The organism is Nocardia sp. NPDC005746, assembly GCF_040630785.1.
Taxonomy (GTDB): Bacteria; Actinomycetota; Actinomycetes; order Mycobacteriales; family Mycobacteriaceae; genus Nocardia.
The window spans coordinates 56978-170310 of sequence record NZ_JBEXYE010000006.1; the positions used below are offsets into that span (position 1 = coordinate 56978).

Genomic DNA, 113333 nt, shown 5'->3' on the forward strand with positions numbered 1-113333 from the left:
CTTCCGGCCCACCCGGATCCCGCGGTGAAACGCGGCTCGGCGACGCGCAGGCAGCCCAGCCGCATCCGTCGAGAACCCGGCGGCACGTGCCGCCGGCTCCGCGGCAGGGCCGGGAGGATCGGCCGAGTGCTCGAATCCAACTGTCGTACTGCGGGATCGGGGGAGCCTCGTACTCCAGGGTGATTCCGGGCGAGGCCGGGGGTCGGACAGTGGGTGCATGGAGGAGATCGGCGCGTTCGAGCGGAAGTCGGCGGCGGGGTGGGAGCGGCCCGCGCGGGCGGTGCTCGCGTATCGGGCGGTGGTGGTGGCCTTGGTCGCCGGAGTGGCGGAGACGCTGTTGCGGGCCGCGCGGGTGCTCGAGGATCCCGGGGTCGGGCTGCCGGGTGTCGCGGCCGGGCTGGGGATTCGGGCGGCGATCTATCTGACGGTGTTCTGGCTCGCGGCCCGCATGCTGTTCGGAAGCCGTTGGGCACGAGCGATTCTCGTGGTGGGGCTGGGCACCGTCGGGTTGGCTTCGCTGGTGGCGGAGCCGCTGAGCGCGCTGCTCGAGGCTGATTCCACGGGCGCGCTGTTCACCGGCTGGACCCCGGCATCAGTGCTGATCGGGCTTTTTCGCGCCGCGCATATCCTCGCGGTCCTGATCGCCGTTCCAGCCGCCGTGCTGGCGGGAAACCGGGTCCAGGCCATGCGATCTCGCGTGGCCTGACACTCCGGACCCGCGCCCGCCTTCCGACTCGGAATGCGCGGGCGCGGGAGGATCGCCGGCGGACCGTCAGGCCGATTGCGGCGGAAGCAGACCGGCGCGGACGTCTTCGACCGTGGTGACCGGGAGGTCGCAGACCGAACCGCGGCAGATGTAGGCGGCGGAGGTGTCACGCACCGGCGGGCGGTCGGCCAGCAAGGGCTGGGAGTCGGCGTCGCCGGAGACGATGACCGAGCCGCCCGGAGCGGCGGCGCGGGCAGCGGCGGCCAGCGTTGCGGCCCCGCCGGATTCGCCGTCCGGGCCCGCGGAGATCGCCACCTGAATGGGCCCGCGCAGGGCGGCCTCGGCCACAGCCAGCCAGTGTCCCGCCGAGCGGGGCGCGCGGGCCAGCAGAACCGCTCCCCGCGCGAGGGTTTCGTCGGCGAGCTGCCGGTATCGGGCGGCCTGATCCGGGTCGGCGAGCGCGGAAGCCGTGAGCAGGGCCTCGGCGAGAACCGAAGTGCCCGACGGGGTTGCGCCGTCCAGGGGGTCGCGGGGCCGGGTCAGCAGGGTTTCGGCGTCGTCGGCGGTGTCGAACCAGCTGCCCGGGGTGTCCACGTCGGCGAAGTGCCTGATGGCCGCGTCGAGTACGCGTCGGGCCTCGGCGAGCCAGTCCCCTGCGGCGGTCTGGTGCAGCGCGAGCAGTCCCAGCGCGAGCCAGGCGTAGTCCTCGAGCACGCCCGCCGCCGTGCCGGGCACGCCGCCCAGCGAGGCGCGGCAGACCCTGCCGTCGGTCACGTGGGTGTCCAGCAGGAACCGCGCACACCGGACAGCCGCCGCGATCCACTCCGGATGCCCGTGTGCGGCACCGGCTTCCGCGAGCGCGACGATGGCCATCCCGTTCCAGGCGGTGACCACCTTGTCGTCCCGCTCGGGTTGCGGCCGCAGTTCCCGCGCCGCGGACATGGCCGCCCGGATGGCCTCGAACCGCTCGTGGTCCACCGGCTTCGGGTCGGTGTAGCGCGTCAGCACCGAGGTGCCGTGCTCGAACGTCCCGGCCGTCGTGACACCGAAGATCTCCGCGGCCCAGGCTCCGTCGAGCGCCCCGAGCACCCCGTTGAGTTCCGCGGGCGTCCAGACATAGGTGGCGCCCTCGACCCCGGGCTGCCCCGGTTCGAGGTGGGTGTCGGCGTCCAGGGCGGACGCGAAGGCCCCCTGCTCGGTCCCCAGGTCGGTCATGAGGAACTGCACGGTCTCGCGAGTCACCCGCAGCGCCAAGGATTCTCCGCCGCGCTCACTCCCGGGCGCGTCGAGCCCGCGCCGGGCCAGGTGCGCGTACACCCGCACCAGCTGGGCGTTGTCGTACAGCATCTTCTCGAAGTGCGGCACCACCCACGCCGCGTCCACCGAGTACCGCGCGAACCCACCCCGCAGCTGGTCATAGATCCCGCCTCGGGCCATCGATTCACAGGTGAACGAAACAGACTGCAGCACACCGAGATCCCCGGTCAGCTCATAATGCCGCAGCAACCCCTCCAGCAACGCCGACGGCGGGAACTTGGGCGCGCCCCCGAACCCACCGTGCTGCGCGTCCACATCCTTCGACACGGCCGAGACCGCGTGCTGCACCAGGTCGGCGCTGATCCCGACCCCGGTGTCCGGCAGCCCCGCCGTCTGCTGCCGCAGCGCCTCTCCCACCTGCGCCGCCGCGGTATTCACCTCGTCCCGCCGATTCCGCCACGTCTCCCCCACCGCGGTCAGCACCTGCGCGAACGACGGCATCCCGTGCCGCGGTGTCTTCGGGTAGTAGGTCCCGCAGTAGAACGGCTCCCCCTCCGGCGTCAGGAAGCACGTCATCGGCCACCCGCCCTGCCCCGTCATGGCTACGGTCGCGTTCATGTACACCGCGTCCAGATCGGGCCGTTCCTCCCGGTCCACCTTGATGCACACGAAGTTCTCGTTCATGAGCTCGGCGGTGGCCTCGTCCTCGAACGACTCGTGCGCCATCACATGACACCAGTGGCAGCTGGCGTATCCGATGGACAGCAGGATCGGCACGTCCCGCGCGGCCGCCTCGGCCAGCGCCTCCGCGTCCCACTCCCGCCAATGCACCGGATTCCCGGCATGCTGTCGCAGGTAGGGCGACGTCGCGGTCCCCAGTCGGTTCATGACCCCAGCCTTCCACACCCCACCGGGAGCACAAGGGTCCCGCTCGGCCGGACCGAACGCGTCGAAACCCGGGCCGATGCGGCCCCGCGCGCCGCCGGAGCGGGCGTCGTCGAGATGAGCGGCGACGATGTCGACCTGTTCGGTCGGATGCCCAACATGCCCGCATCGCGGCGATGTGCTCGACGAATCCGGCGCCTCGGCGGCCGCACGGACGCACCATCCCCCTGTTCATCGGCACGCTATGAACCGGCACTCCATCAAACGGGTAGCCCGCTCCATCTCACCCCTCCCGCCCGGAGCAGCAGGTCGAGCTGCTGGAAGCGCTCGCGAGCGAGCTCGAGCTGTCGAATCCAGAACGTCACGGTCCAGTCAGGCCCGGTATGGGCACCCTGACATCGGTAAAACCTTTGTGCACGAACACATTTGGATTGAATTCAGCAATGACGGTACATCCGAATATAGGGGGAAACCCCGATTGTAGCGTTTCGCGGTTCTGGATAGCTTCAGGAATTATGCTGGAAGACAACCTATTTCGCGCCCGATTGCTGCGAGCAGCGGGAATCTCGGGGTTGATCGCCGCCACCGTGGCGGTAGTTGTGATCGGATCCGTAGCAGGAGTCGGTATTGCCAGAACCGTACCGACAGAACTGCCCGTCTCCACTGCGCTGAACCGCTTCACCCAGCAACAGTTGGAATGGGGTTCGTGCGAAAGCGATCTGTTGGATCGAGCCGGCGCGCAATGCGCGCAGGTGACGGTGCCGCTCAACTATGCCGAGCCGCAAGGACGCACTATTTCCGTCGCGATATCCCGAATACGGGCGACTGATCCGAGCCACAGGCGAGGGATCTTGCTGTCGAATCCGGGAGGGCCCGGCGGCCGCGGCCTGGATTTGCCGGTGCGACTCGCCCGCGCCGCGCCGTCCTACCCTTGGGGGCTTTATGACCTGATCGGCATGGACCCTCGCGGTGTGGGTCGATCAACGCCGGTCCACTGCGGATGGCCGATCGGAGAATCGTTCCAGTCGGCGGGAGCGGGTTTGGGCAGTTTCGGTGAATCCGCTGCTACCCAAGCCGATTTGGCGGCGCGCTGCCTCGCCGCCGACAACGGTCTGTTGCCCCACATCACGACTCGCAATACAGCACGGGACATCGACCTCGTTCGCATGCTGCTCGGCGAAGACCGAATCAACTATTTCGGGATGTCCTACGGTACCTATCTGGGAGCCGTCTACACACAGATGTTTCCCGAGCGCACCGACCGGATGGTGCTCGACAGCGCGGTCGATCCGGCGCGCTACGGCAATGACGTAATGATCCAAGATCAGGGAGCGCCGTTGGAGGCAGCACTCGACGCATTGGCGGACTGGATCGCCGCCCGAGCCGAGCAGTATCGGCTGGGCGCTACTCGTTCCGATGTTCGCGCGGCGGTGTCCGGCCTGATCGAACAGGCGGCCCGGCAACCGATCCGGGTCGGCGCCTACAACGTCGATGATCATTGGCTACCGTCGGTGTTGTTCGGCTACCTGCACGACTCCCGCCGGTTCGACGACGCGGCGAACGCTCTTCGGCAGCTCATGGCCGCCGCCGCAGGACAGCCGGCCGAGCCCAGCGCCGACCTGGAGCAGACCCTGGGGGGATTGTTGACCCCAACAGCCGATGACGCGATCGCATCCGTGGAATCCTCGACCGCGGTGGTGTGCGGTGACGTCGAAGCGCAGCGCGACCCCGGATGGTACTGGCGCAATGTCGAATTCAGTCGCGTCGAACAGCCGGTATTCGGGCCACTGGTGAACAACATCTCCCCCTGTGCTTTCTGGCCCGCGCCCGTAGAACCACGCACCGACGTGCACAACGCCACTCCTGTGCTCATCGTGCAGGCCACAGGCGATCCGGTCGCGGCATACCAAGAAGGCGTCGGCCTGCACCGAGCCATGACCGCGTCACGGTTGGTGACGCTTCAGGACGTCATCGTGCACGGAGCATTCACCGTCCCGAGTAGCTGCGTGAGCCAGGCCGTCGAAACCTATCTCCGCGACGGCGGGCTGCCTGCGACCGATCTCGCCTGTCACGCCGACTGACATTCGATACGACCACCCAAATTTATGGGTTCCACCTGCGGAAATGCAGCTAGCAACCTCAAACCATCACATGGCGCCAGTGGCAGCTTGCGTACCCGATGGACAGCACCAATCGGTACCGATCCCCAGCCTCCCACACGCGGCAAGAAGAGACCGCGATCCACCCTGGAGGTGCTGGCCGCACCCGATACGATCCAAGGGTGAGCGCGACCGCTGACCATCTCTCGGCGCTGCGCATCGAGCGACAGGCCGTGCTCGATTACTGCGCCGACCTCACCGCCGCCGAATGGCACGCCGACAGCCTGGCCGCGGGCTGGAGTGTGAAAGACGTTGTCGCGCATATGGCCGCCGACCTGCGTACGGTCGTCACCCCGGCCGCGCTCGCGTTCATGGCCACCAAGGACGTGGAGAGCCTCAACGAGCGGGCCGTGGCGGCCTCGCGCCGGCGGCCACCGGCGCGAGTCCTCGAAGGCTTCGCGACCTGGACCCGAGTCGGCACGGCCGCCCTGACCGTCATGACCGCACCCGGTCTCGGCGGCGTCCGGCTGCGAGTCGGCGAGCTCGGCCGCTATCCGACGCGCCTCTTCCCGGCGATGTTCCTCTTCGACTGGCACACCCACCTGCGTCACGATATCGCCGCGGCGCTGGACCGTCCGCGCCCGCCGACCGACGAGCGGCGGGTGGCCTCGATCCTGGCCTGGTTGACCAGCCTGCTGGAGCAGTCGCACCGCGACCGCCTGGCCTGGCTCGACGCCCCCGTCGCCATGACCTTCACCGGCCCCGGCGGCGGCACCTGGCGCATCGACACCGACCAGGGCAGCCCCATCCGCGTGCGACGCGGCGGGACGGGGAACACCATTGCCCAAATCACCGGTCGCGCCGACGAATTCCCCCTCTGGGGCACGACCCGCGCCGCCTGGCGTGACTGCGACGTCTCGCTCACCGGCGACACCGAGCTCGGCGCTCGTCTGCTCGACGACATCAACCTCGTCTGAACCGACCAGCCGGTCACCTACCGCAATCCCCACTGGTTCGCGCGGATCCTGCGGGACAATTCTCGGGCAACCTCGCCCGCGGAATCGCGATCGAGACCGTGTGCGACCAGATCGGTGAAAGCCGGGGAACCATGCGCGTATTCGACCATCACGGCACCATCCGACTGTCCCTGATCGTTCTCCTGACCGGCCTGCTGATCGCCACCGCGGCCCCATCGACCGCCGGGCCCGACGACACCGGCCGGATCGACACCGGCACCTACACCTCGGGTGTACTGACTTACGGCTACGAGGCTTTCGTGCCCGGTGACCTGCCCGCGAACCCCGCGCTGGTGGTGATGATCCACGGGTGCAAGACCACCGCCGAACAGCAGCGGCGCGCCAATCTCCTGGATCCGATCGCTCGCCGCGACGGGTTCGTGGTCCTCTATGTCGACGGCAGCCCGCTCCATCTGCTGCAACAGCGATGCTGGTCGGGGCTGCTCGCGCCCGCGTCCGAGAGCCGGGCTTCCGGAGACGCCGCCGCGATCGCGGCGATGACCCGGCTCGCCATCGATCGCTACCACGTCGATTCCGATCGGGTCTACGCGGTGGGGATGTCCTCCGGGGCCTACGAGACCACGCTGCTGGGCGCGTATTTCCCGGACCTGTTCGCCGCCATCGGCGTGCACTCGGGTGCGGCGTTCGATCATGGCGCGCTCGGCTGCGTGGGCCCGTATCTGCCGACCGTTTCCACGGAACAACTGGCCGCACAGGCATTCTCCGCCGAGACCGGGTATCGCCGGGTGCTCCCGGTCATCGGATTCCACGGTGATGCCGACCTCGCGGTGCCGTACGAATGCGGGCGCGAGGTCATCGAGCAGTGGCGACAGACCGACAATCTGGTGCTCGCCGCGCAGGAGGCCCCGCAGCGGATTCCCCCGCGGCCGACCGGCATCGCCGAGGGTGTCGCCGACAGGCCCGAGGGTCTTTCCTACACCGTCGAGTCCTGGCGACAGCACGAATCGGACTGTCCCACACTCCAATTGTGGACGATCCACGGTATGGCGCACTACTGGTCGGGCGGTTCGGCCGATCCCGACGCCGCCGAGTTCACCGACGCCCGTGGCCCGAACGCCGCACAGGCGGCGTGGGAGTTCTTCTCCCGCATCCACCGCACCGACACAGGGTTCCGCTGCGAATGAGCCCCACCCGGATACCGTGATGCGTTGTGACAGTCGTCAGATCGCGCCGCGACTGAACCGGTAGGTGGCGTTGCTCGCGCTGGGAGCGGCGTTGTCGGCGCTCGGAGCGTCCGCGCCCGGGCCGGTGTACGAGTAGGAGCCGGATTCGTTGGTCCGGCACCGCAGCGTGACGGAGTAGGTGACGGGACCCGAGGCGGCGGGCTCGGTGGCGTCGATGACGGCGACGCCGGGCTCCGGTGAGGTGTAGGTATAGGTGCTGTCGTGCCAGACCCCGGTTCCGGCCACCAGGTATTGCAGGGAGCCCTGGCTGGGGAACCGAACGATGGCCATGGATTCGCCGTTGGCGGCGGCGGGGACGGGGCGTGAGCCGCCGTACAGGATCAGGTACTGGTTCGTGGTGTCGGCGGGGACGGTGCACGCAGCGGGATCCGCGTGTAGCGGACCGGTAGCGGGCAGAATCCACGCGAGAGCGGTGACGCCGAACGCGGCGACACGGAAGCCGGCCTGCATAGCTGCTCCTCTCCGTTGAATGACCGCACCGCACGACGGAACGACCGCACGGCGCGGAGGTGTCGAATCTCGTTCGGGGACAGTCCGTTCGGCTACGGGAAGCACCAGTTCAGGGTGGCCGATCCCGGCGTCGGGATGTGGACGCAGATGTTCACCCAGATGTAGGGGGCATCCACATTCTGCAGCGCCACGGGGCGGTCCACGGTCGATGCCGTGGTCTCACTCGCGGACGCGGGCGCGGCCGCCGCCAAGGCGACGAACGGGACGGCTACCGCGGCGACCACCGCTGAACGGGCGATTCCTGCAAGCATCTCATCAGCTCCTACGAATCGAGAACGATGATCACGAGCTCGGACTGAGTGCGACGAGGACCGACGCTAGGCTACCGAGGCGGTGATTTGCCACCTCTTTGCTACCGACTTGTCCGTTTCGTTATCGCCCATCTTTCCCACTCACCGACTCGGCCCGGCCCTGGAGCCACTTGCCGGGCCGGGCTCACCTGTGGTGATGCTCGGCGAACAAAACCCAGGCCGCCAGTGCGGCGAGAGCGAACAGCAGGATCGCGGTCCCGATGGCCACGGCGGGGCCGGAGTAGGTCGGAACCGTCTCCGATGCCATGACGGCCGCCACGCTGCCGAACGACATTCCGATCACCTCGTTCCTCGGCCGACTTCGCTTCCGAAGATCCATGATCCGCGCCGAATCCCCGACCGGCGCACATCTTTACGGGATGCTGACGGCCGCGTCCGTACGGGTGCGTGACATATCGCCGGAGGACGAAACCGCCGCGAACCCGGAGGGGCCGCGGCGGCTTCGTCGCAATACTCAGTTGGCGTCTTCCTTGCCTACGGACTCCTGGTAGAGGTCGGCGTAGGTTCGCGAATCCTTGATCAGGTCATCACAGAATGCCGCGACGTCGGAGCCGATGAGTTCGATGACTCCGGTGCCGGCCGCGGCGCCTTCCTCGAAGAAATCGAGGATTCCCGAGAGCAGACTGCCGCCGACCAGTTCGACCGGCCCGACCTTGAAGAAGTACTTCTGAATCTCCTTGTAGACGATCTGGTAGTCCGGTGGGAGCGCCTTGACCCGCGCCACCTGCGCTCGCCACTCCCGCTTACCTTCGATGATGTCGCGGATGCCCACGTTATCCTCCTAGCCGGCCGAGTTTCTTGGCGACGTTGTGGTTCAGCTGTTCGCGCCACTTGTCGCGAAAGCCCGTGGCTCCTTCCCCGCCGGCGATCGCCGCGCAGAAGCCCTTGATGTCGTCGCCGACCGCCTCATGCACGCTCTGACCATCGGCCGCCGTCTCTTCGAGCAGTCCCAGGGCGCCGTCGATGATCGGCATCAGGCTGCGGCCCGTGAAGTCCGAGTACGGGGAGAGCTGGATCTTGATCTCGTCCCACGCCGCTCGATACTCGGCCGGCAGCGCTTGGGCCCGAGCGTCGAAGGACTTGTATGCCCTGGTGAGATCACCGCCTGTGACCTTCTCCCAGAATTTCATCGTGCACTCCCCTTGAGCTCGTTGATGCGCGCCGAGACGTACTCCCACTTTCGCCAGAAGGTCATGAGTTCTTGACGTCCGGCGTCGTTGAGCGCGTAGAACTTTCGCGGCGGACCGACTTCGGAAGGGCGCTTAGCGACGTCGACCAGGCCGTTCTTCTCCAACCGCACCAGGATGGCGTACACCGTCCCTTCGATGACGTCCACGAAACCGAGTTCATTCAGCCGGCGCGTAATGGCGTAGCCGTAGGTCTCCTCGTTGCCGATGATCTCGAGGACGCACCCTTCGAGCGTCCCTTTCAGCATCTCGGTCAAGTTGTCCGTAGCCGCCTCCTTTCATCGGACCACGCTATTCAGTGGTAATGACTACCACTAGACTGTATCGCATAGTAGCGGTAGTCAGCAACACCTAGTAGCGCCGCGCGGCGGGACCGCACCGAGCCGGATCAGGTCGTGCAGTGCGGCCGGGGCGGAGGTAGCCGATGCTAGGACCCGGAACCGCCGGTACTCAGGAATTCGGTCAGGGCCGCCGCCACGGCGTCGGGATTCTCCAGTTGCGGGTAGTGCCCGGTGGCCGGCGGTTCGTCGAGCACGGTGATCGTCGCGTGCGGCAGCCGCTCGCGCAGCCGGGGCAGGACGTGGCCTCCGCTGACCGGGTCGGCGGGACCCCAGACGAACAGCATCGGTCCGGAGTACTGCTCGAGCGCTGTGCGCCACCGGTCCGCGTGCTCGCGGCGCTCGTCGATGTAGTGCAGCAGTCGATGCTGGACGCGTTTGCCCTCACCCATGGTCGTGGCCAGCCACATGTCGTGCAGCAGTTCATCATTCACCGGACGGCCGAGGATCTCCCGCAGGGACTTCCAGTACATCCGTTCGGTGGCCAGGTGCTGGACGAGGGCGCCGAGCGGACTGTGCAGCAGCTTCTGTACCCGAGTGGGCCGGTGCAGGTCCGGATACAGCCCGCCGTTGAGGAAGGCGGCCGCGGTGATTCGGCTCGCGTCGCGGTGCAGCAGTTCCTGCGCGACCGATACCCCGTAATCGTGCGCCACCAGCGCGGTCGACCCGATCCCGAGCCGCTGCCACAGCGCCTCCACGATCGACGCCTGCTCGGTGATCCGGTAATCGTGTCGCACCGGTTTCGCACTGGCCCCGAACCCGAGCAGGTCGAGTGTGGTTACCCGGCAACCGGATTCGACCAGCGGCGGCACGATCGGGGCCCAATCGTGCGACGAGGTGGGGAAGCCGTGCAGCAGGGTGACCGGACGGCCGTCGACCGGTCCGTCCTGCCGGTGGAAGATGTCGTGCCCGCTGATTCCACCGGCGATCCATTCATCGAGTCCGAGTTGCATCGCGGGTCCTCCCGGTCTGGGGCGCAACGGCAAGCGCAACCGTCCCAGTCTGCCCCAAATACTCGGCAGACAGGCTCGGCCCGCGGAAGGTTCGCGTCAGGAACTCATCCGAACAGGGCGGGTGGCAATCGAACAGTTCTCGCGTCGCCCCTGATAGCGCTCACCGCCCCGACCTGGGGGCCGATCCTGCTCCTCACCGAACTCGGCGGAGCCCTCGCGGTCACCCCTGACACCGCTCGAAGCGCCCGAGACCCGGAATGCGGTGACGTGGATCCCATGTGCCGCGATCGGTCTACCAGGTCATAGAAGCATTGCCTGCCGTGCGCCGCGCTTATTACAGTCAGACTGCAATAAGAAATCAACGGAAGGCTCTGACCATGGATTTCCCGATCATCAACCTCGGCTCCGCGACGCCGGATCTCGCCACCGAGGTCACCCAGCCGGCGGCGAACGCCACCTACCTCCCGCAGTCCTGGGGCTCGATGTAAGCCGAATCGATATCGCGAGCCGTCCACATCCGCGGCTCGATCCATGAAAGCCTCTAGTAGCTGGGAGATAGCCATGGCATTGGGGACGGGAGTGGACATGCGGGACCCCGCACAGAGCCGGTCCACCGCGGCCGAGATGTGGGGAAAGTTCCGGGCGCTGGGCGGACCGCAACATCTGCTCGACGGAGCGGCCCCCGCGATCGGGTTCCTCGCCGGGTACACCGTGGTGAACGCCAAGATCGGGGTGCTGGTCGCGCTCGGGGTCGCCGGACTGATCTCGCTGTATCGCTTGATGAAAGGCGATTCGGTGAAGGTGGTGTCGGCTTCGCTGGCCGCGGTCGTGGTGTTCTCGCTGTTCGTGGGCATCACCGGTGAGGGGCGCGGGTTCTACCTGCCGGACCTCATCATCTGCGCGGTGTGCACGGCGGCTTTCGGGATCACCCTGCTCAGCGGCCGCCCGCTCAGCCATTGGGCCTGCCGCGAACTCGGATTGGAACGCACGTACGCGGCCGACCCGCAGGAGCGGATTCGCTTGCACCACAAGGTGTCACTGGCCTGGTTCGGCTTCTGGGCGGCGCACCTGCTGATCATGGTGCCGCTGTATCTCGCGAACAAGGTCGTGCTGCTGGGCACGGTGGCGCTGGTGCTGGGCAAACCGGCGCTGGTGGTCATGCTCGCCGTCACCTGGCTATGGGTCCGACCGGCCCGGTCTCCCGGCAGAGAAATGTCGATCGCCGGAACCCCGGTGGAACAGGAGGCATGGAGTGAGCACGCAGTCCGACCCCAGTCAGTACATTCTCGATCAGCAACAGCGGGCCGCCGCCGGGCTGCCGTTCGGTGACACCACCGATCAGCAGGACGCGGACCGTGGATTCATCGCCGCGCTCGAGCCCGGCGTGGTCAAGGACGCCGGCGGGAACGTGGTGTGGGACAACGACTCCTACGGGTTCCTGAACGGGGCGTGCCCGGCGTCGGTGCACCCCAGCCTGTGGCGGCAGTCCGGGCTGAACATCCGTCAGGGCCTGTACGAGGTGACCGAGGGGATCTATCAGATCCGCGGACTCGACCTGTCCAACATGACCCTGATCGAAGGCAAGACGGGCGTGATCGTGATCGACCCGCTCATCTCCGCCGAGACCGCGCGGGCCGGGCTCGAGCTGTACCGCGCCCACCGCGGCGACAAGCCGGTGACCGCGTTGATCTACACGCACTCCCACGTCGACCACTTCGGCGGCGCGCTGGGCGTGACCACCCAGGAGGACGTGGACGCGGGCCGCTGCCCGGTCATCGCCCCCGCGGGATTTCTCGAACACGCGGTGGCCGAGAACGTCTACGCCGGAACCGCCATGGGCCGCCGGGCCGCCTACATGTACGGTGCGGCCCTGCCCCGCGGACCCAAGGGCCAGGTGGGCGCGGGCCTCGGGCAGACGACCTCGATCGGCACCGTCACGCTCATCGCGCCGACCCACGACATCACCGAGACCGGTCAGGAGATGACCGTCGACGGGGTGCGCATCGTCTTCCAGATCACGCCCGGCACCGAAGCGCCGTCGGAGATGAACTTCTACTTCCCCGACCACCGCGCACTGTGCATGGCGGAGAACGCCACCCACACGCTGCACAACCTGCTGACCCTGCGCGGCGCGCTGGTGCGCGACCCGCACGTGTGGTCGCAGTACCTGACCGAGTCGATCAATCTGTTCGGCTACGAGTCCGATGTCGTGTTCGCCTCCCACCACTGGCCGACCTGGGACACCGAGCGCCTGGTGGAATACCTTGCGCAGCAACGGGACCTGTACGCCTACCTGCACGACCAGACGCTGCGCCGGTTGAACCAGGGCTATGTCGGCAGTGAGATCGCCGAGACCATCGAACTGCCGCCCGCCATCGCCGGGTCCTGGCACTCGCACGGCTACTACGGTTCGGTCAGCCACAATGTGAAGGCCATCTACCAGCGCTACATGGGCTGGTTCGACGGCAATCCGGCACACCTGTGGGAGTACCCGCCGGTCGAATCCGCCACCCGGCACGTGGAATTCATGGGCGGCGCGGACGAGGCGCTGCGCAAGGCGCGGGTGGCCTTCGACAACGGCGACTACCGCTGGGTCGCCCAGGTGGTCAACTACGTCATCTTCGCCGACCCGTCCAACGAGGCGGCGAAGACATTGCTGGCCACCACCTATGAGCAGCTCGGCTACGGCGCCGAGAACGCCACCTGGCGCAATTTCTTCCTGATGGGCGCCTACGAGCTGCGCAACGGCAATATCGGCACGCCCACCCAGACCAACTCGCCGACCATGATGGCGGCCTTGACCATCGACCAGGTCTTCGACGCCCTGTCCCTGCGCTTGGACGGTCCGAAGGCCTGGCACGAAAAGGCGATCAGCGACTGGGTTTTCACCGATGAGAAGCGCACCCACCGCCTCGAACTGCGCAACGGCGTGCTCATCCACTTCGACCGCCGCGACGGCGACAAGCTGCCGCCCGCCGAGGTGACCTTCACCCTCACCCGCGCCACCCTGATCGGCGTCCTGCTCGCGGGTCAGGATCTGAACGCCGCGCTGCAGTCCGGCGCCATCACCATCGACGGCGACGCCCAGAGCTTCGTCAAGCTGACGGCCCTGTTCGACCAGCCCAACCCCGATTTCGCCATCGTCACCCCCGACTAGCGGGCCGGTCCCATCCCGGGGCGAGCATCGCTCTCCCCGGGATGCGACCATGTTTATATGTAACTGCCAGTAGCGGAAACATTGGACTTGTGACACGCTGTTCTGCAACGCAGCGACGACGAAAGGTGCAGGTCAATGGCGACCGATGGATCCGCGGGGCGATTCACCGCTTTTCGACGTGACGACCTGGTGTTCCCGGTGATCGATTCCGGGCCGATCACCGGCGACCCGGTCCTGCTGCTGCACGGCTGGCCGCAGGACTCGCGCAGCTGGCATGAGGTGGCGGAGCTGCTCAATCAGGCCGGCTTCCGAACCTTCGCGCCGGACCTGCGCGGCGCGAGCCGCACCGCGGCCCCGCGCTGGCGCTGGCAGTATCGGCTCGACGAGCTGGCGGCGGACGTGCTGTCGATGCTCGACCAGATCGGGCGTCCCGTGCACGTCGTCGGGCACGATTGGGGTGCGGCCGCGGCCTGGGCCGCGGCGATCTCGGGGTCCGAGCGGCTGCGGTCGCTGGCCGCATTGTCGGTACCGCATCCGGGCGCGTTCGCTCAGGCCATTCTCACCACCCGCCAAGGGCCGGCTTCCTGGTACATGTACTTCTTCCAGCTGCCGGTGATCCCCGAAATCTTGCTCCGCACCGGGTTTTTCGAGAAGTTGCTGCGCCGAACGGGCCAGACCGCGCAGGTCAGCGAACGCGATGCCGCGCGGGTACGCGATCGTGTGATCGCCCGCGGCGGGCTGCACTGGTATCGCGGCATGCTGTTCTCCTCGCCGCGCTTCCTGCGCGGCCGAGTCGATGTGCCGACGCTCCAGGTGTGGAGCGACGGCGACACCGCGGTCCTCGACAGCGGCATCGAACTGACGCACCGTTTCGCCGACGGCCCGTTCCGAGTCGAAGTGCTTCCGCACGTATCGCATTGGATCCCCGACGAAGCGCCCGACTCGGTGGCCCGGCTGCTCATCGAGCATTTCGGCGCGAGCGGACCGGGCGAGCAGCCGTGAGCCCGTAGGGTGGGGTGAGTAGTTGTCGGCCCGAGTCAGTCGGATTCGGTGACCCGGCGCCAATGGCGGGATGTATTCCGATGGGCCCTGCACGACAGACCACCCTCCAGCACGAGCAGAGCGGCTTCAGCGCCGCGCGGGAGGCGGAGCGGGCCGCCGAAGAGGAGCGGAACGCCCTGGCGGCCCACACCGTCGCGGGCCACGCGCTCGATGCCGACGACTGCGCGTATCTACTCCAGATGCTCGGTTTGACCGTGACCGCCGCGTCCGACACGCTAGGATCTGGCGACCCCATACCGGACATAGCACGCTGACCGTACGAAATGCCGAGGACCATGAGCCGCTTTCTTTCCGCCGTCGCAATGGTCTTCGGAGGGGCGGCGTTAGTGAGCGGCCTCACCGCGCCGGTCGCCGGGGCGGACACCGATCCGGCGCAGGCGCAAGGCAAGTCGCTGGTGGTCATGGGCGATTCGAACACCGCCAATGCCACCTGGTCCACCATGCAGCCGCAGCCGACCGGCGTGGCCTGCCCGCATCTGCCCACATCCTGGCCGACCCAGCTGGCGGACCGGATGGGATTGTCGGCGACCAAGGATGTCGAGGACGTGTCCTGCGTCGGCGCGTACATGTGGCGCCACGGTGAGGACCGTTTCTGGACGGCCTTGACCGAGGCGCGGCAGGCGGCCGCCAACGGCGCGTTCGGACCGCGGACGAAGGCGGTGCTGCTCCAGTTCGGTTTGAACGACGCCTGGGGCGCCGACCATGTGGCCCAGAACGAGCTGGTGCCGTGCCTGCTCGACGTACTGCGCGGATGCAGCACGGCCGACGCGGCCACCAACGCCAATCCGCCCGCGCTGCTCACCGGTCAGGACTACGTCGACCACCTGCGCGACATCATCACCTACATCCGCTACTACGCGCCGAACGCGCGCATCGTCCTGGTCGGCTACCAGGAACTGCACACTCCTGGCAGCGACGCGATCTGCATGGGCGTCCTGGGCGTCCCGGTCGGCCTGCCGCACGCGGGCGCGGTCACCGACGTCTTCGACAGCATCCGCCGGGCCCCGCGCGACGCCGCCGCCGCGCTCGGCGTGGAGTACTTCGACGCCGCCGCGGTCACCGCGGGCCACGGCCTGTGCTCTCCCGATCCCTGGCTGAACGGAATCTTCACCCCGGGCCCGGACTGGTACGGACAGCCCGGTCACCCGACCGTGCAGGGCGACGCCGCCGTCGCGCAGGGCTTGCACCAGTTCTTGTCCGAACCCGCCGCCGCCCCGGCTCGCTGAACGGATCTCCGGCCGTCCGACGGCCCCGATGACGAAGGCTCCCAACCGAATCCGGAATTCGGGTGGGAGCCTGTTCGCGTACCCGGAGGGTCCTAGGGCACGACGATGTCGATATTCGCCGGGATATTGGCGCGGTCGGTGCGGATGGTCAGGTGGACCCGGCCGGGACCGGTGTTGACCGGGAAGATGGCCGGATAGGTGCTGCTCTGCCCCGCCGCGATGAAGCGGGTGACACTGCCCTGCTGGCCGGTGTCGGCGTTGTTCCAGTCGACGATGGCGTTGACGTCGCAGGCCAGCAGTTGCGCGGCCCAGTTGCCGAGCGGCGAGAAGCCCTGACTGATGCGCAGGATCACCGAGTGCGAGGTGCCGGGCGCCTCGGAGTACTGGTAGAGCGGGCCGTCGAAAGCCGTACCGCCGGTGGAGAACATGCCCGCGCACACCCCGTTGCCGAGGGTGAAGACCGGGCTCATGTTGAAGCTGCTCTGCGCGCAGGAGCGCGGTTCGGTGTTCGACCAGCCCAGTTGACAGGGGCTGCCGTTGGGTTCGGCGCCGGCCGGTGCGGCGGTGACCGCGACGCCCGCTCCGAGGATGGCAACGGCGGTCAAGCTATTGATCGTTCGTTTCATCATCGGCCAATCCTCACAGCCGACACCGGGGCGATGTCAACCATGTCCGGGGCGTGTCCCCGTTCGAATCTCGCGAAAGTTCCGGAGCCAAGGATGTTTTCACGCTGGCCAGAACACCTGTCAATACCTATACCCCCAATAGGTATGAGAAGTGTCACAGTGCTCCAGGCTGTTTTCGCATACCCCATGGGGGTACCAATGGACGGGTTGGAACTGCCCGTGGCCACCCCGGCCCCGAAACCTCTGCCAGGGAGTGATTCCTATGTCCACCCACACCTCCGCGCCGCCCCCGTCGCGGCGCTGGATCGCCTTGGGGCTCATCGCCCTCGCCCAGTTCATCGTCATCATGGACACCTCGATCATCGGCGTCGCACTGCCGGAAATGCAGGACGCGCTGGGCTTCTCGCAGGAGAACCTGTCCTGGGTCTTCAATGCCTACGTGGTCGTCTTCGGCGGCCTGCTGCTGCTCGGCGGCAAATTGTCCGACATCGTCGGCGCACGGCGGATCTTCCAGACCGGATGGGGCATCCTCGCGGTCGGCTCGCTGGTCGCCGGCCTCGCTGGAAACACCGCGGTGGAACTGATCGGACGCGGTGTCCAGGGCGCGGGCGCGGCCCTCATCGCACCCTCCGCCCTGACCCTGCTGATGATGCTGTTCGGCGGCAATCCCGGCGAGCTGACCAAGGCCTTCGCCGTCTACGGAGCCGCGGCGCCCGCCGGCGGGACCGCCGGAGTGTTCCTCGGTGGCCTGATCACCCAATATGCCTCGTGGCCTTGGGTTTTCTACATCAATATCCCGATCGCGCTGGTAGCGTTGCTGGCCGCACCGGCCCTGGTGCCCGATGGCGCGATGGCCCCGCACGCGTCGGTGGATCTGCTCGGCGCGGCGACCGCCACCCTCGGCCTCGGCGCCGCCGTCTTCGCCGTGGTGCGCGGGGACTGGTCCGCCACCTCCACCTGGGTGGTGCTGGCCGCGGCCCTCGCCCTGCTCGGCGCGTTCATCGCGATCCAGGCCCGCCGCCGCGAACCGCTCATGCCGCTGAGCATCTTCCGCGCACCCGACCTCGGCGCGGCCAACCTCGCCCAGGTGCTGCTGGGCGCGGCGTGGGTGCCGATGTGGTTCTTCCTGAACCTGTATCTACAGCAGGTCCTGGGCTATTCGGCGTTCCCGTCGGGTGCGGCGCTGCTGCCCATGACCGCGCTCATCATGGTCGGCATGATCGCCATCTCGCCGAAACTGTTCGCGCGCTTCGGCGCTCGCACCATGACGGTCGCCGGCCTGGTCATCCTGGCCGCCGGACTGGCGTGGCTGTCGTTCATCCGCCCCGACGGCACCTTCTGGATCGACGTGCTGCCCGGTTCGCTGGTGGCGGCGCTGGGCATGTCGCTGGCCTTCATTCCCACTCTGCAGACGGCGATTTCGGCCGCGCCGCCGCAGGAGGGCGGCCTCGCCTCGGGCATCGTGAACACCGGCTACCAGATCGGTTCGGCCCTGGGCCTGGCCGCGGTCACCGCCATCGCGGCGAACGCGGGCGCCGACCGGCTCGGTGACACCGGCGCCCTGACCGACGGGTTCTCGGCCGCGTTCGTCGCCGCCGGAATCATCGCCGTCGGCGCGGCGGCGCTCGCGCTGGCGACCTTCCGGTCCCCGGCCCGGCATGACCAGGAGGTCTCGGCTGCCGCCTGACGTCCGAACAGCCGCGACCGAATTGGCAATGGCTCGGTGAGATTCTTCCACCGAGCCATTCGGTCATCGCGTTCTTCGGTGACGCGGACGACGGAGCCATGCACTCCGTCGCGGCCCGCGCCCTGGTCGTGGTGATCGTTCTCGCCGTCTCGGTGGGCATCTACCTCGGCCGCTACCTGCGCGTGAACAGCTGGGACGTACAAGCCCCGCAGCGACTGCGGGCCACGCCGGCCGAGCACTTCGATTCGACAGCGGCAGTGGGTCGTTTCGCGTTCTTCTGCGTGACCCACACGATCTTCCTGTGCCTGATGTACGGCCTGATGGCGGGCCCGCTCGTCGACTCGATCACGAACGGCTGAGGCCGACCTCCCCGTTGGGCGACGCGGCCTCGGGCTCCAGCACCGGCATCAGAGATTCCCGCGCCATGGAGGCGAGAGTCCCGGCCTGCTGGATGATCTCGGCCAGCGCCGAGGTCACGCCCTGCGCCCCGTTGAGCACCGTGAACTGCCCGACATGCTCGAACGGCTTCGCCGCCGCGGCCACGATCTCGGGCAGGTGCTCGGCGATCTGCTGGGCGATCACCGCCTCCTGGTTCTTGCTCATCGCCTCGGCGCGCTGCTGGATGCCCGCCGCCTCGGCGGCCATCCGGGCGCGCACGGCGTCGGCCTCGGCGAGACCGCGCGCCTTGATCGCTTCCGCCTCGGCCTGACCGGTGAGCCGGGTCGCCTCGGCCTGCGCGGCCGCCCGCGCCTTGATCGATTCGGCTTCGGCGAGGGCCTGCAACTTCGTCTGCGCCGCAGCGGCTTCCGCGCGCAGCCGGGTCTCCTCGGCGTCCGCCTCGGCCTGGCTGATCCGGGCGTCGCGCGCCGCGGTGGCCAAGGTGGTCTGCTTGTAGGCCTCGGCGTCGGCCGGCTTGCGGACCTCCACCTGGAGCTGCTGTTCCTTCTGCTGCGCCTCGAGTTGCGCGACCTTGGTCGCCACCTCGACGACAGCCTGCCGGGCGGTCGCCTCGGCCAGCGGGCCCTGCTGCTGGGCGTCCTTGGTGGCCCGATCCACCTCGGCCTGATAACCGGCCTTCTTGATCTGGGTGTCGCGCATCGACAGCGCCACCTGCGCCTGCGCCGCCTGCTCCTGCGCGATGGCCTCGCGTTCGGCATTGGCGCGCGCGATGCGGGCGTGCTGCTCCACCTCCGCCTGATGCGGAATGGCCAGATTGGCGATGTAATTCGATTCGCTGGCGATGGACTGGATCTGGAACGAGTCGATCACCAGGCCGAAGGACTCCATCTCGTGCGAGCAGCGGTCCCGCACCTGCTCGGAGAACTTGTCCTGATCACTGATCATGTCCTCCACGGTCATCGAGCCCGCGATGGCGCGCAGATGACCGATGAACACGTTCTGCACCTTGGTCTCGAGCTCGTCGGTGGGCCGGTCCAGGAACCGCCGCGCCGCGTTGGCGATCGAGGTGTAGTCGTCGCCGACCTTGTACATGACCACGCCGGTGAGATGCAGACCGATCTTCTGCCGGCTCACGCACGGCACCACGATCTGGGATTCGTGCGCCTCCAGCGAGATTCGCCGCACCTTGGTCAATCCCGGCGCGACCAGGCACCCGCGCCCGGTGACGATCCGGAACCCCATGCTCTCCCCCGACCCGCCCGGCCCCGATCCGGCCCGGAAGCCCGAGATGATCAGCGCCTCATCGGGTTCGGCGACGCGCCACGCGAGCCGCAGCAACCCGATTCCGGCCAACAGAACGACGAACACCAACCCGACCAAACCAATGACCAGGATGTCCACGATGCACCTTCATTTCACGGGAACGACTTCGACGGTCCGGCCACCCAGACTGCCGACCACGAGCACCTGAGCGTGCTTGGGAATCGTCGACTCGCTGTCGGCGGCGCGCGCCAGGAACCGTTCGGACCCGGCCCGCACCTCGATCAACACCTCGCCGAGGTGGTCGGGGGTGATCGCGGCCGTCACCCGCGCGAACTTGCCGATCACATCCGCCGCCATCAACCCCACCCCCCGGAACCGCAGCTGTTCGACATCACAAACGCTAATCCCGCGCCGGGCACCCGGAAATTTCCTTTACGAAAAACTAACGGGTGCAACCGGTCAGCGGGCTCCGATACGCACCCTGCATGATGGGTTCATGCTCCCCACCGACCGCCTCGCTCAGGTAGACCGCCGTCCCGCCGTGATCGACACCCCGCTCGGGATCGTGGGGTTCGGCGTCACCGTCGGGTCGGAGCTGCTGCCCGCCGGTCCGAACACGCTGTGGCGCTTGCCGAACGGGTCGCATCTGCACCGATGGCGGCATCGGGACGCCACCGTCGACCTGCTGGTCGGGAGTATCGAGATGCCCGCCTGGGACGGGGGCGCGCCGGTCGCGCTGTGGGCCGGGATCTGGCAGGTGAAGGCGCACAGCGCGGTGCCGGGACTGGTGTTCACGGCCGAATTGACCGATCTGCCCGCGGGGACCACCAGCGGCCCGGACACCGGCGAGTGCCTCGCGGCGGTGAGCATCGAGAACGACCACTTCATGGTGTGCATCGGCGGCCCGGACTCGGAACTGCTGGCCCTGCAGGCCGAGGACGCGCGCCTCATGCCCGGCAGCTGGGCGCACCAGATCCACGCCGACGACCACGACACCGAATACGGTGTCCGCTACCGGGATCCGGCCCGGATCGAATGGCACCTGCCCGGCCTGGCCACCGACGAGGCCGCCCGCCTGTGCGTGGCCACGGCCTGGTGCCCGCGCGACGACGACCGTCCGGCAGCCTGGTTCGCCGTCGACATCCCCCTCGACACCGCCTACCTCCACCTCACCGCCGACCCGGCGGTCTGATTCGGCGGCGCAACCGCCATCATTCCGCCGGTCCGGCGCCATTACACGCCACGGCGGCCGGGAAGTGGCATCCTTGCGGGGTTCCCGCCCGACGACACCGCGCGCACCGAATCAGGAGCCACCCATGGCCGGACTCGTCCGCATCCGCCACGTCAAGCTGCCGGTCAGCGACCTGGCGCGCAGCGTCGCCTGGTACACCGACCTACTCGACCTGCGCCTGGCCGGGGAATTCCGCGAAGAGGGCGAACTGCGCGGCGCGCAGCTCATGCATCCGAGCGGATTCGGCATCGCGCTGCGCGAACGCGAATACTGCGCCGGGCAACCGGATCTCGGCGGCTTCGACGTCTTCGCGCTGGAAGTCGACTCCGTCGACGACCTGCACGCGTTCGCCGCCCGCGCCGACGAACTCGACTACACCCGCGGCGAGGTCTTCGACCGCGGCGAGTACGGCGCGGTCCTCGACCTCTTCGATCCCGACAACACGGTGGTCCAGCTGCTCGCCAACAATCCCTTCCACGCCGGGCGATTCCTCGGCGTGGACACCGACGGCAAGGGCGGATTCACCCGCTACGACCAGCCGACCCTGGAGTAATCGCGCGACTCCGGACCGGGACCGGCTCAGCCCAGGCGCTTGCGCACGAAGGCCGCGATCTCCTCGGTGGCCGCGGCCGCTTCCGGGGTATCCCGCATGATCACGTAGACGTGCGGCAGACCCTCCCCCAGTGTCAACGCCACCTCCACGCCCGCCTCACGCGCGGCGGCCGCGAAGCCCTCGGCATCGCTGAGCAGCAGTTCGGCCGTCCCGGCCTGGATCAGCACCGGAGGCAACCCGGTCAGATCCCCGAAAAGCGGTGAGGCCGAAGGAATCCGCGGATCCGCGCCGTCCAGATAGGTCGCGAAGATCCCGCGCAGCATGCCCGGCGTGAAGATCGCGTCCTGCCCGTCACGCTCGGTCATGGAGACCCCGGATCCGCTCATGTCCAACGCGGGCGAGAGCAGCACCGCCGCCGCGGGCAGCTCCGCCCCGGCATCGCGCAACTCCAGCAGCAGCGCCGCCACCAGATTGCCGCCCGACGAATCACCCGCCAGCACAATGGAACTCGCGGCGATGCCCTGGTCCTCGCGCACCCAGCGCCACAGCGCGCGGATGTCCTCGACCGGCGCCGGATACGGATACTCGGGCGTCAGCCGGTACTCCGGGAACAGCACCCGCGCCCCGGCCGCCCGGCCCAGCCGCGCCGCCAGCTCGCCGTGACTGTCGAGCGAGCCCAGCGTGAAACCGCCACCGTGCACATACACCAACACCCGGTCCGGCGAGGTGTCCGGCGCGTCCAGCCAGTACGCGGGGACGCCCGCCGCCGACACCGCGCTCACCCGAACATCATCGGGAACCTCGTACTTCCGGCCCGCGGGCAGGAAACCGGCCCGGAGTTCCGCCAGGGACAGCGGGGCATCGGGCCGGGCCGCCCGGCTCTGCTCGAACTGTTCGATGAACTCGCGCATCTCCGGGCTCGGCATCGCGATTTCCCTTTCCACTCCGGCTGTTTCGCTCTCCGGAGCGAAAACGGCAGCGTGACCGGAATTGTTCCGGGCGCCGGGAAACGACAGCGCCCCCGGTCCGTCGACCGGGGGCGCTGCACATCGTCGGATCAGGCCGTGCCGTTGGTGGCTTCCGGCTTGGACTCGTTGCGCGGCGACGCGTCGTCGTCCTCCTGCGCCGCGATCCCGTGCTCGGTGCCCTCGTCGGCTTCCTGATCCGCCTCCGGGTGCTCCGGGGAGAACTCGGTGGGCAGGTTCTTGATGTGCTTGTTCATGTTCCGGATGAGCAGGATGGTGCCCGCCAGCAACACCAGCACGATCACCAGGCCCAGCGGGGACGCCTTGCCGAACTCCGGGCCGGTGGGCGAATTGTTGGTCTGGGCGAGCAGGGTGAGCATCATCGGGCGTCGTCCTCGGTGTCGGCGTCGTCGATGCCCGCGAACAGGTCGGTCTCTGGGATCGCGGTCTTGACGCGGGTCTTGGCCAGCTCGAACTCCTCGGTCGGCCACAGCCGCTGCTGCATCTCCGTCGGCACCGCGAAGAAGGCGCCGTTGGGGTCGATCTGGGTGGCGTGGGCGCGCAGCGCGTCGTCCCGCGCCGGGAAGTACTTGGCGCACTCGACCTGGGTGGTCACCCGGGCCATGATGTCGCCGCGCTCGGCGGCGTACTTGCGCATCCGGTCCATCCACTCCTGCATGGGGAACGGTTCGCCGATGCGCTCGTACTCGGCGGCGAAGACCTCGAGCCGGGCCAGGCTGAAGCCGTGGTCGTAGTACAGCTTCAGCGGCGTCCAGGGCTCACCCGCGTCGGGGAACCGCTCCGGATCGCCGGCGGCCTCGAAGGCCGCGACCGACACCTGGTGGCACATGATGTGGTCCGGGTGCGGGTAGCCGCCCATCTCGTCATAGGTGGTGATGACGTGCGGCCGGAACTCGCGCACCACCCGCACCAGCGCCTCGGCGGCCTCCGCCAGCGGCACCAGCGCGAAGCAACCCTCGGGCAGCGGCGGCAGCGGATCACCTTCCGGCAGACCGGAATCCACGAAACCCAGCCAGGTCTGGCGGACGCCCAGCGCCTCGGCGGCGGCGGCCATCTCCTCGCGGCGGACCTCGGTGATGCGGTCCTTGATGCCGGGGGTGTCCATGGCGGGGTTCAGAATGTCGCCGCGCTCCCCGCCGGTGAGGGTGACGACCAGCACCTCGTTGCCTTCGGCAGCGTAGCGCGCGGTGGTGGCCGCGCCCTTGCTGGATTCGTCGTCGGGATGGGCGTGCACCGCCATGAGGCGAAGACCACTCACTTCTCGTTCACCTCACCGATCACGTTTTCACCTCGTAGCGTCGCGCTGCATCAACCGGCACGTGCCGAGTCCGGACACAGGCATCGGATATCCATTCCCTATAGTTCCATCCGATCGTTGTTTGTTCCGACCTACCCCCCGGGAGCGTCCCCGACATGAGCGAAAGACCGGCCGACAGGTACGGGATAAAGCCGCGGAAGAACCGCCGCTGGCTGCCCTGGGCCCTCGGACCGATCGTCCTCGTCGGCGGACTCGTGGTCGCCTACCTGGGCTTCCGCACCTACGGACCGCAGGACATCGAACCGGAACGCCTCGGCTACACCGTCGTCGACGACTCCACCGTCACCATCGAGTTCAAGGTGACCCGCAAGGATCCCGGCACCGCGGTCGCCTGCATCGTGCGCGCCATGGACGGCGACACCGACGAGGTCGGCCGCCGCGAGATCCTGGTTCCCGGCTCCGACGCCGGCACCGTCCGCATGGACACCACGATCAAGACCGCCCGCCGGGCCGGCGCGGCCAATGTGTACGGCTGCACCGAGCATGTGCCGGCCTATCTGCGCGCCGGGTGAAAAGTCGGGTATGCGACCCGCATTGACGCTTCTACCTGCGCATTTTCAAATCGTGCTAAAATGACGCGATACACGGTTCCGGCGTTCGGAGCCGTGTTTGCTGCATTGACGGCCGGCGCTGTCGGGACTCTCCCCAGGGATCGCTCTGGCTGTCCAGGGCTGCTGTGTGCCCATCTCCGGATGGGTTTCAGTAGCGGGCATCAGGGAATCCCGGCTTGCCGGGGACAACTACTAGGGAGTGATCGAGATGACTGAGACCGTGACTTGGCTGACCCCGGAGTCGCACGAGAGGCTCACGAGCGAACTCGGCGCGCTCATCGCCAACCGTCCCGTCATCGCGGCCGAAATCAACGAGCGCCGTGAAGAGGGCGACCTCAAGGAGAACGGCGGTTACCACGCGGCGCGTGAAGAGCAGGGCCAGCAGGAGGCGCGTATCCGCCAGCTGCAGGAACTGCTGAACAACGCCAAGGTCGGCGTCGCGCCCACCAAGTCCGGCGTCGCCCTGCCCGGCTCGGTCGTCAAGGTCTACTACGACGGCGACGAGTCCGACACCGAAACGTTCCTCATCGCCACCCGCGAAGAGGGCCTCGGCAGCGCCGACCTCGAGACCTACTCCCCCAACTCCCCGTTGGGCGGCGCCCTCATCGACGCCAAGGTCGGCGACACCCGCGAATACACCCTGCCCAACGGCAAGACCATGAAGGTGACCCTGGTCTCCGCGGAGCCGTACCACAGCTGACAAATGCTGTTATCGGCCGAAATGCAAGAGAAGCGCCGCACCGGAATCCGGTGCGGCGCTTCTTTGTGCTGGTGGGGTTCGGGGGCTTGGGCCCCCGGCGTCCCTGGAGGTTCGGGGGCGAAGCCCCCGAGAGCCCCTGAGAGTTAGGCCAGCGCCTGCTCGATGTCGGAGAGGAGGTCGCTGATGTCCTCGATGCCGACCGAGAGGCGGACCAGGTCGGCGGGGACCTCGAGGGCGGAGCCCTCGGTCGAGGCGTGGGTCATCGCGCCCGGGTGCTCGATCAGCGATTCCACGCCGCCGAGGGACTCGGCCAGGGTGAAGACCTTGGTCTTGGAGCAGAAGTCCAGCGCCGCTTCCTTGCCGCCGTGCACACGCACCGAGATCATGCCGCCGAAGCGGCGCATCTGCTTCTGCGCCACCGTGTGGCCCGGGTGCTCGGGCAGGCCGGGGTAGATGACCTGGGCGATCTTGGGGTGGTTGGCCAGGAACTCGGCGATGGTCTCGGCGTTGTCGCAGTGCCGGTCCATGCGCAGGGCCAGGGTCTTGATGCCGCGCAGGGTGAGGAAGGCGTCCATCGGGCCGGGGACCGCGCCCGCGCCGTTCTGCAGGAACGCGAACTTGGTGTCCAGCTCCTGGTCGTTGGTGATGAGCGCGCCGCCGACCACATCGGAGTGACCGCCCAGGTACTTGGTGGTCGAGTGCAGCACGATGTCCGCGCCCAGCAGCAGCGGCTGCTGCAGGTACGGGGAGGCGAAGGTGTTGTCCACGACCAGCTTCGCGCCGCCCGCGTGGGCGACCTCGGCCAGCGCCGCGATGTCACCGACGTTCAGCAGCGGGTTGGTGGGCGTCTCCACCCACACCAGCTTGGTATTGGGGCGCATCGCCGCGGCCACCGCGTCCACATCCGAGACCGGCGCGACCGAGTACTCGATGCCCCACTGGGTGAAGACCTTGTCGATGAGCCGGAAGGTGCCGCCGTAGGCGTCGTTCGGGATCACCATGTGGTCGCCGGGGCGCAGGTTGGCCCGGATCGCGCAGTCGGTGGCCGCCATACCGGAGGCGAAAGCCCGCCCGTAGGAGCCGGATTCGAGCGCGGCCAGATTGGCCTCCAGCGCGGTCCGGGTCGGGTTGCCGGTGCGCGCGTACTCGTAGCCGCCGCGCATGCCGCCGACCCCGTCCTGGGCGAAGGTCGAACTCGCGTAGATCGGCACGTTCACCGCACCGGTCTGAGGGTCCGGATCGAACCCGGCGTGCACCGCCCGTGTGGAGAAACCCAGCTGATCGCTCATGCGAACAGCCTAAGGACGCGGCCGGTCCGCCCCGCCCCCGGGTCGGTATCGGCGCGGCGTTGTGGGCGTCGCGCGGGCGGTCCTATCGTGGGCGCATGGTCACCGTAGACGAGCTGTTCGCCATCGACTCCCTGCTCAGTGACGAGGAACGCGCCATCCGCGAGACGGTGCGCGCGTTCGCGGCGGAACGGTTGCGGCCACGGGTGACCGAATGGTTCGAGGCGGGGACCTTCCCGGCGCGGGAACTGGCTCCGGAACTGGGCAAGCTGGGGCTGCTGGGGATGCATCTGGAGGGGTACGGGTGCGCGGGCACCTCGGCGACGGCGTACGGGCTGGCCTGCCTGGAGTTGGAGGCCGTCGACTCCGGGGTGCGCAGCATGGTGTCGGTGCAGGGGTCGCTGGCCATGACCGCCATCCACAAGTACGGGTCCGAGGAGCAGAAGCTGCGGTGGCTGCCGGAGATGGCGGCCGGGCGGGTGATCGGTTGCTTCGGGCTCACCGAACCCGACTTCGGATCCAATCCGGGCGGCATGCGGACGCGGGCGCGACGCGACGGGGACGACTGGATCCTCGACGGCTCGAAGATGTGGATCACCAACGGATCGGTGGCCGATATCGCCATCGTGTGGGCGCAGTCGCGCGAGGACGAGCGGGATGTGATCCGCGGGTTCGTGGTGCCCACGGACACACCGGGATTCAGCGCCCGCGAGATGAAACACAAACTGTCCCTGCGGGCTTCGATCACCGCGGAACTCGCTCTCGACGGCGTCCGGCTGCCCGCCGACGCCCAGCTGCCCGAGGCGCGGGGGCTGGCGGCGCCGCTGGGCTGCCTGTCGGAGGCGCGGTTCGGGATCATCTTCGGCGCGCTCGGCGCGGCCCGCGACTGCCTGTCCGCCGCGATCGAATACTCACGAACCCGGGAGGTTTTCGACAAGCCCCTCGCCGCCTACCAGCTCACCCAGGCCAAGCTCGCCGACATGGCGCTCGAGCTCGGCAAGGGCGAACTGCTGGCCGTGCACCTCGGACGGCTCAAGGACCGGCACGCGATCACAAATGAGCAGATCAGCGCGGGCAAGCTGAACAGCACCCGTGAAGCCATCGGGATCGCGCGCGAATGCCGGACCATCCTGGGCGCGAACGGCATCACCCTCGAGTACCCGGTGCTGCGGCACGCCAACAACCTGGAATCGGTGCTCACCTACGAGGGCACCGCGGAGGTGCACCAGCTGGTGCTGGGCGAGGCGCTGACCGGCTCGAAAGCCTTCCGCTGAGCGGGACTTCCGGATGAATGCGTGATATATCACACTCGATCCGCGCGCCGCGGGTGGGTTGCTAGCATCGCCGGGTGTTTGTGCCCGGCTCCGCTTTGCTCGTCGTCTCGGCGCGTAAGACCCTGAATCGACTGCAGCGCACCCACGGAGCCCCCGCCCTGGAAGCCTCCGCGGTCTTCCCCGGCGTCAGCGCGGTCATCGACCAGCACGCCGCCGCCATCCGCGACATCCTCGACCTGGGTGTGGACAACTCCAGCCTGGTCCCGGTCAGCGTGCTGCTCGCCGGATATGCCCGCGGCATCCTCGAGGACCTCCGTGAGGCCGAACAGGCCGCCCTCCCGCGCTCTCCCCTGGACTGGCAGGACGCCGACTGGCTGCATCTCCGCCTGGCCGCCGTCTGCTCGCTCGCCCGGGCCTCCTGAACCCCGAGACGAGATCAGGGAGCCGTCACGCGGGGAATCGACGAGATTCCACGCTGAGAGCTCCCTGATCCCGAAGACCGTCGGCTACATGTCGCCGCGATCCTGGTCGTCGTTCCGCGGCAGCCGCTCGCTCCGATCGGGGCGCTGCGCCGGGGGCGTCGGCTGATCGCTCTGGGGCGTCCGGCCGGATTGCGATGGCATCTGACCGCTCTGCGGTGACGGCATCTGACCGCTCTGCGGTGACGGCATCCAGCCGGTTCCGGGCGCCAGCATCTGACCGGACTGTTGCTGAGGCATCTGCCCGGTCTGCGGCGGAGGCATCTGCCCGGACTGTTGCTGGGGCATCTGACCAGGCTGTTGTGGAGGCATCTGACCGCCGCCCTGCCCGTACCCGCCCTGCTGATACCCCTGCTGTCCGTAACCCGTTGCACCACTGCCGGGTTCGGCCCATTTGCCCGGAGGCATCTGGCCCATGCCCTGGCCCGCCATGGTCGGCTGCTGCGCCATGGCGGCCCGTTGCGCGGCCATGGCCTCCTGGGCCTGACGCTGGCGCGCGGCGTCCTCGCGGCCGCGCTGATACGCCTGGGCGTGGCCCTTCACCTCGGGCATCTCGCCCTCGATGGCGTCCAGCCAGCCCGACCAGCGCTGCTGCATGGGCCGGATCAGACCGCCGCCGACGCCGACGACGAGGATGCCGCCCACGGTGGCCAGGACGGTGATGAGGATCGGCATGGTGACCGAGGTGCCGACACCGATCTGATTGAGCGCGGCGATGATGCCGATGCCCCAGATGAACACGGCCGCAATGCGTCCCAGCATGCGGCCGTAGTCGAGGCCGCTCAGCATGTTCGACACCATGTCCTGGACGACGCGGGCGATGGCGCCTGCGACGCAGACGATGATGATGCCCACGGCAAGTCGCGGCAGCCAGGCCACGACCGCGTTCAGCATGGTGCTCACCGGATTCGGGCCGAAGACGCCGAAGCCGAGTTGCAGGGTGATCAACAGGACCGCGTAGTACGCCAGCTTGGCGATGATGCCGGTGGCGTCGTAGCGGCCGCGGGCGAGCATCTGCTTGATGCCGCCGCGTTCGACCAGGCGATCGAAGCCGACTCGATGCAGGATTCGGGTCACCAGCCGGGCCACGAGTTTCGCCACGAACCAGCCGATGAGCAGGATGACCAGAAACCCGACGAATTTGGGCACCCAGGTGGCGATGGAACTCCACGCGTCGGAGAGCCCTCGCCCGATCTGGATATCGATAGCCGAACTCGAGGTGTGCATGACCCCGTCCCTTCGCTATCTGTTCCGGCCGGGTGCCGGAACTGCTCCACGGGGCCGTTATACGCCGAGTCGATCCTCGGATCCGGCTGTTTGCGAAAGTGTTGCCCAATCGGATCGGACAGCCGCCCAAATAGGACGAATGGCCCGCCCCTCATCGGGCGGGCCATCGTGGTGTCGTCGAGCGCCGGGGCGGTGGATCAGTACGCGCTGTTGACGTTGTCCATCGAGCCGTAGCGGTGCGCCGCGTAGTTGCAGGCGGCCACGATGTTGGCGACCGGATCCCAGACGTCGAACGGGGTGCCGTCGACGTGGTAGGCGGCGAAGGTCGGGTCGATCACCTGCAGCAGGCCCTTGGACGGGATGCCCATGGCGGCGTTCGAGTCGTACAGATTGATCGCCTGCGGGTTGCCGCTGGACTCCCGGATGATGTTGCGGAAGATGCCGTCGTAGCTGCCCGGAATGCCGCGCTGGGCCATGATGTCCAGCGCCTGGCGGATCCAGCCGTCCAGGTTGTCAGCGTAGACCGGCGGCGCGGGGGCCGGAGCCGGCTCGGGAGCGGGCGCCGGGGCCACCTCGGGCACCGGGGCCGGCATGGGGGCCGGGGCCGGAGCCGCGGCCGCGGCCGGGTGCTCGCCGGCCGACGCGAACTTGACGGCGGCGGCGGGCGCGGTGGCGGCGGCCAGGGTCTGCTTCAGCGCAGCGGGCTCGACGTCGCCGTTCGCGGCACCGGCGGCGGTGAAGATGGAGCCGAACACGCCGAGGGCGAGAGCGGCGGCACCGGCCGTCCGGGCGGTGGCAACTACCTTGCTACGTTTGGCAGGGTCACTGAGAGCAGACATAACATTCTTGGGCATGGCGAATTTGGATTCCTGTTCGGTTTCGGGCTCGCGGGCCTGAAATGGCAGCGCTTGGTCATGCGGGCGTCTACCGACGCTCACCTGCACACTGCGGGCTGTTGTGGATGCTGTTGTGAAACCCGTTACGGGTCAATGAAATTGGCGCCCTACCTAGAGGGCGGCAGCGAGGGTGACGGCCTCCCGGCCGTGAGCCTCAGCGCACCGATGTGGTGATCACGTTCCGCATGTGTGTTCACATCTCCTTGCGCCATCCAGACTTGCGGTCTGTTTCCGACAAGGTCACAGCTTGATTGCGCATAGTGAACGTAGCTTGAATCAAAGATGAACAGGAGATGAATCAGGTTCAGGTGCACGCCTTGGACCTGCATCAATACAAGCGCTGACCTGGTGATTCAATTAAAACCATTAAGTGTTTCGGATCACAGAACAATTTCGCCCTCCGATCGCGATCTACCGACATTTGGCATATTTCGCGGCGTTTCACCGGCTTTTCGGATGCCTTTGGTAACGGTCCAGCAAATCACAATAGTTACCTCAAATCACACACGTCACAACTCTCACGGCCGATAAAGACCCCGCAACGATGCACCGCGCGGATGAGGTCGGAACACATCATTCATCCAGGTCACCGAGGTGACGAGCCCTGTCCAGCCCCACCGATCCGGCCACCGGAATGCCGTTCGAGAAGGGTCTGGCGGCCCTCCTGGTTGGCCGACACGGTCGCCGCCCGGCTACGCCTGGACGAGGCCGACGGGCGGGTGGCCTTCCACGCCGCGCTGCTCGGGGCCGTCGGGGCGGGCACCTGAATCCCGTCCCGGTGGCGGCGTTCGCCGCCGAACCGGACACCGCGTGGGGCGTGCCGGACCAACCGGCCCCGCTGACGCGGTGGTGAGCGACTAGCCCGGGCTGCCCGGCGCGATCCGGTCGCCGAACCGGGATCATCTGTGCCGGTCTATGTCGATCGTGGTGGATCCGAAAGACCGCTATATGCTGAAACATTCGGCTCAGATGTCCGAAATCACCTTCGCCGCAGGAGAACTCGATGGCCTGACCGCTGTCGATCGGGCGGGCCTTGGCGCCGCCGCCCTGCTGCACGACCTCGGCCGCGCTGCCGTCTCGAGTTCGATCTGGGATCATCCCTGCCCGCTCGGCCCGGGCAGCCCGGAAAGAGTTCGGCTGCACAGCTATTGGACCGAACGGGTGCTGCGCCGCCGCCTCTGCCCGACCGACCTGGCCGAGGTCGCCGCCGGGCATCACGAACGGATCGACGGCAGCGGCCTACCACCGCGGCGTGCGCGTCCACGACCTGTCCACCGCGGCGCTGCCGGCGGCCGCCGACGTGTTCGCCGCCATGACCGAACCGCGCCCGCATCGGCCGACCCGAACCCAGCGAGGCCGCCGCACGCGGACCGGGGCCGCGGTCTTCGCCACGGAACCACGGGCTGCTGCCCGGCTGAGCCGGCCGCCGGTGATAGGCCGATCGACCGATATGGGCGGGGAGGGCCCGGACAGCGAACCGCCCGCCGGAACTTTCACGGTTCCGGCGGGCGGTGAGAACTTCGCGGTCGGCTAGACGAGAGCGTCGGTGCTCAGGAAGCCCAGCAGGTCGTGGCGGGTGATGACGCCGACCGGCTTGCCGTCATCGACCACCATCAGGGCGTCGGTGCTCTCGAGCAGCTTGGTCGCGGCCGAGACCAGCTCGCCCGCACCGATCAGCGGGAAGGCCGGGCTCATGTGCATGGAGACCGGGTCGGTGAGCTTGGCGCGGCCCTCGAACACGGCCGAGAGCAGATCGCGCTCGGTGACCGAGCCCGCCACCTCACCCGCCATCACCGGCGGCTCCGCGCCCACGACCGGCATCTGCGAGACGCCGTACTCGCGCAGGATCTCGATGGCGTCGCGCAGCGTCTCCTGCGGGTGGGTGTGCACCAGGTCCGGCAGCTCGCCGGACTTGCCGCGCAGCACATCGCCCACGTGCACCTCGCCGCCGGTGGTGCCGTCCAGGCGCGAGCGCAGGAAGCCGTAGGAGCTCATCCACTGGTCGTTGAAGATCTTCGACAGGTAGCCGCGGCCGCCGTCCGGCAGCAGCACGACCACGACGGCGTCCGGGTCGCGCTCGGCGACCTTGAGCGCCGCGACGACCGCCATGCCGCAGGAGCCGCCGACCAGCAGGCCCTCTTCGCGAGCGAGGCGACGGGTCATCTCGAAGGAGTCGGCGTCGGAGACGGCGATGATCTCGTCCGGGATGGCCGGGTCGTAGGCGGTCGGCCAGAAGTCCTCACCGACACCCTCGACCAGATACGGGCGACCCGTGCCGCCGGAGTAGACCGAGCCCTCCGGGTCCGCGCCGACGATCTTGACCTTGCCGCCGGAGATCTCCTTGAGGTAGCGGCCGGTGCCGGTGATGGTGCCGCCGGTGCCGACGCCCGCGACGAAGTGGGTGATCTTGCCCTCGGTGTCGCGCCAGATCTCGGGACCGGTGGTCTCGTAGTGCGATTCCGGGCCGCCCGGGTTGGAGTACTGGTCCGGCTTCCAGGCGCCCGGAATCTCCCGCACCAGGCGGTCGGAGACGTTGTAGTAGCTGTCCGGGTCCTCCGGCGCGACCGCGGTCGGGCAGACCACGACCTCGGCGCCGTAGGCGCGCAGCACGTTGCGCTTGTCCTCGCTGACCTTGTCCGGGCAGACGAACACGGTCTTGTAGCCGCGCTGCTGCGCGACCAGGGCCAGGCCCACACCGGTATTGCCGGAGGTCGGTTCGACGATCGTGCCGCCGGGCTTCAGCAGCCCGGCCTTCTCGGCGGCGTCGATCATCTTGACGGCGATGCGGTCCTTCGAGCTGCCGCCCGGGTTGAGGTACTCGACCTTCGCCGCCACCAGTCCCGAGTTCGGCCCCACCACGGAGTTCAACCGGACGAGCGGGGTGTTTCCGATCAGATCGACGACATGGTTAGCGATGCGCATACCCATCATCGTTGCAGAAAGGAGATGCGGGCCTTCGCGCACGTCGGCGATATCACGCTTGCCGGAAATTACCATCGCCCCATGAGGATGCCGACGAGCTTGGCCGCCGCCTCCCTGCTGACCGTTCTCGGCAGCACGACCATGATCATCTCCGCCGCTCCCGCCACCGCCGCAACCATCGAGTTTCCGCAGGTCCCGAGCATGTACCACGATGCGATGCTGTGCGGCGGCCCGATTCGATCCTGGGCCGACACCAGCCCGCAGTGGCCCGGCCGGGCGATCTTGAGCGTGCAGGCGCTGCCGGTCGCCGGGTTCGATCCGGGCGAGTTCTCCTTCGCTCCGATGTGTGAGACCACCGCCACCGTCGCCTGGCGCAACATGAACACCGGCGCCGCCGGCGAATATCGAGTTCCCGTCCTCGCGGGCTTCTACGGCAGCGAGCACTACGCGTTGTTCCAGGACACCGGACCCGGCCACATCGTCGTGACCGTCTACACCGACATGGCGAACATCCCGTCCCACAGCGCTTTTGATGTCCCCTCCTGAACGCGAACGTGCCCTACCTCTTCTCGACTCGTGCCGCGCTGCCGCAGGCAGCGCGGCACGAGAACCAAGCGAGTGCGATTTCCCACAGACCAGTGGATGGGATACCGGCATACCGGATGTAGGACACGAAACACACCCGTCGTAAATTCGAAGAGGATCACCCCAGCAAAAAAGGAGTCCTCATGGCTGAGGCCGTCATCGTTTCGTACGCCCGCTCGCCGATCGGCCGCGCCGGCAAGGGTTCTCTGGTGAGCATGCGACCGGACGATCTGGCCGCGCAGATGGTGCAGGCCGCCCTGGACAAGGTGCCGGGCCTCGACGTCAACGATGTCAACGACCTGCTGCTGGGCTGCGGCCAGCCCGCCGGTTACGCCGGTTTCAACATCGCGCGCTCGGTCGCCGTGCAGCTCGGCTACGACTCCCTGCCGGGCGTCACCGTCAACCGCTACTGCTCCTCCTCGCTGATGACCACCCGCATGGCGTTCCACGCCATCAAGGCGGGCGAGGGCGACGTGTTCATCTCGGCCGGTGTCGAGACCGTCTCCAACTTCCCGAAGGGCACCGCGGACGGCTGGCCGGACAGCCACAACCCGCGCTTCGCCGACGCCGAGGCCCGCACTCAGGCGACCAAGGCCTCCAACGCCACCTGGACCGACCCGCGCGCCGAGGGCCTGCTCCCGGACGTCTACATCGCCATGGGTGAGACCGCCGAGAACGTCGCCACCTTCACCGGCATCTCCCGCGAGGACCAGGACCACTGGGGCGTGCGTTCGCAGAACCGCGCCGAGGAGGCCATCAAGGCCGGCTTCTTCGAGCGTGAGATCACCCCGGTCACCCTGCCCGACGGCACCGTCGTCACCACCGACGACGGCCCCCGCGCCGGCACCTCGTACGAGAAGATCTCGCAGCTGAAGCCGGTCTTCCGCGAGAACGGCACCATCACCGCCGGTAACGCCTGTCCGCTGAACGACGGTGCGGCGGCGCTGGTCGTCATGTCCGACACCAAGGCCAAGGCGCTGGGCCTGACCCCGCTGGCCCGCGTCGTGGCCACCGGCGTCTCCGGCCTGTCGCCCGAGGTCATGGGTCTGGGCCCGATCGAGGCCGTGCGCAACACCCTGAAGAACGCGAACATGACCATCAACGACCTCGACCTGTACGAGATCAACGAGGCCTTCGCCGTTCAGGTCCTGGGTTCGGCCCGCGAGCTGAACATGGACGAGGACAAGCTGAACGTGTCCGGTGGCGCCATCGCCCTCGGCCACCCGTTCGGTATGACCGGCGCCCGCATCACCGCGACCCTCATCAACAACCTGCAGACCCACGACAAGCAGTTCGGTCTGGAGACCATGTGCGTCGGTGGCGGCCAGGGTATGGCGATGATCATCGAGCGCCTGAGCTGATAACTCGGCACTGACGCGGGCCGCTCGACCTCCCGGTCGGGCGGCCCGTTTCGTTTCCCGGGGCCGGGCCCGCGGTATTACCTGGCAGGTAATCGACTTCGTTCCGCGTAGGCGGAAACATCAAGGGCAGCACAGCAATCCGATCGAGGAGCTCGAAATGCCCGGTTACGCCATCGCCAATCTGTGGGACGTGGACCTCAACGCCGAGATCGTGGAATACCTGGAGCGCATCGACTCCACGCTGGAACCGTTCGGCGGCAAGTTCATCGTCCACGGCGGCACCCAGCGGGTCATCGAGGGCCCGGCCACCGCGATCGCCATCGTCATCGAATTCCCTGACCACCAGTCCGTTCTCGCCTGGTACGAGTCGGACGCCTATCAGGCGATCCTGCCGCTGCGCGTGCGGAACTGCTCCAGCATCGCGATCCTCGCCGACTACTGCGGCGCGGATCACGTCGCCACCGACGTGCTGAAGGAGGTGGTGACCAACGAGTGAAGCTGTTCTCAGGCTTGGCTACACAGCAGTGGGCGGGCACCGGATTCCCGATGCCCGCCCACTCGCGTATTCAGCTGTCCGTCAGCCCTTCCGGATTACCGGTCTTGGAAGTAGCTCAGCAGGCGCAGGATCTCGAGGTACAGCCAGACCAGGGTGACGGTCAGGCCGAACGCCACGCCCCAGGCCGCCTTCTCCGGAGCCTGGGCCCGGATGAGCTGGTCGGCGGCGTCGAAGTCCAGCAGGAAGCTGAAGGCCGCGACACCGATGACCACGAGGCTGAAGACGATGGCCAGCGGGCCGCCGTCACGCAGGCCGAAGCCGCCCGAGGTGAAGAAACCGGCGACCAGGTTGCCGAGCATGAGCACCAGGATGCCGATCATGGCGCCGACGATCATGCGGGTGAAGCGCGGGGTGACGCGGATCGCGCCGGTCTTGTAGACCACGAGCATGCCGAAGAACACGCCGAAGGTGCCGAGTACCGCCTGCGCGATCAGGCCCGAGCCGCCGACGCCGCCGATCTCGACATTGGTGAACAGGAACGAGAACGAGCCCAGCAGCAGGCCTTCCAGCGCCGCGTAGCTGAGCACCAGCGCCGGGTTGTCCTGCTTGCGGCCGAAGGTCATGATCATGGCGAGCGCGAAGCCGCCGAGACCGCCGACCAGCAGGAACAGCATGGCGAGGCCGTGGTTGGCCGAAGTGAGCGCGTAGGACAGGATCGCCGTCAGGGTGACCACGCCGAGGGTGATGCCGGTCTTCTGGACGACATCGTCGATGGTCATCGGACGGGTGGTGGGCACGGCCGGCTGGTAGGGCTGCTGGTACCCGCCCGGGTACTGCGGCGGCTGCTGGCCGTAGGGGTTGCTGGGGAACTGTCCGGCTCCAGGCGCCGAGCCGAAGCCGGCATAGCCGCCCTGCTGCGGCTGCAAGTTCCGGAAGACCGGGTTGGATGTGGAGCGCATTTCCGTGCGTCCCTTTCTGGAGTCGCGGCTCACGTCGGTCGTGGCCAGTGAAGCTACTCGTCCAACGCGTGATGGGGGCCCGGAGTTCCCGAACCCCACAGATCGGACTGAACGGACTTTACCTCAGCTTTACCGAAGGATCAGGTCAGTTGACCCATCACACGAGTGGCGATCAGCTCCAGGTGGTCCAGATCCGACAGGTCCAGCACCTGCAGGTAGACCCGGCGCGTCCCAGCGATCTCCGCGTAGCGGCCGAGCTTGTCGACCACTTCGTCCGGGCTGCCTGCCAGGCCGTTGGCCCGCAGCTCGTCCACCTCGCGCCCGATGGCGGCCGCGCGCCGCGCCACCTCCGCATCGGTCGCGCCGACACAGGCGACCAGGGCGTTGGAGAAGGTGATGTCCGCGGGATCGCGGCCGATGTCCTTGGCCGCTATGCGGACCCGATCGAACTGCTCGGCGCTGGCCTCGGCGGACTGGAACGGCACATTGAACTCGGTCGCGTACCGCGCGGCCAGGCGCGGGGTCCGCTTGGCGCCCATACCGCCGATGATGACCGGGACACGGTCCTGCGCGGGCTTGGGCAGCGCCGGGGAATCGGTGAGCGTGTAGTGCTCGCCCGCGAAGGAGAAGGTCTCCCCCACCGGCGTCGACCACAGGCCGGTGACGATGGCCAGCTGCTCCTCGAAGCGCGGGAACTTCTCGGCCGGGAACGGGATGCCGTAGGCGGCGTGTTCGGCCTCGAACCAGCCCGCGCCGAAACCGAATTCGACGCGGCCGCCGGACATGGCGTCGACCTGGGCCACCTCGATGGCCAGCACGCCCGGGTGCCGGAAGGTCGCCGAGGTGACCAGGGTGCCCAGCCGGATGCGGCTGGTCTCGCGGGCCAGCCCGGCCAGGGTGATCCAGGCGTCGGTGGGGCCGGGCAGGCCGTCCGCGTCGCCCATCTTCAGATAGTGGTCGGAGCGGAAGAAGGCGTCGTAGCCGAGGTCCTCGGCGGCCTTGGCGACCGTGCGCAGGGTGTCGTAGGACGCGCCCTGCTGGGGTTCGGTGAAGATTCGAAGATCGATTCGTCCCATGAACCCTATTGTTCGGCGTCGCGCAGACCGCACACCGACCGGGTCACAGTGAACTTGCGATTGCGGCCCATCACATCGGTTCTGCCGACCATGCGCTCCATGACGCTGCGGTAGTTCAGGTGCGTGTTGTAGACGGTCCAGAGTTCGCCGCCGGGGCGCAGGACGCGGCCGGTCTGCTGGAACATCTTGATGGCCGAACCGGTGTGCACGGCCGCGCCGATGTGGAACGGCGGATTGCACAGCACCAGGTCGGCGCTGTTGTCGGGGGCGCTGGACATGGCGTCGTCGCGCAGCACGGTGACCCGGTCGGCGACATCGTTGGCGGCGACGGTGGCGCGGGTGGAGGCGATGGCGGCGGCGGACTGGTCGGTCGCTGTCACCCGGATGCCGGGGCGGGCCTTGGCCAGGGCGACCGCGAGAATGCCGGTGCCACAACCCAGGTCGATGGCGTCGCGGGCGTCGGGCTTCATCCGGCGCAGGTGGTCGAGCAGGAAGCGGGTGCCGATGTCCAGGCGCGGGCCGGAGAAGGCCGCGCCGTGCGCGACCACCTCCAGGTCCTGTTCGTCGAGGCGGTTGCGCACCGGAAAACGGGGTTCGCCAACGGGTTTGGGCTCGGCCGCGAGCAGGATGCGGGACTTCTGGCGGCCGCGGCTGGCGCGCACCGCGCCGAAGGATTCGGCGAGCACCTCGTTCATGGCCGGGGTCAGGTACTTGTCGCGGCCGCCGGCGAAGACCTCCACCTCGGGCAGCGCGAAACGCGCGATGGCGTCGGCGGTCTCGGCCAGGCCGGACAGGGCCCGCGGCAACCGCCACAGCACCACGCGTACATCCGTGAGGAGGTCCGGGCCCAATTCCTCGGTGGAATAGCGATCGGATAGTCCGACAATTCGGGCATTGTTGGCGAGCGCCAATTCTCCGGTCAGCAAATCCTGATGCACGCGCACACCACGCAGGTCGTGCGCGGCGATCGCGCCGAGCGTCAACGCGCCGTAGCCGTCGTCGATCACCGCCACCCGCTGGTCGCCCACGGCGGCCAGCGAATCGGCGGCGACATCCAGCATGAGCCGGTCAGCGGCATCGACCGCGTACAGGTTCACCGCTTCGACATCCGGATACCGGCGCAACCGGCGCAATACGTCCTCGACCTCAACCACACCTACAGTGTGCTAGATCATTGCCGGACCATTCCATTCGGCACCGTGGTGGCCTTTTTCCGAAATGGAATGAGCGGCGCGCAATTCCCGTTCACGCCGAATGGATTTCCGCCGCGCTCCCCTCACCCCGCGGCATGAACGCGGCCGCCGCGATCATGACCGCCGCCATCAGGGCCACGCCGACGAAGACCAGATGCACCGCGGGCGCGAGATCGGCCGCGGCCGGATGATCGGCGTTCCCCAGGCGCGCGTTGACCACCGCGCCGAACACGGCCACCCCGACCGCGCTGCCCAGCGAGCGGGCGAACATATTGGTGGCGGTCACCACGCCGCGCTCGGACCATTCGCTCTGCGACTGCGCCGCGATCAGGGTCGGGGTGGCGACCAGGCCCATGCCCATCCCGACGATGAAGCAGCCGATCGCCACCTGGGCCAGGCTCGAGCCTGTGCCCACCAGCAGCAGTGACGCCGCGCCCACGGTGGCGAGGACGGTGCCGATCATGGCGGTCGATCGGAATCCTATGCGCAGGTAGACCTTCCCGGCCTGGGACGCCGCCAGCGGCCAGCCGAGCGTGAGCGCGCCCACGGTGAGTCCGGCGATCATCGCGCCACTTCCCAGCACGCCCTGCGCGAAGGTCGGCACATACGAGGTGAGCCCCAGCAGGATCGCGCCGACCAGCAGCGAGACCAGGCTGCTGGCCACCACCACGCGGCGGGTGAAAATCCACAGCGGCAGAATCGGATTCGCGGCCCGCCGCTCCACCAGCGCGAACGCCACCAGCGTCACCGCGCCGCCGCCGAACAGCGCCAGGCTGGCGGCCGAATCCCAGGCCCAGGCCTGCCCGCCCTCGAGCAGCGCCAGAATCAGCGCGCCCGCACCGACGGTCAGCAGCCCCGCTCCCAGGTAGTCGATCCGATGGCTCTGCCGCGGAGCGCTTTCGGTGAACTTGCGCTGGATCATCCAGCCGGCCAGCGCGGCCAGCGGCAGGTTGACGAGGAAGATCCACCGCCAGCTGACGTATTCGGAGAACACCCCGCCCAGCAGCGGACCCACCACCGAGGAGGTCGCCCACACGCTGGCCAGGTACGCCTGCACCTTGGCGCGTTCCTGCACGGTGTAGACGTCACCGGCGATGGTCATCGCGATCGGGCTGACCGCGCCCGCCCCGATGCCCTGCACCGCACGGAAGACAATGAGCCCGAGCATGCTGGTGGCGAGCCCGCACAGCAGCGACCCGAGCGCGAACACCCCGATTCCGAACAGCATCACCGGTTTCCGCCCCACCATGTCGGCGAGCTTGCCGTAGATCGGCACGGTCACCGCCTGCGCCAGCAGATAGATGCTGAACAGCCAAGGGAACTGCGCGAATCCGCCGAGCTGGTCGGTGATGGTGAGCACCGCGGTCGCGATCACCGTGGAGTCCAGCGCCACCAGCGACGTCGACAACATCAACGCGGCCAGGATCGGCCCCCGCTCCGACCGCAATCCGATCGACGACTTCACATCCGTAGCCGTCACCGGCAACCCCTTCTCCACGACCCGACTCACCAACGAGTCGAACGCAGCGCCCGGGCCGCTATTCCCGCGGGGTCAGAACAGTCTGGCGCTGCCCCACGACCATCCAGCGCTGCCCGAGGTGAGCTGACCTGCCAGTCCGCACGGGGATGTCGCGGGCGGCGTGGCCGGGGTGCTGCCCGCGGGTGCGGATTGGACGTCGACAGCGACCGTCATCTTCTGCCCGGCGTACTCGACGGACAGGACGTGATGTCCGGCCGTCGCCGGGACCCACGTGATGCTGGCCCATGGCCGCATCTCGCTGTCGCCGACGTGCGCCGATTCCGTGCCCGTAACGCACCGGCCGTTGTCGTAGAAGCTCACCCATTTGTCCGCGTCGCTGTAGTTCAGGCTTGCGGTGACGGTGTACGCGGTTCCGGTGTAATAGTTTTCGGCGCTGATGATGCGAAACGCCAGGATCTCGGCCGATGCGGTGGGCGCACCCGCCGTGATCATGGCCATCGCGGCGGTGAATCCCGCCGTACCCCAGCCGATTCGGCGGCCTCGGTGCGCACTGGGAGAACCCACAGTGGGAACCCTTTCTCTTCGACGACGCTCCGTTCCCACCGCGAATCCTGATCTGACGTACAGGTCTTTACACGCCCCAGTTTCTGGGGTCTCCAGCCGGTCACCCGGCTCGGCTAGAGCTCGGCCGCCAGATCTCGCAGGACCGGCAGGCTGACAGAGCCCGCGCCGAGGACCTTGTCGTGGAAGGCCTTGATGTCGAAGGCGGTTCCCAGGCGCTCGGCGACCTGCGCGCGCTGGCGGCGGATCTCGAGCTGACCGACCTTGTAGGCGACCGCCTGGCCGGGCATGGCGATGTAGCGGTCGATCTCGACGCGGATCTCCTCGACGCCGACGGGGGCGTTGGCGACCATGAAGTCGATGGCCTGCTGGCGGGTCCAGCCCTTGGCGTGCAGGCCGGTGTCCACCACCAGGCGGCAGGAGCGCCAGGAGTCGGCGGCCAGCATGCCGATGCGGGCGAGATCGTCGGGGTAGAGGCCCATTTCGTCGGCGAGGCGTTCGGTGTAGAGCGCCCAGCCTTCGACGAAGGCGGTGTTGGAGAACGACATTCGCTGGAAAGCCGGGAGGTGGTCGAGCTCGTTGGCGATGGTGAGCTGGAGGTGGTGGCCCGGAATGGCCTCGTGGTAGGCGACGGCCGCGGTCTCGTAGCGATTGCGGGTGCCGGGCTCGCGCAGGTTGACGTAGTACGCGCCGGGGCGGGAGCCGTCGGCGGCCGGGGGGAAGTAGTAGGCCGCGGGCGCGTCGGCGGCGAGGAAGTCGGGAACGGGCAGGATGTCGCAGGATTGGCGCGGCAGGCGGCCGAACCAGCGGGGCATCTCGGCCTCGGCGGCGGCCAGGCAGGCGCGGGCGTCGGACATGATGTCCGCGGCGTCGGTGTAGCGCAACGCCGTGTCCTCGCGCAGGCGGGCGAAGATGGCGGTCTGGTCGGTGAGACCGAGTTCGCGCCCGCCGATCTCCTCGTATTCGGCCCGCAGCCCGGCCAATTCGTCCAGGCCCAGCTGGTGGATCTCGTCCGCACCGAGGTCGGGCAGCGTGGTGTGCCGTTGCAGCAGGCGGCGGTAGATGTCCGCGCCGTCGTCGCCGAGCCAGCACAGGCCGGGCCGCTCGTCGGGGCGGGCGACCGGCCGAAGTTCGGTGTCGAGCGCCTCCCGGTAGGCGGCGAACGCGGGACGGATGACATCGCGCGCGACCTCGGTCAGCTCGGCGCGCCAAGCACTTTCACCATCCCAGTCCGCCGGACCCGCGAGGGTGACGAACGGATCATCGGCCAGATCGGCGGACAGGTACCCGTCGAGCTGATTGATCGAACGCTCGATGGTGATCTGCGCGGGCGTCCGCCCCGCGGCGAGCCCGGCCCGGAACCGCTCCACGGCCTGCCCCATCAGCGTGCCGAACTGCCGATACCGCAACACCAGATTGCGCGCGTTCTCCGGCGCGGGCGCGTTCACCTGCGGCGCCATGGTCAACAGGGCCGAGTGCACCCCGGTCATCTGATCCGAGGCCATCTCCACCGGCCGCCACTCCAGATACGAGACCGCCGACGCCAATTCGGTCCGCAGCAGACTCCGCGTGGTGTGGTCCTCCGCACTCATCCCCGCCGCGTCCAACGCGTCCACCTCGGCCAGCAGCCCCCGCCAGGTGCCGAGCAACCGCTCCTCCGCCCCTGTCGACAGATCCTCGATCCGATCATCGAATCGCCTGTCCCCCAACAGGGTCGCCTCACTGGGCGCGGACTCCAGCATGGCGTCCCAGTACCGGTCGGCGAGTGCGATGAGCTCCTTGTGCGCGTCCATGCCGACCATCATGCCCGCGCCCGCCCCCGCGGCGGGGGCGCCGCGAAACTTCGCACCCTCAGCGGCGGGGCGGCACCGGGATGCGCATGAGGTCCTCGGCCACCACGATCTCGCCGTCGAAATGGGCTCGGGCGTCGGCGAGATGCTGGTCGAGGGTGCGGTAGCGCTGGGAGTAGTGGGTGAGGACGAGGGTGCGGACGCCGGCACGGGCCGCGACCCGGGCGGCTTGGCCCGCGGTGAGGTGGCCGTATTCGACGGCGAGCTTCTCGTCGGCGTCGATGAAGGTGGCCTCGATGACGAGCATGTCGACGCCCTGGGCCAGGTCGTGCACGCCGTCGCAGAGGCGGGTGTCCATGATGAAGGCGAAGCTCTGGCCCGGGCGGGCCTCGCTCACCTCGTCGAGAGTGACGGTGCGGCCGCCGATCTCGACCGCACCGCGCCGCTGTAGTTCGCCGACCACCGGACCTGACAGGCCTAGTTCGCGCAGTCGTTCGGGGATGAAGCGGAGGCTGTCGGGCTCGTCGAGGCGGTAGCCGAACGCCTCCACCGGGTGCGAGAGCCGGGCGGCTCGCAGGGTGAAATCGGCTCCCGGTGGGGGGAGTGCGCCGTTGTCGGCGATCGGGTGCGGATGCAGTTCGACCTGGCGGTTGTGGGCGGAGGAGTCGACGAGCCGCTCGTAGAAGACCTCGCCCGAGGCGGGGAAGTAAACGTCCACCGGGTGCAGCGCCCCGTCGAGGCTGATGCGGCCGAGTACGCCGGGTAGACCGAAGCAGTGGTCGCCGTGGAAGTGGGTGACGCAGATGCGGGTGATGCCGCTGGCGGCCACGCCCGCGAAGCTCATCTGCCGCTGGGTGCCCTCCCCCGGGTCGAACAGCAGCCCCTCGCGGTCCCAGCGCAGCAGGTAGCCGTTGTGGTTGCGCTGTTTGGTCGGTACTTGGCTGGCCGTTCCGAGAATGACCAGTTCGCGCTGTGACACGGCCGCCAGGCTACCGGCCGGCCCGCCGATCCTCGCGGCGGCGAGACCGGCGCGTCCCGGCGGAGATACCGCGAGGGGGTATGACCCGCGTGCGTAGAATGTCCGGGTGGTCGCGCAACGGTCCCCCGGCACCCGGTTCATCCGGGCCGTCGGGCTGCTCGCACTGCTGGCCGGATTGGTGGCCATGCACGCCCTCGTGTTCGGCATGAGCCACGACGGCATGCGCCACGACTCCGATCCCGCCATGAGCGCACCGGCAGCGATGGCCGATTCGCACGACCAGCCGATTTCCCTGCCCGACGCGCTGCTGGAAGCCGCACCGATCGCCGTGCCGGCGGCCATGGATCAGTCCATGTCCGCACCGGGCTGCGGCGGCGACTGCGGTGATGGTCACGCCGGTATGCACGGCTGCCTGTTCGTCCTGACGGCCTTGCTGCTCGGCCTGGGGCTGGCACTGCTGGCCTGGGCCGGTCCCGGCCGCCGCGACACGCTCGTCTCGACCCCGCGCCACCCGCGCGGATTCCCCGCCCGTCCACCTCCGTGGACGGTTCTCTCCCTGGCCGACCTGGCGATTCTGCGGATCTGATGGGCCCGCCGCGCCGCGTTACCTCGCGCGGACGCGGACTTCGGCATGCCCGGATCCGGATCATTCACCAAACCCCAAGGAGTTCAACCATGTTCAGCACCCGTATCAAGTTCGTCCTGATCGCCGCCACCGCCGCCACCGCGCTCGTCGCGGCGGGCTGCGGCAGCAATGACAGCGACGGCTCGAAGGCCACCACCACGACCGCGGCCATGGATCACGGGACCATGCCCGGCATGGATCACGGCCAGACCAGCACCTCGGCGCAGGCGGCGACCCGCAGTGACTTCAACGACGCCGATGTGACCTTCCTGCAGATGATGTACCCGCATCACGCGCAGGCCGTGGAGATGGCGAAGCTGGTGCCGACCCGCTCGCAGAACCAGGAGCTACTGACCCTGGCCAAGGCGGTGGAGGCGGCGCAGACCCCGGAGATGCAGCAGATCACCACGCTGCTGCGGAGTTTCGGCAAGCCCGCCCCGTCCGCCGATATGGGCGGCCACGCGGGCATGGACGGCATGATGACGAAGGATCAGATGGCGAAGCTGGAGAGCCTGTCCGGCCCCGAGTTCGACAAGCTGTGGATGCAGATGATGATCGAGCACCACAAGGGCGCGATCACCATGGCGAACACCGAACTGGCGCAGGGCTCCAACGCGGACTCCAAGGCCATGGCGCAGGCGATCGTCTCCGCCCAGCAGCAGGAGATCGATCAGATGAACAAGATGCTGGCGCAGGGCTAGTTCTCGAAACACGAACGGGTGCGCCGGGTTTCCGGCGCACCCGTTCGGTGGTTTTTCCGTCAGCTGCCGATCACGGCGTTCATGATCGTGCCGGCACTGGTGGCGGTCGCGCCGCCGATCATGGCCCCGGCCACCATCTTCGGTGACTCGAGCCCACCGCCGCTCCACTTCTCCCAGGCGAACCGGCCGCCGCCGTAGGTGATGGCGGTGACGCCGGACAGCATGGTGAACCAGGTGAAGTAGCGGACCAGCTTCATCAGCTTGTCCGCCACCGGCGGCGTCTCCGGGGTGGGGTTGCCGATCTGCGCGACAACCGAGATGTAAGCGTCATGCACGGCGAGGAGCATGCTCACGATCGGTTCCTCTCGGGATGCTGAAGCGGTGCTGATGGGCGGAACTTGTGGCACAACTCTCACTATTCGAGAGCAATTGAACCGCATTCCGGGAGGTGAATCCGGGACGACACACCACCAGCACCGAACCTGAGCGCCCGATCAGCTACCGGTTTTGGCTTCCCGGCCGTTCAGCAGCGAGTGCCGGCGCCCGTAGGCGAAGTACACGACCATGCCGATCGCCATCCAGATGACGAACCGCAGCCAGGTCTCCACCGACAGGTTGAACATCAGCCACGCACAGGCCAGCACCGACAGGATCGGGATGAGCGGCACCAGCGGCACCCGGAACCCGCGCGGCAGGTCGGGGCGGGAACGGCGCAGCACGACCACGCCGACCGACACCAGCACGAACGCGAACAGTGTGCCGATATTGACCATTTCCTCGAGCGTGCCGAAGTCGACGAAACCGGCCAGCACGGCGCAGACGACGCCGACGATGGCGGTGATCCGGACCGGGGTGCCCTTGGAGCCGGTGTGGGCGAGCTTGCGCGGCATCAGGCCGTCGCGGGCCATGGCGAACAGCACGCGGGTCTGGCCCAGGAACAGCACCATGACGACGGTGGTCAGACCGGCCAGCGCGCCGATGGAGATGAGGTTCTTGGCCCAGGTGACGCCGTGGATGGCGAAAGCCGTTGCGAGCGTGGCGTCGTTGCCCTGCAGGTCCTTGTAGGACACCATGCCGGTGAGCACCAGCGACACGGCCACGTACAACACGGTCACGATGGCCAGCGAGCCCAGGATGCCGCGCGGCACATTGCGGGCGGGATCCTTGGTCTCCTCGGCCGCGGTGGCGACCACGTCGAAGCCGATGAAGGCGAAGAACACGATGGAGGCCGCGGCGAGCAGGCCGTACCAGCCGAAGTGGCTGTTGCCGCCGCCGGTGACCAGCTGGAACAGGGTCTGGTGCACCGCGCTCGCGCCGCTGTCGGCATTGGGGACCGATTCGGGGATGAACGGCTTCAGGTTGGAGGCCTTGAAGTAGGTCGCGCCGACCACGACCACCAGGGCGATGACGGCCAGCTTGATGGCGACCGCGACCGCGGACACGCGCGAGGACAGCTTGGTGCCCATGGCCAGCAGCACGCCGAGGATGGCGATGAGCAGCACCGCGCCCCAGTCGAACTTGACCGATCCGATGTGCCAGATGGGCTGGGTGTTCGGGACCGTGCCGAGGTACTGCGACCAGCCCTTGGCCACGACCGAGGTGCCGAGCGCGAATTCCAGGATCAGGTCCCAGCCGATGATCCAGGCGATGAGCTCACCGAAGGTGGCGTAGGAGAAGGTGTACGCGCTGCCCGCGACCGGCACGGTCGAGGCGAATTCCGCGTAGCAGAGGGCGGCCAGGCCACAGGCCACGGCGGCGAACACGAAGGCCAGCGAGACGGCGGGCCCGGCCATGTTGCCCGCGGTACGCGCGGTCAGGGTGAAGATGCCCGCGCCGACCACGACCGCGACGCCGAAGACCGTGAGGTCCCACGAGGTCAGATCCTTGCGGAGCTTGGCGTCCGGATCGTCGGTGTCGCGGATCGACTGCTCGACCGACTTGGTCCGGAACAATCCGCTTCCGCGCGGGGCAGCGGGACCTGCAGTGTCTCGCGGGGAGTCCGATAGCGCCACTATCTCTCCTAAATCTGGCTTCTCGGCAACAAAGTAGTTCTCACCGATCGGTCACCGGCAGGCTCCCGGCCGGTGTGCCGTCGCTGGTGGCCGGAGTTATCGGCATCACACGAAACCGTAGCATCGGCTGGTACGTACCAGTTCAGCAACTGGCTGGACAACGATAAGGTCCCTGCGTGCCGTCACCGCGCCACGCCGAGGACCGTCGGGCCGGATTACTGTTTCGGTATGGGTGACGGGGGCCAGGCCACGGGTGGTGATCCCGAAGCGCTGGACCGGGTGCTGGCCGGCGCCCGGGGAGTCCGGGTCCGCGAGATGCCGGGCGACGCGCCGACCCTGATCGAGGAGCGCGACCCGGTTGCGGTGCGAGCGCTGCGGGAGGCGTTGCGGGTCGCCGACCTGCCCGGCTTCGTGTGCATGTGCTGGGGCGATGTGGTGCTCGACTTCTTCGACGCCGACGAACGCCCCCTCACCTCCGTGACCCTGCATCACGGCTACTCGGTCCGCTGGCCCGGCTGGCCGCAGGACGCGCGGCTCGCGGACGGGATGCGCTCACTCGAATGGCTGGCGGTGCGCGGCGTCCCGGTGCCGCTGCAGGAGTTCCGCGCGGCCGAGCAGCGCCAGGCCGAGAGCGACCGCATCGCATACGGCTGGGTGGCCGAGATTCCCGAACCGCTCCTACCCTTCGCCGGACTCTTCCTGGATACGTCCACCACCGGCGGCGGTCTGACCGGACCCCAGGTGGAGGAGACCCGCGCCCTGCTCCTCATGGCATACCCGGATCCCGTCGATCGAATCCTGCGACTGTGCGCCTGGTTCGCCGGAGGCACCGGGAGGTACTCGGGATACCCTGCGCACGAACGCATTCCGGCGCGGTTCCTCCTCCTGGAGGACCAGGCCGATTTCGCGCGAGCGGTGGAGCTGGCCGACGACCGCGCCACCGCGGGCGCGGTCCGCTACCTGCTCAGCTGGGATACCCGGAAGCGCTTGGCCCACCTGCTGTCCGCGCTCTCCCCGGGCGCCCGCCGCAAAATTCTGGCGCACGCCCGGGACGCGGAAGCCCGCCGCTGGCTACACCGCCGCATCGCGGGATTGCAGTAGATCAGCCGACCGGGGCCGGGCGCAGCAGCTGCTCACCGCAGAAGCGGCGGACCACTTCCTCATCGCTGAATTCGGACTCGGGAACGCCCTTTTCGTCGTCGACGCGGCAGGTGCTGTGACCTTCCTTGTCGTAGGTCCGGATGATCTCCGCGACGAACACCAGCTTCGATCCGACGAACTTCTGGAATTCGATGTACTTGTCCGCGGGACCGTTCTTGGCCATGCCCGCGATGTAGCCGCTCGCCGTGCGATCGACTCCGATGCCGAAAACGCGTCCGGCCTCGACGAATTCGGACTTGCCGGCCTTGGGCCGGAAGACGACGTAGTTCGAGTTCCCCACGATCGCGGTGGAGATGGGCACGATCAGCTCGTCGCGACCGTCGACGTCCAGGTCGGCCAGGTAGGGCTCGGCGGGCACCTCGGTGTCCCGGACGTACAGATTCTGCAGGGATTTTCCGTCGCTCCCCAGGACATCGACGTTCGTCCGGTCGTAGCCTTCGGCACTCGCCTTGTGCCGCACGATGAACGAGAGCCCCGCGCTGTCGCGAGAGGTCAATCGACAATCCGGCAGCACATCGTGTGCGCCCGCACCCGCGCCGGGGATGTCACCGCACATCGGCAGGGCCGCGGCATCCACCGTCGTCGCCGGAGGCGTTTTGGCCGGAGCCTGCGGATCCGCGATGGTGTCGCCGGACCCGCAGGCGGTGAGCAGCGTGCATGTCGTGATGGCCAGCATCGGCCAGAGCCTCCCCATACTGTGGAGATTAACCTGGATTCCATGGTCGAGTTTCCCGAGAGCAACGTGGGTCCGAAGTTCAAGGGCAAGCGGGTCGGGTACTTCCGCGAGACGGCGGGGTATCGGCGGTACGCGCAGGCGTACCAGGACGGGTTCGAGCAGTTGCCGCCGGTGCGCGAGACGATCGACGTGCCGACGAGTTTCGGCGTCGTGCGGGCCTATCGTTTCGGCGACGGGGACACGACGCCACTGGTGTTGTTGCCGGGCCGCCAGGCCTCGACTCCCCTGTGGGCCGCGAATCTGCCCGGATTGATGGCGGTGCGGCCGGTGATCACGCTGGACCTGCTGGGTGAGCCGGGTCTGAGCGTGCAGTCCAAGCGGTTGACCGATGACGCGGATCAGGCGACCTGGCTCTCGGAAGCGCTGGCCGAGCTGGAGTCTCGGCCCGTGCACGTGCTGGGGGTGTCGATCGGCGGGTGGTCGGCGGTGAATCTGGCGGTGCGCCACCCGGAGCGGGTCGCGTCGCTGATCACCTTGGACGCGCCGTTCGTTTTCGGCGCGATGACCTGGAAGATGATCGTCATCTCGTTGGGCTCGGTGCTGCCCGGCATGCCGGAGAAGTGGCGCAATTCGTTGCTGAGCTGGATCTCCGGTGGCGTGTCCGCGCCGCAGGACATGCCGGAGGGGCGGTTGATCGCGTCGGGCATGAAGGACTTCGCCGCGTACCTGCCGATGACGAATCGGATTTCCCGGGAACAGCTTTCGGCACTCGCCCAGCCGTATCTGGGCATCTTCGCCGGCCGCAGCATCGTGCACAATTCCCGCAAGCTGGCGGACCGGGCGCGAAAGCTGGTGCCCGGCGGCCAGTTCGAGGTGTGGCCGGACGCGTCGCACGCCATCAACGGCGAGTATCCCGACGAGATCGCGGCGCGGGTCGCGAAGTTCCTCGGCGAGATCGGGCCCGCCGAGGATTGATGTCGTCGTCTACGGCACCAGGACGGCGCGTCCCCGGATGTGCCCGGCGTCCAGGCGGCGCAGGGCTTCCGGGCCGTCGTTGAGGTCGAAGCGCTCGACCTCCATGTGGATCTTGCCCGCCTGCGCGAGCGCCACGCAGGCGTGCAGGTCGCCGCGGGTACCGCCGAGCGACTTGCGCACGGTGGCGCCCCAGGGCCAGCCCGGGCCGCCGGCGGGTCCGGCGGTGATCTCCGGTGCGCCGCCGCCGATTCCGACCATGCGGTAGGCGCCGTTGGGGGCAACGGTCTCGCAGGCCAGTTTGGCGGTGGCGTCGACGCCGACGAAGTCGAACACGGCGTCCGCGCCGCGCCCGTCGGTGAGGTCGAGGATCTGCTTGGCGGTGTCTGCGCCGGAGAGGAAGCCGATGTCGGCGCCGCAGTCGCGGGCCAGGTCCAGCTTCTCCTGGGCCTGGTCGACCGCGATCACCCGGACGCCCGAGATGGCCTGCAGGATCTGCACACCCACGTGGCCGAGCCCTCCGATGCCGATGGCGACGACGGTGCCGCCGGGCCGCAGGGCTTCCCGGGCGCCGCGAATCGCGTGGTACGCGGTGAGGGCGGCGTCGGCGACGGGAGCGGCCTGCACGAAATCGAGGTCGCCGATGGGCACGAAGGCGCTGGCCGGGATCCGCATGTATTCGGCCATGCCGCCGTCGAGGACCAGGCCCGGGGTGGGCGGCATGGCGACGCGGCCGGCGGCGAGGCAGACGTTCTCGTTGCCGCTCACGCATTCCCGGCAGACGCCGCAGGTCCAGAACAGGTAGACCAGGCCGCGTTCGCCGATCTCGCGGCCGTTCACGTCGGAGCCGATGGCCTCGATGGTGCCCGCGACCTCGTGGCCGAGGGTGAGCGGGTCCTCGCGCAACTGGATGGGGAAGTTGACCAGCGTCAGGTCCGAATGGCACACGCCCGCGGCACCGACCTTGATCAGCAGGTCGGTGGGTCCGATGTCCGGTACCGGGATGTCGTTGATCTGCACCTTTTCCGGGCCGGTCCACTGGAGTGCGCGCATCGTGCTTCCTTGCCTAGATGTTGTGACCTGGCGCACACGGTAGCAGTCGCTTTACACAGTGTCTAGCGAATGACGGAATGTCTACCGATATCCGTCAAACCCATCCCGGCCCGAAAGACACATGTCTAGGCTCCCGTCCCATGAACTCACCGCGGATCGCCATCGTGGGTGCCGGAATCTCCGGCATCTGCATGGCCGTGGCCCTGCAGCGCGCCGGATTCCCCGAATTCACCATCTTCGAGAAGGCCCACGACTACGGCGGGACCTGGCGCGACAACAGCTATCCGGGCCTGGTGTGCGATGTGCCGTCGCGGTACTACCAGTTCCGGTTCGCTATGAATCCCGAATGGACGCAGCTGTATTCGGCCGGACCGGAGATCAAGGACTACTTGGTCGGGGTGGCGCGCGAGCACGGTCTGGACCGCAATACCCGCTTCGGCGCGGAGGTGACCGGCGCGGTGTTCGACGACGACGGCTGGCAGGTCACCACGTCCGAGGGCACGACGGAACGCTTCGACTTCGTGCTGTGCGCAACGGGTTTCCTGCACCACCCGACCCGGCCCGACATCCCCGGGCTGAACGAGTTCGACGGCCCGGTCATGCATTCGTCGCGCTGGCGGCACGAGGTCGAGCCGCGCGGGAAACGGGTGGGCGTCATCGGCACCGGGTCCACCGGCACCCAGCTGGTGGGCGCGCTCGCGGGTGTGGCCTCGGAGGTCCTGCTCTTCCAGCGCACTCCGCAGTGGATCCTGCCGACCGTGAACCGTCCGTACACGAAGGCGGCCAAGCGGCTGTACCAGCTGGCGCCCGCCCTGGGCGTGGTCCCCTACTGGTTCAATCGCGGGGCGTTCGCGGTGTTCTCGCAGGGCCTGGTGCATCCCGGGTGGGTGCGCAAGCTGATCCAGTGGGTGGTGGAACGCCATCTGCGCTCGGTCGAGGATCCCGAACTGCGCCGCAAGCTGACGCCCGACTACCAGGCCATGTGCAAGCGGCTGGTGGTCTCCGACCGCTTCTACGAAGCAGTGCAGCGTCCCGATGTCACGCTGGTGACGGAGCACATCGACAGCGTCGAAGGGCGTGGTGTGGTCACCGCGGACGGACGCCTGCACGAGCTCGACATCCTGGTATTGGCAACGGGATTCGACTCGCACGCGTTCATGCGCCCGATGGCGATCACGGGCGCCCACGGTCGCACCCTGGACCAGGCGTGGGCAGACGGGCCGCGCGCCTTCGAGGGCGTCATGATGCCGGACTTCCCCAACCTGTTCATGCTGGTGGGCCCGCACAGCCCCTTCGCCAACCACCCGCTGACCGCGGTCGCCGAGGCGCAGTCCGCGCGCATCGTGAGCTGGCTGCGACGCTGGCGCGCAGGCGAATTCACAACGATCGAGCCGACCCACGCCGCCACCGACCGCTACAACGCGCGCATGCGCGCCGCCGCGCCGAGCACGGTGTGGACCACCGGCTGCACCAGCTGGTACCTGGGCAAGGACGGGCTGCCGGAGCTGTGGCCGTGGACGCCGGGCCGTTACGAGAAGCTGATCCGCGGCACGCCCGATCCGGTGGACTACCATCTGAAGCACAGTATTCCGAGCGGGAAGTGATGATCGTGCAGAAAGCAGTGTGGCGCTTCGTTTCCCGCCTGATCGGCCACTGGATGTTCGGCCCGGCCCCGGATTGGAACCGGGTACGCGCACGGGTCGGTGCGAGCACCACCTTCGCCCGCGCGCCGCGCGGTGTCGCCGTCACGGCCGGTCGACTCGGCGGCGTACCGGTCGAAACCCTCACCCCGCGTGCGGCTCCCGCCGACGCGGCGGTGCTGTATCTGCACGGCAGCGGCTATGTGATCGGCAACTCGAGCATGGTCCGACCCCTGACCGGCGCGCTGGCGGCGGCCATGGGCACGATGGTCCACTCCCTCGACTACCGCTTGGCTCCCGAGCACCCGTACCCCGCACCCATCGAGGACACGGTGGCGGCCTATCGAGCGCTGCTGGCGCAGGGCATTCCGGCTGAACGCATTGCCGTGGTGGGCGATTCGGCCGGTGGCGGGCTGGCGCTGGATCTGGCGATTCGGTTGCGCGACGAGGATCAGCCGCAGCCCGCGATCCTGGGACTGATCTGCCCGGTGCTGGATCTGTCCGCGAGTTCTTCGGCGTTCCACTGTGATCCGAGCCGGGAGCCGCTGCTGAATCCGCCGCTGATGGCGCAGTTCATGGACGCGTACCTGCCCGGTGTTCCGGAGCAGGAGCGGCACGCTCGTTCCCCGCTGTATCGGGACATCACCGGTCTCGCGCCGATCGTGATGCACTCGGCGGGTGACGATCTGCTCGCCGGAGACGCGCGGGAGTTCGCCGCGCTCGCCGCGAAAGTCGCCGCGCCCCTACGGCATCGCGAGTTTCCGCATCTCTGGCACGTCTTCCATGTGCTGCCGATGCGGGTAGCGCGCGAGGCGGTGGACGATCTCGCGACCATGCTGTCGGACCGTCTCTTCGGTCATCACCTCGGCCACCGCACCGGCCGCTGACCAGAGCCGAACGCGGGCTCAGACGAAAGCGCGGCTGACCACCGGCGCCACGAATTCCTCGAGCATGGCGCGTTCCTCGGCGTCGTCGCGGCCGGGTGCGGCGAGGAAGGACACGATGATCCGGGTCAGCCAGCGAGCCAGGCGGCTGCGTTCCGGATCGGTGAGCGGGGTGGGCGCGAACAGGCCCGCGGCGATGGATTCGATGACGTCGGAGTCCTGGCTGATCCGCCCGGCCGCGCCGGATTCGCCAGGCCGGAACCAGGCGATGAGCATGGGGTCGGCGCGGACCGCGCGAATCGAGCCGAGCATGGCGGCCACCACCCGTTCGCCCGGATCCTCGACGGCGGCGACCTGCTCGAACACCCCCGCGGCGATGCGGCGGGTGGCGCGGTGCACGAAGGCCAGGCGCACGGCCTGGCGGTTCTCGAAGTAGCGGTAGAGGGTCGCGCGGGAGCATCCGGCCGCCTTGGCGATATCGCCCATGCCGACCGCGGCGACGCCCCGCTCGGCGAACAGGCGCGCGGCCGCGTCGAGAATGCGTTCGGCGGCCAGGTCGGCCCGTCCGTCGGCCAGCCAGTCTCGGCTCATGCGGTGTCCCTTCCCATCCGATCCGGACCCGTTCGCGCGTCCCGTGTTCCGGTCACGGGTCCGGTGGCGACATTGACGCCGGACCCGTTCCCTCACACTCTGCCCGCGCGATACGCGGGCGGTGCAACCGGGCCGTCCGAGGCTGCGGACGGCCCGGAGTCTCAGGCCTGTGCGCGGAACGGCACCGAGATCGGCCAGCGCACGTAGTTGCCGTGCGCCCACTGCACCGCGTCGAGGTCGACGGTGAAGTCGGGGCAGCGCGACAGCAGTTCCTCCAGTGCCACCCGGGCGACCATGCGCGCGGCGGCCGCGCCCAGGCAGTGGTGGTGGCCGTGACTGAAGGTCATGATCCGCTTGGGGTTGCGGCGCACGTCGAGTTCGGCCGCGGTGGGGCCGAATTCGCGTTCGTCGCGGTTGGCCGACCCGTAGCACAGCAGCACCCGCCGGCCCTCGGGGATGGTGACGCCGTGCAGTTCGATGTCGTGGGTGGCGGTGCGGGCCAGGCCCTGCACCGGTGAGGTCATGCGCAGGAATTCCTCGACCGCGTCGGTGATCAGCGCCGGGTTCTCGACCAGTAGGCGACGCTGGTCGGGGAAGGCGGTGAGCAGTTGCACCGCGCCGCCGAGGTTTCCGGTGGTGGTGTCGTTGCCGCCGGTGATCATCGTGAAGGCGAAACCGAGCATGGCCAGCAGGCCCTCGTTGTCGCCGTCCTCACCCAGCCCGGAGGCCAGCAGGTGCGAGATGGTGTCGTCGCCGGGTTCCTTGCGGCGGCGGTCGATGAGCTCGCTGAAATAGCCGACCATCTCCCCGACCGCGGTGAAGGCGTTCTGGTCACCCGCGGCCAGTCCGGCCCCGGCGACCGCGCCGCCGACGATATTCTCGGTCCAGTCGTCGAAGCGGCCCCGATCCTGTTCCGGCACACCGAGGTAGTGCGCCACCACCATGGTGGGCAGCGGCTTGAACAGTTCCTTGACGATGTCGCCGCCACCGGCCGCGCGCAGCCGTTCGATGCGTTCGACGACGAAGGCGCGCACCGCGGGCTCCACCGAATTCACCTGGCGGGGAGTGAATCCCGGTGAGACGCGGCGGCGGAAGTCGGTGTGGTCGGGCGGGTCCATGAACACGAACGGCTTGGCGGCACCGAAGCCGGCGGCCACCAGGTCCACGTAGTCGACGGTCAGTCCGGAGGCCGAGGAGTAGTTCTCGGGTTCGCGGGCGGCCGCGTACACGTCCGCGTGCCGGGTCAGGACGTAGAAGTCGTCGGATTCGCGACCTTCGGGGACGACCCGGTGGACCGGATCATGGTCGCGCAGTTGGGAATACATGGGATACGGATCGCGCCAGGTCTCCCCGGACCGCAATTCGAATCGCACCGCATGAGACGCCGTTGAACTCATGAACCGACGGTAAGACAAAACACACAAGATGTCTAGAACCTGTTGCAAAGTTATCCCGATGTACCAGGTGGTCGGGTCGGTACTAGAGCACCCGGAAACGCACCGGATGCGCGAGCGGACGACTCGCCTCATCGAGGTGATGCAGCAGGTAGGAGCCAGTGGGCAGCGGTCCCAGCCGCGGGCCGGGGTCGATCACGGCCACCTGCCGCACGCCCGCCACGGGGGTGCTCGCGGCATCCGGGGACGCCTGCTCGGTGACGCCGAGGACCACCTGGTCCCGGGTCACCCCGTTCCCCAGGGCGAGGCCGCGAAGCACCGGCGTCGCGGGGACGGCGGTGGTGAATCCGCCGGGATCGGCGTAGACGGCGAGCCGGTGCCCGGCCACCGCCTCGGCGAGGCCGTAACTCACGACGAGATCTCGGCCGGGCTCGTACAGGGACCGGTCCAGCAGCAGCCGGGTGAAGGGCGCGGCGTCGTCGGCGGTCTTCCCCACAGCGCCGGTCTCCACGAATCCGCGTACGCGGCACAGGAATCCGGCGTCGGCAGCGGCGGACACCGATAGGTCGTACCAGCCCGCGCCTTCGGCCTCGCTCTCGCAGAGCATGTCCCGGCGCTCCGTCGCCCCGGCGGCGATGTCGATGGTCCAGGGCCCGTCACCGCGGTAGGCGTTCGAGACCACCCGCACCGAAACAGGCTTCTCACCAGGGTTTTCGAATGTCCACGCCAGTTTGCGCCGACCGGAGCCCGCGGCGGTGGCGGTGACCCGCAGCCCGCCGCACGGTCCGCCGAGATCTCCGGCGAATCGGCGCTGGAACCCGTCCGGGCCGTAGAGGGTGTAGTCGTAGTGGCCGTTCACCGCCGGTAGGTCGTGGGTGACCGAGCCGCCGCCGGTGAGGTCGAAGCGGGTCGGCGTGAAATCCGTGGCGAAAGCGTTCGGGTACACCAGGCAGTGCGCCGCCGCGGTCCCGCCATTGTCGATGGTCAGCGTGATCCCGCCGTCGGCCCCGGGAGCACAGCGCACCTGCAACCGATACGGCAGCGGCACCCGCGGCCGGCTGCCGCTCTGTTGCTTGGGCATCCGCTGTACGAATGGAAGCGGTTGCGCTGCACCGGACATCGACTGCTCGGTGCGGGGTGAGGCGTTCGGCAGGATGAGGGTGCGCCGGGAGCCGAAGTCGAACAGTGCGGACAGGTCGCCACACATCTGCCGCCGCCATGGGCTGATATTCGGCTCGGCCACGCCGGTGACGCGTTCCAGGAACTTCAGAACCGAGGTGTGGTCGAACAATTCGGAGGAGACCGCCTGCTTGCTCCACGGCGACACGACGATCGCGGGGGTCCGCGCGCCGAGGCCGACAGGGTGGCTGCCGAAATACTCCCCCGGGGAGCCCGGCGGCGGGGTCGGGGCCGGGATGTGGTCGAAGTACCCGTCGTTCTCGTCGTAGTTGAGGATGAAGACGGTCTTGTTCCACACGTCCGGGTGTTCGGCGAGCGCCTCCAGCACCCCGCGAACCAGGGCCTGGCCATTGCGCGGGCCCATCACCGGATGTTCGCAGTCGACGTAGGGGGCGACGATCCAGGACACCGTGGGCAGTCGCCCGGTGGCCACGTCGGTGCGGAACGATTCCACCAGAGTTCCTGTGCGCGAACGCAACAGCCCGCGCTCCACCAGCGCTCGCTGCCCGGCCGACAGTTCGTCCATGCCCCGTTTCAGGGCGGCGGCGTAGGCGGGTTCCAGGCTCGGATCCCGTTCCAGGTCCGAGTAGTAGCGGAAGAAGTTCTCGAAGGCGACGCCGCGGCCGCCGTTGGTGTACTTCAGCGCGGTGCGCGCGGCCTCGCGGAACGGCAGGAAGAAGTCGAGCGCGTTGTCGGTGTAGTTGTCCCACTCCTGATAGACGCGCCAGCCGATGCCGCGGTCCTGGAGTCGTTCGGCGTAGGTGGTCCAGGGCAGGCCGAAGATGATGTCGTTGACGTAGCGCCCGGCGTCGGGGCTGAGCAGGGCGTCGTAGAGGAACAGGTTGCCGGTGCGCGGCCCGACCAGTCCGGCCAGCGCGGCGGCCACCGGCGGCGGGAGCGCGCCGGTCAGGCCGTGCACCAGGCCCAGGACCGCGTCCACGATGCCGGTGACCGGCAGGCTGCGCATCCAGCGCAGTTTCAGGTCGTCGGAGAACAGCGAGACCTGCAGGTTCTCCGCGTAATTGTCCAGGGCGAGCGGGTTTTCCACGGTGCCGGTGAACAGGTACATGCGGTTGGGGTCGGTGGGCCCGTTCACCGAGCAGTGGTAGCCGTCGCAGAGGGTGAACGCCTCGGCGAGCTGGTAGTAGAAGCCCAGGCTGTCGCGGTCGTAGCCGACCATGCTGCCCTCGCCCTTGGCCCTGATCCAGCCGTCGTTGCGGCCGGCGGCGAAAGCGTCGTGGCCGGTGCGGGTTCCGTGGTCGGTGCCGTCGATGTTCTGCAGCGTGGTGGTGTACGGCAGGACGACGCGGCCGCCGTCGGGCTGGTGGAAGACCGAGCGGCCGGTAGACAGTTGCAGCGCGTTCAGGTCGGCGTACCCGCGGACGCCGGGCATGGACCCGAAGTAGTGGTCGAAGGAGCGGTTCTCCTGCATCAGGATCACCACGTGCTCGATGCGGTCCCAGCCGCCGGGCGGGGCGGGTTCGGCCCAGGCCTGGGCCAGGCTCGGCGGGAGCATCGACATGGCTCCGGCCGCGCCACCGGCGTGCGCGGCGTGCTTCAGAAAACGCCTCCGATCCATGGCATCCCCTAATGAGCATCGGAACGGCTATCTCGAGGATCGCCGACCGACCTTGGGGATTCGTGGCGGTGAGGGGGCTCACCGGTGAAGGGTCAGTTAATTCAACCGGTGCTGTCATCGGTGCGGACCAGCACGAACACCAGTTCCGTGTCGCCGATGCGCAACACCGCTCCGTCGGACAATAACCCGCTGTCCACGATGCGCGCACCATTGACATACACGCCGTTGGAGGAGTGCAGGTCCTTGATCACCCAGGTGTGACCGTTGTCGATGAGCAGGGCGTGGTGGCGGCTGACCCGGCCGTCGGCGAGCGCGATGTCGTTATCGGACAGGCGGCCGATCCGGGTGGTGGAACCGACCACCGGGTGGACGTGCCCGGACCGGTCGCGCAGCAGCGCCTGCGGTTCGTGCCAGCTGCGGTCCACGATGGTGGTGGCGCGGGTGGCCGAGGCGGCGGCGACCTGGCGCACGCTGAGCGGGTCCTGGCGCAGGATGCGCGATTCCAGGTCCCGGATGCGGTGGCCGGGATCGATGCCGAGCTCCTCGGCGAGGATGCCGCGTAGGCGGCGGGCCGCCTCCAGCGCATCGGATTGGCGGCCGGTCATGTAGAGCGCGGTGATCAGCTGCTCCCACAGCGATTCCCGCAGCGGATGGTCACGGACCAGTAAGTTCAGTTCGGCGACCACGCCCTCGGCGCGGCCCTGCGCGATATCGGCCTCGGCGCGGGCCTCGATGACGCCGATCCGCTCGTCGTCGAGGGCGACGGCGTAGGCGTCGGCGAAGCCGAGCCCGCGCAGATCCGACAGCACCGGGCCGCGCCACTGCGCGAGGGCGTCGGAGAGGGCCTCGGTGGCGGCGACGAAGCGTCCCGCGGCCAGCGCGCGCATGCCGTTCTCGCGGCGGGTGCGGAAGCGGAAGACGTCGCAGGCGGTGTCCTCGACCACGATGCGGTAGCCGGTGCCCATGTGCTGGAGCATGGTCCGGGCGTCGATGCCGCCGTCGCGCAGCGGCTTGCGCAGGTTGGAGACGATGGCGTGCAGGCTGACCCGCACGTCGGGCGGCGGATTGTCCTCCCAGACGGCACTGGCCAGCGCGTCCACCGAGACCGGCCGGTTGGCGTTGATGGCCAGGTAGGCCAGCACCGCCCGCTGCTTGGGCCCGCCCAGCTGCTGCGCCACTCCGTCGATGGTCAGCTGCACCGGACCGAGCACGCCCACCCCCGCCCGCACCCCATCCATCGCCGACCTCCCGCCGGGCCCCATTTCTGGCCCGTCACTGTAACTTCGCACGGTCGCCCCCGCCCTTCGCATCCACCGAATACATCTCACCGAACTGGTCGGTCCCGCTCGCGATTTCGTTCCATCGACCGGGTACTGAGAAGCATGCACCGGTGCGGGCGGCTTTCGGGAGGGTGCCCGCACCAGCGCATGCGAACGGTATGGAGGTGGAGGGCGTTCGGGGGTCAGTGGTTTTCGGGGGTCAGTGGTTTCGGGGGTCAGGGGTTGAGGTTGTAGACCTCCACCGAGCCGACCATCGTCACCGGATAGTTGGCCTTCACCCAGGCGGTGATCTCCGCGCCGGTGGATCCGTTGGATTCGGAGCCCTGCCCGCTGGGTTGCTGACCGCCCGACTGCTGACCGCCCGGCTGCTGGCCGTTCTGATCCTGGCGGGGCTGGTGTCCACCACCGGCATGGGCGTTGCCGCCGGGCTGGGAGTTGTTCGGCTGCCCCTGGTTCGAGGCGCCGCCGGGCTCGTTGCCCTGACGCGGGCGGATCAGCAGGTAACCGATCTGGTGGTCGGCGACGTACTGCTGGAACTGGGCCAGCGTCGGGGACGGGTCGCGGCCGCTGAAGCCGCCGATCGCGAGCAGCGCCTTGCCGGTGGTCAATTCGAGGGTGGCGACGTCCTGCGCGCCGATCGCGGCGGCCGCCCAGCGGGCATCGCTGCCGTCGACGAGCGAGACGATCTGCGGATCGGCGACCCCGCCGCGCTGCCCACCACCGTATTGGCTTGGGCCACCGGCATTCTGGCCGGGACCACCGCGCTGGCTCCGGGCCGGGCCCGCGATCGGGCTGCCGCCCTGGTGCACACCGGCCACCGTCTCGAGGGTGTAGGCGGTGGGGCCGAGCAGCCCGGCCAGCAGCGCGAACACACCGATGGCGAGGGTGTACCGCGGCAGTTTCGGGGCGATCAGCAGCGTGGCCGCGGTGACCACCGCCAAGGCCATGAGCGTCCAGCGCAGCCACGGCAGCCATTCGGGCGTGCGGTGCAGGAGCACGAACGACCAGATGCCCGTGGCGAGAGCCAGGACCGCGAGGGTGACCCGCGCCGCGAGATGGGTTCGGCGCTGCCACAATTGGGTCGCGCCGATGCCGAGGACGGCGGCCAGCGCGGGGACCAGTTCCATCGAGTAATAGGAGTGGAAGCTGCGGCTCATGTAGCTGAGCACGATGCCGGTGACCAGCAGCCAGCCGCCCCACAGCAGCAGGCCCGCCCGGACACGGTCGGTGCGCGGCTGCCTGCGGGTCAGCCACAACCCGGCGATCAAGGCGATGAGCGCGGCGGGCAGCAGCCAGGAGAACTCGGTGGCCAGTTCACCGGAGAACAGCCGGGTGATGCCGGGCTGGGACCCGAATCCGCCGAAGCCGCCGCGCATCTGGGACGGATCGGGGTAGCCGCCCGGGGTGGGCAGGGCGGAGGGATTCGGCGCCGCCGACGGCGTGGGCGCGGCGGACGGCGTGGGCAGAGTCGACGGCATGGTGCGCGGTCCGCCGCCACCCCCGTTGTGGTTGCCCAGGATCCGGCCGAGACCGTTGTAGTCGACGGCCAGCTCCCACAGGCTGTTGCTGGTGGATCCGCCGATGAAGGGCCGCGAGCTCGCGGGCCACAGTTCGACCAGAGCCACGTACCAGCCCGCGGACAGCACCAGCGCCACGCCCGCGGACGCCAATCGCGTGACGCGCGTGAGCCATCCGCCCGCACCGGCCACCAGCACCACCAGCGCCAGCCCGGGCAGGACCAGGAACGCCTGCATCATCTTGGCGAGGAAGCCGAACCCCATGAGCACGCCCGCGCCGACCAGCCAGCCGGTGCCGCTGGACCAGAACCGTTGTCCCGGTGCGTCGATGGACCGCACCGTGCAGTACGCGGCGGCCACCAGCAGCAGCACCATGAGGGCGTCGGGGTTGTTGAAGCGGAACATCATGGCCGCCACCGGCGTGACCGCCAGCGCCGCGCCCGCGATGAGCCCGGCCGTGGGTCCGGCCCAGCGTCGCACCGCGGCGATGAGCAGCGCGACCGACGCGACGCCCATCAGCGCCTGCGGCACGAACATGGACCAGGCGTTGAAGCCGAAGATCCTGCCGGACAAGGCCATCACCCACAGTGCGGCGGGCGGCTTGTCGACAGTGATGGAGTTCTGCGGATCCAGCGAGGCGAACAGCAGCGCCTTCCAGCTCTGGGTGCCCGACTGCACGGCCGCGGCGTAATACCCGTTGCCCCAGCCCGCTCCGCCGAGTCCCCACAGGTAGACGACGGCCGTGGCGATGAGCAGCGCCGTGGTGGCCGCTAGTTCCCAGCGCGGCCGCCCACCGGCCGGGGACACGTCACCGTCCTTGGGTACGGCCGCATCGTCCGCAACACCGGTGATGGTCGACATGCCACCCGCTTTCTGTGCTGTTCCAACCCGATTTCTCTGTCGTCGCGGAGCCTAGGCCGCGGTATTTGACCACAGCTTCGAGACGGCTGGGAGTTCCCTGTGAGGGCCTGAGCTGCGACAGGAGGGCAGAAAAGCCGGAAGGGCACCCGCTGTGGCGGGTGCCCTTTCCAGGTATCCGGTCGTGCTTGTCAGTGACGGAGTAGCTCGAGCATGCTGGGGGACTCGAGGATCAGACCGTCGGGAGGGTGAAGGCGGCCGTACGGACCTTGTCGCCGTGCTTGAAGTCCAGGAACAGGCGGTAGGTGCCGCGGCCGGGGACGGCGGTGTGGAAGGTGACGTCCGGGCCGGGCGCGGTGACGCCGTCGCCGGGCTCGCCGTTCGGGTGCACGTGGACGTAGGCCAGGTCCCCGGCGCGCAGGATCACCAGGTGGCCGTAGGCGGCCAGGTAGGGCTGCAGGTCGGTGACCGGTTCGCCGTCCTTGCGCACGGTGAGGGTGAGCAGGCGGCCCTCCCCCGCGACCAGATCGCCGTCCAGGGTGACCTCGTAGCCGTCGACGGCGAAGGTGCGGTCGGGCTGCGGCGCGGCTCCCGGCCGGTAGTCGCCGGCGATGGCGAAATCCGCTCCGAGCGTGATGGTCCGGCCCAGGGCGCGCGGCGCGATATCGGTGAAGGCGCGGTAGGCGCCCGCCTCGGGGAGGTTCAGGCGGACCGTCCAGGTGCCGTCGGCCTGCCGTTCGGGGTGTACGTGCCAGAAGCCGGTGAGCTCGCGCTGCACGACGATCAGGTGCAGTTCCTTGTCGTGGATGGCGTCGAACTCGGTGACGGGTGCGCCGTCCGGGCCGAGGATGCGGAAGCGGAACTCGGTTTCGCCTGCGACGACGACCTTTTCGGCGAGATCGAGAGTGTAGCCGTCCTGGGTGACCTGGAGGCCGCCCGGCACTCCGGCGTCGTGACCGCCGTGCGCGGCATGGTCGCCGTGCCCCGCGTGGGCGTTGTGATCGGCGTGCCCGGTGTGCGCCGCGTGATCGGCATGGGCGGCGTGACCTTCGTGCCCGGCATGCGCGGCATGCGCGTTGTGGTCGGCGTGAGCCGCGTGCTCGGTGTGTCCGGCGTGCTCGCCGTGGGCCGTGTGGTCGTGGTGTCCGGTGTGGGCCTGGGTGGTCATTTCCTCGTCCTCTCAACTTCTTTCACTGCCTTACGGAAGATCAAGGTAATACCCCCAGGGGGTATCTGCAAGAGGTGTCGATGTGAACCGGATCACCGCGATGGCGGCCCCCACACCCAGGGCCGCGCGGTGCGGCCGTCACCAGTGCGCGGTGCCCGTCAGCCAGTCGACCATGAGTCGGGTCGCCTCAGGCAGTTTGGTGATCGCGCAATGTCCGGTGCCGGGGAGCAGATGCACCTCGGTGTCGCGCCGGCCCTCGAAGACCAGCGTGTCCGCTTGCGGGATGTGCACGTCGTCCGCGCCGTTCAGCACCAGCATGGGCGCGTTCCAGTCCCGGTCCAGCCACTTCCGGAGGCTGAACGCCGACATGCGTTGCGCGAGCTCGGCATCGGTGGGCTCGGCGTCGAAACCCATGGCATTGCCGACGATTCCGCGCATACCGTAGGCCCAGGTGCGGTCCGCGTCGAAGGAGCGCTCGACCGGGCCGCCCAGCACGATGGCGGCGTCCACCTCGGCGGCAAGTCCGGCGCGGGCGGAGTAGTAGCCGCCCATGGAGATGCCCAGATGCGCGACCCGGCCGCCGCCGAGACCGCGCGCCCGGTCGACGAGCGTGCGGACGATGCCATAGCCGGCGTCGTGCGAGAGGGGCACGGTCGTTTCGCCGGTGCCCGGGATGTCGAAGGCGAGCACCCGCAGCCCGGTGCGCAGCGCCAGGTCGGCGAACAGGTCATGCAGGTCCATTTTCCAGGAGTCGACGCCACCGGAGGCGATCAGGACCGGGTCGGTGGACGACCAGCCGGGCGGGGTCAGTACGTGCGCCGGGACCTCGACGCGGTCGCCGCGATGCGGGGACTCGATCGTGATGCGCTCGAAGTCGATACCGAAATCCGTTGCGGCGAGGAGGTATTGATCAACCTGCCGGGTCAGCGCGGTGCGCTTGAGCGGGTCGGCCAGGGTTGGGAATTTCGCCCAGCCGTAGGCGAGCGCGGCGCGCCGGTGCTCACCCTCGCGCCCGTATCGCTCAGCGAGCTCCGACCATTCACGGACCCAGCCGCCGGGTGCGTCGGCCCACATGGCGGTGATGGCGGCGCGGGTGGCGTCGACGTCCGCGGCGGGCAGCCCGGTGCCCACCATCTGCGGGTATCGCTCGACGAAAAGGTCCTGCGGGTCGACCTGCCAGTGGAACGCCATTCGATCCTCCTACCGTTAACGCAATTCAACTTGCGTTTGAGACGGTAGACCCACCTTCGGTCTAACGCAAGAGCTCTTGCGTTAATCTGATTCGGTGACCGACCCGATTCGCCGCCGCACCGGCGGCCGCTCCGCGCGCGTGCGGGAGGCCGTCCTGGCGGCCGCCCTGGACACGCTGGCCGCCGACGGCTTCGACCAACTGAGCATCGGTGCGGTCGCGGCCCGCGCGGGCGTGCACGAGACCTCGATCTATCGGCGCTGGAAGACCCGCGACCGCTTGGTCTTCGACGCGCTGCTCGAACACAGCGAGCAGAATCTGCCGGTCCCCGACACCGGATCGCTGCGCGCGGATCTGATCGAGTTCAACCGGTCGCTGATGGCGATCGTGGATTCGCCGCTGGGCACCGCGCTCGGACGGGTGATGGCCGGCGGGGAGGACGATCCGGAGTTCGCGCGGGCCCGGGCCGAGTTCTGGCGCACCCGGCTGGAGGCGGGCCGGGTGATGTTCGACCGCGCCGTCGACCGCGGCGAGCTGGCGGCCGCCCCCGACGCCTGGCTGGTGCTCGAAACCCTCACCGCGCCGGTGCATTTCCGCAAGCTGCTCACGCGCGAACCGTTCGACGACGATTACGCCGAGCGCATCGTCGACCTGGTGTTGAACGGGCTGCCGGCGACGCCGGGCCCGTCGTCGCCGGAATGACCGCGGTGCCGCTGGCCGGTTCCGGTCCGGGCGCGGCGTAGGGTCGGTAGCGAGCGTTCAGCTATCCCGTAGCCGCACCGCGTGATTCGCCGGTGGGAGAGGACGTAGCAATGTCGACCGGGGATACCGTGATCGTCGCCGTGGACGAATCGGCCGGCTCCGCCGTGGCCTGGGCCGCGCACACCGCCGCCCTGCACCACGCGCCGCTGCACCTGCTGCGGGTCCTGGAGATCACCCCCGATCAGGGTCTGGGCCTGGGCACCACGATCACCACCCAGGACTACGACCAACTGGAGGAGCACGGCACCTGGCTGCTGCAGACCGCGGCCCAGGCGGCCTCCGAAGCCTCCCCCGGCCTCACCGTCACCACCGAACTGACCACCGGCGCGGTCGTTCCGACGCTGCTGGAGCGCACGCACACGGCCCGCATGCTGGTCGGCGGCGCCCGCGGCGGCGGCACCCTGCGCCGCGCCTTGCTCGGCTCGGTCAGCTCGGTCCTGGCCCGCCGCGCCCACTGCCCGTTCGTGGTTGTCCGCGACGGCGTCCCGCTACCGGTGGATCTGCCGACCCGCCCGATCCTGGTCGGCGTGGACGGCACCAAGATCAGCGAGCCCGCCATCCACGCCGCCCTGGAAGAGGCCGCCGCGCGCGGTGTCGCGGTGATCGCCTTGCACGCGGAAGGCGCCTCCGACGACCCCGAGATGGACGCCCTCGACGACTACGTCCTCGCCGAATCCCTGGCCGGTTGGCAGGAGCGCTACCCCTCGGTCCGCATCGACCGCGAAACCACCCACGACACCCCCGAGCGCTCCCTGCTGGCCCTCTCCTCGGGCACCCAGCTCCTCGTCGTCGGCACCCGCGGCCGAGGCGGCTTCACCAGCAAGGTCTTCGGCTCCACCAGCCAGTCCCTGCTCCTCTCGGTGCAAACGCCGATCATGATCGCTCCCACGCCGTGAGCCGCACCGTCCCGCGGCCGTGGGCATCGGTCACCCGCGGGACGGAGGTCACAGCGGCGCCGGCTCGGTCGCCGCGACCCGATCGATCAGCGCCGTCAGCGCTTTCGTCGCGGACGCGGCGGTGGCGGCGATCTCGGTGAGGCCACTGGCGGCCAGGGTCTGTTCCATCACCTTGCGGGTCAGTTGACCGCGCCGGGTCGGGAAGACGAGCACCCGGCGGCGATCGGTGTCGTCCACCTTCCGCAGCACCAGGTTGTCGGCGATCATGGCGTCGATCAGGCGGGTCAGCGTGGCGGCGTTGAGCAGGGTGGCGTCGGCCAGCTGTGACATGGACAGTCCGGTACCGCCGGCCACCGCCTCGAGCACATGCCAACGGCCGACCGACGATTCGCCCAGACAGGTCGCGATCGCCCGGTCCAGTTCCTGTGACGCCCGCCGCACGAGCCGGGCGAGATCGTCCAGGGCGGCCGGGGCGGTGCTATCGTCCACCACAGCACTGTACAGCGCCATTCGATTTATTTTCACCTGCAAGTACCACGGGGTGATTCCCCGTGCCGCGACGAGCCCGCAGCGCGGATTCGCGCCGGGTCGATACGCGGAAAGCGCGGCGGGCGAAGCACCGTCGATACGCCCGCCACTCCCGCGCCGGTCAGCTCGAGACCCGCGCCGGAGTCAGGTCGAGATCCGTGGTTTTCACCGCGTCCGCGTAGGACGGCGACTGGCATTGCTCGGCACACCCCTTGGTGAGGGTGCACGACAGCGAAGACACCGGGCCGCCGTGGAATGGGCAGTCGTGCACCATATCCGGCAGTTCGTATCGCTTCCCGTCCACCACGTCCAGTAGCGTCTGACCGGCCCACAGCGGCTCCTTCTCGATCTCCTCCCGCAGCGGATTCGGCCGGGCCAGATAGTATTTCCCACCGGTGGCCAGGGCGATGAGCGGCGTCAGCACCACCGCCACCGCGAGCGCGAGATACGGCGACCAGGCCTGCAGGAACGAGCCGAAGACACCGAAGTAGGCCACGATCGACAGTCCCGACCCGGCGAGCATGGACACGAATCCGACCGGGTTGACCGGGTACAGGTAGGCCCGCTTGAACTCGATGAAGGGCGGGCTGATCTTCAGAATGCCCTTGTTGATCACCAGATCCGCGACGATCGCCCCGATCCAGGCGATGGCCACGTTCGAGTAGAACCCCAGAATCGTGTTCAGGACCGTGAACATATTGCCCAGCATGAGCGCCAGCGCGATGGCGATGTGCAGCGCCAGCCACACCACTCGCCCCGGATGCACGTGCAGCACTCGGCTGAAGAAGTTCGACCAGGAGAGCGAGCCCGAATAGGCGTTGGTGACATTGATTTTGATCTGCGACAGCAGCACCATGATCGTGGCGATGGTCAGCGCGACCGCATGGTTGTGAATGAGCGCGCCGTAGCCACCGAGGAACTCCTCGATCGGTTCGGTGGCCCGGGCGAAGCCCACCTGGCCGGCGACGTAGAAGGCCAGGAACGCGCCGCACAGCTGCTTGGCCGCGCCGAGCACCACCCAGCCGGGCCCCGCCGCCAGTACCGCCGACCACCAGCGCCAGGCCGGGGTCTCCGACTTCTCGGGCATGAAACGCAGGTAGTCGACCTGTTCGCCGATCTGGGCGATCAACGAAAGCGCTACGCCCGCACCGGCTCCCACGCCGATGGCGGTGACCCGTGCGGTGCCGCCGTCACCGGCCCAGGACAGGAAGCCGTCGAAGCCGGACGGATCGCCGACGGCAATGGTGACCAGCGGCGCCGCGAACAGGATCAGCCACAGCGGCTGGGTCCATACCTGGAATTTCGCCAGCGCCGACATGCCGTACAGCACAAGGGGAATGATCACCAGTGAGCCGATCACGTAGCCGAGCGGCAAAGGGATGTGAAAGGCCAGCTTCATGGCTTGCGCCATGATCGAACCCTCCAGCGCGAAGAAGATGAAGCAGAAGCTCGCGTAGATGAGGCTGGTCAGCGTGGAGCCGAAGTAGCCGAAACCCGCTCCGCGCGTGAGCAGATCCATATCCAGGTTGTACTTCGCGGCGTAATAGGCGATCGGGATGCCGGTCAGGAAGATGGTCACCGCCGCGACCAGGATGGCGATGACGGCGCTCGCCGCGCCGTGCGTGACGGCGATGGACGCCCCGATCGAGTAGTCCGCGAGGTAGGCGATGCCGCCGAGGGCCGCGACCGAACAGGCCATCGGACTCCAGCGGCGGAAAGACTTGGGCGCGTAGCGCAGTGAGTAGTCCTCGATATTGTCGCGCGCGGCCCACGCCTGGAACCGCTGCCACCGGGTGGTGCTCATGGTGTCGTTCTCCTCATTGTCGAGGCCGTTGGGCCTCAGATCCGCAACGAGAACAGACCATAGATGCGATATTTTCAGATGAATATAATCCATATGAAAATTAACGAGCCGGATACCGGGCAGGGATCCTGAAACTGGCAGTTAACCCACTGGTTTCGCCGCAGTGACATGTACCGCTTCGTATCGTGTTCAACTGAAATAGATACAAATGAAAATAATCCCCGGCCTCGGCGCCGGGGAGGACGGAGCGGCCGCGTGCCCTTTTACGAGTTCATCTGCCGCGAGTGCGGCGGCTTCGAACGCATCCACCCCATGGCCGAAGTGCCCGCGAAATCGGCGTGCCCGACCTGCGGGCAACCGGCCCGGCGACGAGTCGGCGGCGGGTCGCTGCTGCACGGCGACTCACTCGCGATGCGGCTGCTCGACGCTACCGCCCGCACCGCGGCCGAACCGCCGGTGGTGACCGCCCCGCCCGCCGGCAGCCGACCCCCGGTGACCCGAAACCCGTTGCACCGCAAGCTACCCCGTCCCTGAATCCCGAGGAGGAATCCATCCATGCCCGAACTGTTGTTCCCGCTCGATTCCGGCAAGAAGTTCACCGACCAGAAGTTCGTCGGCCACAATCGCTGGCATCCCGACATCCCGGCCGCCGTCACCGTCACACCCGGCACGGAATTCCGTGTGCACGTCCGGGAATGGTTCGATGGCGCGATCCGCAACGACGACTCCGCCGACGACGTCCGTGACGCTCCGCTGACCACCGTGCACTGCCTGTCCGGCCCGTTCGCCGTCACCGGCGCGGAACCCGGCGATCTGCTCATCGTCGACATTCTCGATATCGGCCCGATCCCGCAGGAGGATTCGGGCCCGCTGGCCGGTCAAGGCTGGGGCTACACCGGCATCTTCCCCACCGACAACGGCGGCGGCTTCCTCACCGAGCATTTCCCCGACGCCTACAAGGCCATCTGGGATTTCAGCGGCCACACCACCACGTCCCGCCACATCCCCGGCGTGAAGTTCACCGGCATCATGCATCCCGGCCTGATGGGCACCGCGCCCTCAGCCGGCCTGCTGGGCGCCTGGAACACCCGCGAAGCCGCGCTGATCGCCACCGATCCCGAGCGCGTCCCCCCGCTCGCCCTGCCACCCGAGCCCCGCGACGCCATCCTCGGCGCGCTGGCCGGAACCGAATTCGATCGGGTCGCCGCCGAAGCCGCGCGCACCGCCCCGCCCCGCGAGAACGGCGGCAACCAGGACATCAAGAACCTGACCCGCGGCAGCCGTGTCTTCTATCCCGTCTTCGTGCCCGGCGCCAACCTCTCCGTGGGCGATCTGCACTTCTCTCAGGGTGACGGCGAGATAACCTTCTGCGGCGCAATCGAAATGGGCGGATTCATCGACCTGCGCGTGGACCTCATCAAGAACGGTATGCAGCTCTACGGCGTCACCGAGAACGCCGTCTTCCTCCCCGGCAACGAAGGCCCCGTCTACTCCGAGTACCTGGCTTTCTCCGGCACCTCGGTCACCCTCGACGGCGAACAGCGCTATCTGGATTCCCAGCTGGCGTTCGAACGAGCCTGCCTGCACGCCATCGACTACCTCACCAACTTCGGCTACTCCCGGGAACAGGCCTACCTCCTGCTGGGCGCCGCCCCCATCGAGGGCCGTTTCTCGGGCGTGGTCGACATCCCCAATTCCTGTGCCACCGTCTACCTCCCCACCGCCATCTTCGACTTCCCCATCACCCCCACCGCCTCCGGCCCCACCAAGATCGACCCAGGCATCGGAGCGCCCCGATCGACCCGTTGACCCCCCCGCCCGGCACGCCCTCGTGCCGGGCGCCCCAGGGAGAATCACCCCCCTCCGCGCTACCCGTACGAACGTACGGCTCGGTAGTCTGACCCAGACGCCCCCGTAGCCCAATTGGCAGAGGCAGCGGACTTAAAATCCGCCAAGTGACGGTTCGAGCCCGTCCGGGGGCACTACAAAACCGCTGGTAAATCGCTCTCGGACACGCCTTTTAGACTGGCTTCCAAGATCGCGGCCCGCAGGTGGCCCGCAGCGAGCATCGCGCCAGCGTTCATTGCGTCGGCGACCGGGCCGAGGTCATCGTCGAAGAGGTGCCCATACAGGTCGAGCGTCAGGGTCGCGGTCTTATGACCGAGCATTCTCTGTACGACCTTGATGTTCGCGCCGCCACTGATCGCCAGCGAGGCGGCGGTATGCCGGAGTCCGTGCGGCACAATGCCGCTCACGTCGGCCGCCTCGACCGCGTGATCGAAGGCCCAGCGAAATTCGCCGAGCGGCAGTGGGCCGCCCTTCCGACTTTCGAACACCCGCGCATCCGGATCACGATCGGCAATCAAGCTAGTCAGCTCCTTGACCAAGAACGCCGGTATCGGCACCGAGCGAGTCGTGTGGTTCTTCGTGTCGGTCTCCACCAGACCCTCACCGGTGACCGCGGTAGCCGAACGCGCTACGAAGATCCGCCGGCGGTCCAAGTCCACCGACGCGACACGCAGGGCTACCGCTTCGCCGAAGCGGATTCCGGTGTAGGCCAAAGTGAACACCAGCGGACGAAACCGGCCAGCGGCCAACGCCGTTCGCAGCACCTGCACGTGTGTCAGGTATCGCTTTTCGGCGGGCGAGGCTGTCGGCAAGTCCACCTCCTCGGCAGGATTGACCGCAAGACGCCGCCCCTTGATCGCGAACCGCAAGACCTGGTCGAGAACCTGGTACGCCTGGATAACCCGCGACGCGGACAAGCCACGGCCCTTGAAGCGGTAGCTCCCGGACTCCAGCAGTTCCACCACCCAGGTCTGAATGTCCTCGAATTCGATGTCCCGCAGTGGCACCGAACCCCAACGTGGCAACACGATTCGATCCAACAATGAGCGGTATCCGGCCTTGGTCTTCGGCTTGCGCAACTTCTTGGTGGCGAACCACTTCTCTGCAACGACACGAAATAGGACGCCGCTGCGATCCGGATCCACCCACGTCCCAGTGACGACTTTAGTCGTGACATCGCTGTCGAGGAACTTCTGCGCGGCGAGCTTCGTACCGAACGAGCGGGAACGTTCTTTGCCGTTCGGATCCACATATCGCGCCTGCCAGCGCTGCCCACGCCCGAACTTCTTGGACTCGACCCTCTTGCGCTTCTTCTCCCCTGTGGCGGGATCGATCTCGATCACGGTCTTGTACCAGCGATCATCGACACCCGCCCGCGGATTCCGATTACCGGACATGGCTAGGCAGTCCCGCCGCGCTTCGTGGCGGCTTCCTGCTCAGCGATCCACGCATGGATGACGCTCTCGCGCCAGACACGCCGGCGCCCGAGCTTGAAGCTTTCCGGGCCGGTTCCGGCCCATGCCCAGTACCGCCAAGTGGCGGCAGGGATACCGGTCATGGCTTCACAGTCGTTGGCCTGAAGGTAGCGGTCGGTGGTCATGGAATCTCCTCGGGCAGACGGGGTGTGGGGATTGGTGCGCACGCTGTCGCAGCGAGCGCAGGAGCTGTCGCAGGGTGCGCACGAGCTGTCGCGCGGTGCGCAGGAGGTGTCGCAGTGCGCGACATTGGGCTGTCGCATGGTGCGTATACGGTTGGTGGGCTGTCGCATCAGTGCGCACCACCTGTCGGACGCTGTCGCATGCTGTCGCCTCGGCCTGCTGAGGCGCGGGAGTGGATGCGCTCGGTCGCGGCGAGTTTGTCGAGGCTGGTCACGCGAAAGACCAGGTCGGGGATATCGGGCAGGGTCTGTCGCGCGACTGTCGCAATGGTGTCGGGGGTGAGGTAGCCGTCGCAGACGTAGAGGATCTCGTCGCATTCGTCGTGGTGCGCCTGTCGCACAACGGCATTGAGTCGTCGCGCGAGCTGCGCACCGGTCAGGTTCCGACTGGTATCCACTTTCACCGCCACCGCGCCCCGATGCGGCTGCAGCAGCTGCCCGTCGTAGGTGTACAGGCCCGGGCCGGGGTTGTCGTGTCGCAGGATCCGGTCAGAGACCCACTGCTCTGTCGCACACGCACCGAGCGCGACACGGGTTCGAGCGACCGCGCGGCAATGCGCCGCGAAATTCGGTTCAGGCCGCCACTCACCGGGCCGCCAGCCCAAGACCCAACCGGCCGCCGCACGGGTGGGCACCACCCATTTCGAGCCGTACTGGACGGTCCTGATGCGCTGCACCACGTCGGCCGCGGATAGCTGGTTGGCCAGGTTGTAGACCTGGGTGCGGCCGATGCCCATGAAGTCGGCGAGAACGTCCATCTGCATGCCGCGCATCTCAGTCAGCCCGACCAGGGCCTGGACGGAACGGGGTGTGAGTTTCGAGTGATTGATCACGAGAGGTCCTTCAAGGTTTGGGTACGGAGTTGGGAGGCAGTGGGTTTCGTGACACCGCTGGCGAGGTAGCGGCCCCATTCGTCGTCGAAGTCACGCACGACGAGGGTCAGGTCGAGGTTCTTGATTTCCGGCGGAAGCCGCTCGGCAGCAGCGTTCACGCCGTCGCTGACGCGTGCGGTGCGGCACAGATACAGCACGCCCACCATGTCTTCGGACTCGCTGTCGCGGGCCGCGCGGATCGCTCCCAGGAGTGCTCGATCCATCGCGAGCGGGGACTTCGGCGTGAGTTCGACCTCCACCGCCCACCAGCCGGACACGCCCATGAGGCGCCCGAAGAACCACCCGTCATGGATGTGAGCCCGTCCGGCGGCGAATTCCGTTCGTCTGGAGCGTGATTGGTAGGACGCTCGCTGGGCACGGTGCCACAACTCCCGCTCCGACACCCATGCCTGTAGATCCGCACCGACAAGCATCAGACGCGCTTGCGCGACCGCGCGATGATGCTCGACACGCCCAAGGGAGGGCCGCCAATTCTGTACCGGCCAGCCAAGGAACCGCGATGCGGTGGCCGAAGTCGCGACCACCCACTTATCGCCCGCCTGCACCCGTTCCAGCGGTCGAACGAGCTTTTCCTCGCGCAGCTGCCGAACCAGGACATACACATGCGGTCGTTCCATCCCTAAGAACATGCTGAGCAGGTCGAGCTGCATTCCGCCGTGTTGGGTCAGCAGTGTCAGTGCGGTGGCCTTGCGCAGGTTCGAGCGCGGTTCGACCTTGCCTCGCAGCCGATGAACGGTCGAGCGGGGCAGGCCGACGCGGCGGCCGACCTCGGCGTCGGAGTGGCCGGCGGTATGCAGGGCTGCAACCTCACCAAGGACGGTTTCGACCTGGCGGGCCGTAGTGCCGAGGCGTTCGGCGATGTCGCGGTAGCTCTCACCGAGTTCCCGCAGGCTCCGAATCACGGCGTCGCGTTCGTCGTCGGAGAGACCCGTGTAGCGGTCGCTGGATCGACGGCGCCGGGTGTGGTTGTTTCGATTCATACAGATATTCCTCACGACAGCGAGAAGGATGAAAACCGTTGGTGTTCAGCACATCTCAAATCAATTGGAGCCGGCAGTGCACACGAAGGGGCATCCGTGGCGAGGGAGGGCGCGCACGTCGCGGTCGCGAGCGCCCTTAGGTGCGAATTACCGCGACATCCGACGATCTCGAGCCGGACGCGGCGGAGTAGGTGACTCGGCTCGCAGGTCGCGTTCCTTGATCGGGGCAGTGTCACCGATCCAGCTCATCAGCGAACGCACCCGCACATCGATCGCCGCCGTGACTTCCCGCTGGTCACGCGCACGACCAGAACCGACCAATGAGTCAGGTGATTCATTTGAATCACCTGCGCGACCCGCCCGCAGATTTCGGCCCGCGACATCCGCCGACGTACGGAAACCGACTACCGAGTCACGTGAGTCGGTTGGCTCAGGTGGTTCACTGTGAACCACCTGCCGCCGATCGTCCGGCAGGTGCTGTCCAGTTTTCTGGACACTGAGCAACGGGGTGGCGGGTGCGAACAGTTCGTCCACGGTGTAGCCGGGCAGCATCTCCTCCAGGACCCGGCAATGATCAGGGAACGGAAGGCTTTTGATTTCACCGGACAGCCAGCGATAGAACTGGGCCTTGAGTGGACCACGCCCGACCAAATCGGGATCGAGCCGTTTGGCCGCCTTGTCGTACTCACGCAGGAACGTGCTGTGGGTCTGCCAATGCCGTTTCCTCAGAAGCGCTCTCAACTCCGTACCCGAACCCAGTCGACGCGTCCGACCCGACGCGTCCGTATCGGTGCGGTCCTCGTTGTGGTTCATCGCGACTGCCGCCGATCCACCGCCGGACGCGCCGGCGCCTGCACCGAACGGCCGGGAACGCCGTCGTGGTGAATGTCGCGCTCCTTGAGCGGAGCACTCGACTCGGCCATCTCGAGCATCAACCGCAACCGATCCGCCCGAGCCGCGTCCCATTCCCGATCAGCCGTTACCCCTGGACGCGGCGCCGCGGACTCCGACAACGATTCCTTGGTGCGGGGGGTGTCGAAATACGGTTCGTCTGCAGTGAACGGGTCGAGTTGTTTCCAGATGTTCGACCGCAGCTGCGCCGGTGTCGGTGCGGTGTAACCGATCTGCTCGGCAGTGATCTGGCGACCCGCTTTCAGCGACAACGCCGTCAGCATCACATCGAGGGTCCGCGGCTTCGGATCATGCAACCCGTCCCGATACCCGACGATATTGGTGTGCTTCAGATGCACCGGCCGTCCGCCGTCACTCTCGCTCACCGCACGCATGCGATGCGCCAGGCCCGTGGGGGTGATCCCGAGCGACTCCATCACCAGTGACAGATGCTCGTTCGGAACCACCTCCCTCCGTTGTGGTTTCGGCTGAGCATCGACCTCCGCGCCGCGCCGGTCGTCCGGCCCCGAGAGCGGTTGCGCGGGGACCGGAAACCGAATGACATTCGAGAGCGGTCCAACCTGCTTCCCGTTGATCCTCACCGATCCCACCGCCGTTCCCGACGAGCGCGCACAGACGGCGCAGGAATCGGTATCACCGCTGATAGCGCCCGGTTCGGCACCAGGGCACAGCGTTCTACACTGGACATGCTTCAGTGGCCTTTCAGAACCTGAAGTGAAAGCCGAAGCAGCGGACACTGCTTCGGTACCGACTCCCCGGCAGCTGGAACTGCTGGGGAGTCTTCTTTTGATCGGTCAGTGCTGGTCCGTCTTGGTCAGCTCTGACCAAACCAACTGTACATACACAGCTGTGTATGTACAACACCTTGCGCCGCGCTGCCCGAATGAGGACACTGTGCATACACAGCTGTGTAGGATAGAAATCGTTTTCATTAAGTCCGCCGCATGGCCGGAAGGGAAGCACCGATGAATGAGCCCGCGTATGTAGCGATCGCCGCCGACTATGCACGTCAGATCCGAAATGGCACGCTGCCAGCAGGTACTCAGCTCCGGAGCCTGAACGAACTAGTCGGCCGCCACAATGTGTCGAAGATCGTTGTTATTCAGGCCATTCAGCTACTGGAACGTCAGGGTCTGGTCCGGACAGTTCCACGCCGTGGCACCTTCGTCACGGATCATCCCAGCCTCGTGCGGGTGGCTCCGGAACGCCAAATGGAAGATCCAGAGGAGACCTTCGGACATGAGGCGCAAGGTGCGGTCCAGATCGAGCGGCAGAGCGAACGCGTACACCCATCGGCGGAACTCGCTGACGCACTGGGAATTAGCGACGACCAGGAGGTGATGCACATCGTTACCCGCGCTAGCGAGGACGGTCGACCAATCTCCATCTCCGATACGTACCAGCCGGTGGACGGCCCGGACATCTCCACTGCCGCATTCCTGGAGGAGACTGTGGCCGATCGCCTTCCGGCGAAGGTGCACGCTACTTGGTTGGGCACACCCTCCGGTGATCTTGTGAAGGCCGTCCATCAGCGCTATCTCGGATCCGACGAACAAGTGCTCATGCTGTCGGACATCTCGTATCCGCGGGACCGTTATGACGCCTTCGTCTTCCGCATGTCGCTGACCAACCAGCTAAAGCAATCACCCAGCGAGTGACCTACGTTCTGTATCAAAATCAAAATGGTAAGGGCGGGCCGGTTGGCCCGCCCTCACTCGTGTCGCGAAGCTACGCTGGCTAGCGTCGAACCCAGCATTGGGCGACATCGCGAAGGTTCCACCACGAAACATGCTGTAGGTCTTGCGATTCCATCTTCCATTGAGAAGTCAGCAAGTCGAAGAACGCGTCATCACCAGTCTTGCCGCCCTTCAGCTCGCCGATGAAGATCAATCGACTCCCGCCCAGTCGCTCGTAGCCCAGGAGCGCCTGCGATGCCATCGAGTCACCCCAGCCGGGTGGCCAGCAGAGAAACAACGCGTGATCCGCCCCCTCGATTCGGGCATCAAACGACTTCAAGTCACCGACCGGATGCCAGGCATCCGGGTCCTTCCCGGCAGCTGCGGGGAAGGAGATGTTCGCCGTCACGTCGGGCGGCTCTGAGTCATACGCATCGACTTCAAGCCCTTCCTTCGCAAGCAACGCGGCCCAGTAGCCGCGCCCTGCACCCAACTCGACAATCGGCATGCCAGCGCACTGTTCGGCGATCCAGGAAAGGGTCTCGGGGGAGGGAATCGCGTACGCGTAGGCGGCTTGAAGGATCGTTTGTGCATATGCCAAACGAGCGCTACCGTTCGGCCGGCCGCCGTCCACCACCCTCCGACCATCGCGGTCGGAGACCGACGGGCCAACGATGTCCCAGTACGGATTCGCACTGAGCGCCTCGTCGCCGGTCATGTAATGAACGAGTCTGAGGTCGAACGCTGCGTCCGCTCGGTCGTCTCCGGTCCCTGGGAGCCCAGCAGCTACGTCAAGGTAGTCCGCGACTCGCGGGTACTCACTCCGCAGCTTGTGCGCGTCCGCGAGGAGTGCGCTCAGTTCCTCTCGACGTTCCGCCGTCAACGCAAGGTCCGTCATGCCCTCAATTCTGACCTGCTCCAGAACCGATCATGAACGTGTCGGCGAAACTCGCGTCAGCGGGACGGTCTGTCGTATCGAGTGGTCGCCACTGCTCGAAGAGTGCTCGTACCTTGCCCGTACTTTGCCTGTACCAACTTTTCCGGGGCTTTTCCGCTCCCCTTGTCCTCCATCACACCCCCTGAGCTGCACCTTTCGGCGCAGGACTCTGGTCTGGTCTGGCCGAGACTATATCCCCCTTCGGAGGACATAGTCTCGGCCAGACCAGACCAGAGTTACAGAGAGGGGACGACGGTATGGTGGAGGACAAGGGATTTGGGGGTGTCAGGTGGTGGAGGGAGGACCACAAAGGGAGGGACCACAAGGCGAGCGCGTGGGTGCAGATGTTGCGTGGGCATGTGAGTTGCGTTGGGAGGGGACCACAACGGGAGGGGTTGCGAGCGCAGGCGGCGGCACGGTGCAGGGTGCGTACGCAGAAGGACCATAACGAAGGGATCACCTCTTACGCGTCCAAGAGGACTCCCCTCTTACGTGCTGAATCGCCGAACGGCTCAGGTGATCCATCTGGATCACCTCATGATCGCGAGTCCCGGATCGATCCGTAAGGATCAACGGATTGATACCTAAGAGATGTCCCGTAAGTCATTGAGCGGCAACGGGTATCGTTTCTCCGGTGGTGATCTCGGCGACAGATCCGGTGATGGTGGAGTTGTTCTCCGGGCTGCGGCCACGCACGTTCGCTCGCCTGATCACCGGGTTGCGGCGCAAGGGCATCGACCGGCCGTTGCGGGGCCGACCGTGGGGGTTGTGTTTCGAAGACCGGGTGTTACTGGTGGCCACCTACTGGCGGACCAACCTGACGATGCGTCAACTCGCGGCGGTGTTCGGGGTCTCGAAGTCGGCCGCGGCCCCAGTGATCGACGACCTCGGACCGGCGTTGGCGCTACGGCCTCGGGCCCGGTTCCCGCGCGGCGCGGTGTTGATCGTGGACGGAACCCTGGTCCCGACCCAGGATCACAAGGTCGCCGCCCAGAGCAAGAACTACCGGTACTCCACCAACCATCAGGTCGTGATCGACGCCGACACCGAACTCGTCGTCGCGCTCGGAAAACCGTTGCCGGGCAACCGCAACGACTGTCGCGCCTGGACCGAGTCCGGTGCCGCCCACGCCTGTCGCAACGCGGTGGTGATCGCCGATGGCGGCTACCAGGGCACCGGTCTGATCATCCCGCAACGCCGGGTGCCCGGTGCCGAGCTACCGGAATGGAAACAGGCTCACAACAAATCCCACCGCAGGGTCCGTGCCCGTATCGAACACGCTTTTGCCCGGATGAAGACCTGGAAGATCCTGCGCGACTGCCGCTTACGCGGCGACGGGGTGGGTGTCGCGATGGCAGGGGTGGCGACACTGGCCAACCTCGCCCATGGCTACTGATTCCCGGTCGGCGGACCGATCGCCGTCACCGACCCAGACTTACGGGACATCCCTTAGTCGTCCCAATTCCATCCCGACACTCCATGGAAAAACGGCAGCCTACGGCGAACCAGGGTAAGGTAATTCCGATTCAACCATCACACCGGATTGAGGGGGAAATGGCGAAACTTGTCTCCGCGACAGTAACTGAACTCGCTGGCGCTCCAGGTACCAAGGAAGTTCATTTCACGGACGACGTAACTGTTCTATACGGGCTCAATGGTTCCGGGAAAACTTCCCTTCTTAAAATTCTCGACTGCGCAATGACAAACAATGTCGAGAACCTACTTCGTGTGCCATTTAGAACAGCGCAAGTTGTGATTGTCCAAGATAACGAGACGATTGTCTGTACGATATCGAAGGATGAGTTTCTCGAGAAACTTTCCGCGCTAAGTTCAATGGGCCTGCCTGCACGCGAGATGACTTTGCGGCAGCGCGAGATGTATCGCCGCCTGCAAAAGGGAAACGGCGGATGGAAGTACTACCTGGATGACGGAAAACCCATTGGCGAAAGATTCCCAGCAGGCGGCGGCGAATCTAGTCAGTCAATTTTTCCGCATCGTTACCTACCAACATCGCGCCTTACATCGGTGACCGAACGCGAGCGCTCCAACGCAGGCTACCGAGAGGTCACCGAAATCGAGTATGATGCAATTTTTGCGAGTCGAATCGAGCGTATCTGGGAGGTCTACTCTCGGGTAGAGCTTATTCAAGAGCGGCAAATTCAGCAGGAGGGCCTTGCGGGGATATTTTCTTCTGTCCTCAATGGCGCAGAATCGGATGAATTAATCCTTCATGAATCGACTAGGGATGCGGATGCGGCTTACACTTCTCTTTTGAAATTCTTCGCTGGTCAGCGCATTCCTGTGAATGCACCGAAGCACAGGTTCCTGAAACGTTACAAAGAGGATCCGCTTCTCAGAACAGTGGTATCAAGGATTACAGAGGTCGAACGGTTGGTGGCAGATGCGCATGCACCGTCCAGGAAGATAGAGCAGCTTATCGATTCGTTGTACAGTGGTGGAAAGAAGCTCTCACTAGAGAAAGAAATTACAATCATCGGTAGCGATTCGCAAGAAATCGCAATCGATGTACTCTCAAGCGGAGAGAAGCAAGTACTGCTAATACTTCTCGAATGCCTAATGGCAAAAGAAGACGTCATCATGATCGATGAGCCCGAGCTGTCGATGCATGTCGATTGGCAGAATGCGCTTATCGAATCCATGCGTACGGTGAACGAGCGAGCGCAAATAGTCCTAGCCACACACTCGCCAGAGGTAGTGGCCGGCGTTCCCGCAGACTCCATTCGGGAGCTTTAGGCGCCACTGTGACAATTCCATCATATTCTCCCGAGGCGTTCGCCGCGCGGGTATCCATGTCCCGCCGGATTCGGCTATTCCTGGTAGTTGAGGGTATCGAGACGGACAGCTGGTTCTACGACGAGGTATGTCGCCAATCGAGGCTTCTAAAGCCTGGACAGCACGAAATATTCCCGGTTAGGCTGGTCACTCGCGGACTCAAATGCACCGGAGGGAAGAAGAGGGTCGTTGAACTTTTCGAATACATGGAACGGCAGGGAATAATCGGAAATGGCAAGCCCCCTGCGCGTTCGGCCTTGATGCTATGCGTTGATGCCGACCATGACCGAATTGCGGGCGGTATTCGAAGAGCTAAGAATCTCACATACACAAAGCTTCCGGATGTGGAAGCTCATGTCTTCGACGACTTCGATATCGAGGGATTTATTCGTCGTGCATATTCGACCACCGCGATCGAAGCACGCGTGGTCGTAGCCAGCCTACATGAATGGCGGGAGCAAATCGCGCGCACTTGGCGCCCGTGGTTCGAGATTTGCTTAGCAGCTCACTACTGCGGTATCCGACGCCCATCTCTCGGCACACCGCCACGGCTTTTACCCGACGGCAAGGTCGACGAAGCAACAACCAGGGGCGTCAGGGACGCAATAATTGAAAAGGTCGGAATTGTCCAATACGAGGAGGCGGCTAGGAAAGCCAACGGACGAATTGGACAATTCTACAGCAGAAGGCAAGAAGTCGCACTCCTCAAGGGGAAATGGCTTAGTGCCCAGCTACTGTCTGCCGCGAACGAAGAAGCTGATCGACTCGGACTTTCAAAGCTGGGCAATAAAGAAGCATTGTTTGAGGCAGTCAAAGGTTCTGCCCAATTTAGCAGGAGGACAACAAGATACTACCTCGACCGCTTCGAAACTCTGATTGAGTAGCATCCGAGCGACAAATGGGACTGTGCGGGCTCGGGCGACTGAATCCGGTTGCCCAAGCCCGCAGTGGGCCGCAAGAGCCCTTGACACGCCCTCCCTCCACAGAAGATGGCCTGTATGAGGAAGCACGGAGAAGAACAGTCCCCAGTTCTGGAACCGATCCACCGCTGGCCGAGACCGCCTCACCGCCCCTAAACGTGCGGAGTATCCGGTGCAATATCGGCAAGGGAACCAGGAAACGTGCGTTCGATCAAGTCCTCGAACTCATGGTCAGGGTCGAAATCCCATCCGCAGTACCGATAGACCCAAGCCAACGTGACGTGGACAGCCGAAACAGCGAGGCGAGCAAGGTTTTCGAGCTCACTCAACTTGACTACTTGATGGCTACCGAAGTGCTCACCGTGTCTGATGAAACGACGACGGTCGCGAATCGAGGAGATCGTCGGATGGGTCTGGTTGCAGAGGCGGATGTAGATCCCTTCACCGATGTCACTGCCGCCCTCGCCACGCCGGAGCGCGTAGAACCACTTGACCGTCTCGGTCGGACCGATGTTCTTCTGCCCATTGATCGTGACCGGCGCATCGAAATCCGTACCACTGGTCGCCGGAAACGCCTTCTTGATTTCGGCGCGCAGGTCCTTGAACTCGCTCCTGGCCAGTGCGTATCCGAAGGAGGTCTTACCCATGAGCCGGGCAGCATACTTCTGCTTGTCCACAGCGCTGATTTCATGGTCGATGTAGCTGCGTGCCAGCCGATCTTCCGGTGCGGAAACCGGATCTGATCCGATCAGCCAGTAAGCCCGTGCGCAGTCTTCAAGGACCGCGCGGACCAGCTGTGCCGGCGAAGTCACCACCTCCACGGCCTCGTAGAGGGCGGCTAGTCCCGCGCAGTTGCCAACGGCGAGTTCGAGATACGCAGCGACCATCTCAAGGACGACACGCTCGTCACGCACCCCATCCATCTGCCCGATTTCAGTCAAATCAACAGCGGCGGAGGAAGATTCGGAGGGCACCCAATGGTGATCGTCACGGATCCGCAAAAAGGCTTCCCGGCATCCTCGCAGCAACTCGGCGACTTCGGTCAATCGGTCGGACATTCCCGCAGGTATCGACACGCTGTAGCGCATCATGGCAGGCTACTGATTCCACCGCCAGCAACGCACTTGATTTTCCACGGAACTCCCCGCCTAGGCTTCGTAGCCAACCCCGCACTCGGTACGCAGATCGTACGCAGCAGTCCCCCACGCCGCTGATTCTCACCAACGATCCCAACGACAAGCGGCCCGGTCACACCACCTCAGCCAACGATCCCAACACTGCGCATACCCGGCAAAACAGACTAAGTGCGCTCTCCTAAAGCGGATGTCGCAAGCTCCAAGCTGAAGATCAACTGCCCCGAGGCATCTCGGGGCCGTTGCTGTGTCCGCACATGCCGCATGCCGCGCTGAGCGAGTCCGCCGGCGCCGCACGGCGGAGGATCAACCGGCCGTTCGGTTCTAGACGCTGGGGACGTCCGCTCATGCCGATGACCGGTTGTCTGGGCGAGGCTCTTCTGCGATGGCTTCTGTCAGAAGCTGACCGGAATCCCGGAGATCGCGGTCTCTTCGGTCACGATGGCAAGGTCGATGTCGGGATTCAACCGATATACGAGATCGGCCGTGATCGGTGCGCCCTCCATAATCGCGTGCAGTGCAGCATGGTCAGGATCAGCTGGCAGATCGAAATAGCGGCGGTAGTGGTCGGCCTTGGGCTCCGCGGACCAGTCGATGAGTTGGTCGAACAGCCAATCCGAGCCGTCGCCGTTCAAGTCCTCCTCATCGAGGTGAACGGTCTGGCTTGTCTGCCAACCGCTGTCGGTGGACAGTCGCCAGAGGCAGACGGTCATGGTCGGCTCCTCGTCGAACCGGAAGGCCGCATCGATGACGTAGGGGTGAAAGGGGGCAGGGAGCCCGTCGGTCAGCCCCGGCCACAGCTCACCGGTGTCGCTCTGGCCGTATGTGTTCAGCTCCGAATGGTGGTCGAACCCGCGCACGTACGTCCCGGCGCTGCTGAACACGATGGAGTATTCGTCACCAGCGCCGTTGTCCATCGAGGCCAGCGATTCCCCGGGACGCCAGTCCTCGACGTAACGGTACGTTCGAGTCGGGTGAGTCGGTGCCATGCCGCCCAGGACACAGTCGAGCAGCGCCAGTACACGGGACCTGTGCTGCAGTTCGTCAGGTGCCGGAAGGGCGCGCAGTACAGCGATTTCAACCACGGTGCGACTGTAGCTATCGCAGCCGACATACGACGCACTGTAATGCCGCATACCGCGCTGACCGAACCGGCCAGCGCGGGGCGCCGGCGACCGGATCCCGGTGCGGTGCAGAACGTCCGCTACTGCCGAATGTCGTGCCTCAAGCGGGCTCGCAGGACAATGAACTCAGTCGGCGTCCTCGTCGTCGTCCGTCAAGTCGCGGGCGCCATCTTCGTCCAGCCACCACCGATGTGTCTCGTGAACGATCGTTCACGAGACACTGCACGATTTGCGGCTTCTTCTGTGCGCCGCTCGGTCGAACCCGCTTGTTATGCCCGGATCGTGTTATGCCCGGATCGCGTCATGTTCGGTGACGAACCCGAGGAGCCGGGGTACCACCTTCTGCGGAACGGCCCACAACAGTTCGTGACCAACGCCGGGATAGACCTCGACGTCAGCGGTAGGTGCATACTCGCGCAGGCGTCGCACTCCGATCTCGGGGTCGTTGGCGCGTGTGGTCTCTCCGAACAGCACCAGCATCGGTGCGGTAATAGCAGCGAGTTGTTCGTCGGTGAACGGCTTGGGCCACGGCAACGCTAACCGGAACTTGAACCCCGCCATCGCCATCGCCCATTCCTTGTCGCTCAGCACGACACCGGGGGTCAGCCACTGGACGAAATTCTGCATGCGCTCACGGGTGGGCCGCATACCCGCAACGACCATCTTCAGAAGCAAGCTCCATCGCGGCTTGGCGAAGGTTGCCCCACCCGGTTCCAGCATGGACAGACTCGCCAGACGCTGTGAGCAGTGGACTCCGAGCAGGCAAGCCAGCCAAGCGCCGTCGGAGTACCCGGCCAGGTGGACGCGTTGCTGGCCGAGCCCATCGAGGAGCTCTACGAGCCACTCGACGATCTCGTCGTGGTCGCGGATCGGCACCTTCTGCTCGACACGGCCGGCCCAGCCCATGACGTCGGGGGTGTAGACGACCCTGTCGCGGGCGAGATCCTCGATGAATGGCAGCCAGAACAGGCTGTTTCCCGGCATGCCGGGTAGGAGCACCAGAGGCAGTCCTTCCCCAATTCCCGACTTGCGCACTCGCGTGGTCCCGAACTTCGTCTCGACGTCGATCTCGGTCGAAGGCACCGGCCAGTCGGCCGAGATCGCGTCGTAGGTCCGCAGGTACGTCGTCTTGGCCTTGTCGCTGGTGAACCGCCCAATCTTCGGCATGAGCCCTCCCACTTCTTCGGTTTACGGTACGAACGTATCAATCTTGATGGTATGAACGTATCACATAAGTGGTATGTGTGTACCATCAAGGCCCACGGGATCGTTCGACACTCACAGGAAGGCGGCAGGGTCCGTGCCACGATTGGTCGACCATGACGCTCGGCGGCGACAGATCACCAACGCCGTACGCCGGATCATCGTCAGCGGCGGCATGGAAGCCGTCACCTTCCAAACAGTCGCCGCCGAAGCCGGGATGTCGATACGACTGGTGCAGTACTACTTCGGAACCAAGCGAGAATTCCTACTGGCGACCCACCGCTCCGTGATGGAGGACGCGGGCGCCCGCTTCATGCGACGGTGGACCGCGCTAGGCGAAGACGCCAGCCCCCGCACGAAGATCCACGCACTGCTCACCGAATTGCTCCCACTCGACGAGCAACGCCGCGAGGAAACGATCGTGCTCGGCACCTTCGGCTGGGCGGCTGTCACCGGCCAGAGCATCACCGCGGAACAAACCTTCGCCGCACCGAACGCCCTGACCACGATCGTCGCCGGGCAAATCGCACGAGCCCGAGGTACGGACCCGTCACCGGAGCGCGACGCCGCACTCGTCACCGCGACGATCGGCGGACTCGCCCAGGGCATGCTCCAGAGATACGGCACTCCGGACGAAGCACTCGATCTCGTCGACCTTCTACTGGATCGCATACTCGGATCAACAACCGAAAGCCCTACCCATCAGCACGATCCAAACTGACCCCACCCCACCCCACCCCAGCCGCCGACCGGGGACGGCGTATTCACGGTCACGGTGGTTACAAGGCTTTCAGCGAACCCGCGGTAGCCGCTGGCGAAACGCACTATTCTGCCGCATACCGCGCTGACCGAACCGGCCATGAGGGGTTCCGGCAGCGAAAGCGCGAACCAACGACAATAGCTCGGCCAGCGGCGTATCCCGGCTACAGGGCCTGGGGCTCGTGCACCGTGGACCCGATCGCGACGTGTGCAAGAAGGCCTGTGAGGGCCAGTGACGCGAAAAGTCACGCTTAGCGGTCATGACTCCGCAAGCTACCTGCGATAGCGGGCTACCGCTGGATCCGGCGGATTTGGCCCTCACATGTCTAGCTGGACCGAAACCGGCTGGCGGGCACTGAGATACTGAATCCTTCGATACCCCTGACCTTCTCGATGAAAGGACCCTGAGGTGAGTGCTGCCACTGTCGTGCCGCTGCTCGCACACGTCGCTACCGCTGTGTCGGAGGCGATCGTGCGAGCCCGCCCGCAATCGGTGGGAGCGGACCCAGTGGTGCGCCGATCGGACCGGGCCGACTTCCAATCCAATGCCGCACTGCCACTGGCCAAAAGCCTCGGCGAGCCACCTGCGGGATTGGCCGCCGCGCTCGCCGGTGAGCTGACCGCCGGTGGCGACGCGGTGATCACCGACGCGGCGGCATCGGGGCCCGGTTTCCTCAACATCACCGTCGGCGACGCGGCTATCTGGATGCAGCTGGCCGCGCGGCTGGCTGATACCCGGCTCGGGGTCGGTGAACCCGCGGCGGGGCAGCGGATCGTCATCGACTACTCCGCCCCGAACGTGGCCAAGGAAATGCACGTCGGTCACCTGCGCACCACGATCATCGGCGACGCCCTGGCCCGGCTCTTCGGGTTCCTCGGCGCCGACGTCGTGCGCGCCAACCACCTCGGCGACTGGGGCACCCAGTTCGGGATGCTGATCCAGTACATCGACGAACACCCCGACCAGCCCTGGCACGCCGACGATGTCGGCACCGACGCGACCGTCTCCGCGCTCGACGGGCTCTACAAGGCCGCGCGCGCCCAGTTCGATGCCGATCCCGCCTTCGCTGATCGCGCTCGCACCCGCGTGGTCGCCCTGCAGGCCGGGGACGCTGCGACCGTGGCGCGGTGGGCTGAGATCGTGGCCGAATCGGAGAAGGCGTTCGGCGCCATCTACGACCGGCTCGGTGTCCTGCTCACCCCCGACGACTACGCCGGGGAATCGACCTACAACCCGATGCTGGCCGACACCGTCACCGAACTGCTCGACAAGGGCGTTGCCGTCGACAGTGACGGCGCGGTGGTCGTGTTGTCCGAGCACGTGAACGGTCCTGACGACACCCCGGCCGTGCTCATGGTCCGCAAGAGCGACGGCGGCTACGGCTACGACAGCACCGACCTGGCCACCATCCGCTACCGGATCGCCACCCTGCACGCCGACCGGCTGCTCTACGTCACCGACTCCCGCCAAGCCCTGCACTTCCAGCTGGTCTTCGAAGCCGCGCGCCGCGCCGGCTGGCTGACCGATGCCATCGACGTCGCTCACGTCGCCTACGGCACGATCCTGGGCCCCGACGGGCGGCCGTTCAAAACCCGCGCCGGCGGCACGGTGCGGCTGATGGACCTGCTCGACGACGCAGTCACGGCCGCGCGGGCAATCGTCGCGGAGAAGAACCCGGAACTGCCCGCCACCGAGCTCGACGCCATCGCCGAGCAAGCCGGCATCGGAGCGGTCAAATACGCGGACCTGTCGACCAGCCGGGTCAAGGACTACATGTTCGACCCCGCCCGCATGACCGCGTTCAACGGCAACACCGGGGTCTATCTGCAGTACGCGCACGCGCGGATCCGCTCGATCCTGCGCAAGGCCACAGTGCCCGACACCGTCGCCGTCGACACCACCATGGCACTCGAACCCGCCGAACGGGCCCTGCTGCTGACCCTCGACGACTACGCCCTGGTGCTCGGCGAGGTCGCCTCGACGCTCGAGCCGCACCGCCTGGCGAACTACCTCTACGATCTCGCGCGCGCGTTCACCAGCTTCTACGACACCTGCCCGGTCCTGGCCGCACCCGAACCCGCCCGCAGCAACCGGATCGCGGTGTGCCAGTTGACCGCTCGCACGCTCGCCCACGGGCTCGAGTTGCTCGGCATCGCGGCACCAGTGCGGCTGTGACCAGCTCCAGCACGGCCGCCGACCATGCGCGCGGCCGTGCTGTCCGCCGTCGCACTGGTATTGAGTAGGCCCATGAGACTGTGACGAGAAAAGACACGCTTTAAGCGTTACTTTTCGCGCCACTGGACCTCACGGGCCGAACAATGCGATCAGCGGCCGCAAGCTCCGGCAGAGCTGTTCGACGCGCCGGTGTGACGCCATGCCGTCCGGCTGCGTTCGGCGTCGAACCTCTACAGCGGCAACACCGTTTGCAAACGCCCTGTAATGCCGAGTTGAGGACGATTGTCGATGGCATGCACTGGGCCTGAGTGTCGTTGTTGCTGGCTAGGATTCGCGTCGTGTCACAGATCTTGCATGTCTACTTTCTCGACTTGGCCGAGCTCGAGGCCGTCGTTGGATCCAAGGACGAGAAGCTCCTGGACAGGATTCTGAAACGGTCGCGCCTGTCGGTGACCTTCAGGTCCACGGGTCAGGACGATCATGTCGAGCGAAACAAGACCGCCCTGCGGGCGATCTTCGCGGGCGGGCCGTTCGAGGAGGGGCTCGCCTCGAATTACATCGAGGCACTGGAATTGATTTGTGACGCACTGGCCGCCAACGGCGGTGACGTGCAGTTCCGGTTCGGGGACCGGTATCTGCCCGAGGCCCTCGAAGATCTGGCCACAAGCATGATGGGTGAGGACCCTTTTCCGAGCGTTCCGGGTTTGGCGGCGAGCTTTAACGTTGCTGAGCGGAACGGGTGGGGCTACATGAGCAAGGAATCCTGTGCTGAGGAGTTGGAGGAGTGGGAGGGCCACGTTCCCGATGGTCCTGACGACCTTGATGGTTACCTCATCGACTGGCTGCGTGAATCGAAGACAGCAGGCAAGGACATCATCGGCTTCTGGGGCGGATAGCTATTGACGCGTGGTGCGCCTTCTGCGACGCACTACATTGCCGCATACCGCGCTGTTCAGTGTGGCCAGAGCAGCGCAGCATGCCCATCGGTTCATCACCGAGATGGGCCGCCGCCGTCCGCAGTTCGTCCGCAGCACTGCCGTTGGCTGCCCATCCCAGCCAACGGAGTCATCAGGTAAGAGCGCTGGTCAGCTTGCAGAGCAAACGAGATCACCAGCTACCAGAAACAGACAATACGGATCAAGGTCTCGTTCGCATCGAGAAGGTCGTTGTCTTGATTAGGAGAACACCCCTCGATGAGTTCGGATACGTTGTGCGCCATGGCATCTGATGTAACGACTGGGCTGTTCACGCTCGCGGGAGCCCTGATCGGTGGTGGTGGGACGTTCGCCGTGAACTGGGCCACCACCCGGAATCAACGTCTACTTGCGCTTGCGGCTCGTGACCATTCGATTCTCGACCGCCAATATGCCGAGCATCGCGAGTACCTGCTCCGCGCTGACCGTGTCATCGAAGCGACTCGGACAGTGGCAGCTGCCCTGGAAGCTGGACAAAGCGGCGAGACCGCAGACCGTTTTCACACCGAGTACCTGGCCCTGTGGCCCCAGTTCAGCGAGGGACGGGGCGCCCCCGAGCTAGCCGGCCCCGAAGAACTGATCAGGCCCCTGCTGGGATTTCATGCCGCAATCGCCGACTACTCGAACAAGGTCGACGAATGGTGGTCAGAAGGATTCGACAGCCCCAACCACACCGCAAACTCCATCGATTGCGGCAAGCTGCGCGAAGAGGTGAGCAACAAGCGGTACATCTATCGAGAGCAAGCACTCAAGGCGTTCGGCCACACCAACAGCCATACCCATCCACGTTAGACGGGATGGCGCGCCGGGCCCGCCCAGGGCCCGCCGCAACTCTGAGCGCAGTCAACCCCGCCAATACGGCAAACGCGCGAATATGCTCGTAGAGAGCATGATTCGCGCGTCGTCAGCAACAGTCACAAGTCTTCAAACACCAAGAGGTGCCACCTTAAAATCCGCACAGTGTCGGTTCGAACCCGACCGGGGGCACAAACCGACAACAAGGTTTGCGAAGGTCGCGAGTCTTCTGCCGCGTCAACACCGTCGAGACTGATGGCAAACTCCGAGGCCGGATGGTGTCGGTTCGACAATTTGCGCTGGGGCATAACCAGCGATCGTTGACACGCACTGCACTTCGGCTCACCCAAATCGACCGGACAGTTGATACTCTGCCCTATGTCCCCGGAACAGTCTCTGGGACAAGCAGTTACGGCGGCCTTCGACATTACCCCCTCGGCTGCTTGCTATTCGAGTTGCTCATAGGTGATCAACCCTTCTATCCAACTCGGGACACACCACTTCGCCTACTTCACCTCGGCGCAGCCCACGATGAAACCCGCGCCTTTTCGCCACCCGCTCCTCGCGCCCGCGCCGCAGCGCTCAGCCCGCACCCATCATGAGCCCGAACTGGCGGAACAGGAACACGCCTTCCACGACCGGCAGACCCGGGGGCAGCGCTCGCGGTTCGGCAGCCGGTTCAGCCATGATCCGCCTGAGCGGGACGGAGTGATCTTCCCAGGTCCCTGACGGATCGGGGGCATCGAGAACGGCCGGGTGGGCCGGTCGCGTGAGTCGACATGCCGTTCGCAAGGTGGTTTCGCCTGCCGCGGTCCGGTGCACGAAAGATCCCGATGAATGGGATACCCCGTATTTGATTCGGGCAGATAGCTGCTTCTGTGAGACGCGACACTCCAAATGCCGGTTCTTCGGCATACCTGAAGTGGCGTTCGCCACGATGAAAGGCATTCCCACCCATGCGAATCCGTTCTCTTCGATGGTCCATTGCGGTGATGGCGACCGCGGTCGCGGCCACAACCGCTACCACCGGCGTCGCGTCCGCCGGTCTCGACCTCGGAAGCTCCGGCAGCAGCGCCGGCAGCAGCGCCGGTGACATGGTCGTCACCCTGGTGCGCCATGCCGAGTCCCTCGGTAACACCTCCGGCCTGATCGACACCAAGGTGCCCGGACCCGACCTGACCGCGCGCGGCCGGACGCAGGCAGACAATCTGGCCACCCAGCTGGCCGACAAGAATTACGACTGCGCCTTCGCGTCCAACATGGTGCGTACCGAGCAGACTGCGGCGCCGACCGTCGCCAAGCGCAACCTGAACCTCAACATTCAGCCCGGCTTCCGGGAGATCGAGGCAGGCGACTACGAGGGCACCCCGGAGGCCCAGGCGATGTCCGGGTACCTGCAGGCTCCGATCAAGTGGCTCTCCGGCGACCTGAACGCACGGATTCCAGGCTCCATCGACGGCAACGAGTTCGACGGCCGCGTCGATCAGGCACTGGTCGAGGTGCAGCGCCGCAACTGCGCCAACCCGGTGATCTTCTCGCACGGCGGCACCATCATGTTCTGGGCCATGATGAACGCGAGCAACGCCGACAAGAGCAAACTCGGCACCGATCCGATGCGCAACGGCGGCCGCGTCGTCCTCAAGGGCAACCCGCAGAAGGGCTGGACGATCGTCGAGTGGGTCGGCCACCCGGACCTCGGCTGATTCACCCCTTCCGCGCCCCGGATGTCACCGACCCGAATCGATGGCACCGGGGCGCAGTTGTATCTCGGTCCAGGGTCCCCCGGACCTGCTCACCTTCGAAGCCCGCTTCACCCAGCAGTCGGAATGATGAGCTCGTCAGCCGCCCGGCCGGAAGGCCCGGTGGTCAGTCGTGGCAACCCGGCGTGGTCGTGAGATGCCATGCGGCCGGGGAGATTTCGGCTGCGAGCTCGTGAGTCAGGGCGCCGGTCGCGACCAGGCGGTCGACGACGTGTTGCTGGCGGCTCGCCGCCAAGTCCGGGCGGGTCAGCGGGTCGTAGTTGCTGGGAGCCTGCGGCAGCCCGGCCAGCAGTGTTGCCTGGGACCAGCTCAATCGGTCCGGCGGCACCCCGAAGTAGCCGCAGGAAGCGTCCTGCAGGCCGTAGAAGCCGTGGCCGAAATAGGTGACGTCGGCATACATCCGGAGGATCTGGGACTTGGAGTAGGTGGTGTCGAGCTTGACGCCGAGCAGCAGCTGTTCGGGGGCGCCCACCAGGGGATGGTCACCGTGGAAATACAGCATCTTGATCAGCTGCTTGTCCAGCGTCGACCCGCCGCTTTCCCGGGAACCGAGTAGGCCGAGGCCACCGCGCACCATACCGAGGATGTCGATGCCGTGATGCCGATGGAAACGACTGTCCTCGGTGGCCAGCAGCGCTGTCGCGAACCGCGCCGGCACCGAATCGGACAGCAGCGCCGAATCCCGATCCGCTGCCAGATCCCGGACCCGCTGATCGGCGTCGGCAACCGACGGGGTGAGCGCCCACCCGGCAGCCACCACGACCCCGAGCACCAACAACACGACCAAGAGCACTTTCCCCAGCCGACGCAGCCGGTGACGGCGCCGAGGCTTACTGGATTCCATAACCAGTGACCCTAAGCATCGCGGGTGGAGTTGCTTTGCGCCGAATGTGAAGATTCTGCGCGGATGGCATCAGCCTCCTGGCCGCTCAGTAGGTTCTGAGTTGTCCGCCTTTGGGGTTCAGTATGGATTCGTGAGTCAGTCGCGGAACGGAACCGAATTCCACGGGTTTGTGCCCGGTATCCCACGCCACGGACTGCACCACGTGCCGGTCCCTGAGGAAGACGTAGTACCCGGAAGGCACCGGATCGGAAACACCGATCCTGGGTGGTAGACCCGCCCAGCAAGTACCTGGTGGGGTCTCTGCCCACTTGTTCATCAGGTCATCGTCATGAGCCGCAGAAGCATCGATCACCGCGTCCCAGTCATCGGACCAGCCGGCCGAACGCGTGACCTCACCGAGGCTGACGGCTTGCTGCCCGCCCCCGGCCGTTCTGATCGCCTCTGTCAGTGCCTTGCTCGAGCCGAGCGGCTGTGGCTCCTGGCTGAGGCGGATTTCGGATGGACACCTCTCCGCGTAGGACTGGTGCTTGGCGGCACAACCGGCCAGCAGTGGAACCACCAGCAGTCCGGCAACGATCAGGGCTGGTCTCAATTACCTCGCACTCACTTTCCGGGAAGTGGGATATCGATGGCCGGAGGACTTGATATCTCGTTCCAGGGAACCGTATTACTCCAGGCGATCTGGGCGGAAGCATTGTTCCCCGAGGTCCACTGCCTCTCGCTGCGGCCCGTTTCCGCCGACACCCTCGCGGGCACAACAGTTTTCGATGAAGCGTGGCGTCGGTGAGGGCCTCAGTAGGTTGCGAGTCCTCCGCCCTTGGCGTTCAGCATGGTTTCGTGAGTCAGCCGCTCGCTGGGACGGAGCAGCAGGGGCATGTCGCCGGTGTGCCACACCACGGACTGCACCACCTGCCGGTCTTTGAGGAAGACGTAATACCCGAAAGGCGCCGGATTATCGGAATTGATACGGGGCGGTAGCCCCTTCCAGCAGGTGCCCGCCGGGGTTTGCGCGGTCTTGTTCATCCAGTCATCGTTGTAGGCTTCGGCGGCCTCGATCATCGTGTCCCAGTCATCGGACCAACCTGCCGCGTGAGTGACCTCGCCGAGGCTGATGGCTTGATGCCCTCGCCCGGCGGTTTCGAGTTCCGCCGTCAGCGCCTTGCTCGAGCCGAGCGGCTGCGGCTCCCGGTCGAGGCGGATTTCGGATTGACAGGTTTTCGCAGCGGGCTTTGTTGGTTTGGCAGCACATCCAGCCAGCAGCGGAACCATCAGGATGCCGACAACGATCGTGGCTGGTTTCACTTACCTCGCACTCACTTTCCCTTGCCCGGAAGTGGGATATCCACTTGCTCGGGACTCCTCGTATCTGTCCAGGGAACGGTATTGCTGAAGGCAATCTGGGCGGGAGCCTTGTCCCCATTGGGACTGTGGATGACCACGGTGTCGCCCTTGTCGACCGCGGCGATGACCGCCGTCTTCAGGTCGTCCTTCGATGCGTTCATGTTCGCCAGACCGATCTGGCGGCCCACATCATTGTTCTTGAGATCCATCGCCTCTCGCTGCGGACCGTTTCCGCCGACGCCCTCATGGGCGGTGGCGTACTGCTTCGCCCAGTCGGCGCCGAACTCCTGGGTCATACGCGCGTTCCAGTAGGCATGCCGGGCCGCGTCCCCGTGACCGTCATCCTTCGATTTCGGATTCACCTCGGTGTACTTGTTGTTCTTCCCGAACTCTTCCGCTTCGTCCTTGATGTCGTTGAACTTCATGTAGTTCAGCGGATTGCCCCCATACAGCGGGTTGCAGAGCTCATCCATGGCGGCCTTCTCCTCGACCGTCATCTCTACCGGCTGCATGTCGGGCTTGGACATCCTGATCAGGTTCAGCAGGGTCGAGTCGGGCCAGACAACGATCTCGGACTTCGTGGTGTCCACCTGATACTTCAGGAGAATATCCCTGAGCGTGGCATCCCCCGGAATACCGGCCAGCACCAGCTTGACATCATCGGACACGTGCTCGAGTTGCGTGGCCAGGTCGCGCGCGCCGATCTTGTCGGTTGCCTGCACATCCCAGAACGCCTGCTTGAGACTCGCACCCAAGCTGAGGCATTCGGCGGTCTTCCAGGCGACGGAAGCCGGGTTGCCCCAGTGCTTCTTGATGGTCTCCCAGTTCGAGTCGTATGACTTCACGTCGCCGGTCTCGTCGTCGTAGAAGAGGTTGTACTCCGAGTCTTCGACGTCATCGACAGCCGACTGCAAACTCTTGATATCCGATTGCAGTGCGGCAGTCGTGGTGTCGATCTGCTTATGGATGGCGTCGAGGACGTCACCGGTGGTGACCGCCTCGTTCTTCAACTTGGTCGACATGGTGCGGGCGGCACTGCCGGCGGCCTCACCGAAGTAGGGATCGGAACCCTGAATCGCCTTGTCGGCATTGAGAGATTCGGCTTCGAGGGTGATACCGGCGTTCATCGCGTCCGCGCCGGCGAAGCGTGCCGAATCGAGTTTCCACCCGAGCACGGTGGAGATGGTGATCTTGTCACCGCTCACTTGATCCCCTTGAAGCCGGCCACATTCGCCTCTTCCATCCCATCGACTGTGCCGGCCGCGTTATCGGTCAGATTCGCGAACTGGTCAAGCCTGCCTTGATGGAGCGCCACCACTCGATCCATCGCCTCGAGTACCAACCCGACGTTGTTCGCGAAGGCGGAGAACGGCATCGCGCCGGGAGCGGCGTCACGGTTGTGCTCGCCGATCGGGCTCAGCTTGCCGATCGCACCGGCATGGGTGCGGGTATCGGTGGCGAGCGCGCGCAACTTTTCGGGATCGAAGGCAACCATGTCTACCGTCCCACCAACAGCTTTCGCTTCATGAATCCCCCAGCACTGGCAATAGCATCGCTAACAGTAGCGGTCGGTATGTACTGCGAACAATTGGGCGCGCGGTGTCGGTACAGTGTCGACCAGTCGGGGGGAGGCATCCCGGCATGGACGATCCGGATGAAGGGGTGCGGAGCACGTGGACCAGCGTCGCGCGCGGGCCGAGAAGATCGATGAGGCCATCGGGGTGGTCCGAGCCCAGGCTCGCGCCGCGGACCGAAGCATGGCGATCGAAGTGGATGCCTACGGGCAGATCACCCAGATCAGGCTGGCGCCGCACGCCGCCGCCGAGGGGACCCAGCAGCTCGAGCGGACCATCATCGAGCAGTACCGGGCGGCGCGCGCCGATGCGGAAACGCAGGCACACAAGGTGTACGAACAGTTCCTTCGAAACGAGAAGAAGAACGCCGCACCGGCCGTGCCGCCGCAACCCGAGTGGGCCGATCCGGACGATGTGCAGCCGGTCAGGCTCTGGAGCAACACGCGCTGATGAATAACGGCGCTCCGTAGAACCCTTGTGGGTGTTAAGGATTCGGCAAGCCGCGGCGGCGAGAGTTCCTCGCATGGATAGGAAGCGTGGGGCCGCGCTGGAAGCGGCCGGGGGCGTTGCGGGTGGAATCGTCGGGGCGGTAATGGGTTTCCTGTACCCGTGCGCGATCATCGTGTTTCAGCGCAGTGTGGGGATCACCGACCCCCACCGGCCCGCTACCGTCACGCAGGACGGGCCGGTCGAGTATGGGGTGGGTTCGGTCGGCTATTGGGCCAGTTGGATCGCGACGTTCGCCGCGATCATCGCGATCGGGGTGATGGGGTCGCGGTATCGGCACACGCGGGCTGCCGCCGTTCCCGCGACCATGGCGTTCGCGATCGTCACCCTTCCCCTGGCCCTGCTGTTCATCGCGTTCGACTTCGGTGGTGCGCCACACCCCAGCTGATCCGACAGCCCGGCCTCAGGCGGTTTGCTGGGCCTGTTGTTTGATCACGAGGGCGACATGGAGGCGGGACGGGCAGTCGAGTTTGGTCATGACCTGGCGGAGGTGGTTGACCACTGTCCATTCGGCGATGCCGAGGCGGCTGGCGATCATGCGGTTGGTCATGCCCTCGGTGACCAGGCGGGCGATTTCCAGTTGGCGTTTCGTCAGGCGGGAGACGGGGGAATCGGGGAGTTCGGCGGGGAGGGGCGGGGTGGAGAGGGCGTAGGCGACGGCCTCGTCGATATCGAGGACGGAGCCGACGGTGGAGATCGCGGGGTCATGGCTGTCGAGGGTGGAATCGGGGATGTCCACGTGGTCGGTCAGTCGCGGTAGGGCGTAGGCGTCGCGGATCCAGCGGGCCGCGGCGGACAGCCGGGGTACGTGGTCGGAATAGTGTTCGCCCGCTGCGTGATAGGCGCGAGCACAGCCCTCCAGGGCGACGACCATCTCGACGGCGTTGCGGGCCGGGTCGGGGGTGCGCAGGGCGAGGCGGAAGACCTCGTGGGCGTGATGAGGGGCGCCGGCGCGCAGGAGGGTGCGGCCGAGTATGGCGAGGAGGCCGAGGCGGTCGCGGCGGTGAGGCAGGGCGGCGATACGGTCGCGCAGGGTCTGCCAGTCGCCTTCGCCATCGTGGGAAGGATCGAAATGGACCAGCGCTTCGACCAGTGCGCCGACCTCGCGTTCGCGGGGTGTACGGGCGGAGGCCGGTGGGGCGCTGTCGATCAAGGTTCGGGCCCGCCGCGTATCCCCCATTTCGTAGCAGGCCACGGCTAGTCGCCAGACTGCCGAACCGGTCGGCTCCACGGCCGAGGTCAGCAGACCGACGGCGTCCGCGAAGCGGCCGGATCGTAAAGCCCAGTGGCCCAGTAGTTCCCGGCCCAGCGCGGCCGCGGTCGGATCCGCGGTCCTCGACAGCCGGATGAGCGTCGCCTCCGCCCAGGTGAACGCGCGCCGCTCGATCCAGACGTCCTCGAGTTCGCGCAGCATGCGCACCGCGCGGGCCGCCTCGCCCTGGATCGTGAAGTAGTCGATGGTCGCGACCAGATCGTCGTGCCAGCGTTCGGCGAGCTGGACCGCGGCGGGGCGACGGGCCGGGTCGTCGAGCATGCGCGCGATACGGGCGGCGAGCTGACTCATACCCGCCGCGCGCATGGCTCGAATCCGCAGTGCGCGTTCGGGGTCCGCGAAGAGCAACTGCCGCAGACAGGTGCGCGTGAACCCGGACATGGCGTAGGTGTAGTGCCCGTTGTCGGCGACCGCGTGGTCGAGCAGGCTGCGGTTGACCAGGTCCGCGAGCCGATCCACGATGGCGTCACGCTGCTGACCGCACAGCAGCAACAGCACTTCCTCCAGATCGGTGAGCACGTCGGAGGTGGCGATCTGCAGCAGCAGGTCGGTGGACAGCGGGTCGAGATCGCTTGTCCCCCACTCCAGGCAATCGCGGATGGTGCGATGCCGGGCAGGCGTGTCGACGAACGGCGACGGCGGCAGCGGCTGGCCGGATTCGATGCGCCGCAGCGTCCGCTCGGCCCCGAACCGCGCGATGGCGGCCGCGGCCAGTTCCAGGGCGAGCGGCACGCCGCCGAGCGCCGCCGCGATCTCCTCCACGATCGCGAGGTCCGCGGATGTGGCTCCCCGGAAACGGGTTTCGATGCTGTCGAGCAGCAACCGCGCTGCCGGGCTCGGCGTCTCGATGTCCGGGGTGGTCGTCGTGGGCAGCGGATGCACCTGGAACAGGCATTCCTGGTAGAGCCCGAAGGCCCGGCGGCTGGTGGTGACGACGGTCAGGCCGGGGCAGCGGTGCAACAGCGCCGGAAGCTCGTCCGCGAGCGCGCGAACGAGGCGATCACAGTTGTCCAGGAACAGAATCGAAGGCACGGCTTCGGATTCGGCCTCGATCGCGGACCACACCCCGCGCGTATCCGCCGACTCGCCCAGATCCACCGCGACGATCCGCGATGTTCCATCCTGCACGGCTTCGGCGGCCAGTCGGCTCTTACCCACCCCCGCGATCCCGGTCACCGTCAGTACCCGGACCCGAGGGTCCGCGATGAGCCGCCGAACCTCGTCGACCTGGCCTTTCCGCTCGAGTAGCGCGGGGATTCTGTAGCTGTCAGGCATCGCGAAGGCATCCCATCCGATCGAAATCCGGCAGTCGTCCCCCGAAGCCGCAGTCTAGGACCGGTTCCCGAGGCCCGCGCCTCGACAGTGCCCCTGATTTCACCGGCACGGACCTGGCAGAAACTTGCCGGTGTCCCCGTGCACCGCGGGTGGGATAGGTTGTCCGGTTCGGCGCCGGATCAGTTCCCGGGCGCCGATTCCGGGGACGCGTAGCCGGGGTGCACGCCCGGCGTCAGGCCGCGGGCGGCGACCAGACGATTCAGCAGATCGGCGAGCTGCCGGTATTCGTCGTCCGACAGTGCTGCGGTCTGTTCGCGTTCGTGCGCGAAGGCGATCGCGCCGAGCTGGGCGAGGAGTTCTCCCGCTGCCGGCGTGAGGTGCAGTTCGTGGTTGCGGCGGTCGGCGGGGCTGCGGCGGCGTTCGATCAGGCCCTTGGTGTCGAGGGGGTCGATGAGGGCGACCACCCGGCTGGGGACCACGCCGAGTTCGGCGGCGAGTGAACGCTGACTGCGGCCCGGCTCCGCGGCGATCATGCGCAGGATGCCGACTTCCGGTGGGGTGAGCCCGATTTCGGCGATGCGCTCCGAGAACCGTTGCGTGGCCTGGGCGCCCAGTTGAGCGAGCTGGAAGGCGACCGCGCGCATGGGGCGGGTCGGCTGCGCTCGCCCGGTTTCCTCTTGCTTCGCTTCGGCCACGGCGTTATCGTACACGGCAGGCAATCGTTCACAGCAGAGAACGATTCATGCAAGAGAACGGAATCTCCGTCATGTCTGCCGAATCTCACGCACTACACAAGCCCGCGGCACTCGAACCGCCTCTGGGCGGCCTCGGCGTCGCCGTCGCCGGACTGTTCGTCGCCGGACTCGCCATCAGCACCATCCGCGCAGGTGGAAGCCCATTCCCATCACCCTTCGGGGATGCCGGGGACGCGCTCGCCTACTTTCGCGACCACCCCTCTGCCGTACGCACCGGCGCGGTACTGCAGTACGCGAGCGCCATCCCGCTGACCCTCTACACGGCGGCGGTCGCGGCTCGGCTGCGGCGGGTCGCCAACGGTTTCGGGCCCGCGCTCGCCGCGATCGGCGGCGCCCTCGCGGTCGTCTTCCTGATCTGCTCCGGACTCGTCAGCTGGGCGCTCACCGTGCCCGAGGTGGTGAGCGATCCGGCCCTGGTCCGGGGGTTGCACACGCTCGCGTTCCTGTGCGGCGGCCCGGCCAATGTGATGGCCACCGGCCTGCTCATCGCGGGAATCGCGCTGAGCGCCCTGCCGCGACAGCTGCTCACCCCCTGGCTGATCAGCGCGGGCCTGGTGATCGCGGTGATCGCCCTGTGCACCACCGCCGCGCTCGCCGTCACCGCGGCGGCCTTCCTGCTGCCGATCGCGCGCTTCACCGGCATGGCCTGGTTGATCGCCGCCGGATTCCTGCTTCCCCGTTCGTAATTCACACCTTCAGGAGAAACCCGAATGACCACCCCGATGATCACCAAACTGGTGCGGTTCCAGCGGCCCGAACTGTCGCTCCCCTATCTGAACGGCATCGACGACACCCACGTCGCCGCGCTGTTCGGCCTCGATTCCGACGAATATCGGTCGCTGCGCGAGGAATTCACGACGCAAGCGCGAGCCGCGGCGGCGGATCTGCTGACCGAGGACGCGGTCGCCGACCAGGTCGACCGGCTCCCGTTCGCACCGGGCGCGCGTGTGGTCGCGCTCGGTGAGAGCAGCACCGCCGATCGACTGTCCTGGTTCGAGATCCTGCGCCACCTGCTCGAACTACGACGGCCGGGAGACGCGATCACCCTGCTCAATCTGGCGGTCACCGGGGCCACCACCACGAACACCCTGAAAAGCATTGCGGCGCTCGGGTTCCAACGCCCCGACTGGGTCCTGTGCCAGCTCGGCGCGAACGACGCACAGCGCCTCGGCGCCGACGGGCCACGCGTGGTCAGCGCCGAGGAGACCGCGCGCAATCTGGGCGTCCTGCACGACGAAGGGGTACGGCTCAGCGGCGCACGCTGGGTCTGGCTCACCCCGACCGACGCCGACGAGTCGCTGATCGCGACCTTCCCGCCGTTCCAGCAGGCCGGAATCAGCTGGCGCGCGGCCGATCACGAGGACACCGCGCGTTCGCTGCGCGAGCGGCCGGAACCGGTGATCGACACGCTCACCGTCACCCGCCCCGACTCGGGTCATCGGCTCTACGAGCCGGACGGCGTGCATCTCACCCCCGGGGGTCAGGTCGCCGTCGCCCGGGCCGTGGTGTCGGCGCTCGCGGCGATGGCGTGAGGGCATCCCATGCGAATGACCATGATCGCCCTCGCTCCCCTGCTGGCCGCGGGCGTGTGCGCAACCCAGCCGACCGCTTCCGCCGCATCCGATGACGCCGTGGCGGTCACCGCCGCCCAGGTCGGCGATGCCGCGGTCATCACTGTGGCCGACGGCGTCCTCGCCCTGCGGGACGGGGTGCTCACCATCGCGGCGCCCGGCGGCACCGTGCTCGCCGGAGCCGAAATGTCCTTCCGGGTGGACGATTTCGTCTTTCCGATCGCGGCCTCCGTCACCGACCGGACCGCGACGCTGGTCCCCGACCTCGATCCCGCCCACGCCGTCTACGCTCCGGTCGCGCTGCCGTTCGAGGACTCCGCCGGATTCCAGACGCCCTATCAACGCGAGCAGGCCGCCTGGAATCGCATGAACAGCACCATCGGCATGGGCGCGGTCCTGGGCACCCTGGTCGGCGGTGTGGGCGGGGCGGCGGTCGGTTGCGTGCTGGGCGCGGCGGTCGGGGCCACGGTCGCCGCGGCCACCATCGTCGGACTCTTCGGCCCGTTCCTGCCCGGCGCGGTGGTCGGGTGTTTGGGCGGTGTGGTCGCGATCGGGACGCTGGGCACCATCGCCGGCCAATTGCTGGTGACCGCGCCCGTGGCGGTCCTGGCGGCGGTCCAGTACTTCACCACCATCACCGCTCCGCTCTGACGACGGGCGGGGTGTGCGGTGTACCTCACAATGTCCGCCCAGCTGAGAGTGGGTGCGGGCGGTCCAGGAAGATGGTGCCCGAGTAACTCGAGTACAAGGAGATTTCGTGGAACGCATTGGCGTGATCGGTGGCGGCACCATGGGTGCCGGTATCGCCGAGGTGGCGGCCCGCGCGGGCGGGTCGGTCCTGATCCTGGAGCGCGACACCCAGGCGGCGGACGCCGCGGTGGAGCGGATCGAGAAGTCGCTGGCGCGCGCGGTGAAGTCCGGGCGGCTCGAGCAGGCCGCGGCCGACGAGGCCCGCGCCCGCATCGCCCTGACCACCTCGATCGACGATTTCGCCGATCGGGAGCTGGTGATCGAGGCCGCGCCGGAGATCGAGTCGCTCAAGGCCGACTTCTTCACCAAGCTCGACGGCATCGTCTCCCCCGAGACCATCCTGGCCACCAACACCTCCTCCATCCCGGTGATCCGGCTGGCCAACGCCACCGCCCACCCGGAGCGCGTGGTCGGCGTCCACTTCTTCAACCCGGTGCCGGTGCTGCCGCTGGTCGAGATCGTGGTCACCCTCAAGACCGACCGCGCCGTGGTCGACAAGGTCACCGGCTACGCCCGCGACGTCCTGGGCAAGCGCACCATCGAGTCCAAGGACCAGGCGGGCTTCATCGTCAACGCCCTGCTGATCCCGTACCTGTGCAGCGCTATCCGCATGTTCGAGACCGGCTTCGCCAGCGCCGAGGACATCGACGAGGGCATGGTCAGCGGCTGCGCCCACCCGATGGGCCCGCTGCGCCTGTGCGACACCGTCGGCTTGGACGTCACTCTCGCGGTCGCCGAGTCGCTGTTCGCCGAGTTCGGTGAGCCGCAGTACGCGCCGCCGGTGCTGCTGCGCCGCATGGTCGACGCGGGCTACCTGGGCCGCAAGACCGGTCGCGGTTTCTACACCTACTGATTCGCCCGAATTCGGCCGCCCGCACCCGAAGTGCGGGCGGCCGATTCGTGTCCGGCTGCGGGCGAACGATTTACGGTCACGAACTTGTCAATTGTCCAGCATGGTTGGTTTGTTATGCACTACCCTGACCCGCGATGCGCCGCTGACCTCCTGAAATCTGGTGCAGGAAACAGTGAATCGGTTCCGGAACAGCAAGGACACAACCGTGCACGCACGCAGCCTCGTCACCGCCCTCGGCGCCTTCGCCGCCGCCGTCACCCTGGCCGCCGGTAACGCGCAGGCCATTCCCGCGCTGGCCGTCGACAGCGCGCGAGAGACCAATGGCAATGCCGTGATCACGATTTCGTACTTGTGCACCGGACCGGCCGCCGCGCTGTCGGTGACCGTGCGGGCGACACCCTATCTGGGGTCCGGGGTCAATGGCAGCACGCTCGCACCGGTCGTGTGCGCCGGGCAGCCGCAGCAGGCCACCGTCACGGTCAATCCGGTGCAGCTGTTCGGGGAATCGGCCAAATTCCAGTCCGGGGCACTCACCGACGTGACGGTCACCGTGCTGGACCTGACGCTGAATTCGCCGGTCAACACCACCAAGAAGCGGATCGAACACCTCGGCTGAGCGAGACCGGTCGTCAGTACTTAATGACGACAGATTCCCGGTCGCCGCGATCTTCATAACGTTGTCCTCATCAAGTTCACACGAACCGAGGAGAACGACAATGAGTGACATCACCGAACTCGTGCAGCGCTACCTGGCCACCTGGAACACCACCGACGCCGGCCGGCGGGCGGCGTCGGTCGCCGAACTGTTCACCGAGGACGCCGAATACACCGACCCGCTGGTGTCGGTGCGCGGGCACGCCGGACTCGACGCCACCATCGCCGCCGTGCAGGCGCAGTTCGCCGGGCTCGAGTTCACCCTCGGCGGGGCCGTCGACGCCAACCACCACATCGCCCGATTCACCTGGCACCTGGGCGCTCCCGGCGCGGAACCGCTGGTGATCGGCTTCGACGTGGCCGCCCTCGCCGCCGACGGGCGCATCGAGCGCGTCTACGGCTTCCTCGACCAGGTCCCGGCCGGACTCTGACCCACGACCGGCCGGGCGGCGCGCGACCCCGCCCGGCCCGCCACCGAAACTTCGGTACGACAAGGGGATTCCCATGTTCTTCACCACTCCCACCGACGGCACCACTCTCGCCTACGAGGACTACGGCACCGGCGCGCCGCTGGTCTTCATCTCCGGCTGGGCCCTGCCCACCGACATGTGGGAGTGCCAGGTGCCGTTCTTCCTCGAGCAGGGCTACCGCTGTGTCCTGCTCGACCGCCGCGGCCACGGGCGTTCCGACCGCCCGTCGTCCGGCTACGACACCGACACCCGCGCCGACGATCTCGCCGCGCTGCTCGAGCACCTGGACCTGCGGGACGCGATCCTGATCGCGCACTCCACCGGCGCCGCGGAAGCCGTCCGCTACCTCGCCCGCCACGGCGCGGACCGGGTAGCGCGAATCGCGTTGCTGGGACCAGCGATTCCGTACCTGCTCCAGACCGAGGACAACCCGGTCGGCGTCACCGCCGCGATGATCGACGCCTCCACGGCTGACCTGCGCGCCGACCGCGCCCAATGGCTGGCCGACCGGGCGCAGGGCTACTTCGCCACCCACCTGGGCACCCGGGTGTCCGCGGCGGCGATCGAGGCCGAGGTGCAGCGCAGCATGAGCTGCTCCCCGATCGCGGCGCTCGAGGTCCAGAAGGCGGTGGCCCGCACCGACCACCGCGCCGATGTCGCCGCGCTGGCGGTACCCACCCTGCTGCTGCACGGCCTGCACGACCAGTCCATTCCGATCGAGGTCAGCAGCCACCAGGCCGTGCGGCTCTACCCAGAGGCGGTGTTGAAGGAGTACCCGACCGCCGGGCACGGGCTGTACCGCAGCCATGCCGACCAGGTGAACGCCGACCTGCTCGAGTTCGTCAAGGCGTGACGCCACCGCGATCAATGCAGCTGCGCGGCAATTCCTTTCAATTCGCCGCGCGACGTCACCCCGAGCTTCGGGTACGCCTTGTACAGGTGGTAGCCGACGGTGCGGTGGCTCAGGAACAGCTGGGCGGCGATATCGCGATTGGACAGGCCCTCGGCGGCCAGGCGGACGATCTGCAACTCCTGCGGGGTCAGGCCGGTGGCGGTCGACCCCGCCCCGGCCGCATCGGCGGCGGGAGCTCCCGCCGCCGACAGCTCGTGGCGGGCTCGCTCGGCCCACGGGCGCAGGTCCAGGCGGTCGAAGACCTCGAGGGCCTCGGTCAGGGGGGTGCGGGCCTCGGACTTGCGGCGGGCTCGGCGCAGCCATTCGCCGTACAGCAGTGCGGTGCGGGCGAATTCGATGGGACGGGCCTCGCGATCGTGGATCGCCAGGGCCTGGGTGTAGAGGTCCTCGGCGTGGTCGTCGTCGAGCAAGGCGCGGCAGCGCAGTACCAGGGCTTCGGCCCAGGGTTGGCCCACCGATTCCGCCCAGCCCGCCAGCTTCGCGAAGGGCGCGGCGGCGCGGTCCGGGGCGCCGAGCCGGACAGCGGCCTCGACCAGGTCGGGAATCGAACGGGTGGCGCAGATGTGGTGGCTGAAAGGGACTTTCGTCAAACGCTCGAGGCGGGAAAGGGCGGACTCCGCGCGGCCGGCACCGAGGTCGAGCAAGCCCAACGACCAGTGCGCCCACGGGGCGCCGGGGGCGATCGACCCGGGGGTGTCCCCTTCCAGGCCCAGTTCGGCATGCGCGCGGCACTCGGCCTCATCGCCCCGTAGCGCGTCCAGATGTGCCAGCACACTGCTGAGTTGGCGCACCCACTGCTGCTGACCGGTATCGCGCGCGAGGTCGCGGGCTTCGACGGTGGCGGTGCGCGCGTCGGTCAGTCGGCCGGTGAAGATATCAGCCTCGGCGGCGAAGAACAGCACGGTCGGCAGGCGGCCCGCCGCACCTGCGGCACGATGCCGGACGGCCAGCGAGACGGCCAGGTCGAAGGCGGGGCCGTCCTGCCCACGAGCCAGGGCCACGCCACACAGAATCAGCAGAACCTGGTCGGAAATGGCACCACGGGAACGGATTTCGGCAAGCGTGTCGGTAAGGGACAACGGCTTGCCAGGGCCGATATCGAACAGTCTGCCGAGGAATCGCACGACCGGTGTCACGGCGGGTTCGTCCGCCAGGCGTAGGTCGCCCAGGCGCTTCAGCACCTCCGCCAGTTCCGGTTCACCCAGGTACCAGCCGGTGTGGATGGCCTGCACCAGCATTCCCGCGGCCTGCTCCGGATCGGCGGCGGCGATGCTCGCGGCCGCGTCGATCAACAGGCGATGCGCGTCGGGGAACGCGCCCTGCCAGAACTGGGCGAGCGCCTGCACCTGGGAGAGGCTGGCGCGCAACGACTCCGAACTCACCTCGCGGGCCGTGCGCCGGGCCAGGTCTCCGGCCCGCACCAGATCGCCGGATTCCAGCGCCGCCTGAGCGGCCAGCGTCTGCCGGCGAGTGCGATCCTCCGGCCGATCGCTGAGCCGGGCCGCCCGATCGTAGGCGGCGGCCGCGGCCGTATGACCGCCGCGCTCACGGGCTCGAATGGCGGTGCGCTCCAGAGCATCCGCCACCTCGGCGTCGGGACCGAGGGCGGCTGCCGCCAGATGCCAGGCGCGCCGATCCGACTGCTCGGGCGCGTCCAGGGCATCGGCGAGAGCCCGGTGCGCGGCCAAACGCTGCCCCAACGGCGCACGTTGGTAGACGGCCGCGCGAATCAAGGGATGACGGAACGTGATCGAGACACCGGTGTGGCGCCGCAGCAGATCCGCGGCCTCGGCGGGCGCGAGATCGTCGACACCCGCGCCCAGACTCGCCGCCGCGCGCAGGACGATCCCAGGTTCCCCGGATTCGTCGGTGGCGAGCACCGTGAGCAGCGTCCGGGTGGCTTCCGGCAGCCGGCTGATCCGGCCGTGGAAGGCCACGCGCAGGCGATCGGTCAGCGGCAGTGCGCCCGCGGCGAGATCGGAGGCGGCTTCGTCGGCCATGGCCAACGGCAGTTCGCGCAGGGCCAGCGGATTGCCGCGCGCTTCCGCGAGCAGCCGGTACCGCACTGCCGGACTGAGCCGTAGCCCATCCGCGCCGAGGGAACGCCCGTCCACGCCGGACGAACGCCCGTCGGCACCGGAGGAATTCTCGGCGGCGCGGAACGCGCGCTCGTCGAGGAGGGTGGCCGCGGCCTCGGGTGACAGACCGGTCAGTCGCAGCTCGGGCAGACCGGCCGCCTCGAAGGAACCCTCGCCGTCACGGACGCCGAACAGCAGGACCACGCCCTCGGCTCGGAGCCGCCGCGCCGCGAACAACAGCGCGTCCCGCGAGGCGCGGTCGAGCCATTGGGCGTCGTCGACGACGACCAGCACCGCGGAGCCGTCCGCGTACTCGGTGAGCAGGGACAGTACGGCCAGGCCCGTGAGCATGGGCTCACGGCCGCCGGGACCGAGTCCGAGGGCGGCGGACAGTGCGTCGCGCTGGGGTTCGGGGAGAGCGGGTAGCCGGTCCAGGGCGGGGGTGAGGAGTAATTGCAGACCGGCGAACGGCAGTTCCGCCTCCGCCTCCAGGCCGGTGCCGCGCAGCACCCGCAATCCCTGGGCACGCGCGGCGGCATCCTCCAGCAGCGCGGTCTTGCCGATCCCGGCCTCGCCGCGCACCACCAGGACCGCGCTGCGGCCCTCGCGCGCGCCGTCGATCAGCACGCCGAGCGCCTGCTGCTCGTGCTCGCGTCCACGCAGCGGCGGAAGTTGTTCGGCCACGGTCGTTCTCACACCGTCCATCATGGCGGGTAACAGAACACGCGCCGCCGGGCCGGTGGATGCGGAAAAACGTGACCTGCCTCACTTTTTGATCTTTTCAGCAGTCATAAGTGCTGGTGAGAGCACATATTCAGCATCCCGCTCAGTGGCGAGACACCCAATAACCGGATGAATTCTGTCGGACCCCGCCGGAATACTTGTCGCCGACCGATGAGTTGAGCGATCAGTACCCGTCTGCATCGATGTGGCACCCGGACGGCGATCACCGATTCCGCGGACCACCCACCCCTCGAACCCGAACACCCCCGGAGGTTTACCGATGCCCGCCGACCTATCCGCGAGCTCGACCAAGCAGCGGACACCAACGGTCATCCGGTTGCTGGTGCTCGCGACCTTCACGGTGATCCTCAACGAGACCATCATGATCAACGCGATTCCGCGGCTCATGAACGATCTCCACGTGACCGAGCGGTCCGCGCAGTGGGTGTCCACCGTCTTCATGCTCACCATGGCCGCCGTCATTCCGGTGACCGGCTGGTTCCTGCAGCGGGTCTCCACCCGCCGCGCGTACGCCATCGCCATGGGCGTCTTCCTGGTCGGCACCGCGCTCGCCGCGGTCGCGCCGTCGTTCGCCGTGCTGCTGATCGCGCGCGTCATCCAGGCCGGCGGCACCGCCGTCATGATGCCGCTGCTGATGACCACGCTGATGACCGTGGTTCCCGAGCAGGATCGCGGCCGCGTGATGGGCAATGTCACCCTCGCCATCTCGGTGGCCCCCGCCATGGGACCCGTCATCTCCGGCGCGGTGCTCAACTACGGTTCCTGGCGCTGGCTGTTCGTGCTGGTGCTGCCGATCGCCGGTGCGGTGACCGTGTTCGGTCTGCGCAACCTGGAGAATGTCGGTGAGCCGCAGGCCGGTTCGATCGACTGGTTCAGTGTGGTGTTCGCGGGCTTCGGTTTCGGCGGTCTGGTGTACGGCCTGAGCAAGTTCGGTTCCGGCAGCATCGCCACCCCCGCCCTGTTCGTGGCCGGTGGTCTGGCCCTGGTCGCCATTTTCGTGGTCCGTCAGATCTCGCTGCAGCGCAACGGCACCCCGCTGCTGGACCTGCGTGTCCTGCTGTCGGGCACCTACGCCAAGGCGCTGGTCCTGATGGCCGTGGCCTTCCTGGCCATGATGGGCTCGATGATCCTGCTGCCGCTGTACCTGCAGACCCTGCGGGAGCTCACCCCGCTGCAGACCGGTCTGCTGGTCATGCCCGGCGGCCTGGCCATGGGTCTGCTCGGTCCCACCGTGGGCAAGATCTTCGACCGCTTCGGCGGACGGGTCCTGGTGATCCCCGGCTCGATCGGCATCACCGCCGCCCTGGTCGGCTTCACCCAGATCTCGCTCACCACCCCCTACGCCGCCCTGGTCGCGCTGCACATCCTGCTGATGGTGTCCCTGGCCGCCGCCTTCACCCCGGTTTTCACCCTGGGCCTGGGCGCTCTTCCCATGCACCTGTACTCCCACGGCAGCTCGATGCTCGGCACCCTCCAGCAGGTGGCCGCCGCCTTCGGCACCGCCCTGGTCATCACTGTCATGACCTCCCGCGCCACCCACCTGGTCGACGGCGGCGAGAACCCGCTCAACGCCCACCTCGACGGCATGCGCCTGGCCTTCCTGGTCTCAGCGGGCCTGGCACTGATCGTGATCGTCATGGCGGTCCTGCTCCCCAACCGCTCCGACGCCCCGGCGCACGGCGAGCAGATCCCGGACACCCTGGACGAGCTCGACGACGCCCCGCAGCTGGTCAAGGACTGACCCTCCCGGCAACCGAAAGCGCCCGCGGCCGACCGCCGCGGGCGCTTTCGCGTTCCCGCCCACCCATCGGAGGGTCGGCATACGATGAGCAAATAATCGGGAATTGACCCGGTCAACCGGAGTCGGCCGGGCGACACTCAGGAGCCACCGATGACCAAATTCCTCGTGCTCTACAAGTCGGACCAGTCCGCCCGGGAGCAGATGGCACAGGGCACCCCCGAGGACATGGCGGCCGGAATGCAGGCGTGGATGGACTGGGCCGCCCGCGCCGGGGACGCACTCGTCGACCTCGGTTCCCCCCTGGGACCGGGTTCGGTGAACGCCGACGGCGGTATCGGCGGCTTCTCCATCCTCCAGGCGGAATCCGGCGAAGCCGTCCAGGCGGTCTTGAAGGACCACCCGCACACCGAATCCGGCGGCACCATCGAGGTTTACGAATTCCTGGCGATGCCCGGCATGTGACCGGTCAGTGCACGCCCTCCATGTGACGGCTGATCCACGGGGAGAGGGTCCACACGACGATGCCGACGGCGATGGCGATCAGGCCGGTGATGCCGAAGTAGGCGAGTTCGTGGGAGGGGTCGTAGTACTTGGCGAGGACGCCGGACATGGAGGTTCCGATGCCGACCGAGAAGAAGTAGAGGGCCATCATCTGGGCGCGGAAAGCGTTGGGGGCCAGCTTGGTCGTGACCGAGAGGCCGATCGGGGAGAGCATGAGCTCCGAGATCGCGAACGCGCCCAGGATGAAGAAGACGATCACGAACGACACCGACTTGCCGTGGGTGCCGGAGAAGAGGGTGAAGAGCAGGAAGGCCGCGCCCATACCGATGACGCCGAGGGCGAACTTGCGCGGGGTGCTGGGGGCGCGGTTGCCCAGGCGGGTCCACATGATCGCGAACAGCGGGGACAGGGCGATGATCCACACCGGCTCCATCGAGCCGATCCAGTTCGAGGGCGCCGTCCAGCCGAAGATGGACCAGGTCATGCGCTTGTCGGAGTAGGCCGACAGCACGGTGAAGATCTGCTGGAACAGCGACCAGAACACCGCGTTGGCGACGAACAGCGGCATGTACGCCCGCACCCGGGTGCGTTCGACCGCGTCGACCTTGTCGCTGGTCAGCATGATGGCGAAGTAGACGATCGAGGCCACGGTGATCACGCCGGTGGTGACATTGGGCAGGTTCGACAGCGTGATCAGCTTGGTCGCCGCGGCGATCGCGACCACCACGGCGAAGGCCGCTAGAGCCGCGACGACCTTCGGAATCTCGGTGCGCGGCAACGGGTTCGGGACGTCGCGGCCGTGCTCGCCGAGGTTCTTGCGGAAGACGACGTACTGGGTGAGGCCGATCGCCATGCCGATCGCCGCCGCACCGAAGCCGTAGTGGAAGCCGATGTGGTCCTGCAGCAGGCCGGTGATCAGCGGGCCGGCGAAGGCGCCCAGGTTGATGCCCAGATAGAAGAGGGTGAAGCCGCCGTCCGCGCGCGGGTCGTCCTTGTCGTAGAGGGTGCCCAGCAGCGAGGAGGCATTCGCCTTCAGACCACCCGAACCCAGCGCGACCAGCACCAGACCGACGCCGACACCGGCCAGTCCGGGCAGGATCGCCAGTGCGATGTGACCGGCCATGACGACGACGCCGCCGTAGAAGACGGTCCGCTCGGAACCGAGCAGCCGGTCGGCCACCCATGCGCCGAGCACCGTCGACAGGTAGACCAGACCGCCGTACGCGCCGACGATGCCGAGCCCGGTCGACTCGGCCATGCCCAGGCCGCCGTCGGTGGTCGAGTAGTACAGGTAGTAGCCGAGAATGGTCAGCATCCCGTAGAACGAGAACCGTTCCCACAACTCGACGCCGAACAAATTCGCGATACCGATGGGATGGCCGAACAGGGTCCGTTCAGTGGCCGGTTTCGCGTCGTGTGCTACTCCTGACATACCGAGACCCTCCCATATGGGGCAATCTGACAGCAACCTCGTGAGTTCACTGACGTCACATTTTCCCAGGGGAAAGTCGGCCCGACCTCGGCATCGGGCAAATGCCCTCGAATGCGCTCGAAGAATGGCCTTATCAGGCAATCGAAAGCGCGATGCCGTCCAGGATGTCGTGTTCGCTGACAATCAGTTCGGAGATCCCGGCCCGCCGCGCCAGCTCATCGGCCAGCACCTCAGCAACCACCGCGCCACCGCCGATCACATCCACCCGGCCCGGGTGCATGGGCCCGAGCGCGGCCCGCTCGTCGTGGTTCATGCCGATCAGCCGATCGCACACCTGGCGCAGCTCCGACAGCGGCATCCGGGTGAGATGCACTCGCTCCGAATCGTATTCGGGCAGATCGAGCGCGACCGCCGCGATCGTGGTCATGGTCCCGGCCACGCCCACCCAGGTGCGCGCGCGTTCCACCGGCACCACGCCGAAGGCCTGCGCCAGCCGCTCGGAGGCGAAGAACCGCGCGGACGCGACCTCCTCGCGGGTGGGCGGATTGCCGTGCAGGCAGCGCTCGGTGATCCGCACGCAACCGATGTCGGCCGAATACGCCGACCGCACACCGGCGGCGTCGCCGAGCACCACCTCGGTGGACCCGCCGCCGAGGTCGACCACCACGAAAGGCCCGGCGGCGCTGGACAGTTCCCCGACCGCGCCCGCGAACGACAGCCGCGCCTCCTCGTCACCGGTGATGACCTCGGCCTGCGCTCCGGTCACCACCCGGCCCAGCTCCTCGCCGGTCATGCCGAAGAAGTCCTCGCGGTTGGAGGCGTCGCGGGTGGCGGAGGTGGCGACCATCCGCACCCGGGTCACCCCGTGCTTCAGCATCAGGTCCACGTAGTCGCGCAGCGCGACCCGGGTCCGTTCGATCGCTTCGGGATTCAGCGCGCCGGTCGCGTCGACGCCCTGCCCCAAGCGCACGATCCGCATCTCGCGGTGCACGTCGGTGAGGTGCGGCGCGCCCGCCTCGTCCCGGGTGGCGTCGGCGATCAGCAGACGAATCGAATTGGTGCCGCAGTCGATCGCCGCGATCCGCTCGTGTCCTTCGGCCGCCGTGTCTCCGGCAGCCGCCGAGCTCTGGGCGAATTCCGCATTGCTCATCAGTGACCTCTGAATTCGAATGGTGCCGAACGACTCCGGCGGACGCGCCGGGTCAGGCGTCGCCGGTGGCCGAATCGGTGCGGTACTGGTCGTATTTCGGCCAGTCGGCGGGGATGGCGGTGCCGCGCAAGCCGTGTTCGGCCGCCAGGGCGACGGCCTCGTCACCGAGCGTATTGAGCCCCGGCCCCTTGGCCAAGGAGTGCGCGATCAGGACGTGCAGGCACTTCACCCGGTCGGGCATGCCGCCCCCGGCGAAGTCGGTGCCCAGGTCCTCGATGGCATTGCGTTCGGCCAGGTAGCTGTCGTACGCGGCGCGATAGGCGGCGGCCAGTTCCGGATCGCGGGTGAGACGTTCGGACATGTCGCGCATCAAGCCCGTGGTCTCGAGCCGGCTCGCTTCCGCGGTCAGGCGCGGGTCGGTCAGGTAGTAGAGGGTCGGGAAGGGCGTGCCGTCGGGCAGCTTGGGCGCGGTCTTCACGACCGCGGGCAGACCGTCCGGGGTGTGGTACGCGATGGCGAGCACGCCGCGCGGAGCCCGGCCCAGTTGCTCGGCGACGATCGCGAGATCGCGCTCGCTGGGTTCGTTCTCGGCTGCGGTCACCTGGGTTGTCCTTCCTCGGAGGGTATGGGCGGCGGGGGCGGCGCCGGAGTGGTGGTGGGTGCGGGGGCGGCGACCGGTTGCGGCGACGAGATGCTGCGCCACACCTGCGTGTACCAGGGGTCGGGCTCCCGCGGTTTGGCGGGCTGGGTCGGGATGGCCGGCTGCTCGATCTCGGGGATCTGCACGATGTAGGGGGTGTCCCCCGGCATCACCAGGCGCAGGCGGTCCCGGGCCTCGGCCTTGATGTAGTTCGGATCCTGTTGCTGCGCACGACGATCGCGCAGCACCGAGACTTCCTCTTCCAGCTGATTGTGCTGGGTGGCCAGCTCGGCGGCATCGGTGCGCTGGGTCAAATAGGTGCGCAGCGGGACCGCCAGGGTGAGTGCCAGGGCCGCCAGCACCGCGGCCAGCAGGACCGCGCGACCCGTGGACAGGCCCAGGATCTTGCGTTCGTGCCGTTCGGAACTCGCGGCGGGCGCGGTGCGGCGCTTGGCCGTGGCCTTCACCGCCGCCGCCCGGGTCTTGCTCGCGGCCTTGGGGACCGCGCCCGACTTGGACGCCGCGGTGGCGGTTTCGGTCCGCTTCCCGCCCGAGGCGGTCTTGGACCGGGTGGAGCGCGACGGGCGCCGGTCACTTCGTCCCGCAGGACTGGTACCGCGCGCCCGTCGCTCCGTCATCTCACACCTCGAAAGTCAGCTGATCGATTGCCTTCTCAGCCTTCGACTATGTCAGCCTTCGAACGCGAAACGCGGGAAGGCCGCGTCACCGGCGTAGCGCGCCGAGTCGCCCAGGGCGTCCTCGATACGCAGCAGCTGGTTGTACTTGGCGACCCGCTCGGAGCGAGCCGGGGCGCCGGTCTTGATCTGGCCGGAACCGACGGCCACGGCCAGGTCGGCGATGGTGGTGTCCTCGGTCTCGCCGGACCGGTGGCTCATCATCGACTTGTAGCCGTTGCGGTGGGCCAGCTCGACCGCGTCCAGGGTCTCGGTCAGGGTGCCGATCTGGTTGACCTTCACCAGCAGCGCGTTGGCGGCGCCCTTGGCGATGCCCTCTTCCAGGCGGTCCGGGTTGGTGACGAACAGGTCGTCGCCGACCAGCTGCACCTTGTCGCCGATCTGGTCGGTCAGCGCGACCCAGCCGTCCCAGTCGTCCTCGGACAGCGGGTCCTCGATCGACACGATCGGGTACGCGCCGAGCAGGCCGGCGTAGAAGTCCGACATCTCGGCCGCGGTGTGCAGCTTGCCCTCGAACTTGTAACCCTCACCGGTGGTGTAGAACTCGGTGGCGGCCACGTCGAGCGCCAGCGCGATCTCGCTGCCCAGCTTGAAACCGGCCTTCTCGATCGCGGAGGCGATCAGGTCCAGGGCGGCGCGGGTGTTGGCGACCGACGGCGCGAAACCGCCCTCGTCGCCCAGGCCGGTGGACAGACCCTGAGCCTTCAGCACCGACTTCAGCGTGTGGTAGACCTCCGCGCCCCAGCGCAGCGACTCCTTGAAGGTGGCCGCGC

112 protein-coding genes, 1 tRNA gene and 1 pseudogene (1 of these 114 cut by a window edge) are annotated in these 113333 nt (G+C 67.3%); 53 read left to right on the forward strand and 61 right to left on the reverse strand.

The window, feature by feature from the left end; all coding sequences use genetic code 11:
- Positions 1-217 precede the first annotated feature (217 nt).
- Entirely contained in the window at positions 218-706 is a 489-nt protein-coding gene (locus ABZ412_RS13345; RefSeq protein ID WP_357280130.1) for a hypothetical protein, read from the forward strand.
- Between the two features lie 66 nt (positions 707-772).
- Here the strand turns inward: ABZ412_RS13345 and ABZ412_RS13350 are convergent, their stop codons facing one another.
- Positions 773-2851 carry a thioredoxin domain-containing protein gene (locus tag ABZ412_RS13350; protein WP_357280132.1) on the reverse strand — a complete coding sequence of 693 codons (2079 nt, stop codon included), beginning with the start codon at positions 2849-2851 and terminating at the stop codon, positions 773-775.
- 512 nt (positions 2852-3363) lie between these two features.
- On the opposite strand from ABZ412_RS13350, the gene ABZ412_RS13355 reads away from it, so the two are divergent.
- The 3 genes from ABZ412_RS13355 (at position 3364) to ABZ412_RS13365 (ending at position 7108) form a co-directional block, all read left to right on the forward strand.
- The gene (locus tag ABZ412_RS13355; protein WP_357280133.1) at positions 3364-4929 is read left to right on the forward strand and encodes an alpha/beta hydrolase; all 1566 of its coding nucleotides are present in this window, start codon (positions 3364-3366) and stop codon (positions 4927-4929) included.
- A gap of 200 nt (positions 4930-5129) precedes the next feature.
- Positions 5130-5924, forward strand: coding sequence for a maleylpyruvate isomerase family mycothiol-dependent enzyme (locus ABZ412_RS13360; RefSeq protein ID WP_357280135.1), 795 nt, complete (start codon positions 5130-5132; stop codon positions 5922-5924).
- Between the two features lie 131 nt (positions 5925-6055).
- On the forward strand, positions 6056-7108 hold the full coding sequence (locus ABZ412_RS13365) for a PHB depolymerase family esterase (RefSeq protein ID WP_357280137.1): 1053 nt from the start codon (positions 6056-6058) through the stop codon (positions 7106-7108).
- Between the two features lie 36 nt (positions 7109-7144).
- Here ABZ412_RS13365 and ABZ412_RS13370 read toward each other — a convergent pair whose 3' ends face one another.
- The 7 genes from ABZ412_RS13370 to ABZ412_RS13400 all read right to left on the reverse strand — a co-directional run bounded on the left by ABZ412_RS13370 (position 7145) and on the right by ABZ412_RS13400 (position 10467).
- Entirely contained in the window at positions 7145-7618 is a 474-nt protein-coding gene (locus ABZ412_RS13370) for a hypothetical protein (RefSeq protein WP_357280139.1), read from the reverse strand.
- 92 nt (positions 7619-7710) lie between these two features.
- The gene (locus ABZ412_RS13375; RefSeq protein WP_357280141.1) at positions 7711-7929 is read right to left on the reverse strand and encodes a hypothetical protein; all 219 of its coding nucleotides are present in this window, start codon (positions 7927-7929) and stop codon (positions 7711-7713) included.
- Between the two features lie 184 nt (positions 7930-8113).
- Positions 8114-8263, reverse strand: a complete 150-nt coding sequence (locus ABZ412_RS13380; protein ID WP_357280143.1) for a hypothetical protein — start codon at positions 8261-8263, stop codon at positions 8114-8116.
- 180 nt (positions 8264-8443) lie between these two features.
- Positions 8444-8761 carry a DUF1048 domain-containing protein gene (locus ABZ412_RS13385; RefSeq protein WP_357280145.1) on the reverse strand — a complete coding sequence of 106 codons (318 nt, stop codon included), beginning with the start codon at positions 8759-8761 and terminating at the stop codon, positions 8444-8446.
- 1 nt (position 8762) lies between these two features.
- The gene (locus tag ABZ412_RS13390; RefSeq protein ID WP_357280147.1) at positions 8763-9119 is read right to left on the reverse strand and encodes a DUF1048 domain-containing protein; all 357 of its coding nucleotides are present in this window, start codon (positions 9117-9119) and stop codon (positions 8763-8765) included.
- The gene (locus ABZ412_RS13395; protein WP_357280149.1) at positions 9116-9424 is read right to left on the reverse strand and encodes a PadR family transcriptional regulator; all 309 of its coding nucleotides are present in this window, start codon (positions 9422-9424) and stop codon (positions 9116-9118) included. The genes ABZ412_RS13390 and ABZ412_RS13395 overlap by 4 nt, the downstream gene beginning before the upstream one ends.
- A 179-nt stretch (positions 9425-9603) precedes the next feature.
- Positions 9604-10467, reverse strand: a complete 864-nt coding sequence (locus tag ABZ412_RS13400) for an alpha/beta hydrolase (RefSeq protein ID WP_357280151.1) — start codon at positions 10465-10467, stop codon at positions 9604-9606.
- A gap of 561 nt (positions 10468-11028) precedes the next feature.
- Between ABZ412_RS13400 and ABZ412_RS13405 the strand changes: the two genes are divergently transcribed.
- The 5 genes from ABZ412_RS13405 to ABZ412_RS13425 all read left to right on the forward strand — a co-directional run bounded on the left by ABZ412_RS13405 (position 11029) and on the right by ABZ412_RS13425 (position 15912).
- Complete coding sequence (locus ABZ412_RS13405; RefSeq protein WP_357280153.1) at positions 11029-11796, forward strand: DUF3159 domain-containing protein; 768 nt, start codon at positions 11029-11031, stop codon at positions 11794-11796.
- Entirely contained in the window at positions 11720-13624 is a 1905-nt protein-coding gene (locus tag ABZ412_RS13410; RefSeq protein WP_357280155.1) for an alkyl sulfatase dimerization domain-containing protein, read from the forward strand. Before ABZ412_RS13405 ends, ABZ412_RS13410 begins: the two co-directional genes overlap by 77 nt.
- 135 nt (positions 13625-13759) lie before the next feature.
- The gene (locus ABZ412_RS13415) at positions 13760-14626 is read left to right on the forward strand and encodes an alpha/beta fold hydrolase (RefSeq protein ID WP_357280157.1); all 867 of its coding nucleotides are present in this window, start codon (positions 13760-13762) and stop codon (positions 14624-14626) included.
- An 80-nt stretch (positions 14627-14706) separates the two neighbouring features.
- Complete coding sequence (locus ABZ412_RS13420) at positions 14707-14940, forward strand: hypothetical protein (RefSeq protein WP_357280159.1); 234 nt, start codon at positions 14707-14709, stop codon at positions 14938-14940.
- Between the two features lie 72 nt (positions 14941-15012).
- A complete protein-coding gene (locus ABZ412_RS13425; protein WP_357280161.1) occupies positions 15013-15912 on the forward strand; it encodes an SGNH/GDSL hydrolase family protein in 900 nt (299 codons plus the stop codon).
- 92 nt (positions 15913-16004) lie between these two features.
- Here the strand turns inward: ABZ412_RS13425 and ABZ412_RS13430 are convergent, their stop codons facing one another.
- Complete coding sequence (locus ABZ412_RS13430) at positions 16005-16541, reverse strand: hypothetical protein (protein ID WP_357280163.1); 537 nt, start codon at positions 16539-16541, stop codon at positions 16005-16007.
- Between the two features lie 259 nt (positions 16542-16800).
- Here ABZ412_RS13430 and ABZ412_RS13435 point away from each other — a divergent pair, with 259 nt between their 5' ends.
- A complete protein-coding gene (locus tag ABZ412_RS13435) occupies positions 16801-18225 on the forward strand; it encodes an MFS transporter (RefSeq protein WP_357280165.1) in 1425 nt (474 codons plus the stop codon).
- A 98-nt stretch (positions 18226-18323) separates the two neighbouring features.
- On the forward strand, positions 18324-18584 hold the full coding sequence (locus tag ABZ412_RS13440) for a DUF1361 domain-containing protein (RefSeq protein WP_357280167.1): 261 nt from the start codon (positions 18324-18326) through the stop codon (positions 18582-18584).
- Here the strand turns inward: ABZ412_RS13440 and ABZ412_RS13445 are convergent.
- The gene (locus ABZ412_RS13445) at positions 18571-20025 is read right to left on the reverse strand and encodes an SPFH domain-containing protein (RefSeq protein WP_357280169.1); all 1455 of its coding nucleotides are present in this window, start codon (positions 20023-20025) and stop codon (positions 18571-18573) included. The genes ABZ412_RS13440 and ABZ412_RS13445 overlap by 14 nt on opposite strands.
- Positions 20026-20034: 9 nt before the next feature.
- A complete protein-coding gene (locus ABZ412_RS13450) occupies positions 20035-20244 on the reverse strand; it encodes a hypothetical protein (protein WP_357091767.1) in 210 nt (69 codons plus the stop codon).
- A 139-nt stretch (positions 20245-20383) separates the two neighbouring features.
- Between ABZ412_RS13450 and ABZ412_RS13455 the strand changes: the two genes are divergently transcribed.
- Positions 20384-21079 (forward strand): hypothetical protein, encoded by a 696-nt coding sequence (locus ABZ412_RS13455; RefSeq protein ID WP_357280171.1) that lies wholly within the window; start codon positions 20384-20386, stop codon positions 21077-21079.
- A gap of 124 nt (positions 21080-21203) precedes the next feature.
- Positions 21204-21671, forward strand: a complete 468-nt coding sequence (locus tag ABZ412_RS13460; RefSeq protein WP_357280173.1) for a VOC family protein — start codon at positions 21204-21206, stop codon at positions 21669-21671.
- Positions 21672-21697: 26 nt separating this feature from the next.
- Here the strand turns inward: ABZ412_RS13460 and ABZ412_RS13465 are convergent, their stop codons facing one another.
- The 3 genes from ABZ412_RS13465 to mca form a co-directional block, all read right to left on the reverse strand.
- Positions 21698-22597: an alpha/beta hydrolase gene (locus ABZ412_RS13465; protein ID WP_357280175.1), complete on the reverse strand. Its 900-nt coding sequence runs from the start codon at positions 22595-22597 to the stop codon at positions 21698-21700.
- A 131-nt stretch (positions 22598-22728) separates the two neighbouring features.
- Positions 22729-23016, reverse strand: a complete 288-nt coding sequence (locus ABZ412_RS13470) for a hypothetical protein (protein WP_357280832.1) — start codon at positions 23014-23016, stop codon at positions 22729-22731.
- On the reverse strand, positions 23016-23897 hold the full coding sequence (gene mca, locus ABZ412_RS13475; protein ID WP_357280833.1) for a mycothiol conjugate amidase Mca: 882 nt from the start codon (positions 23895-23897) through the stop codon (positions 23016-23018). The genes ABZ412_RS13470 and mca overlap by 1 nt, the downstream gene beginning before the upstream one ends.
- 173 nt (positions 23898-24070) lie before the next feature.
- On the opposite strand from mca, the gene ABZ412_RS13480 reads away from it, so the two are divergent.
- Together ABZ412_RS13480 and greA are read left to right on the forward strand one after the other, a co-directional pair.
- A complete protein-coding gene (locus ABZ412_RS13480; RefSeq protein WP_357280177.1) occupies positions 24071-24487 on the forward strand; it encodes a DUF4307 domain-containing protein in 417 nt (138 codons plus the stop codon).
- Between the two features lie 247 nt (positions 24488-24734).
- On the forward strand, positions 24735-25226 hold the full coding sequence (gene greA, locus ABZ412_RS13485; RefSeq protein WP_357280179.1) for a transcription elongation factor GreA: 492 nt from the start codon (positions 24735-24737) through the stop codon (positions 25224-25226).
- Between the two features lie 143 nt (positions 25227-25369).
- On the opposite strand, the gene ABZ412_RS13490 is transcribed toward greA, so the two are convergent.
- Positions 25370-26515, reverse strand: coding sequence for a cystathionine gamma-synthase (locus tag ABZ412_RS13490; protein ID WP_357280181.1), 1146 nt, complete (start codon positions 26513-26515; stop codon positions 25370-25372).
- A 95-nt stretch (positions 26516-26610) separates the two neighbouring features.
- On the opposite strand from ABZ412_RS13490, the gene ABZ412_RS13495 reads away from it, so the two are divergent.
- A complete protein-coding gene (locus ABZ412_RS13495) occupies positions 26611-27786 on the forward strand; it encodes an acyl-CoA dehydrogenase family protein (protein ID WP_357280183.1) in 1176 nt (391 codons plus the stop codon).
- A 74-nt stretch (positions 27787-27860) separates the two neighbouring features.
- Positions 27861-28208 carry a DUF6401 family natural product biosynthesis protein gene (locus ABZ412_RS13500; protein WP_357280185.1) on the forward strand — a complete coding sequence of 116 codons (348 nt, stop codon included), beginning with the start codon at positions 27861-27863 and terminating at the stop codon, positions 28206-28208.
- 84 nt (positions 28209-28292) lie between these two features.
- Here the strand turns inward: ABZ412_RS13500 and ABZ412_RS13505 are convergent, their stop codons facing one another.
- Both ABZ412_RS13505 and ABZ412_RS13510 read right to left on the reverse strand, forming a co-directional pair.
- The gene (locus ABZ412_RS13505) at positions 28293-29492 is read right to left on the reverse strand and encodes a hypothetical protein (RefSeq protein ID WP_357280187.1); all 1200 of its coding nucleotides are present in this window, start codon (positions 29490-29492) and stop codon (positions 28293-28295) included.
- 197 nt (positions 29493-29689) lie between these two features.
- Positions 29690-30331 (reverse strand): transglycosylase SLT domain-containing protein, encoded by a 642-nt coding sequence (locus ABZ412_RS13510; RefSeq protein WP_357280189.1) that lies wholly within the window; start codon positions 30329-30331, stop codon positions 29690-29692.
- Between the two features lie 972 nt (positions 30332-31303).
- On the opposite strand from ABZ412_RS13510, the pseudogene ABZ412_RS13515 reads away from it, so the two are divergent.
- A pseudogene (locus ABZ412_RS13515) lies at positions 31304-31627 on the forward strand (HD domain-containing phosphohydrolase); the annotation flags it as partial.
- A gap of 13 nt (positions 31628-31640) precedes the next feature.
- Positions 31641-31922 (forward strand): hypothetical protein, encoded by a 282-nt coding sequence (locus tag ABZ412_RS13520; RefSeq protein WP_357280885.1) that lies wholly within the window; start codon positions 31641-31643, stop codon positions 31920-31922.
- Here ABZ412_RS13520 and ABZ412_RS13525 read toward each other — a convergent pair.
- Positions 31919-33310, reverse strand: a complete 1392-nt coding sequence (locus tag ABZ412_RS13525) for a cystathionine beta-synthase (RefSeq protein ID WP_357091799.1) — start codon at positions 33308-33310, stop codon at positions 31919-31921. The genes ABZ412_RS13520 and ABZ412_RS13525 overlap by 4 nt on opposite strands.
- 81 nt (positions 33311-33391) lie before the next feature.
- On the opposite strand from ABZ412_RS13525, the gene ABZ412_RS13530 reads away from it, so the two are divergent.
- The 3 genes from ABZ412_RS13530 to ABZ412_RS13540 all read left to right on the forward strand — a co-directional run bounded on the left by ABZ412_RS13530 (position 33392) and on the right by ABZ412_RS13540 (position 35752).
- On the forward strand, positions 33392-33856 hold the full coding sequence (locus ABZ412_RS13530) for a hypothetical protein (RefSeq protein ID WP_357280191.1): 465 nt from the start codon (positions 33392-33394) through the stop codon (positions 33854-33856).
- A gap of 182 nt (positions 33857-34038) precedes the next feature.
- A complete protein-coding gene (locus ABZ412_RS13535; protein WP_357280193.1) occupies positions 34039-35256 on the forward strand; it encodes an acetyl-CoA C-acetyltransferase in 1218 nt (405 codons plus the stop codon).
- Positions 35257-35413: 157 nt separating this feature from the next.
- Entirely contained in the window at positions 35414-35752 is a 339-nt protein-coding gene (locus ABZ412_RS13540; protein ID WP_357280195.1) for a DUF1330 domain-containing protein, read from the forward strand.
- 95 nt (positions 35753-35847) lie between these two features.
- Here ABZ412_RS13540 and ABZ412_RS13545 read toward each other — a convergent pair whose 3' ends face one another.
- From ABZ412_RS13545 to ABZ412_RS13575, 7 genes are all read right to left on the reverse strand, one after another.
- Positions 35848-36711, reverse strand: a complete 864-nt coding sequence (locus ABZ412_RS13545; protein WP_357091810.1) for a Bax inhibitor-1/YccA family protein — start codon at positions 36709-36711, stop codon at positions 35848-35850.
- A 140-nt stretch (positions 36712-36851) separates the two neighbouring features.
- On the reverse strand, positions 36852-37778 hold the full coding sequence (locus ABZ412_RS13550; protein ID WP_357280836.1) for an LLM class F420-dependent oxidoreductase: 927 nt from the start codon (positions 37776-37778) through the stop codon (positions 36852-36854).
- A gap of 14 nt (positions 37779-37792) precedes the next feature.
- Entirely contained in the window at positions 37793-38941 is a 1149-nt protein-coding gene (locus ABZ412_RS13555) for a methyltransferase (protein ID WP_357280197.1), read from the reverse strand.
- 91 nt (positions 38942-39032) lie between these two features.
- Entirely contained in the window at positions 39033-40460 is a 1428-nt protein-coding gene (locus tag ABZ412_RS13560; RefSeq protein WP_357280199.1) for an MDR family MFS transporter, read from the reverse strand.
- Positions 40461-40532: 72 nt separating this feature from the next.
- Positions 40533-41024 (reverse strand): hypothetical protein, encoded by a 492-nt coding sequence (locus tag ABZ412_RS13565; RefSeq protein ID WP_357280201.1) that lies wholly within the window; start codon positions 41022-41024, stop codon positions 40533-40535.
- A gap of 113 nt (positions 41025-41137) precedes the next feature.
- Positions 41138-42814, reverse strand: coding sequence for a DUF885 domain-containing protein (locus tag ABZ412_RS13570; protein WP_357280203.1), 1677 nt, complete (start codon positions 42812-42814; stop codon positions 41138-41140).
- A 58-nt stretch (positions 42815-42872) separates the two neighbouring features.
- A complete protein-coding gene (locus ABZ412_RS13575) occupies positions 42873-43790 on the reverse strand; it encodes a ribonuclease Z (RefSeq protein WP_357280205.1) in 918 nt (305 codons plus the stop codon).
- Between the two features lie 106 nt (positions 43791-43896).
- Between ABZ412_RS13575 and ABZ412_RS13580 the strand changes: the two genes are divergently transcribed.
- Both ABZ412_RS13580 and ABZ412_RS13585 read left to right on the forward strand, forming a co-directional pair.
- Positions 43897-44376, forward strand: coding sequence for a DUF6153 family protein (locus ABZ412_RS13580; protein ID WP_357280207.1), 480 nt, complete (start codon positions 43897-43899; stop codon positions 44374-44376).
- Between the two features lie 89 nt (positions 44377-44465).
- The gene (locus ABZ412_RS13585) at positions 44466-45116 is read left to right on the forward strand and encodes a DUF305 domain-containing protein (protein WP_357280209.1); all 651 of its coding nucleotides are present in this window, start codon (positions 44466-44468) and stop codon (positions 45114-45116) included.
- A 59-nt stretch (positions 45117-45175) separates the two neighbouring features.
- Here the strand turns inward: ABZ412_RS13585 and ABZ412_RS13590 are convergent, their stop codons facing one another.
- Positions 45176-45463 carry a hypothetical protein gene (locus ABZ412_RS13590; RefSeq protein WP_357280838.1) on the reverse strand — a complete coding sequence of 96 codons (288 nt, stop codon included), beginning with the start codon at positions 45461-45463 and terminating at the stop codon, positions 45176-45178.
- Between the two features lie 147 nt (positions 45464-45610).
- Entirely contained in the window at positions 45611-47068 is a 1458-nt protein-coding gene (locus ABZ412_RS13595) for an amino acid permease (RefSeq protein ID WP_357280211.1), read from the reverse strand.
- A 288-nt stretch (positions 47069-47356) separates the two neighbouring features.
- Between ABZ412_RS13595 and ABZ412_RS13600 the strand changes: the two genes are divergently transcribed.
- Positions 47357-48229: a hypothetical protein gene (locus tag ABZ412_RS13600; protein WP_357280213.1), complete on the forward strand. Its 873-nt coding sequence runs from the start codon at positions 47357-47359 to the stop codon at positions 48227-48229.
- Position 48230: 1 nt separating this feature from the next.
- Here ABZ412_RS13600 and ABZ412_RS13605 read toward each other — a convergent pair whose 3' ends face one another.
- Positions 48231-48983 (reverse strand): hypothetical protein, encoded by a 753-nt coding sequence (locus ABZ412_RS13605; protein ID WP_357280215.1) that lies wholly within the window; start codon positions 48981-48983, stop codon positions 48231-48233.
- 24 nt (positions 48984-49007) lie between these two features.
- Here ABZ412_RS13605 and ABZ412_RS13610 point away from each other — a divergent pair, with 24 nt between their 5' ends.
- On the forward strand, positions 49008-49940 hold the full coding sequence (locus ABZ412_RS13610) for an alpha/beta hydrolase (RefSeq protein WP_357280217.1): 933 nt from the start codon (positions 49008-49010) through the stop codon (positions 49938-49940).
- A 9-nt stretch (positions 49941-49949) separates the two neighbouring features.
- On the opposite strand, the gene ABZ412_RS13615 is transcribed toward ABZ412_RS13610, so the two are convergent.
- Positions 49950-50990, reverse strand: coding sequence for an NAD(P)-dependent alcohol dehydrogenase (locus tag ABZ412_RS13615; RefSeq protein WP_357280219.1), 1041 nt, complete (start codon positions 50988-50990; stop codon positions 49950-49952).
- Positions 50991-51130: 140 nt separating this feature from the next.
- On the opposite strand from ABZ412_RS13615, the gene ABZ412_RS13620 reads away from it, so the two are divergent.
- Together ABZ412_RS13620 and ABZ412_RS13625 are read left to right on the forward strand one after the other, a co-directional pair.
- The gene (locus ABZ412_RS13620) at positions 51131-52594 is read left to right on the forward strand and encodes an NAD(P)/FAD-dependent oxidoreductase (RefSeq protein ID WP_357280221.1); all 1464 of its coding nucleotides are present in this window, start codon (positions 51131-51133) and stop codon (positions 52592-52594) included.
- 5 nt (positions 52595-52599) lie between these two features.
- A complete protein-coding gene (locus ABZ412_RS13625; RefSeq protein WP_357280223.1) occupies positions 52600-53517 on the forward strand; it encodes an alpha/beta hydrolase in 918 nt (305 codons plus the stop codon).
- A gap of 18 nt (positions 53518-53535) precedes the next feature.
- Here ABZ412_RS13625 and ABZ412_RS13630 read toward each other — a convergent pair whose 3' ends face one another.
- The 7 genes from ABZ412_RS13630 to ABZ412_RS13660 all read right to left on the reverse strand — a co-directional run bounded on the left by ABZ412_RS13630 (position 53536) and on the right by ABZ412_RS13660 (position 64271).
- A complete protein-coding gene (locus ABZ412_RS13630; RefSeq protein ID WP_357280225.1) occupies positions 53536-54105 on the reverse strand; it encodes a helix-turn-helix domain-containing protein in 570 nt (189 codons plus the stop codon).
- A gap of 161 nt (positions 54106-54266) precedes the next feature.
- Positions 54267-55502, reverse strand: a complete 1236-nt coding sequence (locus ABZ412_RS13635) for a cytochrome P450 (protein ID WP_357280227.1) — start codon at positions 55500-55502, stop codon at positions 54267-54269.
- 82 nt (positions 55503-55584) lie between these two features.
- Complete coding sequence (locus ABZ412_RS13640; RefSeq protein ID WP_357280229.1) at positions 55585-58257, reverse strand: alkaline phosphatase family protein; 2673 nt, start codon at positions 58255-58257, stop codon at positions 55585-55587.
- Between the two features lie 101 nt (positions 58258-58358).
- Positions 58359-59495, reverse strand: a complete 1137-nt coding sequence (locus ABZ412_RS13645) for a BTAD domain-containing putative transcriptional regulator (protein WP_357280232.1) — start codon at positions 59493-59495, stop codon at positions 58359-58361.
- Between the two features lie 257 nt (positions 59496-59752).
- Positions 59753-61915, reverse strand: coding sequence for a glycosyltransferase family 39 protein (locus ABZ412_RS13650; protein ID WP_357280234.1), 2163 nt, complete (start codon positions 61913-61915; stop codon positions 59753-59755).
- Between the two features lie 229 nt (positions 61916-62144).
- Positions 62145-63080 (reverse strand): hypothetical protein, encoded by a 936-nt coding sequence (locus ABZ412_RS13655; protein ID WP_357280236.1) that lies wholly within the window; start codon positions 63078-63080, stop codon positions 62145-62147.
- A 138-nt stretch (positions 63081-63218) separates the two neighbouring features.
- Entirely contained in the window at positions 63219-64271 is a 1053-nt protein-coding gene (locus ABZ412_RS13660; RefSeq protein WP_357280238.1) for an alpha/beta fold hydrolase, read from the reverse strand.
- Positions 64272-64365: 94 nt separating this feature from the next.
- Here ABZ412_RS13660 and ABZ412_RS13665 point away from each other — a divergent pair, with 94 nt between their 5' ends.
- Both ABZ412_RS13665 and ABZ412_RS13670 read left to right on the forward strand, forming a co-directional pair.
- Complete coding sequence (locus tag ABZ412_RS13665) at positions 64366-64971, forward strand: TetR/AcrR family transcriptional regulator C-terminal ligand-binding domain-containing protein (RefSeq protein WP_357280240.1); 606 nt, start codon at positions 64366-64368, stop codon at positions 64969-64971.
- Between the two features lie 110 nt (positions 64972-65081).
- A complete protein-coding gene (locus ABZ412_RS13670; RefSeq protein WP_357280242.1) occupies positions 65082-65927 on the forward strand; it encodes a universal stress protein in 846 nt (281 codons plus the stop codon).
- A 48-nt stretch (positions 65928-65975) separates the two neighbouring features.
- Here ABZ412_RS13670 and ABZ412_RS13675 read toward each other — a convergent pair whose 3' ends face one another.
- Positions 65976-66416 carry a MarR family transcriptional regulator gene (locus ABZ412_RS13675; RefSeq protein WP_357280244.1) on the reverse strand — a complete coding sequence of 147 codons (441 nt, stop codon included), beginning with the start codon at positions 66414-66416 and terminating at the stop codon, positions 65976-65978.
- 160 nt (positions 66417-66576) lie between these two features.
- Complete coding sequence (locus ABZ412_RS13680; protein WP_357280246.1) at positions 66577-68259, reverse strand: cytosine permease; 1683 nt, start codon at positions 68257-68259, stop codon at positions 66577-66579.
- A 255-nt stretch (positions 68260-68514) separates the two neighbouring features.
- Here ABZ412_RS13680 and ABZ412_RS13685 point away from each other — a divergent pair, with 255 nt between their 5' ends.
- From ABZ412_RS13685 to ABZ412_RS13695, 3 genes are all read left to right on the forward strand, one after another.
- Positions 68515-68793, forward strand: a complete 279-nt coding sequence (locus ABZ412_RS13685) for a zinc ribbon domain-containing protein (RefSeq protein ID WP_357280247.1) — start codon at positions 68515-68517, stop codon at positions 68791-68793.
- A 21-nt stretch (positions 68794-68814) separates the two neighbouring features.
- Positions 68815-70068 carry a formamidase gene (fmdA, locus tag ABZ412_RS13690; protein ID WP_357280249.1) on the forward strand — a complete coding sequence of 418 codons (1254 nt, stop codon included), beginning with the start codon at positions 68815-68817 and terminating at the stop codon, positions 70066-70068.
- A 99-nt stretch (positions 70069-70167) separates the two neighbouring features.
- Positions 70168-70241: transfer RNA gene (locus ABZ412_RS13695), tRNA-Leu, on the forward strand.
- On the opposite strand, the gene ABZ412_RS13700 is transcribed toward ABZ412_RS13695, so the two are convergent.
- The 6 genes from ABZ412_RS13700 to ABZ412_RS13725 all read right to left on the reverse strand — a co-directional run bounded on the left by ABZ412_RS13700 (position 70242) and on the right by ABZ412_RS13725 (position 75286).
- On the reverse strand, positions 70242-71450 hold the full coding sequence (locus ABZ412_RS13700) for a tyrosine-type recombinase/integrase (protein WP_357280251.1): 1209 nt from the start codon (positions 71448-71450) through the stop codon (positions 70242-70244). It abuts the tRNA gene before it with no gap.
- 56 nt (positions 71451-71506) lie between these two features.
- Positions 71507-71707 carry a DNA-binding protein gene (locus ABZ412_RS13705; RefSeq protein WP_357280253.1) on the reverse strand — a complete coding sequence of 67 codons (201 nt, stop codon included), beginning with the start codon at positions 71705-71707 and terminating at the stop codon, positions 71507-71509.
- A gap of 167 nt (positions 71708-71874) precedes the next feature.
- Positions 71875-72597, reverse strand: coding sequence for a hypothetical protein (locus ABZ412_RS13710; protein WP_357280255.1), 723 nt, complete (start codon positions 72595-72597; stop codon positions 71875-71877).
- On the reverse strand, positions 72594-73637 hold the full coding sequence (locus tag ABZ412_RS13715; protein ID WP_357280257.1) for a hypothetical protein: 1044 nt from the start codon (positions 73635-73637) through the stop codon (positions 72594-72596). Before ABZ412_RS13715 ends, ABZ412_RS13710 begins: the two co-directional genes overlap by 4 nt.
- A 147-nt stretch (positions 73638-73784) precedes the next feature.
- Positions 73785-74450 carry a hypothetical protein gene (locus ABZ412_RS13720; RefSeq protein WP_357280259.1) on the reverse strand — a complete coding sequence of 222 codons (666 nt, stop codon included), beginning with the start codon at positions 74448-74450 and terminating at the stop codon, positions 73785-73787.
- On the reverse strand, positions 74447-75286 hold the full coding sequence (locus ABZ412_RS13725) for a hypothetical protein (RefSeq protein WP_357280261.1): 840 nt from the start codon (positions 75284-75286) through the stop codon (positions 74447-74449). Before ABZ412_RS13725 ends, ABZ412_RS13720 begins: the two co-directional genes overlap by 4 nt.
- A 228-nt stretch (positions 75287-75514) precedes the next feature.
- On the opposite strand from ABZ412_RS13725, the gene ABZ412_RS13730 reads away from it, so the two are divergent.
- Positions 75515-76207: a GntR family transcriptional regulator gene (locus ABZ412_RS13730; protein WP_357280262.1), complete on the forward strand. Its 693-nt coding sequence runs from the start codon at positions 75515-75517 to the stop codon at positions 76205-76207.
- A 79-nt stretch (positions 76208-76286) separates the two neighbouring features.
- Here ABZ412_RS13730 and ABZ412_RS13735 read toward each other — a convergent pair whose 3' ends face one another.
- Positions 76287-76943 carry a hypothetical protein gene (locus ABZ412_RS13735; protein WP_357280265.1) on the reverse strand — a complete coding sequence of 219 codons (657 nt, stop codon included), beginning with the start codon at positions 76941-76943 and terminating at the stop codon, positions 76287-76289.
- Positions 76944-77823: 880 nt separating this feature from the next.
- Between ABZ412_RS13735 and ABZ412_RS13740 the strand changes: the two genes are divergently transcribed.
- The 3 genes from ABZ412_RS13740 to ABZ412_RS13750 all read left to right on the forward strand — a co-directional run bounded on the left by ABZ412_RS13740 (position 77824) and on the right by ABZ412_RS13750 (position 80839).
- Positions 77824-78558, forward strand: a complete 735-nt coding sequence (locus ABZ412_RS13740) for a transposase (protein WP_357280841.1) — start codon at positions 77824-77826, stop codon at positions 78556-78558.
- A 158-nt stretch (positions 78559-78716) separates the two neighbouring features.
- Complete coding sequence (locus tag ABZ412_RS13745; RefSeq protein ID WP_357280267.1) at positions 78717-79916, forward strand: ATP-binding protein; 1200 nt, start codon at positions 78717-78719, stop codon at positions 79914-79916.
- Positions 79917-79924: 8 nt separating this feature from the next.
- On the forward strand, positions 79925-80839 hold the full coding sequence (locus ABZ412_RS13750) for a hypothetical protein (protein ID WP_357280269.1): 915 nt from the start codon (positions 79925-79927) through the stop codon (positions 80837-80839).
- Positions 80840-81027: 188 nt separating this feature from the next.
- On the opposite strand, the gene ABZ412_RS13755 is transcribed toward ABZ412_RS13750, so the two are convergent.
- The 3 genes from ABZ412_RS13755 to ABZ412_RS13765 form a co-directional block, all read right to left on the reverse strand.
- Complete coding sequence (locus ABZ412_RS13755; RefSeq protein WP_357280272.1) at positions 81028-81963, reverse strand: hypothetical protein; 936 nt, start codon at positions 81961-81963, stop codon at positions 81028-81030.
- 440 nt (positions 81964-82403) lie between these two features.
- Positions 82404-83093 (reverse strand): hypothetical protein, encoded by a 690-nt coding sequence (locus ABZ412_RS13760; RefSeq protein ID WP_357280274.1) that lies wholly within the window; start codon positions 83091-83093, stop codon positions 82404-82406.
- A gap of 324 nt (positions 83094-83417) precedes the next feature.
- Positions 83418-84299 (reverse strand): alpha/beta hydrolase, encoded by an 882-nt coding sequence (locus tag ABZ412_RS13765; RefSeq protein ID WP_357280277.1) that lies wholly within the window; start codon positions 84297-84299, stop codon positions 83418-83420.
- 133 nt (positions 84300-84432) lie between these two features.
- Between ABZ412_RS13765 and ABZ412_RS13770 the strand changes: the two genes are divergently transcribed.
- The 5 genes from ABZ412_RS13770 (at position 84433) to ABZ412_RS13790 (ending at position 90742) form a co-directional block, all read left to right on the forward strand.
- Positions 84433-85056, forward strand: a complete 624-nt coding sequence (locus tag ABZ412_RS13770) for a TetR/AcrR family transcriptional regulator (protein WP_357280279.1) — start codon at positions 84433-84435, stop codon at positions 85054-85056.
- A gap of 447 nt (positions 85057-85503) precedes the next feature.
- Positions 85504-87270 (forward strand): arginine--tRNA ligase, encoded by a 1767-nt coding sequence (gene argS, locus ABZ412_RS13775; RefSeq protein ID WP_357280282.1) that lies wholly within the window; start codon positions 85504-85506, stop codon positions 87268-87270.
- Positions 87271-87608: 338 nt separating this feature from the next.
- A complete protein-coding gene (locus ABZ412_RS13780; RefSeq protein ID WP_357280284.1) occupies positions 87609-88166 on the forward strand; it encodes a hypothetical protein in 558 nt (185 codons plus the stop codon).
- Between the two features lie 321 nt (positions 88167-88487).
- Positions 88488-89036, forward strand: coding sequence for a hypothetical protein (locus ABZ412_RS13785; RefSeq protein ID WP_357280287.1), 549 nt, complete (start codon positions 88488-88490; stop codon positions 89034-89036).
- Positions 89037-90031: 995 nt separating this feature from the next.
- Entirely contained in the window at positions 90032-90742 is a 711-nt protein-coding gene (locus tag ABZ412_RS13790) for a histidine phosphatase family protein (protein WP_357280289.1), read from the forward strand.
- 163 nt (positions 90743-90905) lie between these two features.
- Here the strand turns inward: ABZ412_RS13790 and ABZ412_RS13795 are convergent, their stop codons facing one another.
- From ABZ412_RS13795 to ABZ412_RS13815, 5 genes are all read right to left on the reverse strand, one after another.
- Positions 90906-91580, reverse strand: coding sequence for a biosynthetic peptidoglycan transglycosylase (locus ABZ412_RS13795; RefSeq protein ID WP_357280844.1), 675 nt, complete (start codon positions 91578-91580; stop codon positions 90906-90908).
- 148 nt (positions 91581-91728) lie between these two features.
- Positions 91729-92235: a hypothetical protein gene (locus tag ABZ412_RS13800; RefSeq protein WP_357280292.1), complete on the reverse strand. Its 507-nt coding sequence runs from the start codon at positions 92233-92235 to the stop codon at positions 91729-91731.
- Positions 92236-92435: 200 nt separating this feature from the next.
- Complete coding sequence (locus ABZ412_RS13805; protein ID WP_357280295.1) at positions 92436-92945, reverse strand: hypothetical protein; 510 nt, start codon at positions 92943-92945, stop codon at positions 92436-92438.
- Between the two features lie 11 nt (positions 92946-92956).
- The gene (locus tag ABZ412_RS13810) at positions 92957-94189 is read right to left on the reverse strand and encodes a hypothetical protein (RefSeq protein ID WP_357280298.1); all 1233 of its coding nucleotides are present in this window, start codon (positions 94187-94189) and stop codon (positions 92957-92959) included.
- Entirely contained in the window at positions 94186-94479 is a 294-nt protein-coding gene (locus ABZ412_RS13815; protein WP_357280300.1) for a hypothetical protein, read from the reverse strand. The genes ABZ412_RS13810 and ABZ412_RS13815 overlap by 4 nt, the downstream gene beginning before the upstream one ends.
- Before the next feature lie 178 nt (positions 94480-94657).
- Between ABZ412_RS13815 and ABZ412_RS13820 the strand changes: the two genes are divergently transcribed.
- Positions 94658-95008: a YbaB/EbfC family nucleoid-associated protein gene (locus ABZ412_RS13820; RefSeq protein ID WP_357280303.1), complete on the forward strand. Its 351-nt coding sequence runs from the start codon at positions 94658-94660 to the stop codon at positions 95006-95008.
- A gap of 73 nt (positions 95009-95081) precedes the next feature.
- Entirely contained in the window at positions 95082-95453 is a 372-nt protein-coding gene (locus ABZ412_RS13825; protein ID WP_357280305.1) for a hypothetical protein, read from the forward strand.
- Positions 95454-95468: 15 nt separating this feature from the next.
- On the opposite strand, the gene ABZ412_RS13830 is transcribed toward ABZ412_RS13825, so the two are convergent.
- Together ABZ412_RS13830 and ABZ412_RS13835 are read right to left on the reverse strand one after the other, a co-directional pair.
- Positions 95469-97613, reverse strand: coding sequence for a LuxR C-terminal-related transcriptional regulator (locus tag ABZ412_RS13830; RefSeq protein WP_357280308.1), 2145 nt, complete (start codon positions 97611-97613; stop codon positions 95469-95471).
- A gap of 179 nt (positions 97614-97792) precedes the next feature.
- Positions 97793-98308 carry a MarR family winged helix-turn-helix transcriptional regulator gene (locus ABZ412_RS13835; protein WP_357280311.1) on the reverse strand — a complete coding sequence of 172 codons (516 nt, stop codon included), beginning with the start codon at positions 98306-98308 and terminating at the stop codon, positions 97793-97795.
- A gap of 71 nt (positions 98309-98379) precedes the next feature.
- Here ABZ412_RS13835 and ABZ412_RS13840 point away from each other — a divergent pair, with 71 nt between their 5' ends.
- From ABZ412_RS13840 to ABZ412_RS13870, 7 genes are all read left to right on the forward strand, one after another.
- On the forward strand, positions 98380-99054 hold the full coding sequence (locus ABZ412_RS13840; protein WP_357280313.1) for a hypothetical protein: 675 nt from the start codon (positions 98380-98382) through the stop codon (positions 99052-99054).
- Positions 99055-99078: 24 nt separating this feature from the next.
- A complete protein-coding gene (locus tag ABZ412_RS13845) occupies positions 99079-99900 on the forward strand; it encodes an SGNH/GDSL hydrolase family protein (protein ID WP_357280316.1) in 822 nt (273 codons plus the stop codon).
- Positions 99901-99909: 9 nt separating this feature from the next.
- Complete coding sequence (locus tag ABZ412_RS13850; RefSeq protein ID WP_357280319.1) at positions 99910-100590, forward strand: hypothetical protein; 681 nt, start codon at positions 99910-99912, stop codon at positions 100588-100590.
- Between the two features lie 106 nt (positions 100591-100696).
- Positions 100697-101542, forward strand: a complete 846-nt coding sequence (locus ABZ412_RS13855; RefSeq protein WP_357091916.1) for a 3-hydroxybutyryl-CoA dehydrogenase — start codon at positions 100697-100699, stop codon at positions 101540-101542.
- Positions 101543-101747: 205 nt separating this feature from the next.
- Positions 101748-102158, forward strand: coding sequence for a hypothetical protein (locus ABZ412_RS13860; protein ID WP_357280321.1), 411 nt, complete (start codon positions 101748-101750; stop codon positions 102156-102158).
- A gap of 100 nt (positions 102159-102258) precedes the next feature.
- Positions 102259-102627 (forward strand): nuclear transport factor 2 family protein, encoded by a 369-nt coding sequence (locus ABZ412_RS13865; protein WP_357280324.1) that lies wholly within the window; start codon positions 102259-102261, stop codon positions 102625-102627.
- A 73-nt stretch (positions 102628-102700) separates the two neighbouring features.
- Positions 102701-103519: an alpha/beta hydrolase gene (locus ABZ412_RS13870; RefSeq protein ID WP_357280326.1), complete on the forward strand. Its 819-nt coding sequence runs from the start codon at positions 102701-102703 to the stop codon at positions 103517-103519.
- 11 nt (positions 103520-103530) lie between these two features.
- On the opposite strand, the gene ABZ412_RS13875 is transcribed toward ABZ412_RS13870, so the two are convergent.
- A complete protein-coding gene (locus ABZ412_RS13875) occupies positions 103531-106353 on the reverse strand; it encodes an AAA family ATPase (protein ID WP_357280329.1) in 2823 nt (940 codons plus the stop codon).
- A gap of 307 nt (positions 106354-106660) precedes the next feature.
- On the opposite strand from ABZ412_RS13875, the gene ABZ412_RS13880 reads away from it, so the two are divergent.
- Together ABZ412_RS13880 and ABZ412_RS13885 are read left to right on the forward strand one after the other, a co-directional pair.
- Positions 106661-108142 carry an MDR family MFS transporter gene (locus tag ABZ412_RS13880; RefSeq protein ID WP_357280331.1) on the forward strand — a complete coding sequence of 494 codons (1482 nt, stop codon included), beginning with the start codon at positions 106661-106663 and terminating at the stop codon, positions 108140-108142.
- A gap of 150 nt (positions 108143-108292) precedes the next feature.
- Positions 108293-108604 carry a YciI family protein gene (locus tag ABZ412_RS13885; RefSeq protein WP_357280334.1) on the forward strand — a complete coding sequence of 104 codons (312 nt, stop codon included), beginning with the start codon at positions 108293-108295 and terminating at the stop codon, positions 108602-108604.
- Positions 108605-108608: 4 nt separating this feature from the next.
- Here the strand turns inward: ABZ412_RS13885 and ABZ412_RS13890 are convergent, their stop codons facing one another.
- The 5 genes from ABZ412_RS13890 to eno all read right to left on the reverse strand — a co-directional run.
- Entirely contained in the window at positions 108609-110075 is a 1467-nt protein-coding gene (locus tag ABZ412_RS13890) for a peptide MFS transporter (RefSeq protein ID WP_357280337.1), read from the reverse strand.
- Between the two features lie 133 nt (positions 110076-110208).
- Complete coding sequence (locus tag ABZ412_RS13895; RefSeq protein WP_357280340.1) at positions 110209-111225, reverse strand: Ppx/GppA phosphatase family protein; 1017 nt, start codon at positions 111223-111225, stop codon at positions 110209-110211.
- A gap of 52 nt (positions 111226-111277) precedes the next feature.
- Complete coding sequence (locus tag ABZ412_RS13900; RefSeq protein ID WP_357280342.1) at positions 111278-111826, reverse strand: DUF501 domain-containing protein; 549 nt, start codon at positions 111824-111826, stop codon at positions 111278-111280.
- A complete protein-coding gene (locus tag ABZ412_RS13905) occupies positions 111823-112503 on the reverse strand; it encodes a septum formation initiator family protein (RefSeq protein ID WP_357280344.1) in 681 nt (226 codons plus the stop codon). The genes ABZ412_RS13900 and ABZ412_RS13905 overlap by 4 nt, the downstream gene beginning before the upstream one ends.
- 51 nt (positions 112504-112554) lie before the next feature.
- Positions 112555-113333, reverse strand: the 3' portion of a protein-coding gene (gene eno / locus ABZ412_RS13910) for a phosphopyruvate hydratase (RefSeq protein WP_357280347.1). The gene runs 508 nt beyond the window's last position; 779 of the gene's 1287 nt are visible here — the last part of the coding sequence; its start codon lies off the right edge, out of view — the gene reads right to left on this strand; it ends in the stop codon at positions 112555-112557.

Coding starts and splice junctions, on each gene's coding strand:
- ABZ412_RS13345 (WP_357280130.1), top strand. CDS start 218: ATGGAGGAGATCGGCGCGTTCGAGCGGAAGTCGGCGGCGGGGTGGGAG.
- ABZ412_RS13350 (WP_357280132.1), bottom strand. CDS start 2,851: ATGAACCGACTGGGGACCGCGACGTCGCCCTACCTGCGACAGCATGCC.
- ABZ412_RS13355 (WP_357280133.1), top strand. CDS start 3,364: ATGCTGGAAGACAACCTATTTCGCGCCCGATTGCTGCGAGCAGCGGGA.
- ABZ412_RS13365 (WP_357280137.1), top strand. CDS start 6,056: ATGCGCGTATTCGACCATCACGGCACCATCCGACTGTCCCTGATCGTT.
- ABZ412_RS13370 (WP_357280139.1), bottom strand. CDS start 7,618: ATGCAGGCCGGCTTCCGTGTCGCCGCGTTCGGCGTCACCGCTCTCGCG.
- ABZ412_RS13375 (WP_357280141.1), bottom strand. CDS start 7,929: ATGCTTGCAGGAATCGCCCGTTCAGCGGTGGTCGCCGCGGTAGCCGTC.
- ABZ412_RS13380 (WP_357280143.1), bottom strand. CDS start 8,263: ATGTCGTTCGGCAGCGTGGCGGCCGTCATGGCATCGGAGACGGTTCCG.
- ABZ412_RS13390 (WP_357280147.1), bottom strand. CDS start 9,119: ATGAAATTCTGGGAGAAGGTCACAGGCGGTGATCTCACCAGGGCATAC.
- ABZ412_RS13395 (WP_357280149.1), bottom strand. CDS start 9,424: ATGCTGAAAGGGACGCTCGAAGGGTGCGTCCTCGAGATCATCGGCAAC.
- ABZ412_RS13400 (WP_357280151.1), bottom strand. CDS start 10,467: ATGCAACTCGGACTCGATGAATGGATCGCCGGTGGAATCAGCGGGCAC.
- ABZ412_RS13405 (WP_357280153.1), top strand. CDS start 11,029: ATGGCATTGGGGACGGGAGTGGACATGCGGGACCCCGCACAGAGCCGG.
- ABZ412_RS13415 (WP_357280157.1), top strand. CDS start 13,760: ATGGCGACCGATGGATCCGCGGGGCGATTCACCGCTTTTCGACGTGAC.
- ABZ412_RS13420 (WP_357280159.1), top strand. CDS start 14,707: ATGGGCCCTGCACGACAGACCACCCTCCAGCACGAGCAGAGCGGCTTC.
- ABZ412_RS13430 (WP_357280163.1), bottom strand. CDS start 16,541: ATGATGAAACGAACGATCAATAGCTTGACCGCCGTTGCCATCCTCGGA.
- ABZ412_RS13435 (WP_357280165.1), top strand. CDS start 16,801: ATGTCCACCCACACCTCCGCGCCGCCCCCGTCGCGGCGCTGGATCGCC.
- ABZ412_RS13440 (WP_357280167.1), top strand. CDS start 18,324: ATGCACTCCGTCGCGGCCCGCGCCCTGGTCGTGGTGATCGTTCTCGCC.
- ABZ412_RS13450 (WP_357091767.1), bottom strand. CDS start 20,244: ATGGCGGCGGATGTGATCGGCAAGTTCGCGCGGGTGACGGCCGCGATC.
- ABZ412_RS13455 (WP_357280171.1), top strand. CDS start 20,384: ATGCTCCCCACCGACCGCCTCGCTCAGGTAGACCGCCGTCCCGCCGTG.
- ABZ412_RS13460 (WP_357280173.1), top strand. CDS start 21,204: ATGGCCGGACTCGTCCGCATCCGCCACGTCAAGCTGCCGGTCAGCGAC.
- ABZ412_RS13465 (WP_357280175.1), bottom strand. CDS start 22,597: ATGCCGAGCCCGGAGATGCGCGAGTTCATCGAACAGTTCGAGCAGAGC.
- ABZ412_RS13470 (WP_357280832.1), bottom strand. CDS start 23,016: ATGCTCACCCTGCTCGCCCAGACCAACAATTCGCCCACCGGCCCGGAG.
- mca (WP_357280833.1), bottom strand. CDS start 23,897: ATGGCGGTGCACGCCCATCCCGACGACGAATCCAGCAAGGGCGCGGCC.
- ABZ412_RS13480 (WP_357280177.1), top strand. CDS start 24,071: ATGAGCGAAAGACCGGCCGACAGGTACGGGATAAAGCCGCGGAAGAAC.
- greA (WP_357280179.1), top strand. CDS start 24,735: ATGACTGAGACCGTGACTTGGCTGACCCCGGAGTCGCACGAGAGGCTC.
- ABZ412_RS13490 (WP_357280181.1), bottom strand. CDS start 26,515: ATGAGCGATCAGCTGGGTTTCTCCACACGGGCGGTGCACGCCGGGTTC.
- ABZ412_RS13495 (WP_357280183.1), top strand. CDS start 26,611: ATGGTCACCGTAGACGAGCTGTTCGCCATCGACTCCCTGCTCAGTGAC.
- ABZ412_RS13505 (WP_357280187.1), bottom strand. CDS start 29,492: ATGCACACCTCGAGTTCGGCTATCGATATCCAGATCGGGCGAGGGCTC.
- ABZ412_RS13510 (WP_357280189.1), bottom strand. CDS start 30,331: ATGTCTGCTCTCAGTGACCCTGCCAAACGTAGCAAGGTAGTTGCCACC.
- ABZ412_RS13525 (WP_357091799.1), bottom strand. CDS start 33,310: ATGCGCATCGCTAACCATGTCGTCGATCTGATCGGAAACACCCCGCTC.
- ABZ412_RS13530 (WP_357280191.1), top strand. CDS start 33,392: ATGAGGATGCCGACGAGCTTGGCCGCCGCCTCCCTGCTGACCGTTCTC.
- ABZ412_RS13535 (WP_357280193.1), top strand. CDS start 34,039: ATGGCTGAGGCCGTCATCGTTTCGTACGCCCGCTCGCCGATCGGCCGC.
- ABZ412_RS13540 (WP_357280195.1), top strand. CDS start 35,414: ATGCCCGGTTACGCCATCGCCAATCTGTGGGACGTGGACCTCAACGCC.
- ABZ412_RS13545 (WP_357091810.1), bottom strand. CDS start 36,711: ATGCGCTCCACATCCAACCCGGTCTTCCGGAACTTGCAGCCGCAGCAG.
- ABZ412_RS13570 (WP_357280203.1), bottom strand. CDS start 42,814: ATGGACGCGCACAAGGAGCTCATCGCACTCGCCGACCGGTACTGGGAC.
- ABZ412_RS13585 (WP_357280209.1), top strand. CDS start 44,466: ATGTTCAGCACCCGTATCAAGTTCGTCCTGATCGCCGCCACCGCCGCC.
- ABZ412_RS13590 (WP_357280838.1), bottom strand. CDS start 45,463: ATGCTCCTCGCCGTGCATGACGCTTACATCTCGGTTGTCGCGCAGATC.
- ABZ412_RS13600 (WP_357280213.1), top strand. CDS start 47,357: ATGGGTGACGGGGGCCAGGCCACGGGTGGTGATCCCGAAGCGCTGGAC.
- ABZ412_RS13605 (WP_357280215.1), bottom strand. CDS start 48,983: ATGGGGAGGCTCTGGCCGATGCTGGCCATCACGACATGCACGCTGCTC.
- ABZ412_RS13610 (WP_357280217.1), top strand. CDS start 49,008: ATGGTCGAGTTTCCCGAGAGCAACGTGGGTCCGAAGTTCAAGGGCAAG.
- ABZ412_RS13615 (WP_357280219.1), bottom strand. CDS start 50,990: ATGCGCGCACTCCAGTGGACCGGCCCGGAAAAGGTGCAGATCAACGAC.
- ABZ412_RS13620 (WP_357280221.1), top strand. CDS start 51,131: ATGAACTCACCGCGGATCGCCATCGTGGGTGCCGGAATCTCCGGCATC.
- ABZ412_RS13630 (WP_357280225.1), bottom strand. CDS start 54,105: ATGAGCCGAGACTGGCTGGCCGACGGACGGGCCGACCTGGCCGCCGAA.
- ABZ412_RS13635 (WP_357280227.1), bottom strand. CDS start 55,502: ATGAGTTCAACGGCGTCTCATGCGGTGCGATTCGAATTGCGGTCCGGG.
- ABZ412_RS13640 (WP_357280229.1), bottom strand. CDS start 58,257: ATGGATCGGAGGCGTTTTCTGAAGCACGCCGCGCACGCCGGTGGCGCG.
- ABZ412_RS13645 (WP_357280232.1), bottom strand. CDS start 59,495: ATGGATGGGGTGCGGGCGGGGGTGGGCGTGCTCGGTCCGGTGCAGCTG.
- ABZ412_RS13650 (WP_357280234.1), bottom strand. CDS start 61,915: ATGTCGACCATCACCGGTGTTGCGGACGATGCGGCCGTACCCAAGGAC.
- ABZ412_RS13655 (WP_357280236.1), bottom strand. CDS start 63,080: ATGACCACCCAGGCCCACACCGGACACCACGACCACACGGCCCACGGC.
- ABZ412_RS13660 (WP_357280238.1), bottom strand. CDS start 64,271: ATGGCGTTCCACTGGCAGGTCGACCCGCAGGACCTTTTCGTCGAGCGA.
- ABZ412_RS13670 (WP_357280242.1), top strand. CDS start 65,082: ATGTCGACCGGGGATACCGTGATCGTCGCCGTGGACGAATCGGCCGGC.
- ABZ412_RS13680 (WP_357280246.1), bottom strand. CDS start 68,259: ATGAGCACCACCCGGTGGCAGCGGTTCCAGGCGTGGGCCGCGCGCGAC.
- fmdA (WP_357280249.1), top strand. CDS start 68,815: ATGCCCGAACTGTTGTTCCCGCTCGATTCCGGCAAGAAGTTCACCGAC.
- ABZ412_RS13705 (WP_357280253.1), bottom strand. CDS start 71,707: ATGACCACCGACCGCTACCTTCAGGCCAACGACTGTGAAGCCATGACC.
- ABZ412_RS13715 (WP_357280257.1), bottom strand. CDS start 73,637: ATGAATCGAAACAACCACACCCGGCGCCGTCGATCCAGCGACCGCTAC.
- ABZ412_RS13720 (WP_357280259.1), bottom strand. CDS start 74,450: ATGAACCACAACGAGGACCGCACCGATACGGACGCGTCGGGTCGGACG.
- ABZ412_RS13730 (WP_357280262.1), top strand. CDS start 75,515: ATGAATGAGCCCGCGTATGTAGCGATCGCCGCCGACTATGCACGTCAG.
- ABZ412_RS13735 (WP_357280265.1), bottom strand. CDS start 76,943: ATGACCGGCGACGAGGCGCTCAGTGCGAATCCGTACTGGGACATCGTT.
- ABZ412_RS13740 (WP_357280841.1), top strand. CDS start 77,824: ATGGTGGAGTTGTTCTCCGGGCTGCGGCCACGCACGTTCGCTCGCCTG.
- ABZ412_RS13745 (WP_357280267.1), top strand. CDS start 78,717: ATGGCGAAACTTGTCTCCGCGACAGTAACTGAACTCGCTGGCGCTCCA.
- ABZ412_RS13755 (WP_357280272.1), bottom strand. CDS start 81,963: ATGCGCTACAGCGTGTCGATACCTGCGGGAATGTCCGACCGATTGACC.
- ABZ412_RS13765 (WP_357280277.1), bottom strand. CDS start 84,299: ATGCCGAAGATTGGGCGGTTCACCAGCGACAAGGCCAAGACGACGTAC.
- ABZ412_RS13785 (WP_357280287.1), top strand. CDS start 88,488: ATGGCATCTGATGTAACGACTGGGCTGTTCACGCTCGCGGGAGCCCTG.
- ABZ412_RS13790 (WP_357280289.1), top strand. CDS start 90,032: ATGGCGACCGCGGTCGCGGCCACAACCGCTACCACCGGCGTCGCGTCC.
- ABZ412_RS13815 (WP_357280300.1), bottom strand. CDS start 94,479: ATGGTTGCCTTCGATCCCGAAAAGTTGCGCGCGCTCGCCACCGATACC.
- ABZ412_RS13825 (WP_357280305.1), top strand. CDS start 95,082: ATGGATAGGAAGCGTGGGGCCGCGCTGGAAGCGGCCGGGGGCGTTGCG.
- ABZ412_RS13830 (WP_357280308.1), bottom strand. CDS start 97,613: ATGCCTGACAGCTACAGAATCCCCGCGCTACTCGAGCGGAAAGGCCAG.
- ABZ412_RS13840 (WP_357280313.1), top strand. CDS start 98,380: ATGTCTGCCGAATCTCACGCACTACACAAGCCCGCGGCACTCGAACCG.
- ABZ412_RS13845 (WP_357280316.1), top strand. CDS start 99,079: ATGACCACCCCGATGATCACCAAACTGGTGCGGTTCCAGCGGCCCGAA.
- ABZ412_RS13850 (WP_357280319.1), top strand. CDS start 99,910: ATGCGAATGACCATGATCGCCCTCGCTCCCCTGCTGGCCGCGGGCGTG.
- ABZ412_RS13865 (WP_357280324.1), top strand. CDS start 102,259: ATGAGTGACATCACCGAACTCGTGCAGCGCTACCTGGCCACCTGGAAC.
- ABZ412_RS13870 (WP_357280326.1), top strand. CDS start 102,701: ATGTTCTTCACCACTCCCACCGACGGCACCACTCTCGCCTACGAGGAC.
- ABZ412_RS13880 (WP_357280331.1), top strand. CDS start 106,661: ATGCCCGCCGACCTATCCGCGAGCTCGACCAAGCAGCGGACACCAACG.
- ABZ412_RS13885 (WP_357280334.1), top strand. CDS start 108,293: ATGACCAAATTCCTCGTGCTCTACAAGTCGGACCAGTCCGCCCGGGAG.
- ABZ412_RS13890 (WP_357280337.1), bottom strand. CDS start 110,075: ATGTCAGGAGTAGCACACGACGCGAAACCGGCCACTGAACGGACCCTG.
- ABZ412_RS13895 (WP_357280340.1), bottom strand. CDS start 111,225: ATGAGCAATGCGGAATTCGCCCAGAGCTCGGCGGCTGCCGGAGACACG.
- ABZ412_RS13905 (WP_357280344.1), bottom strand. CDS start 112,503: ATGACGGAGCGACGGGCGCGCGGTACCAGTCCTGCGGGACGAAGTGAC.